119 protein-coding genes, 1 tRNA gene and 3 pseudogenes are annotated in these 111,609 nt (G+C 58.4%); 71 read left to right on the forward strand and 52 right to left on the reverse strand.

All coding sequences use genetic code 11. The annotated features are described in order from the left end of the window. Nucleotides 1-80 precede the first annotated feature (80 nt). The 3 genes from M0412_RS11320 to sppA all read right to left on the reverse strand — a co-directional run bounded on the left by M0412_RS11320 (nt 81) and on the right by sppA (nt 1,773). The gene (locus M0412_RS11320; RefSeq protein WP_142840913.1) at nt 81-422 is read right to left on the reverse strand and encodes a LapA family protein; all 342 of its coding nucleotides are present in this window, start codon (nt 420-422) and stop codon (nt 81-83) included. A gap of 65 nt (nt 423-487) precedes the next feature. Beyond that, nucleotides 488-817 (reverse strand): integration host factor subunit beta, encoded by a 330-nt coding sequence (locus M0412_RS11325; RefSeq protein ID WP_225245141.1) that lies wholly within the window; start codon nt 815-817, stop codon nt 488-490. 2 nt (nt 818-819) lie between these two features. Then, nucleotides 820-1,773 (reverse strand): signal peptide peptidase SppA, encoded by a 954-nt coding sequence (gene sppA, locus M0412_RS11330; RefSeq protein ID WP_269700168.1) that lies wholly within the window; start codon nt 1,771-1,773, stop codon nt 820-822. A 247-nt stretch (nt 1,774-2,020) separates the two neighbouring features. On the opposite strand from sppA, the gene lptC reads away from it, so the two are divergent. The 6 genes from lptC (at nt 2,021) to ptsN (ending at nt 7,137) form a co-directional block, all read left to right on the forward strand. Beyond that, a complete protein-coding gene (gene lptC / locus M0412_RS11335; RefSeq protein ID WP_046799323.1) occupies nt 2,021-2,686 on the forward strand; it encodes an LPS export ABC transporter periplasmic protein LptC in 666 nt (221 codons plus the stop codon). Between the two features lie 13 nt (nt 2,687-2,699). Then, nucleotides 2,700-3,263, forward strand: a complete 564-nt coding sequence (locus M0412_RS11340; protein WP_046799322.1) for an LptA/OstA family protein — start codon at nt 2,700-2,702, stop codon at nt 3,261-3,263. 33 nt (nt 3,264-3,296) lie between these two features. Then, the gene (gene lptB / locus M0412_RS11345) at nt 3,297-4,082 is read left to right on the forward strand and encodes an LPS export ABC transporter ATP-binding protein (RefSeq protein WP_161991301.1); all 786 of its coding nucleotides are present in this window, start codon (nt 3,297-3,299) and stop codon (nt 4,080-4,082) included. 153 nt (nt 4,083-4,235) lie between these two features. After that, entirely contained in the window at nt 4,236-5,786 is a 1,551-nt protein-coding gene (rpoN, locus tag M0412_RS11350) for an RNA polymerase factor sigma-54 (RefSeq protein ID WP_269700170.1), read from the forward strand. A 234-nt stretch (nt 5,787-6,020) separates the two neighbouring features. Beyond that, entirely contained in the window at nt 6,021-6,593 is a 573-nt protein-coding gene (gene hpf / locus M0412_RS11355) for a ribosome hibernation-promoting factor, HPF/YfiA family (protein ID WP_046799319.1), read from the forward strand. An 82-nt stretch (nt 6,594-6,675) separates the two neighbouring features. Further along, nucleotides 6,676-7,137 carry a PTS IIA-like nitrogen regulatory protein PtsN gene (gene ptsN, locus M0412_RS11360; protein WP_046799318.1) on the forward strand — a complete coding sequence of 154 codons (462 nt, stop codon included), beginning with the start codon at nt 6,676-6,678 and terminating at the stop codon, nt 7,135-7,137. 81 nt (nt 7,138-7,218) lie between these two features. Here ptsN and grpE read toward each other — a convergent pair whose 3' ends face one another. After that, entirely contained in the window at nt 7,219-7,854 is a 636-nt protein-coding gene (grpE, locus tag M0412_RS11365; RefSeq protein WP_046799317.1) for a nucleotide exchange factor GrpE, read from the reverse strand. 113 nt (nt 7,855-7,967) lie between these two features. After that, a complete protein-coding gene (gene hrcA / locus M0412_RS11370) occupies nt 7,968-9,059 on the reverse strand; it encodes a heat-inducible transcriptional repressor HrcA (protein ID WP_142840909.1) in 1,092 nt (363 codons plus the stop codon). Between the two features lie 136 nt (nt 9,060-9,195). Between hrcA and rph the strand changes: the two genes are divergently transcribed. Genes rph through hemW form a run of 3 tightly spaced genes read left to right on the forward strand, consistent with a single transcriptional unit; the run spans nt 9,196 to nt 11,779 of the window. Further along, nucleotides 9,196-9,912 (forward strand): ribonuclease PH, encoded by a 717-nt coding sequence (gene rph, locus M0412_RS11375; protein ID WP_142840908.1) that lies wholly within the window; start codon nt 9,196-9,198, stop codon nt 9,910-9,912. Between the two features lie 17 nt (nt 9,913-9,929). Further along, entirely contained in the window at nt 9,930-10,574 is a 645-nt protein-coding gene (gene rdgB, locus M0412_RS11380; protein WP_269700175.1) for an RdgB/HAM1 family non-canonical purine NTP pyrophosphatase, read from the forward strand. A 5-nt stretch (nt 10,575-10,579) separates the two neighbouring features. After that, nucleotides 10,580-11,779: a radical SAM family heme chaperone HemW gene (gene hemW / locus M0412_RS11385; protein ID WP_046799451.1), complete on the forward strand. Its 1,200-nt coding sequence runs from the start codon at nt 10,580-10,582 to the stop codon at nt 11,777-11,779. Nucleotides 11,780-11,853: 74 nt separating this feature from the next. Here the strand turns inward: hemW and dnaA are convergent, their stop codons facing one another. The 4 genes from dnaA to mutM all read right to left on the reverse strand — a co-directional run bounded on the left by dnaA (nt 11,854) and on the right by mutM (nt 16,366). Beyond that, nucleotides 11,854-13,317, reverse strand: coding sequence for a chromosomal replication initiator protein DnaA (gene dnaA, locus M0412_RS11390; protein ID WP_269700177.1), 1,464 nt, complete (start codon nt 13,315-13,317; stop codon nt 11,854-11,856). A gap of 870 nt (nt 13,318-14,187) precedes the next feature. After that, nucleotides 14,188-14,454, reverse strand: coding sequence for a 30S ribosomal protein S20 (rpsT, locus tag M0412_RS11395; protein ID WP_003493474.1), 267 nt, complete (start codon nt 14,452-14,454; stop codon nt 14,188-14,190). Between the two features lie 194 nt (nt 14,455-14,648). Continuing rightward, on the reverse strand, nt 14,649-15,422 hold the full coding sequence (locus M0412_RS11400; protein WP_161991300.1) for an enoyl-CoA hydratase: 774 nt from the start codon (nt 15,420-15,422) through the stop codon (nt 14,649-14,651). Nucleotides 15,423-15,469: 47 nt separating this feature from the next. Continuing rightward, nucleotides 15,470-16,366: a bifunctional DNA-formamidopyrimidine glycosylase/DNA-(apurinic or apyrimidinic site) lyase gene (mutM, locus tag M0412_RS11405; RefSeq protein ID WP_269700202.1), complete on the reverse strand. Its 897-nt coding sequence runs from the start codon at nt 16,364-16,366 to the stop codon at nt 15,470-15,472. Between the two features lie 142 nt (nt 16,367-16,508). Between mutM and ubiE the strand changes: the two genes are divergently transcribed. The 3 genes from ubiE to M0412_RS11420 all read left to right on the forward strand — a co-directional run bounded on the left by ubiE (nt 16,509) and on the right by M0412_RS11420 (nt 20,312). After that, nucleotides 16,509-17,285 (forward strand): bifunctional demethylmenaquinone methyltransferase/2-methoxy-6-polyprenyl-1,4-benzoquinol methylase UbiE, encoded by a 777-nt coding sequence (gene ubiE / locus M0412_RS11410; protein ID WP_142840903.1) that lies wholly within the window; start codon nt 16,509-16,511, stop codon nt 17,283-17,285. Nucleotides 17,286-17,321: 36 nt separating this feature from the next. Further along, nucleotides 17,322-18,896 carry a 2-polyprenylphenol 6-hydroxylase gene (gene ubiB, locus M0412_RS11415; protein ID WP_269700206.1) on the forward strand — a complete coding sequence of 525 codons (1,575 nt, stop codon included), beginning with the start codon at nt 17,322-17,324 and terminating at the stop codon, nt 18,894-18,896. 480 nt (nt 18,897-19,376) lie between these two features. Continuing rightward, nucleotides 19,377-20,312: a sterol desaturase family protein gene (locus M0412_RS11420; RefSeq protein ID WP_142840901.1), complete on the forward strand. Its 936-nt coding sequence runs from the start codon at nt 19,377-19,379 to the stop codon at nt 20,310-20,312. A 41-nt stretch (nt 20,313-20,353) separates the two neighbouring features. Here the strand turns inward: M0412_RS11420 and M0412_RS11425 are convergent, their stop codons facing one another. The 3 genes from M0412_RS11425 to M0412_RS11435 form a co-directional block, all read right to left on the reverse strand. After that, nucleotides 20,354-20,713 carry an MmcQ/YjbR family DNA-binding protein gene (locus M0412_RS11425; protein WP_142840900.1) on the reverse strand — a complete coding sequence of 120 codons (360 nt, stop codon included), beginning with the start codon at nt 20,711-20,713 and terminating at the stop codon, nt 20,354-20,356. Beyond that, nucleotides 20,710-21,915, reverse strand: a complete 1,206-nt coding sequence (gene coaBC, locus M0412_RS11430; RefSeq protein WP_269700209.1) for a bifunctional phosphopantothenoylcysteine decarboxylase/phosphopantothenate--cysteine ligase CoaBC — start codon at nt 21,913-21,915, stop codon at nt 20,710-20,712. The genes M0412_RS11425 and coaBC overlap by 4 nt, the downstream gene beginning before the upstream one ends. A gap of 70 nt (nt 21,916-21,985) precedes the next feature. Continuing rightward, the gene (locus M0412_RS11435; protein ID WP_052820301.1) at nt 21,986-23,569 is read right to left on the reverse strand and encodes a peptide chain release factor 3; all 1,584 of its coding nucleotides are present in this window, start codon (nt 23,567-23,569) and stop codon (nt 21,986-21,988) included. Between the two features lie 89 nt (nt 23,570-23,658). Here M0412_RS11435 and dut point away from each other — a divergent pair, with 89 nt between their 5' ends. The 3 genes from dut (at nt 23,659) to cysK (ending at nt 25,948) form a co-directional block, all read left to right on the forward strand. Then, nucleotides 23,659-24,129, forward strand: coding sequence for a dUTP diphosphatase (dut, locus tag M0412_RS11440; RefSeq protein WP_269700212.1), 471 nt, complete (start codon nt 23,659-23,661; stop codon nt 24,127-24,129). Between the two features lie 77 nt (nt 24,130-24,206). Then, complete coding sequence (locus M0412_RS11445; RefSeq protein WP_046799448.1) at nt 24,207-24,824, forward strand: LysE family translocator; 618 nt, start codon at nt 24,207-24,209, stop codon at nt 24,822-24,824. 155 nt (nt 24,825-24,979) lie between these two features. Then, nucleotides 24,980-25,948, forward strand: a complete 969-nt coding sequence (gene cysK / locus M0412_RS11450) for a cysteine synthase A (protein WP_142840897.1) — start codon at nt 24,980-24,982, stop codon at nt 25,946-25,948. 217 nt (nt 25,949-26,165) lie between these two features. On the opposite strand, the gene M0412_RS11455 is transcribed toward cysK, so the two are convergent. The 11 genes and pseudogenes from M0412_RS11455 to rsmI form a co-directional block, all read right to left on the reverse strand. Beyond that, the gene (locus M0412_RS11455; protein WP_142840896.1) at nt 26,166-27,698 is read right to left on the reverse strand and encodes a YifB family Mg chelatase-like AAA ATPase; all 1,533 of its coding nucleotides are present in this window, start codon (nt 27,696-27,698) and stop codon (nt 26,166-26,168) included. Between the two features lie 184 nt (nt 27,699-27,882). Next, nucleotides 27,883-28,842 carry a glutathione synthase gene (gene gshB / locus M0412_RS11460; protein WP_142840895.1) on the reverse strand — a complete coding sequence of 320 codons (960 nt, stop codon included), beginning with the start codon at nt 28,840-28,842 and terminating at the stop codon, nt 27,883-27,885. Nucleotides 28,843-29,083: 241 nt separating this feature from the next. Further along, nucleotides 29,084-29,596 carry a cupin domain-containing protein gene (locus M0412_RS11465; RefSeq protein ID WP_142840894.1) on the reverse strand — a complete coding sequence of 171 codons (513 nt, stop codon included), beginning with the start codon at nt 29,594-29,596 and terminating at the stop codon, nt 29,084-29,086. Nucleotides 29,597-29,706: 110 nt separating this feature from the next. Continuing rightward, nucleotides 29,707-30,807, reverse strand: coding sequence for a sn-glycerol-3-phosphate import ATP-binding protein UgpC (locus M0412_RS11470; RefSeq protein ID WP_142840893.1), 1,101 nt, complete (start codon nt 30,805-30,807; stop codon nt 29,707-29,709). 10 nt (nt 30,808-30,817) lie between these two features. Next, a complete protein-coding gene (ugpE, locus tag M0412_RS11475) occupies nt 30,818-31,660 on the reverse strand; it encodes a sn-glycerol-3-phosphate ABC transporter permease UgpE (protein ID WP_142840892.1) in 843 nt (280 codons plus the stop codon). An 11-nt stretch (nt 31,661-31,671) separates the two neighbouring features. Next, complete coding sequence (locus M0412_RS11480) at nt 31,672-32,640, reverse strand: ABC transporter permease subunit (RefSeq protein WP_269700220.1); 969 nt, start codon at nt 32,638-32,640, stop codon at nt 31,672-31,674. Nucleotides 32,641-32,723: 83 nt separating this feature from the next. Beyond that, complete coding sequence (locus M0412_RS11485) at nt 32,724-34,022, reverse strand: extracellular solute-binding protein (RefSeq protein WP_046799279.1); 1,299 nt, start codon at nt 34,020-34,022, stop codon at nt 32,724-32,726. 144 nt (nt 34,023-34,166) lie between these two features. Then, nucleotides 34,167-34,331 (reverse strand): annotated as a pseudogene (locus M0412_RS11490) (DapH/DapD/GlmU-related protein); the annotation flags it as partial. A 225-nt stretch (nt 34,332-34,556) separates the two neighbouring features. Continuing rightward, nucleotides 34,557-34,715 (reverse strand): annotated as a pseudogene (locus tag M0412_RS11495) (maltose acetyltransferase domain-containing protein); the annotation flags it as partial. Between the two features lie 14 nt (nt 34,716-34,729). Beyond that, nucleotides 34,730-35,098: a YraN family protein gene (locus M0412_RS11500; RefSeq protein ID WP_269700222.1), complete on the reverse strand. Its 369-nt coding sequence runs from the start codon at nt 35,096-35,098 to the stop codon at nt 34,730-34,732. Beyond that, nucleotides 35,088-36,029: a 16S rRNA (cytidine(1402)-2'-O)-methyltransferase gene (rsmI, locus tag M0412_RS11505; protein ID WP_137085833.1), complete on the reverse strand. Its 942-nt coding sequence runs from the start codon at nt 36,027-36,029 to the stop codon at nt 35,088-35,090. The genes M0412_RS11500 and rsmI overlap by 11 nt, the downstream gene beginning before the upstream one ends. Before the next feature lie 268 nt (nt 36,030-36,297). Between rsmI and dnaN the strand changes: the two genes are divergently transcribed. The 7 genes from dnaN (at nt 36,298) to M0412_RS11540 (ending at nt 41,519) form a co-directional block, all read left to right on the forward strand. Further along, nucleotides 36,298-37,416 (forward strand): DNA polymerase III subunit beta, encoded by a 1,119-nt coding sequence (dnaN, locus tag M0412_RS11510; protein ID WP_046799275.1) that lies wholly within the window; start codon nt 36,298-36,300, stop codon nt 37,414-37,416. 195 nt (nt 37,417-37,611) lie between these two features. Continuing rightward, nucleotides 37,612-38,205, forward strand: a complete 594-nt coding sequence (gene pmtA / locus M0412_RS11515; protein WP_137085831.1) for a phospholipid N-methyltransferase PmtA — start codon at nt 37,612-37,614, stop codon at nt 38,203-38,205. Between the two features lie 95 nt (nt 38,206-38,300). Further along, nucleotides 38,301-38,897: a histidine phosphatase family protein gene (locus M0412_RS11520; RefSeq protein ID WP_142840887.1), complete on the forward strand. Its 597-nt coding sequence runs from the start codon at nt 38,301-38,303 to the stop codon at nt 38,895-38,897. A 4-nt stretch (nt 38,898-38,901) separates the two neighbouring features. Then, entirely contained in the window at nt 38,902-39,609 is a 708-nt protein-coding gene (pyrF, locus tag M0412_RS11525; RefSeq protein ID WP_269700224.1) for an orotidine-5'-phosphate decarboxylase, read from the forward strand. Between the two features lie 17 nt (nt 39,610-39,626). Continuing rightward, nucleotides 39,627-39,914 (forward strand): DUF1330 domain-containing protein, encoded by a 288-nt coding sequence (locus M0412_RS11530; RefSeq protein ID WP_269700225.1) that lies wholly within the window; start codon nt 39,627-39,629, stop codon nt 39,912-39,914. A gap of 120 nt (nt 39,915-40,034) precedes the next feature. Then, a complete protein-coding gene (locus M0412_RS11535; RefSeq protein ID WP_269700226.1) occupies nt 40,035-41,015 on the forward strand; it encodes a complex I NDUFA9 subunit family protein in 981 nt (326 codons plus the stop codon). A 348-nt stretch (nt 41,016-41,363) separates the two neighbouring features. Beyond that, on the forward strand, nt 41,364-41,519 hold the full coding sequence (locus M0412_RS11540; protein ID WP_006310141.1) for a hypothetical protein: 156 nt from the start codon (nt 41,364-41,366) through the stop codon (nt 41,517-41,519). A gap of 98 nt (nt 41,520-41,617) precedes the next feature. On the opposite strand, the gene M0412_RS11545 is transcribed toward M0412_RS11540, so the two are convergent. Further along, nucleotides 41,618-42,424 carry an undecaprenyl-diphosphate phosphatase gene (locus M0412_RS11545; RefSeq protein ID WP_052820219.1) on the reverse strand — a complete coding sequence of 269 codons (807 nt, stop codon included), beginning with the start codon at nt 42,422-42,424 and terminating at the stop codon, nt 41,618-41,620. 158 nt (nt 42,425-42,582) lie between these two features. Between M0412_RS11545 and M0412_RS11550 the strand changes: the two genes are divergently transcribed. From M0412_RS11550 to guaA, 13 genes are all read left to right on the forward strand, one after another. Beyond that, nucleotides 42,583-43,275, forward strand: a complete 693-nt coding sequence (locus M0412_RS11550) for a glutathione S-transferase family protein (protein ID WP_142840881.1) — start codon at nt 42,583-42,585, stop codon at nt 43,273-43,275. A gap of 124 nt (nt 43,276-43,399) precedes the next feature. Further along, nucleotides 43,400-44,557 carry a tRNA epoxyqueuosine(34) reductase QueG gene (gene queG / locus M0412_RS11555; protein ID WP_269700235.1) on the forward strand — a complete coding sequence of 386 codons (1,158 nt, stop codon included), beginning with the start codon at nt 43,400-43,402 and terminating at the stop codon, nt 44,555-44,557. Nucleotides 44,558-44,560: 3 nt separating this feature from the next. Then, entirely contained in the window at nt 44,561-45,433 is an 873-nt protein-coding gene (locus M0412_RS11560) for an SDR family oxidoreductase (RefSeq protein ID WP_269700237.1), read from the forward strand. 427 nt (nt 45,434-45,860) lie between these two features. After that, entirely contained in the window at nt 45,861-46,229 is a 369-nt protein-coding gene (locus tag M0412_RS11565) for a septal ring lytic transglycosylase RlpA family protein (RefSeq protein ID WP_035219318.1), read from the forward strand. A 60-nt stretch (nt 46,230-46,289) separates the two neighbouring features. After that, on the forward strand, nt 46,290-47,579 hold the full coding sequence (locus tag M0412_RS11570; RefSeq protein WP_269700241.1) for an RsmB/NOP family class I SAM-dependent RNA methyltransferase: 1,290 nt from the start codon (nt 46,290-46,292) through the stop codon (nt 47,577-47,579). A gap of 155 nt (nt 47,580-47,734) precedes the next feature. Further along, nucleotides 47,735-49,012 (forward strand): imelysin family protein, encoded by a 1,278-nt coding sequence (locus M0412_RS11575; protein WP_269700243.1) that lies wholly within the window; start codon nt 47,735-47,737, stop codon nt 49,010-49,012. 58 nt (nt 49,013-49,070) lie between these two features. Then, nucleotides 49,071-50,594: a di-heme oxidoredictase family protein gene (locus M0412_RS11580; RefSeq protein ID WP_269700246.1), complete on the forward strand. Its 1,524-nt coding sequence runs from the start codon at nt 49,071-49,073 to the stop codon at nt 50,592-50,594. Further along, nucleotides 50,594-51,715 (forward strand): imelysin family protein, encoded by a 1,122-nt coding sequence (locus tag M0412_RS11585; protein WP_269700248.1) that lies wholly within the window; start codon nt 50,594-50,596, stop codon nt 51,713-51,715. Before M0412_RS11580 ends, M0412_RS11585 begins: the two co-directional genes overlap by 1 nt. Nucleotides 51,716-51,719: 4 nt before the next feature. Next, nucleotides 51,720-52,814 carry a DUF1513 domain-containing protein gene (locus M0412_RS11590; RefSeq protein WP_269700250.1) on the forward strand — a complete coding sequence of 365 codons (1,095 nt, stop codon included), beginning with the start codon at nt 51,720-51,722 and terminating at the stop codon, nt 52,812-52,814. Between the two features lie 51 nt (nt 52,815-52,865). Further along, nucleotides 52,866-53,318, forward strand: coding sequence for a TspO/MBR family protein (locus M0412_RS11595; protein WP_174028763.1), 453 nt, complete (start codon nt 52,866-52,868; stop codon nt 53,316-53,318). 82 nt (nt 53,319-53,400) lie between these two features. Next, nucleotides 53,401-53,850 carry a PaaI family thioesterase gene (locus tag M0412_RS11600; RefSeq protein ID WP_065114661.1) on the forward strand — a complete coding sequence of 150 codons (450 nt, stop codon included), beginning with the start codon at nt 53,401-53,403 and terminating at the stop codon, nt 53,848-53,850. Beyond that, nucleotides 53,847-54,485, forward strand: coding sequence for a 5'-methylthioadenosine/S-adenosylhomocysteine nucleosidase (locus tag M0412_RS11605; RefSeq protein WP_269700256.1), 639 nt, complete (start codon nt 53,847-53,849; stop codon nt 54,483-54,485). The genes M0412_RS11600 and M0412_RS11605 overlap by 4 nt, the downstream gene beginning before the upstream one ends. Nucleotides 54,486-54,568: 83 nt before the next feature. Then, entirely contained in the window at nt 54,569-56,146 is a 1,578-nt protein-coding gene (guaA, locus tag M0412_RS11610; protein WP_269700259.1) for a glutamine-hydrolyzing GMP synthase, read from the forward strand. Between the two features lie 38 nt (nt 56,147-56,184). On the opposite strand, the gene M0412_RS11615 is transcribed toward guaA, so the two are convergent. Both M0412_RS11615 and M0412_RS11620 read right to left on the reverse strand, forming a co-directional pair. Beyond that, nucleotides 56,185-56,673 carry a hypothetical protein gene (locus tag M0412_RS11615; protein ID WP_269700261.1) on the reverse strand — a complete coding sequence of 163 codons (489 nt, stop codon included), beginning with the start codon at nt 56,671-56,673 and terminating at the stop codon, nt 56,185-56,187. A gap of 146 nt (nt 56,674-56,819) precedes the next feature. Then, entirely contained in the window at nt 56,820-57,398 is a 579-nt protein-coding gene (locus tag M0412_RS11620; RefSeq protein WP_269700264.1) for a TetR/AcrR family transcriptional regulator, read from the reverse strand. Nucleotides 57,399-57,563: 165 nt separating this feature from the next. Between M0412_RS11620 and M0412_RS11625 the strand changes: the two are divergent. Next, nucleotides 57,564-58,257: pseudogene (locus M0412_RS11625) on the forward strand (2'-5' RNA ligase family protein). A 206-nt stretch (nt 58,258-58,463) separates the two neighbouring features. On the opposite strand, the gene M0412_RS11630 reads toward M0412_RS11625, so the two are convergent. Then, nucleotides 58,464-58,631: a hypothetical protein gene (locus M0412_RS11630; protein WP_003503889.1), complete on the reverse strand. Its 168-nt coding sequence runs from the start codon at nt 58,629-58,631 to the stop codon at nt 58,464-58,466. Between the two features lie 233 nt (nt 58,632-58,864). Here M0412_RS11630 and M0412_RS11635 point away from each other — a divergent pair, with 233 nt between their 5' ends. From M0412_RS11635 to M0412_RS11645, 3 genes are all read left to right on the forward strand, one after another. Next, nucleotides 58,865-59,212 carry an ArsC family reductase gene (locus M0412_RS11635; protein ID WP_269700283.1) on the forward strand — a complete coding sequence of 116 codons (348 nt, stop codon included), beginning with the start codon at nt 58,865-58,867 and terminating at the stop codon, nt 59,210-59,212. A gap of 11 nt (nt 59,213-59,223) precedes the next feature. Further along, nucleotides 59,224-59,700 (forward strand): Cys-tRNA(Pro) deacylase, encoded by a 477-nt coding sequence (gene ybaK, locus M0412_RS11640; RefSeq protein WP_142840867.1) that lies wholly within the window; start codon nt 59,224-59,226, stop codon nt 59,698-59,700. A gap of 89 nt (nt 59,701-59,789) precedes the next feature. Beyond that, nucleotides 59,790-61,028, forward strand: coding sequence for an aminopeptidase (locus M0412_RS11645; protein WP_142840866.1), 1,239 nt, complete (start codon nt 59,790-59,792; stop codon nt 61,026-61,028). A gap of 6 nt (nt 61,029-61,034) precedes the next feature. Here M0412_RS11645 and M0412_RS11650 read toward each other — a convergent pair whose 3' ends face one another. Further along, a complete protein-coding gene (locus M0412_RS11650; protein ID WP_142840865.1) occupies nt 61,035-61,898 on the reverse strand; it encodes an EamA family transporter in 864 nt (287 codons plus the stop codon). A gap of 81 nt (nt 61,899-61,979) precedes the next feature. Here M0412_RS11650 and M0412_RS11655 point away from each other — a divergent pair, with 81 nt between their 5' ends. The 3 genes from M0412_RS11655 to M0412_RS11665 all read left to right on the forward strand — a co-directional run bounded on the left by M0412_RS11655 (nt 61,980) and on the right by M0412_RS11665 (nt 64,554). Then, nucleotides 61,980-62,480, forward strand: coding sequence for a MarR family winged helix-turn-helix transcriptional regulator (locus M0412_RS11655; protein WP_161991298.1), 501 nt, complete (start codon nt 61,980-61,982; stop codon nt 62,478-62,480). 109 nt (nt 62,481-62,589) lie between these two features. Further along, nucleotides 62,590-63,297: a FadR/GntR family transcriptional regulator gene (locus tag M0412_RS11660; RefSeq protein WP_065114645.1), complete on the forward strand. Its 708-nt coding sequence runs from the start codon at nt 62,590-62,592 to the stop codon at nt 63,295-63,297. Between the two features lie 54 nt (nt 63,298-63,351). Next, nucleotides 63,352-64,554: a mandelate racemase/muconate lactonizing enzyme family protein gene (locus M0412_RS11665; protein ID WP_142840864.1), complete on the forward strand. Its 1,203-nt coding sequence runs from the start codon at nt 63,352-63,354 to the stop codon at nt 64,552-64,554. Here the strand turns inward: M0412_RS11665 and xseA are convergent, their stop codons facing one another. After that, entirely contained in the window at nt 64,555-66,153 is a 1,599-nt protein-coding gene (xseA, locus tag M0412_RS11670; RefSeq protein WP_269700288.1) for an exodeoxyribonuclease VII large subunit, read from the reverse strand. A 190-nt stretch (nt 66,154-66,343) separates the two neighbouring features. Between xseA and M0412_RS11675 the strand changes: the two genes are divergently transcribed. Both M0412_RS11675 and M0412_RS11680 read left to right on the forward strand, forming a co-directional pair. Further along, nucleotides 66,344-66,586, forward strand: coding sequence for a hypothetical protein (locus tag M0412_RS11675; protein WP_080818188.1), 243 nt, complete (start codon nt 66,344-66,346; stop codon nt 66,584-66,586). A gap of 12 nt (nt 66,587-66,598) precedes the next feature. After that, on the forward strand, nt 66,599-66,970 hold the full coding sequence (locus tag M0412_RS11680; RefSeq protein ID WP_269700291.1) for a hypothetical protein: 372 nt from the start codon (nt 66,599-66,601) through the stop codon (nt 66,968-66,970). Here M0412_RS11680 and M0412_RS11685 read toward each other — a convergent pair. Then, nucleotides 66,967-67,950: a Gfo/Idh/MocA family protein gene (locus M0412_RS11685; protein ID WP_269700293.1), complete on the reverse strand. Its 984-nt coding sequence runs from the start codon at nt 67,948-67,950 to the stop codon at nt 66,967-66,969. The two genes, M0412_RS11680 and M0412_RS11685, sit on opposite strands and share 4 nt — an antisense overlap. Nucleotides 67,951-68,133: 183 nt before the next feature. Here M0412_RS11685 and M0412_RS11690 point away from each other — a divergent pair, with 183 nt between their 5' ends. The 4 genes from M0412_RS11690 to M0412_RS11705 all read left to right on the forward strand — a co-directional run bounded on the left by M0412_RS11690 (nt 68,134) and on the right by M0412_RS11705 (nt 71,183). Then, entirely contained in the window at nt 68,134-68,694 is a 561-nt protein-coding gene (locus tag M0412_RS11690; protein WP_269700295.1) for an isochorismatase family protein, read from the forward strand. Next, nucleotides 68,694-69,677 carry a GlxA family transcriptional regulator gene (locus M0412_RS11695; RefSeq protein WP_269700297.1) on the forward strand — a complete coding sequence of 328 codons (984 nt, stop codon included), beginning with the start codon at nt 68,694-68,696 and terminating at the stop codon, nt 69,675-69,677. The genes M0412_RS11690 and M0412_RS11695 overlap by 1 nt, the downstream gene beginning before the upstream one ends. A 110-nt stretch (nt 69,678-69,787) precedes the next feature. Next, nucleotides 69,788-70,738 (forward strand): aldo/keto reductase, encoded by a 951-nt coding sequence (locus tag M0412_RS11700; protein WP_269700299.1) that lies wholly within the window; start codon nt 69,788-69,790, stop codon nt 70,736-70,738. Between the two features lies 1 nt (nt 70,739). Then, a complete protein-coding gene (locus M0412_RS11705) occupies nt 70,740-71,183 on the forward strand; it encodes a GNAT family N-acetyltransferase (protein WP_269700302.1) in 444 nt (147 codons plus the stop codon). Here the strand turns inward: M0412_RS11705 and M0412_RS11710 are convergent, their stop codons facing one another. Further along, nucleotides 71,184-72,074, reverse strand: coding sequence for a LysR family transcriptional regulator (locus tag M0412_RS11710; RefSeq protein WP_269700304.1), 891 nt, complete (start codon nt 72,072-72,074; stop codon nt 71,184-71,186). A gap of 116 nt (nt 72,075-72,190) precedes the next feature. On the opposite strand from M0412_RS11710, the gene M0412_RS11715 reads away from it, so the two are divergent. Then, nucleotides 72,191-73,192, forward strand: a complete 1,002-nt coding sequence (locus M0412_RS11715) for an aldo/keto reductase (RefSeq protein ID WP_269700306.1) — start codon at nt 72,191-72,193, stop codon at nt 73,190-73,192. Between the two features lie 54 nt (nt 73,193-73,246). Here M0412_RS11715 and pheT read toward each other — a convergent pair whose 3' ends face one another. The 6 genes from pheT to infC form a co-directional block, all read right to left on the reverse strand. Further along, nucleotides 73,247-75,670 carry a phenylalanine--tRNA ligase subunit beta gene (gene pheT / locus M0412_RS11720; RefSeq protein WP_269700308.1) on the reverse strand — a complete coding sequence of 808 codons (2,424 nt, stop codon included), beginning with the start codon at nt 75,668-75,670 and terminating at the stop codon, nt 73,247-73,249. Nucleotides 75,671-75,694: 24 nt separating this feature from the next. Beyond that, nucleotides 75,695-76,777, reverse strand: a complete 1,083-nt coding sequence (pheS, locus tag M0412_RS11725; RefSeq protein WP_110755727.1) for a phenylalanine--tRNA ligase subunit alpha — start codon at nt 76,775-76,777, stop codon at nt 75,695-75,697. After that, nucleotides 76,770-77,648, reverse strand: coding sequence for a phosphotransferase (locus tag M0412_RS11730; RefSeq protein ID WP_269700312.1), 879 nt, complete (start codon nt 77,646-77,648; stop codon nt 76,770-76,772). Before M0412_RS11730 ends, pheS begins: the two co-directional genes overlap by 8 nt. A 175-nt stretch (nt 77,649-77,823) precedes the next feature. Next, nucleotides 77,824-78,228 carry a 50S ribosomal protein L20 gene (rplT, locus tag M0412_RS11735; RefSeq protein ID WP_003507464.1) on the reverse strand — a complete coding sequence of 135 codons (405 nt, stop codon included), beginning with the start codon at nt 78,226-78,228 and terminating at the stop codon, nt 77,824-77,826. A 40-nt stretch (nt 78,229-78,268) separates the two neighbouring features. Next, nucleotides 78,269-78,472, reverse strand: coding sequence for a 50S ribosomal protein L35 (gene rpmI / locus M0412_RS11740; protein WP_003493355.1), 204 nt, complete (start codon nt 78,470-78,472; stop codon nt 78,269-78,271). 191 nt (nt 78,473-78,663) lie between these two features. Continuing rightward, nucleotides 78,664-79,200 (reverse strand): translation initiation factor IF-3, encoded by a 537-nt coding sequence (gene infC, locus M0412_RS11745; protein ID WP_077224822.1) that lies wholly within the window; start codon nt 79,198-79,200, stop codon nt 78,664-78,666. 187 nt (nt 79,201-79,387) lie between these two features. On the opposite strand from infC, the gene M0412_RS11750 reads away from it, so the two are divergent. Together M0412_RS11750 and M0412_RS11755 are read left to right on the forward strand one after the other, a co-directional pair. Then, nucleotides 79,388-80,176, forward strand: a complete 789-nt coding sequence (locus M0412_RS11750) for a carboxylesterase (RefSeq protein WP_269700338.1) — start codon at nt 79,388-79,390, stop codon at nt 80,174-80,176. 118 nt (nt 80,177-80,294) lie between these two features. After that, a complete protein-coding gene (locus M0412_RS11755; RefSeq protein ID WP_142840851.1) occupies nt 80,295-80,909 on the forward strand; it encodes a transglutaminase-like cysteine peptidase in 615 nt (204 codons plus the stop codon). 57 nt (nt 80,910-80,966) lie between these two features. On the opposite strand, the gene mbfA is transcribed toward M0412_RS11755, so the two are convergent. Next, complete coding sequence (gene mbfA, locus M0412_RS11760) at nt 80,967-81,950, reverse strand: iron exporter MbfA (RefSeq protein WP_269700340.1); 984 nt, start codon at nt 81,948-81,950, stop codon at nt 80,967-80,969. A gap of 138 nt (nt 81,951-82,088) precedes the next feature. Here mbfA and M0412_RS11765 point away from each other — a divergent pair, with 138 nt between their 5' ends. Beyond that, the gene (locus M0412_RS11765; RefSeq protein WP_269700342.1) at nt 82,089-82,562 is read left to right on the forward strand and encodes a group III truncated hemoglobin; all 474 of its coding nucleotides are present in this window, start codon (nt 82,089-82,091) and stop codon (nt 82,560-82,562) included. A gap of 188 nt (nt 82,563-82,750) precedes the next feature. Beyond that, nucleotides 82,751-83,854, forward strand: coding sequence for a TRAP transporter substrate-binding protein (locus tag M0412_RS11770; RefSeq protein ID WP_262516375.1), 1,104 nt, complete (start codon nt 82,751-82,753; stop codon nt 83,852-83,854). 6 nt (nt 83,855-83,860) lie between these two features. Here M0412_RS11770 and M0412_RS11775 read toward each other — a convergent pair whose 3' ends face one another. Beyond that, nucleotides 83,861-84,955 (reverse strand): AraC family transcriptional regulator, encoded by a 1,095-nt coding sequence (locus M0412_RS11775; RefSeq protein WP_269700635.1) that lies wholly within the window; start codon nt 84,953-84,955, stop codon nt 83,861-83,863. 143 nt (nt 84,956-85,098) lie between these two features. Here M0412_RS11775 and M0412_RS11780 point away from each other — a divergent pair, with 143 nt between their 5' ends. After that, the gene (locus M0412_RS11780; RefSeq protein ID WP_269700346.1) at nt 85,099-86,172 is read left to right on the forward strand and encodes an alpha/beta fold hydrolase; all 1,074 of its coding nucleotides are present in this window, start codon (nt 85,099-85,101) and stop codon (nt 86,170-86,172) included. 14 nt (nt 86,173-86,186) lie between these two features. Here the strand turns inward: M0412_RS11780 and M0412_RS11785 are convergent, their stop codons facing one another. The 3 genes from M0412_RS11785 to M0412_RS11795 all read right to left on the reverse strand — a co-directional run bounded on the left by M0412_RS11785 (nt 86,187) and on the right by M0412_RS11795 (nt 87,805). Next, entirely contained in the window at nt 86,187-86,705 is a 519-nt protein-coding gene (locus M0412_RS11785) for a GNAT family N-acetyltransferase (protein ID WP_065114625.1), read from the reverse strand. Nucleotides 86,706-86,726: 21 nt separating this feature from the next. Beyond that, the gene (locus M0412_RS11790) at nt 86,727-87,308 is read right to left on the reverse strand and encodes a helix-turn-helix domain-containing protein (protein ID WP_371338199.1); all 582 of its coding nucleotides are present in this window, start codon (nt 87,306-87,308) and stop codon (nt 86,727-86,729) included. 95 nt (nt 87,309-87,403) lie between these two features. Then, a complete protein-coding gene (locus M0412_RS11795) occupies nt 87,404-87,805 on the reverse strand; it encodes a ketosteroid isomerase-related protein (protein WP_142840843.1) in 402 nt (133 codons plus the stop codon). A 73-nt stretch (nt 87,806-87,878) separates the two neighbouring features. Between M0412_RS11795 and M0412_RS11800 the strand changes: the two genes are divergently transcribed. The 3 genes from M0412_RS11800 (at nt 87,879) to lepA (ending at nt 91,253) form a co-directional block, all read left to right on the forward strand. Further along, nucleotides 87,879-88,487: a GNAT family N-acetyltransferase gene (locus tag M0412_RS11800; protein WP_269700349.1), complete on the forward strand. Its 609-nt coding sequence runs from the start codon at nt 87,879-87,881 to the stop codon at nt 88,485-88,487. Then, nucleotides 88,484-89,353: a carbon-nitrogen hydrolase family protein gene (locus M0412_RS11805; RefSeq protein WP_269700351.1), complete on the forward strand. Its 870-nt coding sequence runs from the start codon at nt 88,484-88,486 to the stop codon at nt 89,351-89,353. The genes M0412_RS11800 and M0412_RS11805 overlap by 4 nt, the downstream gene beginning before the upstream one ends. Nucleotides 89,354-89,414: 61 nt before the next feature. Continuing rightward, nucleotides 89,415-91,253: a translation elongation factor 4 gene (lepA, locus tag M0412_RS11810; protein WP_161991328.1), complete on the forward strand. Its 1,839-nt coding sequence runs from the start codon at nt 89,415-89,417 to the stop codon at nt 91,251-91,253. 69 nt (nt 91,254-91,322) lie between these two features. Here lepA and M0412_RS11815 read toward each other — a convergent pair whose 3' ends face one another. Further along, nucleotides 91,323-91,730 carry a DUF2000 family protein gene (locus M0412_RS11815; protein WP_142840840.1) on the reverse strand — a complete coding sequence of 136 codons (408 nt, stop codon included), beginning with the start codon at nt 91,728-91,730 and terminating at the stop codon, nt 91,323-91,325. Nucleotides 91,731-91,824: 94 nt separating this feature from the next. On the opposite strand from M0412_RS11815, the gene M0412_RS11820 reads away from it, so the two are divergent. Further along, nucleotides 91,825-92,601, forward strand: coding sequence for an AraC family transcriptional regulator (locus M0412_RS11820; RefSeq protein ID WP_269700640.1), 777 nt, complete (start codon nt 91,825-91,827; stop codon nt 92,599-92,601). On the opposite strand, the gene M0412_RS11825 is transcribed toward M0412_RS11820, so the two are convergent. Continuing rightward, entirely contained in the window at nt 92,602-93,489 is an 888-nt protein-coding gene (locus M0412_RS11825; RefSeq protein ID WP_269700354.1) for an NAD(P)/FAD-dependent oxidoreductase, read from the reverse strand. Between the two features lie 154 nt (nt 93,490-93,643). On the opposite strand from M0412_RS11825, the gene M0412_RS11830 reads away from it, so the two are divergent. Further along, on the forward strand, nt 93,644-94,102 hold the full coding sequence (locus M0412_RS11830) for an Rrf2 family transcriptional regulator (RefSeq protein WP_142840838.1): 459 nt from the start codon (nt 93,644-93,646) through the stop codon (nt 94,100-94,102). Nucleotides 94,103-94,176: 74 nt separating this feature from the next. On the opposite strand, the gene M0412_RS11835 is transcribed toward M0412_RS11830, so the two are convergent. Beyond that, complete coding sequence (locus M0412_RS11835) at nt 94,177-94,494, reverse strand: hypothetical protein (protein WP_142840837.1); 318 nt, start codon at nt 94,492-94,494, stop codon at nt 94,177-94,179. A 71-nt stretch (nt 94,495-94,565) separates the two neighbouring features. Further along, nucleotides 94,566-95,966, reverse strand: coding sequence for a PLP-dependent aminotransferase family protein (locus M0412_RS11840; RefSeq protein ID WP_269700642.1), 1,401 nt, complete (start codon nt 95,964-95,966; stop codon nt 94,566-94,568). A 163-nt stretch (nt 95,967-96,129) separates the two neighbouring features. Here M0412_RS11840 and M0412_RS11845 point away from each other — a divergent pair, with 163 nt between their 5' ends. Continuing rightward, nucleotides 96,130-97,005 carry a DMT family transporter gene (locus M0412_RS11845; protein WP_269700357.1) on the forward strand — a complete coding sequence of 292 codons (876 nt, stop codon included), beginning with the start codon at nt 96,130-96,132 and terminating at the stop codon, nt 97,003-97,005. Between the two features lie 12 nt (nt 97,006-97,017). Here the strand turns inward: M0412_RS11845 and M0412_RS11850 are convergent, their stop codons facing one another. From M0412_RS11850 to M0412_RS11865, 4 genes are all read right to left on the reverse strand, one after another. Then, the gene (locus M0412_RS11850; RefSeq protein WP_269700359.1) at nt 97,018-98,124 is read right to left on the reverse strand and encodes a GH25 family lysozyme; all 1,107 of its coding nucleotides are present in this window, start codon (nt 98,122-98,124) and stop codon (nt 97,018-97,020) included. Nucleotides 98,125-98,302: 178 nt separating this feature from the next. Next, nucleotides 98,303-98,491, reverse strand: a complete 189-nt coding sequence (locus M0412_RS11855) for a YegP family protein (protein ID WP_046799222.1) — start codon at nt 98,489-98,491, stop codon at nt 98,303-98,305. 84 nt (nt 98,492-98,575) lie between these two features. After that, nucleotides 98,576-99,274 (reverse strand): type 1 glutamine amidotransferase, encoded by a 699-nt coding sequence (locus tag M0412_RS11860; RefSeq protein WP_269700363.1) that lies wholly within the window; start codon nt 99,272-99,274, stop codon nt 98,576-98,578. Nucleotides 99,275-99,407: 133 nt separating this feature from the next. Beyond that, on the reverse strand, nt 99,408-99,857 hold the full coding sequence (locus M0412_RS11865) for a DoxX family protein (protein WP_142840834.1): 450 nt from the start codon (nt 99,855-99,857) through the stop codon (nt 99,408-99,410). Nucleotides 99,858-99,990: 133 nt separating this feature from the next. On the opposite strand from M0412_RS11865, the gene M0412_RS11870 reads away from it, so the two are divergent. Next, nucleotides 99,991-100,296, forward strand: a complete 306-nt coding sequence (locus tag M0412_RS11870) for a SelT/SelW/SelH family protein (protein ID WP_142840833.1) — start codon at nt 99,991-99,993, stop codon at nt 100,294-100,296. A 120-nt stretch (nt 100,297-100,416) separates the two neighbouring features. Then, a tRNA-Leu gene (locus tag M0412_RS11875) sits at nt 100,417-100,503 on the forward strand. Nucleotides 100,504-100,742: 239 nt separating this feature from the next. Here the strand turns inward: M0412_RS11875 and M0412_RS11880 are convergent. After that, nucleotides 100,743-101,105, reverse strand: a complete 363-nt coding sequence (locus M0412_RS11880) for a pilus assembly protein N-terminal domain-containing protein (protein WP_153515366.1) — start codon at nt 101,103-101,105, stop codon at nt 100,743-100,745. Nucleotides 101,106-101,566: 461 nt separating this feature from the next. Here M0412_RS11880 and M0412_RS11885 point away from each other — a divergent pair, with 461 nt between their 5' ends. From M0412_RS11885 to M0412_RS11925, 9 genes are all read left to right on the forward strand, one after another. Continuing rightward, nucleotides 101,567-101,755, forward strand: coding sequence for a Flp family type IVb pilin (locus tag M0412_RS11885; RefSeq protein WP_142840832.1), 189 nt, complete (start codon nt 101,567-101,569; stop codon nt 101,753-101,755). Nucleotides 101,756-101,871: 116 nt separating this feature from the next. Beyond that, nucleotides 101,872-102,384 carry a prepilin peptidase gene (locus M0412_RS11890; RefSeq protein ID WP_142840831.1) on the forward strand — a complete coding sequence of 171 codons (513 nt, stop codon included), beginning with the start codon at nt 101,872-101,874 and terminating at the stop codon, nt 102,382-102,384. A gap of 125 nt (nt 102,385-102,509) precedes the next feature. Continuing rightward, entirely contained in the window at nt 102,510-103,316 is an 807-nt protein-coding gene (gene cpaB / locus M0412_RS11895; protein WP_052820178.1) for a Flp pilus assembly protein CpaB, read from the forward strand. Then, a complete protein-coding gene (locus M0412_RS11900) occupies nt 103,313-104,896 on the forward strand; it encodes a type II and III secretion system protein family protein (protein ID WP_269700368.1) in 1,584 nt (527 codons plus the stop codon). The genes cpaB and M0412_RS11900 overlap by 4 nt, the downstream gene beginning before the upstream one ends. Nucleotides 104,897-104,952: 56 nt before the next feature. Beyond that, nucleotides 104,953-105,633: a CpaD family pilus assembly protein gene (locus tag M0412_RS11905; RefSeq protein ID WP_269700370.1), complete on the forward strand. Its 681-nt coding sequence runs from the start codon at nt 104,953-104,955 to the stop codon at nt 105,631-105,633. Between the two features lie 34 nt (nt 105,634-105,667). Beyond that, complete coding sequence (locus M0412_RS11910; protein WP_269700372.1) at nt 105,668-106,951, forward strand: CpaE family protein; 1,284 nt, start codon at nt 105,668-105,670, stop codon at nt 106,949-106,951. A 33-nt stretch (nt 106,952-106,984) separates the two neighbouring features. Then, nucleotides 106,985-108,457, forward strand: a complete 1,473-nt coding sequence (locus M0412_RS11915) for a CpaF family protein (RefSeq protein WP_142840827.1) — start codon at nt 106,985-106,987, stop codon at nt 108,455-108,457. Nucleotides 108,458-108,472: 15 nt separating this feature from the next. Beyond that, nucleotides 108,473-109,477: a type II secretion system F family protein gene (locus tag M0412_RS11920; protein WP_142840826.1), complete on the forward strand. Its 1,005-nt coding sequence runs from the start codon at nt 108,473-108,475 to the stop codon at nt 109,475-109,477. A 10-nt stretch (nt 109,478-109,487) separates the two neighbouring features. Beyond that, a complete protein-coding gene (locus M0412_RS11925; protein ID WP_046799210.1) occupies nt 109,488-110,477 on the forward strand; it encodes a type II secretion system F family protein in 990 nt (329 codons plus the stop codon). Between the two features lie 92 nt (nt 110,478-110,569). Here M0412_RS11925 and M0412_RS11930 read toward each other — a convergent pair whose 3' ends face one another. Continuing rightward, nucleotides 110,570-111,280, reverse strand: coding sequence for a tetratricopeptide repeat protein (locus tag M0412_RS11930; protein WP_161991326.1), 711 nt, complete (start codon nt 111,278-111,280; stop codon nt 110,570-110,572). Nucleotides 111,281-111,609 lie beyond the last annotated feature (329 nt).

A 111,609-nucleotide genomic window follows, 5' to 3' on the forward strand; every position in this document is an offset into this window, starting at 1 on the left:
CGCTTCTGCCCGCGTCTTATGGCGCAGCAAATAGCATTCCGCACGCCGCTCGACTAGAGCCGGAACGACTGTCGGCTATATCACTTTGCCGGGAGTTGGCCCGCATTCGGAAGCTGAGCGGCCGAAGTCGCCTTCTGGCGGTTCGCCTCATCGTGCCAGCGAACCGCTTCCCTGGCTTCGATACGGGCGCGTTTTCGATGTTTGCCCTGCGCGAACCATGTGGCTGCCGATCCCAGCAACACGCCAAAAATGACGGCCAGAAAAAGGAACACGAAAAATGGCGCGGTGAAGGACAGAACGCCGTCATCGGGACGGAAGGGATTGAGTGCAAGCGTCACGGCCTGACGGTTGGCCACGCACAGGATGACGAGGATGATCGCCAGCGGAAGCAGGATGATGAGGTTGATGATTTTTTTCGACATCCGACATTACTCCATCGCTGCGGGGTTCCGCCGGCTCCGTTTCCGGCGTCCTGCGTCAGGGACGATCAATCGTCCTCTTCTTCGTCACCCATTCCAGGGTTCAGGCGCTCACGCAGCTCCTTGCCCGTCTTGAAGAAAGGCACCCATTTTTCCTCGACGAAAACCGATTCGCCCGTGCGCGGGTTCCGCCCCGAACGTGAAGGTCGGTTTTTCACCGAAAATGCGCCGAAACCACGAAGCTCGACACGATTTCCACCCGCCAGGGCATCGGTGATTTCATCCAGCACCGCATTGACGATGTTTTCCACGTCACGGTGATAAAGGTGCGGGTTACGCGCAGCAACGATCTGCACCAGTTCAGATTTGATCACGGTTGCCCCCTGAAAGAATTGGATTTTTAACGTGGCCCAACCTGCCAAACGGAAACAAGACCGTCAAGAAACAACTTGTCCGCACCGAGCTGGCCGGGTCCCGCAAAGGGAATTAAATCGTCATATCCCAGAAACTTCGCTATTTGCGCAACACTGAAAAACGAAAAAGGCGAACGAGACGACGGTGCGCGCCATTCGACGATCGGCAAATCCTTGGCGACGCCGTGCGTTTCGAGATAACCGCGGATTTCCTTTTCGCCACCGAGCGTATCGACCAGCTTGTTGGCGAGCGCCTGCCTGCCGGTGAAAATCGATCCATCCGCCAGTTTCAGCACATCCTCACGCGGCAGCTTGCGACGATCGGCCACAAGGTCAACGAACCAGCCATAGCTGTCCATCACCATGGCGCGGATCATCGTCTTTGCCTCTTCAGGGGCCTCGTGGAACGGCGAAGGCTCGGCCTTCAACGGGGAGGACTTGATTTCCTGCAGCGAGACGCCGAGCTTGTCCATCAGCTGGCCCACCTGCGGATATTGAAAGATGACGCCGATCGAACCGGTGATCGAGGTTTCCCCCGCGACGATGACGTCGCCGGCCGAAGCGATCATGTAACCGGCGGAGGCGGCCAGCGTTCGGACGTCGGAAACGACCGGCTTCTTGTCCGCAACGCCGCGAATGGCCTTGAAGATACGCTCACCGCCATAGGTGGTGCCGCCCGGCGAGGAGATCGACACGATCAGCCCTTTGACATTGTCGCTCTTGGCGATCTTGTCGAGCCGCTCCAGGAGTTCCGTATTGTCCTGGATCAGACCGGAAATCTCAACGCGGGCGATATGGGGCCTGGCACTTTGCTGCGGCTCGGTCCAGAAAAACCGGTAAAGGCCGAAAATACCGACGACAAACAGCAAAACAGCGGCAATCCGCCAGAAAGTCAGCTTGCGGCGCAATTGCCTGCGATCTGCTATCGCCATATTATCCATCGAGAACCTCTGCCATCCGGCCTTTGACGCCACGCGTGCTTCACGGCCATATGGTTCTTCTAGCGCGAAGCCGCAAGGAAACAATAAGGAAACCAGAATTACGATAAAATTCGCATTTCCCTTGCACCTTTCCAGACAAAAACCATATTGGCAGGACAAAGCACTCGTGCCAAACACATTAAGATAAACATACAAGCTTCAATTGTGCGCCAAAAATGGCACCCAGGAAGTTTCCGGACCCACTCTTATGCTTGAACGACTCCGCGAACCCGCGCCAGCATTTCCGCTGCCGAATGACCAGAACGGCGCTTACGAGCGCGCTCTGCGGCATTCCGCGCGCGTGAAGCGGTTGAAAATCATCCTGCCGCTCAGTGCCGCGGTGATTTCGCTTGCCTTCATCGCCGTTTCGCTCATCCGCACATGGGCTCCCGACGAAGTTTCGCTGGAAAGCGCAAGGATCGAAGACGGCAAGATCGTGATGGAAAAACCTGCCGTTGCCGGCCGCAACGAGAAGGGGATCGATTATTCCATGAACGCCGACCGTGCGTTGCAGGATATCGCCAATCCCAACCTGATGACGCTGGAAAAAGTTCTGGCCGCAGTGCCTGTCAATGACAGCGTCGCACAGGTGATCGCCAAGGAAGGCATTTTCGACCGGGCCACCAATACGCTGAAGATGACGGCACCTTTTGACATCAATCTCAGCAATGGCATACAAGCGAAGTTCCAGTCTGCGGATGTTGATTTGAAGGCCGGAAAAATGAGCAGCAAAGAGCCCGTTTCGATCAAAACAAACGACGGTGCCATTGTTGCGCAATCGATTGATATCGCCGATAATGGCAAGACAATTACATTTTCGGGGCAGGTACGGGCACGTATCGCTGCATCCAATATCAAAAATGAAGCCAAGTGAGAGCCCGGTCCAGATGATGCAAGTTTCCCGTCCCGTTTCCCTTGGCAGATCCGCAGGCGTTGCAGCCGCAGGTCTTGTTTTCTCCTGTCTCGCAACCGTGGCCTTCGCCCAGAGCACCACCAGCAACATGCAGGGTGTGAAGCTCTCCAGCGACCAGCCGATCGCGATTGAAAGCGACCAGCTCGAAATCCGGGATCAGGAGCGCAAGGCCTACTTCACCGGAAACGTGAAAGTTGTGCAGGGCACGACCACCCTTCAGGCCGGCAAGATGACAGTCAACTACAAGGGCGAGGGCTCCTCGCTCACCAGTGGTGACGCCAATATCGAAAAAATCTTCGTCGATAACAATGTCTATCTGACGTCCGAGACCCAGAAGGCCACGGCTGATCATGGCGAATTCGACATGGCGGCGCAGACCTTCATCCTGACGGGCAAGCAGGTCGTTCTGTCCGAGGGCACGAATGTCTTTACCGGCTGCAAGCTCACTGTCCTCATGAACTCGGGACAGGCGAAGCTCGAAAGCTGCGGCGGGCCCGTTCGGATCATGCTCGATCCGAAATCGCAGAAAAAACAGTAGTCTCACCTCGTGAAGATACCTTCGATCTCAAAAATGTTTGGCGGTGGGCGCAACCCATCCGTGGAAGCGACCTCACAGGCCGACAAAGCCCGTTATGAAGGCACGCTGATCGCGCATGGGCTGACGAAGACCTATAATACGCGGCGGGTGGTCAACGGCGTGTCGCTCGTCGTGCGCCGCGGTGAGGCCGTGGGGCTTTTAGGTCCGAACGGCGCCGGCAAGACGACCTGTTTTTACATGATCACCGGCCTCGTACCCGTCGATAGCGGCAAGATCGCCATCAACGGCAACGATGTGACCGGCATGCCGATGTACAGGCGTGCGCGCCTCGGCGTCGGGTATCTGCCGCAGGAAGCCTCGATTTTTCGCGGGCTGACGGTCGAGGAAAACATCCGCGCCGTGCTTGAAGTCCACGAACCGGACAGTGCCAAGCGAAGCCGCAAGCTGGACGAGCTGCTGGAAGAATTCCACATTGCCCAGCTGCGCAAGTCGCCGGCAGTCGCACTATCGGGCGGTGAACGCCGTCGCCTTGAGATCGCCCGCGCTCTGGCGACCGATCCGACTTTCATGCTGCTGGATGAGCCTTTTGCCGGTGTTGATCCGATTTCGGTCAGCGACATTCAGAATCTCGTCAGACACCTCACCGCACGCGGGATTGGTGTTCTCATCACCGACCACAATGTCCGCGAAACGCTCGGCCTCATCGACCGCGCCTATATCATCCATGCCGGCGAGGTTCTGACCCACGGCCGCGCGGACGATATCGTCAACAATCCGGACGTGCGCCGGCTCTATCTCGGCAATAATTTCAGCCTTTAAGCTTGCGGGCGCGAAAGATTCTTCATCGCGCCCCGCGCCGACGCTTGACCAAACAAGATAAAAAAGCAATTTTTGGGCCAAGTTTCTTTGCCTTCTCAAAATTTATGAAAACTGTGGCAATGGAGAAGCTGTAAGGGGAGTTTCGCGTCCGCCATGGCATTGTCTGCCAGCCTTTTGCTGCGTCAAAACCAGTCTCTCGTCATGACACCGCAGCTGATGCAGTCCATCCAGCTGCTTCAGATGACGCATTTCGAGCTGACGCAGTTTATCGCGCAGGAAGTGGAGCGTAATCCGCTGCTCGAAATTGCAGCAAACGACGGCGATTTGGGCGGCGACATACCTGATAATGCGGATAATTTCAGCGACACCGACGGCGAAGCCTCGGATAAAAACCCCACGGTAACAGCCGACAGCGACGACTGGTACGGCGACCGCGCCGCAAATCTCGGTGAACAGCTCGATACTAGTTTCGAAAATGTCTTCCCGGACGATGCCGAGCCCAGAAAGGCCGATGCGCCCGAACTGGCAAGCCAGTGGAAATCCATGCCCGGGCAGGAATCCGGCGAAAGCTATGATCTCGACGATTTCGTCGCCGCGAAACAAAGCCTTGCTGACCATCTCAATCAGCAAATGCCGCTGGCCATATCCTCCGCCGAGGATCGCATGATCGCCGATGCGCTGATCGGCCAGCTCGACGAAACCGGATATATCGCAGCGGATGCCGTCGATGATGTCGCTGAACGGCTGGGAACGGCGCCATCGGCGGTGGAGCATGTTTTAAAGACGCTTCAGGGTTTCGATCCTCCGGGCGTGTTTTCCCGTTCGTTGAGCGAATGTCTGGCAATCCAGCTCGCCCAGAGGGATCGGCTCGATCCGGCGATGCGGGCCCTGATCGATAATCTCGAGCTTTTGGCCAAACGCGACTTTGCTACCTTGAAAAAACTCTGCGGCGTCGATGAAGAGGACCTTCTCGACATGCTGGCGGAGATCCGGACGCTCAATCCGCGTCCCGGCGCGGGTTATGATTCGACCGTTTCGGAGACAATCGTTCCCGATATCATCGTTCGGCCCTCTTCATCCGGCGGCTGGCTTGTGGAGATAAATCCCGAAACCCTGCCGCGTGTGCTCATCAACCAGAGCTATTTCGCCGAGGTTTCGAAACATAAGGCGCGCGCAGGTGAGGACCAGGATTTCCTTTCCGAGTGCATGCAAACGGCTCACTGGCTGACCCGCAGCCTCGACCAGCGTGCCCGGACGATCATGAAGGTAGCGACCGAGATCGTGCGCCAGCAGGACGCCTTTCTCGTCAACGGCGTTGATCACCTGCGCCCGCTGAACCTCAAGACGGTGGCCGACGCCATCAAGATGCACGAATCCACCGTCAGCCGGGTGACATCGAAGAAATACATGCTGACGCCACGCGGGCTGTTCGAGCTCAAATATTTCTTCAGCGTCTCGATCAGCGCGGTTGAAGGCGGCGACAGCCATTCGGCGGAAGCGGTGCGTCATCGCATCAAGGCCATGATCGCCCAGGAGGCTGCCGAGGCGGTGCTTTCCGATGATGACATCGTCGACAATCTGAAAAAAAGCGGTGTTGATCTCGCCCGCCGCACTGTCGCCAAATATCGTGAGGCGATGAACATCCCCTCCTCCGTTCAGAGACGCCGCGAAAAGAAGGCGCTCGCGAAGTTTTCAGTCTTCTGAGCGGCGCGCCTGATCACGTTTGGAGCGCTTTTTTGCCGCACCATTGACTCTTATCACGCCAGGGGCTAGAAGCCCGCCGCACACGTAAGCAAGGTCATTTGTAACGGATTCATCTCCACCGTCCATGGGCGTAAAATTCGAATGGAGGCTTTTTAAGGTCTTCGAAACGCTTGGATGCGCGCTCGGCTTGACGTAAGCTGGTACTCGCAAATCACTACAAAAAGGAAAATTTCCATGAGTGTGCGTGTATCTGGTAAACATATGGAGATCGGCGAATCTTTCCGTCAGCGGATTGAGGACAATATAGGTCTGGCAGTTACCAAATACTTCGATGGGGGGTATTCAGGCCAGGTAACCGTGGAGAAGTCCGGATCGCGTTTTGCAGCCGACTGCAAGCTGCATCTCGATACGGGCGTTGTATTGCATGCGGCGGGTCAGGCAAATGATCCGCAGGCAAGTTTCGATGCCGCCGCAGAGCGGATCGAGAAGCGCCTGCGTCGCTACAAGCGCAAGCTGAAGGACCATCACAATGGTTCGAATGGCGTGTCGCAGGAAATCGCCTATACGGTGATGGATGCTGTTCCCGATGAGGACCATGAGGTTCCCGAGGACTACGCACCCACCATCGTCGCGGAGAGTTCGAAACAGATAAAGACAATGTCCGTTGCCAGCGCCGTGATGGCGCTCGACATGACGGACGAACCGGTTCTGCTGTTCCGCAGCCCGGGCAAGGAATATCTCAACATCGTCTACCGACGTCATGACGGCAATATTGGCTGGATCGACGCGGAAACGATCAAGAGCTGAACAGTCTGACAAGACGTGGGAGGCAGAACGTGAAAGCGTCTCTGCCTCCTGCATCGTCTCGATGGCATGAAGGAAAAAGAGAATGGCGTTGGCAGATTTGCTGCAACAAGATGCGATTATTCCCGCCCTCAAGGTGAATTCCAAAAAGCAATTGCTTCAGGAGCTGGCCGCAAAGGCAGCCAGAATTACCGGAGTCTCGGAACGGGAAGTTTTCGACGTCATCCTCCAGCGTGAAAAGCTCGGCTCCACCGGCGTCGGCCATGGCATCGCCATTCCGCACGGCAAGCTCGCCAGCATTCATCAGATCACGGGTGTCTTCGCACGCCTTGAAACGCCGGTCGATTTCGAAGCGCTGGACGACCAGCCGGTCGATCTGGTTTTCCTTTTGCTTGCGCCTGAAGGCGCTGGTGCGGATCACCTGAAGGCACTGTCTCGAATTGCGCGCGCCCTGCGCGACCCTGAACTGGTGGCCAAACTGCGTGCCACCGATTCCGACACGGCAATCTATGCTTTCCTCAATCAGGAACAGGCGACGGCGGCCTGATCCGTCGCCACTGATCTCAGGTTTTCATGACAATAAAAAACGCGCCTCAAGGGCGCGTTTTTTATTACGGGAAGGAATGCCTCAGGCATCCTTTTCATTGAGAGAGGCCGTGCCGGGCTCTGCCGATGCGGCGGTTTCCGCCTTCGGGCCACCCTTGGCAACACCCACCATGGCCGGGCGCAGGACGCGGTCGCCGATGGTGAAACCGGCCTGGATAACCTGGAGCACGGTGTTGTTCGGAACTGCCGGATTGGGAATTTCGAACATGGCCTGGTGGAAGTTCGGATCGAACTTCTGGCCCTCTGCATCAATCTTCTTGACCCCATGGCGCTCGAGCGTCGACAGCATCGAGCGTTCGGTCATCTCGACGCCTTCGATCAGGCCATTGAGACCGGCTTCGCCATTGGTCTTGAGCTCATCCGGGATAGCCTCGAGCGCGCGGCGAAGGTTGTCGGAAACGGCGAGCATGTCGCGTGCAAAACCGGCCAGCGAATAGGCCTTGGCGTCCTTGACGTCGCGCTCGGTGCGGCGACGAAGATTGTCCATTTCGGCGGCAAGACGCAGGAACTTGTCGCGCAGATCGGCATTCTCTGCCTTCAGCAGCTCGACCGGATCGGGTTCGGCAGCATCAGTCGGCTCTTCCCCGGCAAGTGCGGGATCGAGAAACTCTTCGGCGATGTCCGCGTCAGGTCCGGGCTTTTTCGTATCGTCGGTCATGACGTTCTCCAAATTTGAATATTGTTGGTTGCGCCCGATATCGAGCTTTGGCGGGCAAAAATCAAGGCTTGCGGCGAAAAGCTTGCCGCATTCTCTGGCCTTGCGGGCTTGCCCTATCTTTGCTTTCGGGAAAGGCGGGCCATGATCTGGGCGGTATAATCGACCATGGGAACGATACGGGCGTAATTCAGCCGCGTTGGCCCGATGACACCGACAGCACCCACGACCCGGTTGTCCTCATCGCGGTAGGGCGCAACAATGAGCGATGAACCGGACAGCGAAAAGAGCTTGTTTTCCGAGCCGATGAAAATCCTCACACCCGAGCCGCTTTCCGCAAGATTGAGGATCTCGATCAGATTTTCCTTGCGCTCCAGATCGTCGAACAGCAGGCGCACACGATCGATGTCTTCTTCGCCGGCCAGTCCTTCCAGCAGGTTGGAACGTCCGCGAACGATGAGGCGGCCGAGCTTGCCTTCCTCATTGTCACCCGCCCAGACGGCAAGGCCACGTTCAATGAGATCCTGCGCCAGCGTGCCGAGTTCCGATTGCAGCTCCGCCCGCTGCGTCTGGAACTGGCCGCGCAGTTCCTGCAGCGTCTGGCCGGAGAGATGGGCGTTGATGAAATTGGCCGCCTCGGTCAATTGCGACGAGGAAATGCCAGCCGGCAATTCGATGATGCGGTTCTCGACCTGATTATGGTCGCCCACCAGCACCGCAAGCGCCTTGGTGGGTTCCAGCCGAATGAATTCGACATGTTTGAGGATGACATCGTTCTTGGCCGTCAGAACGAGGCCGGCGCCGCGCGACATGCCCGACAGCATGCGGCTCGCTTCCGTCAGCAGCCCTTCCAGCGATTGTTCGTGGCCGGCGACCGGGCCAATCTGTCGGTCGATATTCGCCCGTTCGTCGGCAGGCAGATCGCCCACCTGCATGAAGGCGTCAACAAAGAAACGCAGCCCCGTCTGGGTGGGCAGGCGTCCGGCGCTGATATGTGGCGAATAGATGAGGCCAAGTTCTTCGAGATCGCTCATGACGTTGCGCACGGAGGCTGGCGAAAGCGACATTGGCAGCAGCCGCGACAGGCTGCGCGAGCCCAGGGGTTCACCAGTATCGAGATAGCCTTCGACGATGCGGCGGAAAATTTCCCGCGACCGTTCATCCAGCAGAGATGCCTGATCTTTTGAAAGCGGTGCTGAAAAACCCATCTCGTCCGTTCTTTGTCGCCCAAATCTACTCTGCGCCAATATAATGCGTCGCGCCGCTGCGGCAAAATGGAAATTGGCTTTGCAAAAGCCCGGAGCGCGCCTTAGAAGGCAGGAACCAACATGGAGAGTGGATCATATGCGGCCTTCAGGCAGAAAAACCGATCAGATGCGCAAGGTTTCCTTCGAGCGCAATTTCTCGAAACATGCCGAAGGCTCCTGTCTGGTCAAATTCGGCGACACGCATGTGCTCGTCACCGCTAGCCTTGAAGAAAAGACGCCGCCATGGCTGCGCAACAGCGGCAAGGGTTGGGTGACCGCCGAATACGGCATGCTGCCGCGCTCTACCAATGAGCGCATGAAGCGCGAAGCCGCCGCCGGCAAGCAGGGTGGGCGCACGCAGGAAATCCAGCGCCTCATCGGGCGCTCGCTGCGCGCTGTCGTTGATCTTCAGGCGCTCGGCGAACGCCAGATCAGCATCGACTGTGACGTCATCCAGGCGGATGGCGGCACACGCACCGCCTCCATCACCGGCGCATGGATTGCCCTGCATGATTGCCTGAAGTGGATGGAAACCCGCAACATGATCAAGGTCGAGAAGGTCCTGAAAGACCATATCGCCGCTATCTCCTGCGGCATCTTCGCCAAGCAGCCGGTGATCGATCTCGATTATCTGGAAGACTCGTCCGCCGAGACCGACGCGAATTTCGTCATCACCGGCTCCGGCGGCATCGTTGAAGTTCAGGGAACGGCGGAAGGCGCACCCTTCTCCGAAGAAGAATTCCTGACGCTGCTTGGCCTTGCCAAGGCAGGCTGCAGCGAACTGGTCGCCCTTCAGAAACAGGCGATTGCCTGAGCCGACAGGAAAGCATGATGCGCAAGCTCGATACCAGAACGATCGTCGTCGCCAGCCACAACAAGGGCAAGATCGCCGAAATCGCTGATCTGATCGGACCTTTCGGCTTCTCTGCCAAGTCGGCTGCCGAGCTGAATTTCGCAGAGCCGGATGAGACAGGTACCACCTTCGAGGAAAATGCCGCCATCAAGGCGCTTGCCTCCGCCAAGGCATCCGGCCTGCCAGCTTTGTCCGACGATTCCGGTCTGGTTATCGACGCGCTTGACGGTGCGCCGGGCGTTTATACCGCCAACTGGGCGGAGACGGCCGACGGCACACGCGATTTCGCCATGGCGATGCAAAAGGTTGAAGATGCGCTTGCGGAACGCGGCGCATCGAAGCCGGAAGATCGCAAGGGCCGCTTCGTCAGCGTGCTGTGCCTTGCCTGGCCGGACGGACATCTCGAATATTTCCGTGGCGAGGTGGAAGGCACCGTCGTCTGGCCGCCGCGCGGAACGAGCGGTTTCGGTTACGATCCGATCTTCAAACCCGAGGGTTACGACACCACATTTGGCGAGATGACGGCTGACGCGAAGCATGGCTGGAAACATGGTGACGCGTTTGCGCTGTCGCACCGCGCCCGCGCCTTTAAAAAATTCGTAGAAACCTGCCTGGAGGCATGAACCCGATGGTCGGGGAGCATCATTTTTCTGCCCCCGGCGCATCGCTTCTGCCGGATACGGGCGATCCCGGTTTCGGGATCTATCTGCATTGGCCCTTTTGTGCGGCCAAATGTCCCTATTGTGATTTCAATAGCCACGTCCGCCACCGGCCGGTGGATCAGGAGCGGTTTACCGCGGCCTTCCTGCGTGAAATGGAACATATGCGGGCACTCAGTGGCCCGCGGGTCGTTACCAGCATTTTCATGGGCGGCGGCACGCCATCGCTGATGGACCCGCAGACGGTTGCGGCCATTCTGGATGGCGTTGCACGGTTCTGGCATGTGCCCGATGGTATCGAGATCACCATGGAAGCCAACCCTTCCAGCGTTGAGGCGGAACGGTTTCGCGGTTATCGCGCAGCGGGCGTCAATCGCGTCTCGCTTGGCGTGCAGGCACTGAACGACCGGGACCTGAAGTTCCTTGGCCGTCTGCATGATGTCGCCGATGCCCTGAAAGCTATCCGGCTGGCGCGGGAAATCTTTCCGCGCATGTCCTTCGATCTGATCTATGCACGCCCGAAGCAGACGGTGGCCGAATGGGATGCCGAACTGAAGGAGGCGGTTTCCTATGCCGTCGACCATCTGTCGCTCTACCAGCTGACCATCGAAGAGGGCACGCCTTTTTACGGTCTGCACAAGGCCGGCAAACTCATCGTGCCGGATGGCGAGCATTCGGCTGTGCTTTATGAGGCGACGCAGGAAATCACCGAGCGCTACGGCATGCCGGCCTACGAGGTTTCCAATCACGCCCGCCCCGGCGCGGAAAGCCGCCATAACCTGACCTACTGGCGTTATGGCGATTATGCCGGTATCGGCCCCGGCGCGCATGGACGCCTGACGAGGGGCGCCTCCAAGCTCGCCACCGCCACCGAGCGACACCCGGAAACCTGGCTCGAGACCGTCGAGCGGGAAGGCCATGGCATGGTCGATCAGGAAATGCTGGGTGTCGACGAGCAGGCCGACGAATTGCTGCTGATGGGGCTTCGCCTGCGCGAAGGCATCGATCTGGCCCGCTGGAGCGATCTTTCCGGCCGCGATCTCGACCCGGAGAAGGAGGAATTCCTTCTGCAGCACGGTTTCGTGGAAAGGCTCGGCAATTCCCGCCTGCGCTGCACGCCTTCTGGCATGCTTATTCTGGATGCCGTGGTCGCCGATCTCGCCTGCTGACCGGCAGTACTGCCTGCCCTTAGCCAATCAAGAATTGAGAAGAAAATAAAAAAGCGGCCCGGAGGCCGCTTTTTTCATGCGTTGTTTTCGTTGATCAGGCGTTTCAGCAGCTCAACCTCATGGCCGAGCTTGGTGTCGCCGGAAATCAGTTCCTCGATCTTGCGCACCGCGTGAAGAACCGTGGTGTGGTCGCGACCGCCAAAACGACGACCGATCTCGGGGAAGGAGCGCGGCGTCAGCATCTTGGCCAGATACATGGCGATCTGGCGCGGCTTGACGATGACGCGGGTGCGGCGGTTGGACACCAGCTCCTGTCGCGACACATTATAGTGTCTGGCGACGATGCGCTGAATATCCTCGATGCGCACGCGCTTGGCCTCACCGCTTCCGACGAGGTGCGACAGCAGCTCATCGACACGGTCAACCGAGAGGTTCGGCTCAAAAGAGCGCCGGAACATCAGCTGGTTGAAGGCACCCTCAAGCTCGCGTCCGCTCGCCGTCACGCTTTTGGCCACGTGGGTCAGGATTTCGTCCGAAATCTCGAAAGACGGATCGTCCTGGCGTGCCGAACCCATACGACGGTTGAGCATTTCATACCGCATGTCGTAATCGGGACCTTCGATCTCGATCGCCATGCCGCCCTGAAGACGGGACCGCACACGCGGATCGAGCGATTCCAGCTCCCACGGTGCACGGTCAGCCGCCACCACGACCTGCTTGGCGCTGTCGAGCAGCATGTTCAGCAGGTGGCAGAATTCGTGCTGGATCATCTTGCCCTGCAGGAACTGCATGTCGTCGATGACGAGCAGGTCGATATTGCGCAACGTATCCTTCAGCGTCAGCGCATCATTGTCGCGGATCGCCGTTGCAAAACGCCACATGAAATATTCAGCCGTCAGATAGACCACGCGCGGATTGCGCGGGCTGTCGATGGCGGCATTGGCAATGGCCTGCAGAAGATGCGTCTTGCCGAGACCAACACCCGCATGGATGAACAGCGGGTTGAAGCGCACGGCGCCGGCACCGGCTTCGGCGATCGTCTTTGCCGCCGCAAGCGCGACACGGTTGGACGAGCCTTCGACAAACGTATTGAAGGTGAAGCGCGTATCAAGCGGCGAACCGAACAACGGCCCGGAGCCGCCCTGACGCAGGGTCGCCTGCGCTGCCGCAGGCTGTGCGGCGGGCGCCGTCGCGGGCTGCGACGGAATGAAGGACTTGTTGCGCGGAGCAGCACCGACCTCAGGTGCGGGCTGCACCCGTTCGTCAGCCTGCGCCGGGCGAACCGGACGGCTGGCCGAGCGAACAAGAATCTCCACCTTCAACACATCCGGATCCTCGCTCTGAACGAGGTTGGTGATCAGATCCATGTAACGGTTGTTGATCCACGACTTCAGAAAGGTCGTCGGAACGGTAAAGCGGACGACGCTTTTCGAAACGGTATGGAGTTTGAGCCGTGCAAACCAGCTTGCATAGACTTCCGGACCAACCTGTGCCTTGAGCCGCGCGCTAAAACGCTCAAACAGCGCATCGTGCTTCATTGCCGATTTGTCCCCTGCCGCATCAGAGCAAGCTGCATCACATGCCTTCGGTGCGCGGTCCCCATCAGCCACCGCACCCATCGCCAAATTCAATTGCATATTGCCGCCTTTCAAATTGCCAATCATAGCCTGACGATCAAAAATCGATCGCCAGAGATCCCCCTCGTATTATTCCGGCCTTCAGTGCTCCCCTCGAAAGAGCATCAAAGGCTACTACTTGTTTGCGAGCCGGTTATCCCATTTCCCTCCCCCTCATGGAGAGGCCTGCGACACGCTAAAGACGCTCCTTTCGCCACAACCCTAAGGCGTATGCTTGAGGACAAAAAACCCCTGCCCGTTCCGAGACCGAAACGGCGCAAAAAGCTCCATGACCTGAGAAAACGGGCCCCGAAAGACCCGCCAGCAAGAAGGTGAATATCGTCGATACGATCATCGAGATAATCTGTGGACTGAGATCCGCACCCCTTGTTGGAATGCATTTAGGCAGGATCGTGGGGAGAGATCAATGGCGTTTTTTCTGCAAAAACTCAGATCGGCCATTGACTCACAAAGGCCGTTTTGCATCACGGGCAAGGCCCGAAGCAGAATCGCTTATGAATCAATGAGATTCAATTTTGGCAATTTTAGAGAGCCTGTTTTGGCAAAAAAATAAAAATCTTCTTGACTCAAAACTCGTCACGACTTCCGTAGAGAAAGCTTCCCATTTTCCGAGAGACCTCCGGCAAGCCATTGTTTTTATTCAATATTTCCTGTCGTCCATCTGACACGCGTTTGTCACGTTACGGCAGGAATGATTAACAGGCAGTTAGAATCACAAAAAGCCCGGTCAAAAGACCAGGCTTTTTGAATAGTTATTTGTGATTAGCCGGATTAGGCCGAAAGAGCCTTAACGCGCTGTGCGAGACGCGACACCTTGCGGGATGCGGTGTTGCCATGCAGGACGCCGCGGGTAGCTGCGCGCTGGATCTCAGGCTGAGCAGCCTTCAGAGCTTCGGTGGCAACAGCCAGATCGCCGGAAGCGATTGCTTCCTCGACCTTGCGAATGAAGCCGCGAACGCGCGAACGGCGAGCCTTGTTGACTGCGGTACGGCGAGCGATCTTGCGGGTCGCCTTTTTCGCCGAAGTTGTATTGGCCATGTATGCCTCTCTTCGAATTCAAACCAAATTCCGCAACCAGAGGATCGGGTCGTTCGACGACCTCACTTAACCCAAGAATGCGGGAGTAATTTCGGACAAGCCGGATGGCTTTCCTTAACCGTGGGCGGGCATATACCGCTAAAGCGCACGCCCGTCAACGCGCAAATGGCGGAAAACGCCGATATTCCGACTCCTTAGCGATTCCGGAAAACGGGTTTGCGTTTTTCGATGAAGGCCGCCATGCCCTCCTTCTGGTCCGCCGTTGCAAAGAGCGACTGAAAGGACCGCCTTTCATATCGCAGGCCTTCCGCCAGCGACACCTCAAAGGAGCGATTGACGCTTTCCTTGGCCATAAGAACCGAGGCACGCGACAGCGAAGCGATGCGGGTAGCAGCCTCCACCGCCTCCTCCATCAGATTTGCGGATGGCACGATACGCGAGACGAGGCCTGAACGCTCGGCCTCCGCCGCATCCATCATGCGGCCGGTCAGAACCAGATCCATGGCCTTTGCCTTGCCCACCGCCCGTGTCAGCCGCTGTGAACCGCCCATGCCCGGAATGACGCCGAGGGTGATCTCCGGCTGGCCGAACTTCGCCGTTTCCGACGCGATGATGAAATCGCACATCATCGCGAGCTCGCAGCCGCCACCGAGCGCAAAACCCGAAACGGCGGCGATGACCGGCTTCCTCGTCGACGCAACCTCGTCCCAGCCGCCGAGAAAATCACCGACATAGGCGTCGACAAAATCCAGCCCCTGCATCTCCTTGATGTCGGCGCCTGCGGCAAATGCCTTTTCCGAGCCGGTGATGATGATTGCACCAATGGAATCATCGGTGGAGAATGAAGAGAGAATGTGCCGCAGCTCTTTCAGAAGCACCGAGTTGAGAGCGTTGAGCGCCTTGGGGCGGTTGAGCGTTATGACGCCCACCTCATCACGCTTTTCGACCAGTATCGTTTCATAGTCCACGGCAATCTCCCCTTTTCCGTTATTCCGGCCCATTACTCTTGGCTCAGTCACTTCTGGCAGGCGGCGCAATAAAAGGTCGAACGACCGGCCTGTACCACTCTCTCAACCGTACCCCCGCAGCCGGGTGTCCGGCAAGGCTGGCCTTCCTGATCGTAGACCGAAAAGGAATGCTGGAAATAACCGAGTGTCCCGTCTGTCTGTATATGGTCGCGGAGTGAGGAGCCGCCGGCGGCGATAGCGTCCGCGATCACGTCACGGATTTTTTCCGTCAGATCGGTGAGCTGCGCTTTGGGCTTGCCTGATGTCGTCACCAGCGTTCCCGCTGCCCGCAAGGGAGAAAGATGCGCGCGCCACAGCGCCTCGCAGACATAGATATTGCCAAGGCCGGCAATGACCTTCTGATCCAGCAGCGTGCCTTTCAAGGGCTGGCTCTTGCCCTCAAACCGGCTCGCCAGATAATCGGCGCTCAATGCATTGCCTGTTGGTTCCGGCCCAAGCTCGGCAAAAGCCGGATAGAGATCGAGCTTGTTGCGCTCCACCAGATGCATGAAGCCGAAGCGGCGCGGATCATTATAGATGACGCAGACGCGCTCTTCGCCCTTATCCAGATGAAAGACGACATGGTCGTGTTTGCCATCCTTTGAGCGGGCATAATGAAACGTGCCGGGCGTATTGCCGGCTTCATCCGCGTCCGCCTCGATACGAAACGAGCCGGACATGCCGAGATGGGCAATGATCGTCAGCCCATCCTCCAGTTCGATCAAAAGATATTTCGCCCGGCGTCCAAGCGATATGATCGTTTTGCCTTCGATCAGCGTCGCGAAATCCTCCGGGAACGGAAAACGCAGATCGGCGCGGCCAAGGTGGAGTTTGCGAACCCTTGCCCCTTCCATGGCGGGGGCAAGACCGCGTCTGACAGTTTCGACTTCTGGCAATTCTGGCATCTGGCTTATCCGGCAGTTTATCGTTAGGACCATGTGGTCTATACAATGCACGCGAAATGTCGCGCCCAGGCGATGCGGCAACAGATAGCGTCGCCATGGCGTTTCCGCTATGGTCCGCCACGCAATAAAATGGAGACAGACGATGACCGACGCCCGTACGACCGCAGAAGGCGGCATGGAAACGTCCTATGGCTTCCACAAGGTGGACGAAGGCAAAAAGCAGGGGCTGGTCAACGAGGTCTTCCACAAGGTGGCCAAGCGCTACGACATCATGAACGACGTGATGTCGGCGGGCCTGCACCGGCTGTGGAAGGACGCCATGGTCTCTTCGCTTTCGCCGCGCAAGGATGCTTCCTACAGGGTTCTGGACGTGGCGGGTGGCACCGGCGATATCGCGTTTCGCATCGTTGAGGCCTCCAACCGTCTGGCGCACGCCACCGTTCTCGACATCAATGGCTCGATGCTGGCGGTCGGCGAGGAACGTGCGGCAAAAAAGAAGCTTTCCGACAATCTGACCTTCGTTGAGGCCAATGCCGAAGAACTGCCCTTCGAGGCGAATTCATTCGACGCCTATACGGTCGCTTTCGGCATTCGCAACGTGCCGCGCATCGATGTCGCGCTGAAGGAGGCCCATCGCGTGCTGAAACGTGGCGGGCGGCTGCTGGTACTGGAATTTTCAGAGGTCGAAATGCCGCTGCTCGATCGCGTCTATGACGCCTGGTCGTTCAACGCCATTCCGCAATTTGGCAAGATGATCACCGGCGACGCCGAACCCTATCAATATCTGGTCGAGTCGATCCGCAAATTCCCCAATCAGGAGGATTTCGCGGCGATGATCCGCACCGCAGGCTTCTCCCGCGTGTCCTACACCAACTACACAGGCGGCATCGCCGCCCTGCATTCCGGCTGGAAGCTTTAAGAGCATGGCCAGCAGAAGCAGGAGACAGGCATAAGCATGAGCACTTTGGGCGCATATTTCCGCCTCGCAAGGGTTGGCTGGGTTCTCGTGCGCGAAGGCGTCGTGCTGGCCCTGCCCTCCGACGACCTTCCTGCTCCCGCGCAAATGCTGAAAGCGTTGCTGAAGCCCTTCGCCCGCAGCAAGGCCAAACGGGCGCAGCGTAGCGACCGGCTGGCAACGGCCGTCGAGCGGCTTGGACCGTCTTACGTGAAGATGGGCCAGTTTCTGGCCACCCGCCCGGACGTGGTGGGGGCCGATTTCGCCGACGATCTCGCAAGCCTTCAGGATCGCATGGCATTTTTCCCGGCTGCCGCGGCCAAGGCTAATATCGAAGGTTCGCTCGGACGCACGGTTTCCGACCTCTACAGGGAATTCGGTGACCCGATCGCGGCCGCCTCCATCGCCCAGGTTCATCCGGCAATGGTGGATACGCCGAAGGGACCACGCAAGGTGGCCGTCAAGGTCATTCGTCCCGGCGTGCGCCAGCGTTTCCAGAACGATCTGGAGGCGATGTATCTGATCGCCGACCTGCAGCAGCGCTTTGTCCGTTCAGCCCGCCGTCTGCGGCCGGTCGAGGTGACACGCACGCTGGAACAGACAACCAAGATCGAGATGGATCTGCGGCTCGAGGCCGCCGCCCTTTCCGAGCTTGCCGAAAACACAAAGGATGATCCCGGTTTCCGTGTTCCGGAAGTCGACTGGGAACGCACCGGCCGCGATGTCGTTACCATGGAGTGGATCGACGGCGTCAAGATGTCGGATATCGAGGGGCTGAAGGCCGCCGGTCACGACCTGAACCAACTGGCCGACACGCTGATCCAGTCTTTCCTGCGGCACACGCTGCGCGACGGCTTTTTCCATGCCGACATGCATCCCGGCAATCTCTTCGTCGATGACAAGGGCATGATCGTCGCCGTGGATATGGGCATTGCCGGCCGGCTCGGCAAAAAGGAACGCCGCTTCCTCGCCGAAATCCTCTATGGCTTTATCACGCGCGATTACATGCGGGTGGCAGAGGTGCATTTCGAGGCCGGTTATGTGCCGGGCCATCACGATAAAGCCAGCTTCGCACAGGCGATCCGCGCCATTGGCGAGCCGATCCACGGCCAGCCGGCCGAGACGATCTCCATGGGCAAGCTGTTGACCCTGCTGTTCGAAGTGACCGAGCTTTTCGACATGGAGACGCGGCCGGAACTGGTGATGCTGCAAAAGACCATGGTGGTTGTGGAAGGCGTATCACGCATGCTCAACCCGCGCTTCAACATGTGGAAGGCGGCCGATCCGGTCGTCGGCGGCTGGATCAGGGACAATCTCGGTCCCAAGCGCATCGTCACCGATCTGAAAGACGGCATGAAGGCCGCTCTAAAGCTTGCAGAAGCGGCACCCGAGATCGCCGCCAAGACGGAAAAGCTGCATTCCGAGCTAATGTATATGAGCGAGAATGGCCTGCGTTTTGATGCCCAGACAGCCGAAGCCATCGGCAAGGCGGAAGCGCGCCATACCAAATGGGGGCGGATTGCGCTCTGGGTGATTGCGCTGACGCTTCTCTATATTGCCATCCGAATCAGCTAAGACATATCTGAGCCTTGGAGGTGCGCGATGTCACGGTTGGGCACCTCAGTTACCAAAAACCACCTTTCAAACCGACGTGACGACCGCATGCCATGCTCATGCAATCTAACGAAGAATAGTGACCTGACCTTCTCAACGAAACAGGTGGCCTATGCGACTGTTAATCCTTCTGGTTGGTTCGCTATTCTTCAGTCTTCAACCGGTCGCAGTGCCGGAAGCAATGGCGCAACACAGGGTCTACGATCCCTGTACGGACGGCAGCATAAGCGATGGCAAGCCGCGCAGTTGCGACGAGCTGAAACGGGAATTGCGACGCAGTGACAGGTATGGTCGCAGGGAGTGGGATTATTATCGGCCGATGCGGCCCCTGCGCACCGATCCATGCAGGGACGGGCGCGTCAGCGACGGGCAACCGCGATCCTGCGGAGAGTTGCGTCGCTGGTTGAATGGTAGATGATTGCCGGACGGGAATTGAAATTCATGGCAAAAACTCAGGCAGTGAAACAGGCCCTTGTCTATTGTTCGTGGCCGATGGTGTTTTTCTTCGGCCTTGTCGGCTCCTATTTCGCCTTCAACAGCAGCCATCCCATCATGGCGTTTCTCTGCGTCTATGCGGGCGCGGTGTTGAGCCTGTTTCTCCTGGAACGTTATATCCCCTATGAGGTTCAGTGGCTTCAGGGCGATGGCGAAACCGCGACCAGCATTGGCCACACCCTGTTGACCAAGGGCCTTGTCCAGCTTGCCGCCGTTGCGGGAGCAATCTTTCCGATGCTGACCGCCAATGTGCTGCAGCCGCTTGCGGCGATGCGGTTCAATCTGTGGCCCTCCGACCTGCCGATGATCATTCAGGTCGCACTTGCGGTCACCATCGCTGAATTTGGCCTCTACTGGGCGCACCGTATCGCGCATGAGACCGTGTTCTTCTGGCGTTTCCATGCCCTGCACCACAGCGTTGTCCGGCTCTGGGTGGTCAATACCGGTCGCTTTCATGTGGCGGATTCGCTCTTCAAGATCGCGCTCAGTCAGCTTCCGCTCTATTTGATGGGCGCACCCTTGCACGTTTTCTGGTGGCTTGGCGCCGTTACCGCCTTCATCGGCATTCTGACCCATTGCAATGTCGATATGAAAACTGGCCCGCTGGACTATGTGTTCAGCACACCGCGGCTGCACCGCTGGCATCATTCCAAGGAGCTTCCCGAGGGAAACACCAATTACGGCGAGAATCTCGTCATATTCGACCAGCTGTTCGGCAGCTATTTCAATCCCGATCGCCCCTCCTCCACCAATATCGGTATCAAGGGGCAAATTGCGAAGGGCTTTCTGCCCCAGCTTTTTCAGCCCTTCACCAAGGAAGGCGTTCGCCAGATCATCGGTCGAAACACAAAAGACAATTCAGGCGAAACGCCCGGCATGTGAGGTTGGAGCATTCTTGTTTTTCTCCGAAACGCGAAAACGCTCTAGTCGAAGAATATGCCCAGCTCAGAGCGCAGTTTCTTCGTCAGGCCGGCCGCAACCAGTTCATAGGAGCGGCGCACATAATGCTCCAGCTCCTCTCGCTCGAGCGGTGAATGGTCACCGATCGATATCCATTTGCGTTTGGCAAAATAGGGCGCCTGACCGATGCCTTCCAGCGAGGTGAGGATTTCGAAACTTTCCTCCGAACATTTTACCACCAGACGCCAATCCACCCGCTCACCCAGCACGGCAAAGACCTTGTCGCCGACCTTCGCGACATGGGAATCCCATTGATCGACAAAGCGTACACCCGGCCATTCGCCCAGCACTCTGTCGAATGTCTTGCGATCGAACAGGCTCATGCGAGTTTCTCCGCAATAAGGGCTGCCAGACGTTTTGCGACGTCGGCCTTGTCGAGATCCGGCCAGGCCTCAATACCGTCCGCCGATATGATCTTCACGCTGTTGCGATCTCCGCCCATGATGCCGGTTTCAGCCGAGACATCATTGGCGACAATATAATCCGCGCCCTTGCGCTCCAGCTTGGCGCGGCCGTTCTTCTCAACATCCTGCGTTTCGGCGGCGAAACCCACCACCAGCTTCGGCCGCTTTTCGTGGTGGCCGACGGTTTTCAGGATATCGGGGTTTTCCGTCAATTGCAGCGCGGGCGGTGCATCGCCCGGCTGCTTCTTGATTTTCTGTTCCGATGAACCTGTCACCCGCCAGTCAGCGACGGCGGCGACCATGACCGCAATATCCACCGGGAGCTTTGAGATCACCGCATCACGCATCTCTTCGGCACGCTCGACATGGATCGTTGTGACTCCAGCCGGATCGGCGAGGTTGACCGGGCCTGAGACCAGCGTCACCTCCGCCCCCAGTTCCGCGAGAGCCGCCGCAATGGCGTGGCCCTGCTTGCCCGACGAGCGGTTGGCTATATAGCGTACCGGATCGATCGGCTCATGCGTGGGACCGGAAGTGACGATGGCCTTCCTGCCCTTGAGTGGTTGGGAACCATTGTCCAAAAGCGCCTCAACGGCCTCGACGATCTGCAACGGCTCCGCCATCCGGCCAAGACCCGCCTCGCCCCTCTCCGCCATCTCGCCTGCCATGGGGCCGATAAAAAACACGCCGTCTTTTTTAAGCACCTCGACATTGCGGGCCGTTGGCTTCGCCGTCCACATTTTCGGATTCATGGCGGGCGCGATCAGCACCCTGCGGTCAGTCGCGAGAAGGATGGTGGAAGCAAGATCGTCGGCCAGGCCATGCGCCATCTTGGCCATGAGATCGGCAGTGGCGGGCGCGACCAGCACGAGGTCGCAGTCGCGCGCCAGCCTGATATGGCCGACATCCTGCTCGTCCTGTCTGGAAAAAAGCTCGGTGAAAACGTGGGTGGCAGACAGCACGCCGACAGCCAGCGGGGTGACGAATTCCTGGGCGCCCTTCGTCATGACCGGCGTCACCTTCGCGCCGCGCTCTTTCAGGCGGCGGATGAGATCGAGGCTCTTATAGGCCGCGATGCCGCCGGAGATGATGAGGAGAATATGTTTGCCTGAAAGCGTCATGATGCCGGACCAGTTTCCCGTTTCACCGGAAAACTAAGCCCTTGGCATTCAAAGTGCAATCCGGCTGATATCACGCCGCCTTGGCGACGTGATATTCCTTGATCGCAACCATCTTGATCGCCGGAAAACGCTCGGACTCATAGCGCAACGAGAAGGCGTCCTGCGCCAGAAACACCGGATCGCCATCCAGATCGCGGGCGATATCACCGCGCTTGACGTTGAGGAACTTATCCATCTCCGCCGGCTGATCGGATGAAATCCAGCGGCAGACGGAAAAGCGCGACATTTCGAAGGAGACCGGCAGGCCGTATTCGCCCATCAGCCGTTCTTTCAATACGTCCAGCTGCAGCGCGCCGACGACGCCGACGATGGCTGGCGAGCCGTCTTCCGGCGAGAAGAGCTGCACGACGCCCTCTTCCGCCATCTGCTGCAGGGCTTCCTTCAGCTTCTTCGCCTTCATCGCATCTTCGAGCCGCACGCGGCGCAGGATTTCCGGCGAGAAGTTCGGAACGCCCTGGAAAACAAGGTTTTCACCCTCGGTCAGCGTATCACCGATGCGCAGCGTGCCGTGGTTGGGGATGCCGACCACATCACCCGCAAAGGCCGTATCGGCGAGCTGGCGCTGCGAGGCGAAGAAGAATTGCGGCGCGGTGAGCCCCATTTGCTTGCCGGTGCGCGACAAACGCGCCTTCATGCCGCGCTCCAGCTTGCCGGAGCAGATGCGGGCAAAGGCGATGCGGTCGCGGTGGTTGGGGTCCATATTCGCCTGAATCTTGAAGACGAAGGCCGTCATCCTGTCTTCGGCCGCATGCACGGTGCGGGTATCCGCCACCTGATCGCGCGGCGGCGGTGCGAAATCGCCGAGTGCATTGATGAGGTCGCGCACACCGAAATTGCGCAGCGCCGAACCGAAGAACACTGGCGTCATGTGGCCTTCAAGAAACGCCTGGCGATCGAAGGGACGGCAGGCTTCCAGCGCCAGTTCTGTTTCTTCGATAAAGACCTTGCGTTCATTTTCCGGCAGCCGATCGGCAACCGCCTGCGGGCCGTTGACCGAAAGGCCTTCCACCTGCGTATCATTGCCACGAAAGGTGTTTTCGGCGAGATTATAAGCGCCGCAGAAGCTTTTCGCCCGTCCCACCGGCCAGGTGATCGGCGCAGTATCAAGCGCCAGCTTTTCCTCGACCTCATCCAGAATCTCGAAGGGATCGCGGCTTTCGCGGTCCATCTTGTTGATGAAGGTGATGATCGGAATATCGCGCATGCGGCAGACTTCGAAGAGCTTCAGCGTGCGTGGCTCGATACCCTTGGCGGCGTCGATGACCATGATCGCCGCATCCACCGCCGTCAGCGTGCGGTAGGTATCATCGGCGAAGTCTTCGTGGCCGGGCGTATCGAGAATGTTGAAGACGCGGTCGTTATATTCGAAGGTCATGACCGAGGTGACGACCGAAATGCCGCGCTCGCGCTCGATCTTCATCCAGTCCGAACGGGTCTGGATGCGATCCTTCTTCGCCTTCACTTCACCGGCAAGCTGGATCGCTCCGCCGAACAGCAACAGCTTTTCGGTAAGCGTCGTCTTACCCGCGTCCGGGTGCGCGATAATAGCAAAGGTGCGGCGGCGGGAGACCGCCTCGGCAAGTGTTTCGGCCATCTGACAAATCCTGTGAATTGCGGGCTATCTAGCGTTTCAGGCCCGCATTTGCAATTGACCTTGCCGCGATCTGCGCAAACTAATGCCGCATGACCGTTCAAAATGACAATCGCCCCCCTCTTCGCCTCGTCCGCCTCGCCAATGGTGCAGGCCTCGAATTGCCGTCCTATGAAACCGGTGGTGCTGCCGGCATGGACCTGCGCGCCGCGGTGCCTGCAGATCAACCGCTAACGCTGAAACCCGGTGAACGGGCACTGGTGCCGACCGGCTTCATCTTCGAAATTCCCCAAGGTTACGAGGCGCAAATCCGCCCCCGCTCCGGCCTTGCCATCAAGAACGGCATCACCTGCCTCAATTCTCCCGGCACGGTGGACAGCGATTATCGCGGCGAAGTGAAGGTCATTCTCGCCAATCTGGGGCAGGATGATTTCACCATCGAGCGCGGCATGCGCATTGCGCAGATGGTAATTGCGCCGGTAACACAGGTCACCGTGAGCGAAGTGACGGAAACCTCCGAGACGGCGCGTGGCGCCGGTGGTTTTGGCTCGACCGGGGTCTGACCGGCAACCAGCATGATCGATTGTTTTTACCCGGCAATTTCGCTATTGATTTAGCGGATTTTCCGGGAAACATGATCATGACACTGACGACCCTTCTGGCCTATGCCACTGCCCTCTTCATCGCCGCCGCCATTCCCGGCCCCGGCATGACGGCAATCGTGGCGCGGGCGCTGGGTTCGGGCTTTCGGGAAACCTTCTTCATGGGCCTCGGGCTGGTGCTGGGCGACATGATCTACCTGACCGGCGTAATACTGGGGTTGGCCTTCGTGGCGCAGACATTTCAGGAAGCCTTCATGGTGCTGAAATTCGCCGGTGCGGCCTATCTCCTCTATATCGCCTGGAAGCTTTGGACCGCCGGCCTTTTGCCGCAGGACCTGAAGGCGAAAAAAAGCACCAGCATGCCGATGTCCTTCCTGTCCGGCCTGCTGATCACCCTTGGCAACCCGAAAACCATGCTGTTTTATGTGGCGCTGGTGCCGACGCTGATCGACATCCGCATGATCGGCCCGTCGGAATATGCGACACTCCTCGCCCTCACCTTCGTCGTGCTGATGGCCGTTCTGTTGCCCTACATCCTGCTTGCGGCCAAGGCACGCAACCTCCTGAAACGGCCGAGCGCGCTGACGATCCTCAACCGCACGGCGGCGGGCATTCTGGCCGGAACGGCGACCATGATCGCCATCCGCAGCACCTAAAATAATTTCGTGCATTTACCCAGTTTATCGTGAAATTTTTCCGGTAAACCGGCCATATAAGGATGAACGTTCGCTAGCCTGACAGGGCGATTGCTCCTATTCTGCCGCTCAAATCTTGCGGCCACTATTCTGTGGCCTTCATACAGGAGAGCATCATGCCCGAAGCCAGAAAGCCCGGACGCGGACGCGTCTATTCCTCGATTACGGAAACAATCGGCGATACGCCGATCGTGCGGCTGGACAAGCTGGCGAAAGAAAAGGGCGTGAAGGCCAACCTGCTTGCCAAGCTGGAGTTTTTCAACCCCATCGCCTCCGTGAAGGACCGCATCGGTGTTGCCATGATCGAAGCGCTGGAAGCGCAGGGCAAAATCACTCCCGGCAAAACGACACTGGTGGAGCCGACTTCGGGCAATACCGGCATCGCGCTTGCCTTTGCTGCCGCGGCCAAGGGCTACAAGCTGATCCTGACCATGCCGGAAACCATGTCGGTCGAGCGTCGGAAAATGCTGGCCCTGCTCGGTGCCGAACTGGTGCTGACCGAAGGTCCGAAGGGCATGAAGGGCGCAATCGCCAAGGCGCAGGAACTGGCCGAGACGCTTCCCGACGCCATCATACCGCAGCAATTCGAAAACCCCGCCAATCCGGATATTCACCGCAAGACGACGGCGGAGGAAATCTGGAACGACACCGACGGCACGGTCGACATTCTCGTTTCCGGCATCGGCACGGGTGGAACGATCACCGGCACGGGTCAGGTTCTGAAATCCCGCAAGCCGGAAGTGAAGGTCATTGCGGTGGAACCCGCCGACAGCCCGGTGCTCTCCGGTGGCAACCCCGGCCCTCACAAGATCCAGGGCATCGGCGCTGGTTTTGCACCCGCCATCCTCGATACCGGTATCTATGACGAGATCGTCACCGTCACCAATGACGAGGCTTTCGAAATCGCGCGTCTCGCGGCAAGGCTCGAAGGCGTGCCTGTCGGCATCTCCTCGGGTGCAGCATTGGCGGCGGCAATCAAGGTCGGCGCGCGCGAGGAAAATGCCGGCAAGAACATCGTCGTCATCGTTCCTTCCTTTGCGGAGCGTTACCTTTCGACGGCGCTGTTCGAAGGTCTTGGGCTCTAACGACCCCATCCGGTACGCGCGATCGCGGACCAAGGAATCGAGATTTATCATGCCGCCGGTACCGCTGGCGGCATAAGCCTTTCAGAACGCCCGCATTCGGCTGAATTCACGCGATGCGCTTCATATCGTGCTTTCGCATCGGCCTATCGAGAAGGGGCGGAGCTTTTTCAGAGGCTGCCTCCAAACTCTTCCAAAAAAGCGCGCAAACATCACGGCTCTAAGCCGCTGTCGGCAACCTCTCACCCGCGATACGATAGGACACGGCTTCCGCCACATGAATGCGGCCGACCGTTTGTTTGCCGTCCAGGTCGGCCAATGTTCGCGCGACCTTCAGAATACGGTGATAACCGCGTGCGGAAAACTTCAGCCGTTCTGCGGCATCGCGCAACAATTGCAGCCCGGACGCATCCGGCTCGGCATATTTTTCGATCAGGGTCGTCGTGCAGCGGGCATTGGTACGGATGGCAGGAAACCCCGCCGCCGCATAACGCTCCTGCTGGGCGAGGCGGGCATTGGCGACACGGGCGGCAACCACCGCGCTCGGCTCGGACGCGACGGGGCGGATGAGATCAGTGGCGGAAACGGCAGGAACATCAATACGGATATCGATACGGTCCATCAGCGGACCGGAAATGCGCCCCTGATAATCGGTCACGCAACGCGGACCTCTGGCGCAGGTGAAGCCCGGCTCTCCTGCCATGCCGCACCGACACGGGTTCATCGCTGCGACGAGCTGGATTTGCGCCGGATAGCTGACGCGGTGATTGGCCCGCGCGATGATACATTCACCCGTCTCCAGCGGCTGGCGCAAAGCATCCAGCACCTGCGGCGAAAATTCCGGGAATTCATCCAGAAAAAGAACGCCGTGATGGGCAAGTGAAGCCTCGCCCGGTCTGGCGCGCAACCCGCCACCAATCAAAGCCGCCATGGTGGCGGAATGATGCGGCGTGCGGAACGGCCTGCGGTCTGAAAGCTTGCCGCCCGACAATTGGCCGGCGATGGAATGAACCATGGACACTTCCAGCAGCTCTGCCGCCTCGAGCGGCGGCAGGATGGACGGCAGACGCGCGGCAAGCATGGATTTGCCGGAGCCGGGTGGACCGACCATCAGCAGATTATGGCCACCAGCCGCTGCCACTTCCAGCGCACGTCTGGCGCTTTCCTGTCCCTTGATATCCGCCAGATCGGGCAGATTGACCGGACTGGTCCGGATGGCGGGCACGGGGCGCGAAAGCAGCTGCGTGCCGCGAAAATGATTGGCAAGCGCTATGAGGCTGCGCGGGGCAAGGATATCGATGCCGGCACCGGCCCAGGCCGCTTCCGGACCGCTTTCAGCCGGGCAGATCAGGCCCTTGCCGAGAGCGTTGGCGCCGATGGCCGCCGGCAGCGCGCCAGAGACCATGCCGATGGTGCCATCGAGATTAAGTTCGCCGAGAACCACATATTGGCCGAGCGCCTCTGCCGGTATGGCGCCCAAAGCGGCCATGAGCCCCAGAGCAATTGGAAGATCGAAATGCGAGCCTTCCTTTGGCAGATCGGCAGGCGCGAGATTGACGGTCACCTTTTTTGCCGGAAGCGCCAGACCCGAAGCATGTAGTGCCGCCTGCACCCGCTCCCGGCTTTCGGCCACCGCCTTGTCCGGCAGGCCGACGATCTGGATGCCGACCTTTCCGGGTGCGACCATGACCTGCACCTCGACGGGCACACCCTCTATGCCCTGAAATGCAACCGTATTGACCTTCGCCACCATGGCCTGCCCCCGCAAACCGGCCACGACATCAGAGCTTCATGCCCTGTGGCGGCCACCCGCAAGCAACGTGCCATAAGGCAAAGAATAAAACAAGAACATCCGGTGAACAATTTCACGCGGGCGATGTATTTTAGTTGTATCTAGTTGCACCCACGGAACAAACGGAGTTCGATCGGAAATCGCCTCAGAAATCCTGAGCTTCGCGCTTTTTCTCGATGGCGTCCCACAACAGGCTTGCCACATCGGCACCGCCGAATTTCTGCACCTCACGAATGCCCGTCGGTGAGGTGACGTTGATCTCCGTGAGATAATCGCCGATCACATCGATACCAACAAAAAGGAAACCACGCTCGCGCAGGGCGGGACCAATGCGGCGGCAGATTTCCTTCTCGCGCGCCGTCAGTTCCGTCGGCTCTGGCCGGCCACCGGCATGCATGTTGGAGCGGGCATCGTTTTCCGCCGGCACGCGGTTGATTGCGCCCACCGGCTCGCCATCCACCAAAAGGATGCGCTTGTCGCCCTTACGGACGTCAGGCAGATATTCCTGGGCGATGTAAGGCTCACGGAACATCTGGCCGAACATTTCCAGCAGCGAGGAGAAATTGCGGTCGTCACGCGCCGAATGGAAGACACCCGCACCGCCATTGCCATAAAGCGGCTTGAGGATGATATCGCCCATTTCATTGCGGAACCGGGCGATCTCGGCCACGTCCTTGGTGATCAAGGTCTTCGGCATCAGATCAGCGAATTCAGTGACGAAAATCTTTTCCGGCGAGTTGCGCACCCAGGCGGGGTCATTGACAACAAGCGTCCTAGGATGAATACGCTCCAGCAGATGGGTGGAGGTGATATAGGCCATGTCGAATGGCGGATCCTGACGCAGATGGATGACATCCATGGTCGAAAGATCAACGCGCTCCGGTTCCGACAGCGAGAAATGGTCGCCCTTTATGTCGCGCAACTCCATCTGCTCGACGGTGGCGTAAATCTTGCCGTCACGCATGGAAAGACGGTCGGGCGTATAGTGGAACAGCCGGTATCCACGCGCCTGCGCCTCAAGGCTCATGGCGAAAGTGGAATCACCGGCAATGTTGATGCCGGAGACATGATCCATCTGGATCGCGACGTTCTTGATCTTCGCCATGCGCATGTTCCTCTTGCAGCATAGGGATGCCCTGCGGCCCACAATGCCCATTGTCCCGTCTTTTCAAGCTTCCCGGCAAGCCCGGGAGAGACCCGGAAATGCTTCAGAAAACCCTGAAGATGTAGGGCAGCGACCATTCAAACGCAACTGCTGCAAGCGGTGCTTTGTGTGAGTTTTATTGAACCTTCACAATTCCCCCGACGGAGCCGGAAGGCCCCGTCGTTTGAATTGTTTTACCGTTTCAGGCCGCCAGCTTGTAGGAACTGCCGGAAAACAGCTTGTTCTTGACGCGATAGGCCAGCGCCAGCGCCCGGGGGAATGGACGACGCATGAAGGCAACCTTGCGGACATAGTCATCCACCCGCCAGGTGGCCCATGTTCCCGCCCGGAAATAGGCGACGTCGCCAACCCGCAGGATGCTGACCGAACCGTCTTCGGCCGTCACATGCACCTCGCCTTCCAGAATATAGACGGTTTCATCCCAGCCGAAGAACCAGCGGAATTCACCGGCCGTGCAATCCCACATGGCGGTGCTGGAAGCGCGGTCACCGCTTCGGGAATGATCGGCCGCGCGCGCCTGGGGATCGCCGGAGATGATCCAGTCAGGATTGATGGGGGCTGGCTGAAGTCGCAGATCGGTGCAGGATGCGCTGACAACGGCCTCGTCTTTTACTCCGCGCAGATAGGCCGGCAATATTGGCATCGTGCGGATCGCCATGGTTGCAGCCGCCGCGAACATCATTTTGAACGACATATGAGAAAACCCCCGTGAAATATTGGAGGTCTTCTATCATCGGGATCGTAACAAAGCGGTTTTGACAATCGGCGCAATTTTAGTCATCGCGCCGATTTCTTCCGACGTGATCAGGCCGTTGCCAGCTGAGCGGACTGTACCTGGACCTGCTCCGCCTTACCGGCGATGCGCTTGCCGGTTTCGTTGGAGAAGAAGTGCAGTTTTTCCGGCGCTATCGTTACCGACAATGCAGCCGGAACCTCGACATCCGGCGGGAAAGCCACTGTCAGGTTCTGATCGCCGATCATGCCATGCACGAGGCGCTGCGAACCCAGCTCCTCGATATAATCGACGCGCAGCGCAAGGCCCTGCTCGCCCGCCGCGGCAATGCGGAAATCCTCCGCCCGCATGCCCACCGTCACCGACCCCGAAGCGGGGGCAAAACCGTTCAGTGCAAACAGTGACGGACCGATGGCGAGGCTATCGCCATGCAGTTCGGCATTCAGCAGGTTCATGGCGGGAGAGCCGATGAAGCTGGCGACGAAGGTGGATGCGGGGGTGTGATAGACATCAAGCGGCGCGCCGATCTGTTCGATGCGGCCGCCATTCAGCACTACCAGACGATCAGCCAGCGTCATGGCCTCTAGCTGATCATGGGTGACATAGATGGAGGTGGTGCCGAGGCGTTTTTGCAGGCGCTTGATTTCACCGCGCATCGAGACGCGCAGCTTGGCATCGAGGTTAGACAGAGGCTCATCGAACAGGAAGGCAGCCGGTTTGCGAACGATGGCACGGCCCATGGCGACACGCTGCCGCTGGCCGCCGGAAAGGGCGCGCGGTTTGCGATCCAGATAGGGTTCGAGCTGCAGCATACGGGCGGCTTCGGCCACACGTTCATCGATCTCCGTCTTCGGCGTCTTGCGGTTCTTAAGCCCATATTCCAGGTTCTGACGCACCGACATATGCGGATAAAGCGCGTAATTCTGGAACACCATGGCAATATCGCGGTCGGCGGGATCAGCCTGGTTGACCACCCGGTCGCCGATCTTCACCGTGCCTTCGGAGATGTCCTCGAGCCCGGCAACCATGCGCAGGAGCGTTGACTTGCCGCAGCCGGAGGGGCCGACGAGAACGATGAACTCACCATCCCTGATGTCGATATCGACGTGATGCACGGCGCGCACGCCGCCATGATAATCCTTGCAGACCTGACTGATTTCTATAGCGGCCATTTCGGTCTCCTTATTTATCGCTCTCGGTGAGGCCCTTGATGAACCAGCGCTGGAATACGATGACGATCAGCACCGGCGGCAGCATGGCCAGAACGGCGAGCGCGAAAGCTTCGTTGTAATCGGGAATTTGCGAACCAACCCAGACCTGCAGGATCGACTTGATGCCGCGCATCAGGGTGAAGAAACTCTCATCCGTCGTCATCAGCATCGGCCAGAGATACTGGTTCCAGCCATAAACGAACATGATGATGAAGATCGCCGCCATCATGGTGCGCGAAAGGGGGATGATGACATCGATGAAGAATTTGAACGGCCCTGCCCCGTCGATACGGGCGGCCTCCAGCAATTCTTCCGGAATGGATTTGAAGAACTGCCGAAAATAGAAGGTGCCAGTTGCAGACGCCAGAAGCGGCACGATCAAGCCGGTATAGGAGTTCAACAGGCCAAGTTTGCTCATCACCTCGTAGGACGGCATGATGCGCACCTCAAGCGGCAGGAGCAGCGTCGTAAAAATGATCCAGAAGGCGAGTGTGGCAAAGCGGAAGCGGAAATAGACGATCGCATAGGCCGCCGTCATCGACAGCACGATCTTGCCAACGGCAAAACCAATGCCGAGGATCAGCGAATTGAGCACCATGTTGAGGCCGGTAATCTGCCCGGTGAAGCCGCCCTTCTGGGTCAGGACCTTTTCATAGGTTTCGACGAAATTGTCGCCCGGAATGATCGCCAGGCCGCTGCGATGGATTTCCGCCGCCGTATGCGTGGATGTCATGAAAGCCACGACAACAGGCAATATCAGGAACAGCGCGCCTGCTATCAGCACCAGATGGTCGAGGGGTTTTGTCTTGTACATCGTCTTTTCCCTCAATTGTAATGGATGCGCTTCTCGATGAAGCGGAACTGGATGATGGTGAGGACGAAGACGACCAGCATCAGAATGACGGACTGGGCAGAAGAACCGCCGATGTCATTGCCGCGGAAACCGTCGAGAAACACCTTGTAGACCAGCGTGATCGGGTTATTGGCCGCCTTGTCCTTCACCATTACGTCGATGACGCCGAACGTATCGAACAGGGAATAGGTGATGTTGATGATCAGCAGGAAGAAGGCGGTGGGCGCCAGAAGCGGCATGATGACCGTCCAGAACCGGCGAAAGCCAGAGCGGCAATCAATGGCGGCGGCCTCACGTACAGCGACGGACACGCCTTGCAGGCCAGACAGGAAGAAGATGAAATTATAGGGGATCTGCTTCCACACGGCGACGACGACCATGGCAAAGGCCGTGTCGAAGTAATTGAGGCCAACCTTCATGTCCCAGCCGAAAAACGCCGCCATCTTGACGAAGGGGCCGATATGCTGGTCGAAAAACATCATGCCGATGAGGCCCGCGACTGGCGGCGCGATGGCATAAACGGAGATCAGCAATGTCTTGTAGGTCGAACTGCCGCGAATGACCGCATCCGCCTTGACGGCCAGTAAAAGGCCGAGCGCCAGTGAAAAGAAGGTCACCAGAACAGTGAAAACGACCGTGAACTTGGCAATGTTGAGATATTCCGGATTGAATATCGCGTCCGAATAATTGGCGAAGCCCACGAATGAAGCCCCGAACCCGAAAGGGTCTTCGAGATAAAACGAGGACTGAATGGCCTGAGCGGACGGCCAGTAGAAAAAGATGAAAATCACCGCGAGCTGCGGCGCCAGAAACAGATAGGGTACGAAGGACGAGGAGAACTGTACGCGCTTCATGCCGGCTTCAGCGGGCTTGGCGGGTTTTCCAGCCTTTGCGGACCAGCCGGATAAAAACCGGCGCGGTTGAGACGATGTATAGGCCACGCTTGCGCCTCCTTATCCAGAAGCGAGCCTCCCTTCCGTCGGAAAGGAGGCTCGACAACGATCATTGGTTTCGAAAAGATCGATCAGCCGGCCGTCTTGGCGAAACGGGCCAGAAGGTCGTTGCCTTCCTTCTCGATGATGTCGAAGGCGTCCTTCGGCGTGACTTCGCCGGAGAAGATGCGGTTATATTCGCGTTCCATGACGGCGCGGATCTGCGGGTAGAAGCCGAGGCGATAACCCTTGGACCATTCGCCGCCCGGCAGCGACAGCTGCTGGATGCCGACTTCGGCGACCGGCTTTTCCTTGTAGAAGCCTTCAGCCTTGGCCTTCTCGTAAGCCGCCTTGGTGATGGCGACGTAACCGGTTGCCTTGTGGTAGAAGACCTGGATTTCCGGCGAGGTCAGGAACTGGAAGAAGTCAGCCACGCACTTGTTTTCGGCTTCGGACTTGCCGGACATTGCGAAGAGGGCAGCGCCGCCGATGAAGGAGTTGGTGCCAGCGCCCTTGATGGAGCCCCAGTAGGGGAGGAAGGTTGCCGAGAACGGCATGGTTGCCGTCTTCTGCAGGCCACCGAACGAACCGGAAGAACCGATCCAGAAAGCAACCTTGCCTTCTTCAAACGGCTTCTGGTTGTCGTTCCAGCCGGCGCCGTAATAGGCGAACAGGCCCTTGTCCTTCCAGTCCTTCAGCTTGTCGAACATCATGACGAGGTTCGGGTCGGTAAGCTTCAGCTTGGTGTCGGTGACGCTGTCGTAGCCGTTATTGTTGGTGGCGAACTGGATGTTGTTGCGGGAGAAGAAGTTCTCCGTGAACTGCCAGGTCAGCTGCGACTGGACGAGCGGGATGTAACCGGCTTCTTTCAGCTTCGGCGCAACCTGCTCGAACTCTTCCCAGGTCTTCGGTGCTTCGACGCCGGCCTTTTTCAGGGCTTCGTCGTTGACATACATGATCGGAGCGGAGGAGTTGAACGGCATGCCGACGAACTTGCCGTCAGCTGCAGCGTAGAAATAACGCACGCCGTTGATAAAGGCTTCGCGGTCGAACTTGTAACCGGCCTTGTTGATGAGGTCTTCCGCAGGAATGACCGCGCCCTTGGCGTTGATGATGGTGGCAGCGCCGGCATCGAAAACCTGGAGGATGTTCGGCTGTTCGCCGGAACGGAAGGCAGCGATGCCGCTGGCCAGGGCTTCTTCGTAAGAACCCTTGGAAACCGGCGTCAGAGCGCATTCCTTCTGGGCTTCGTTGAACTTCTGGGAAACTTCGTTGATGACTTCGCCGTTACGGCCGCCCATACCGTGCCACCAGGTGATGTTGGTCGCAGCCATGGAAGACGTTGCCGAAATGCTGACCGCCACTGCGGCCATGGAAATCTTCTTCAACATTACTAAATCCTCTCCACCATTTATTGGGATGAGGATGCGAATAGAGGGGTTCCATGACGCCTCTTTAACAGTTTCATGTCAGATTTGTTACGGCGCCTGTTAATGAACTCCGTTCTTTCAAAAATGGATGTCTCAGGCGTCCTTGCGCTTTATCGGACGGGCCGGATTTCCCACCACCGTCGCGCCTGGCGGCACATCCCGCGTCACCACCGAACCAGCACCGACAATCGCCCCATCACCAATGGTTACGCCGGCCAACAGGATTGCGCCGCCGCCGATCCAGACATCACGGCCGATTGTCACCGGCTTTGCGATTTCAACGCCTTGCGCGCGCGGAACCGGGTCCAGATGGTGTTCAGCACAATAGATCTGCACGGCGGGGCCGAGCATTGCCCCATCGCCGATCACCACCCTGGCGGAATCGAGAATGACGCAGCTGGTGTTAAGATAGACATTCCTGCCCAGCGTGATGTTGAAGCCATAAGCGCAATGAAACGGGGCTTCGATAAATGCGCCTTCCGCGACAGAGGCGAAGAGGGCGTGCAGCAGAGGCGCCATGGCTCCCCGCTCATCCGGCAGCACGGTGTTGTGCTGGTGAACGGCCCGGCGGGCGCGCCAGCGCAGCCCATCCAGCTCGGCATCCATGCAGCTGTACCATTCGCCCGCGGCCATTTTTTCCCGCTCGGTGGACATTGCCTTCCCTCCCCTCAGAACGCGTCGATGAAATGCTGCGGCAGGCGTCGCGGCAGGATGGCGACGATATCGAAGCGCAGCGAAAACCGCCCAGCATCCCCGCGACGGGAGAGCCAGAGATCGGCGGCGGCCCGGATGCGCTGCTGCGAATTGAAGCCGACCGCATCGACAGCCCCCAGCCCGGAAGATCGCGCCTTGACCTCGATGATGGCAACGACATCCCGCTTGCGGGCGATGAGGTCGATTTCCCCCAGCCGGGTACGATAACGAATGGCGAGGATGCGATATCCCTTCACCAGCAGATAGAGTGCGGCCCAATATTCCGCCGTGTGGCCGCGCCGCTCGGCCTTGCGTCTTCTGTTCCTTTGCGCGTCAGCCGCCATCCCTGTCCTTCATATCCAGCAGCCGTTGATAAAGCTCCTTGCGTGGCAGGCCGGTCAGTTTCGATGCCTCGCCCGCGGCCTTGGCGGCAGGCATGGTCGCGACCAGATCCTTAAGGAGCTTTTCGACATCCTCGATATCGGGAATTTCGTCATAGGAGGGCGGCTCGATCAGAAGTACGATCTCGCCCTTCACCACACGATCCTCGTCATAATAATCGGCAAGCTCACTCAGCGTGCCGCGCCGGAATTCCTCGAAAGTCTTGGTCAGTTCGCGACACACCACGGCGCGCCGGTCGCGGCCAAGCACTTCCGACGCCACCTTGACGGTGGTGCCGATGCGGCGCGGCGATTCAAAAAAGATCAAGGTAGCGGGGATTTTCGCAAGTTCGGCAAACCGATCGCGCTTGCCGCGATCCTTCACCGGCAGGAAACCCGCAAACAGAAAGGCATCGCTCGGCATGCCCGATCCGACAAGGGCGGCGAGCGGCGCAGATGCGCCCGGCACCGGCACGACGCGATGGCCCGCTTCCAGTGCCAGCTGACCAAGACGATAACCGGGATCGGAAACGAGCGGCGTTCCGGCATCCGATACCAGTGCCACGGATTTTCCGGCTTCCAGGGCGGCGATGAGCTTCGGCCCCGCTTCGTTCGCATTGTGCTCGTGGTAGGCGAGCGGACGTGTGCGAATGCCGTAGCGTTCAAGCAGGATACGGGTGACGCGGGTATCCTCGCAGGCGAGAACATCGGCAGAGGCCAGCGTCTCCAGCGCGCGGATGGTAATATCGCCGAGATTGCCGATGGGGGTGGCCACGAGATAAAGCGCCGGCTCCAGCGGTCGTGCCGGAATGGTGGCCGTCCCGATCCTGAATTCCCTTGTTGCCTGTCTGGCATCGCTGTTCGATAGTTCTTCCGTCACACGGCTTCCAATCATTCTGGCCGATTATTGCCGGCCGGTCGCTCCGGTTTTCCCTCCTTTATGGGCAATAGAAAACCGGCGAACAAGGTCCATGGACGGCTCCATCCTGTGGATCATGCTGTATAGCAGCAAAATGAGCCGAGGCAGACGCACTCGGCTCTTGCATTTTCTGCAATAACTCTGCCATTTTGCCCGTCCACATTATCCGGCTTTTTTGCCGGTCAAGACTCTTCTTGCCGATCCGGCGGTGGCCGGTTCGCAACGGTTGAAAGCGGTAGCGTCCATGCGTATTACTCTTGAGCGGTCGAACCTTCTTAAATCGCTGAACCATGTGCACAGGGTTGTCGAGCGTCGTAACACGATCCCGATCCTGTCCAACGTCCTGCTTCGCGCATCCGGCGCCAATCTGGACATGAAGGCGACCGACCTCGACCTCGAAATCACCGAAGCAACACCGGCCATGGTGGAACAGGCGGGCGCCACCACCGTGCCGGCGCACCTGCTTTATGAAATCGTGCGCAAGCTGCCTGACGGTTCCGAGGTGCTTCTGGCCACCAACCCTGATGGCTCCACCATGACGGTTGCCTCCGGCCGTTCGAAATTTTCGCTGCAATGCCTGCCGGAAACCGATTTCCCTGACCTGACAGCCGGTACCTTCAGCCACACTTTCAAGCTCAAGGCGACCGATCTGAAGATGCTGATCGACCGCACGCAATTTGCGATTTCGACCGAAGAGACGCGTTATTACCTGAACGGCATCTTCTTCCACACCATCGAAAGCGGCGGCGACCTGAAGCTGCGCGCTGTCGCGACGGACGGTCACCGTCTGGCGCGCGCCGATGTGGATGCTCCTTCCGGTTCCGAAGGCATGCCGGGCATCATCATTCCGCGCAAGACCGTCGGCGAGTTGCAGAAGCTGATGGACAATCCGGAACTGGAAGTCACCGCCGAAGTCTCGGACGCCAAAATCCGCCTGACCATCGGCTCGGTGGTTTTGACCTCGAAGCTTATCGACGGCACCTTCCCGGATTATCAGCGCGTCATCCCGACCGGCAACGACAAGGAAATGCGCGTCGATTGCCAGACCTTCGCGCGGGCTGTGGACCGTGTCTCGACGATTTCGTCCGAGCGCGGCCGCGCCGTGAAGCTGGCGCTAACTGACGGCCAGTTGACGCTGACCGTCAACAATCCCGACTCGGGAAGTGCTACCGAAGAAGTAGCCGTTGGTTACGACAATGATTCGATGGAAATCGGCTTCAATGCCAAATATCTCCTCGACATCACGTCGCAGCTTTCGGGCGAGGATGCGATTTTTCTGCTGGCAGATGCCGGATCACCGACGCTCGTTCGCGACACCGCCGGCGATGATGCACTCTATGTTCTGATGCCGATGCGCGTTTAAACGGCTGTTTTTTTGCCAATTCAATCAAAAACGCCGGTGGATCGCTTCACCGGCGTTTTTGATTGGCTGCTGCTCGTTTCAAGCGATAAGCGAATTTTTCCAGTTACGACATTTTGCCTTGTTTTTGCGCCAAATGAGATCAACAGTGCGTAACCGTTTTTTTGACAATGACCAAAAATGTATCCGAGGGGAATTATGGCACTTAACCTGAAGCAACGCCTTGAGCAGAAATTTGAGGAAGAAATCCGCTTTTTCAAGGGCATGGTCAGCCAGCCGAAAAAAGTCGGCGCCATTGTCCCGACATCGTCGATCACGGCGAAAAAAATGGCGAGTGTCATCAATCCCCATTCCGGCCTGCCGGTTCTCGAACTCGGCCCGGGCACGGGTGTCATCACCAAGGCCATTCTGGCGCGCGGCATCAAGCCGGAAAGCCTGACGGCCATCGAATATTCGACCGATTTCTACAATCAGCTGCTCCGGAGCTACCCCGGCGTCAATTTCGTCAATGGCGATGCTTTCGATCTCGATGCGACGCTCGGTGAACACAAGGACCAGATGTTCGACAGCGTCATTTCTGCCGTGCCGATGCTGAATTTCCCAATGGCCGCCCGTATCAAGCTTCTTGACGAATTGCTGAAGCGCGTGCCGCATGGCCGCCCCGTGGTGCAGATATCCTACGGTCCGATTTCCCCGATCGTCGCGCAGCCGCATCTTTACCACATCCGCCATTTCGATTTCATCGTGCGCAATATTCCGCCGGCACAATTGTGGACCTATACGCGGGCCTGACCATTCGGCAGAATGGCTAAGACCGTCATTTCCCGGTCGTGACGGATGGTTAGGGTGTTGGTTTGCCCCTTCCATTGCCTTTGAGGATCGGTTTCATGCACGCGCTTTACATCACCCATCCCCAGGTCAAGATCGACCCGATGGTTCCCGTTCCCGATTGGGGGCTTTCGGACAGGGGTGCCGAGCGGGCGCGGGAGGCAAGCCACCTCCCCTGGGCACGGTCATTGCGTCGCATCGTTTCCAGCGCCGAAACCAAGGCGATCGAAACCGCCCGTATCCTCGCCGAAACCTCCGGTGCGACGATAGAGATTATCGAAGCAATGCATGAAAACGACCGGTCCGCCACCGGCTTCCTGCCGCCGCCGGAATTCGAAAAGGCGGCGGACTGGTTCTTCGCCCATCCTGACGAGAGCTTTCACGGTTGGGAAAGGGCGATCGACGCGCAGGCACGGATCGTCAGCGCCGTCAAAGCTGTTCTCGACAGGCACGAACCACAGCAGCCCATCGCCTTTGTCGGCCATGGCGGCGTGGGCACGCTGTTAAAATGCCATATTGAAGGCCGCGGCATCAGCCGCGCTAAGGACCAGCCACCGGGCGGCGGCAATCTTTTCCGCTTTTCCATCGCCGAGTTTTCACTTGCAGCCGCGTCCCCCACATGCGACTGGACGGCAATGGAAACATGGCAGGGATAAGACAATGACCGCGCGCGAAAAACTCATCGTCGGGCTGGATGTTCCGACTGTGCAGCAGGCCGAAGACATCGTGTCGAAGATCGGCGACGAGGTTCTGTTCTACAAAATCGGTTATCAGCTGATATTCGCAGGCGGTCTCGAATTTGCGCGTGACCTTGTTCAGAGCGGCAAGAAGGTCTTTCTCGACATGAAGCTGCTCGATATCGACAATACCGTTGCCTCCGGTGTCGAAAACATCGCCCGCATGGGCATGTCGATGCTGACCCTGCACGCCTATCCGAAAGCCATGCGCGCCGCGGTCAAGGCGGCCGAAGGCTCTGGCCTCTGCCTGCTCGGCGTCACCGTGCTGACCTCGATGGACGACAGCGATCTGGCGGAAGCCGGTTACGCCTCGGATGCCCGTTCGCTGGTGCTGCGCCGGGCGCAACAGGCACGCGAGGCTGGTATGGGCGGCATCGTCTGTTCGGCCGAGGAATCGACCGCAGTGCGCGAAATTCTCGGCCCTGATCTTGCCGTCGTCACCCCCGGCATTCGCCCGGCCGGTGCGGATCTCGGCGATCAGAAGCGGGTGATGACGCCTTACGACGCCATCAAGGCCGGCTCCAGCCATCTGGTCGTCGCCCGTCCAATCGTCAGGGCGGAAGACCCGAAGGCGGCAGCCCGCGCCATTCTTGATGACATGCTGCGCGCCAGCTTTCCGGCCAATCAGTAACGACAGGAGGAGATGAAATGGCAAAGGGATATTGGATCGCCCGCGTCGATGTGCGCGACAATCAGCGTTACAAGGACTATGTCACGACAGCGAAGCCCGCCTTCGAGCGGTTCGGCGCCAATTTTCTGGCCCGTGGCGGCGCATTGACCGAACTGGAAGGCAAAGCACGCGGACGTAACGTCGTCATCGAGTTCCCCTCCGTACAACATGCCATCGACTGTTATAATTCGCCGGAATATCAGGCCGCGGCCAAAATCCGTCAGGAAGTCGCTGATGCGGAGATGCTGATCGTCGAAGGAATTTGACGCTCGTCAACCGCATTTCCAAAGCCTGCCCCTGCTGCGTGATAACATCTCTTCACCTACGCGCGGCTTTGGGCTAAGAGACTGAAAAACGCTTTATCGACAGCTTCTGAGGAGCCTCCCATGACCTTGGCCAACCTTCCACCCCTCGTCACCGTTTTCGGCGGTTCGGGTTTTGTCGGGCGGCATGTCGTGAGAATGCTCGCCCGGCGCGGTTATCGCATCCGCGTTGCCGTGCGTCGCCCGGATCTTGCCGGTTTCCTGCAGCCGCTCGGCAATGTCGGCCAGATCTCCTTTGCCCAGGCAAACCTGCGTTATCGCGACTCCATCATCAAAGCCGTCGAAGATGCAGACCATGTGGTCAACTGCGTCGGCATCCTGACCGAAAGCGGCCGCAACACCTTTGACGCCGTGCAGGAATTCGGCGCCAAAGCGATTGCCGAAGCCGCCCGCGACGCCGGCGCGACGCTGACGCATATCTCCGCCATCGGAGCGGAAGCAAATTCGCAGACCGGCTATGGCCGCACCAAGGGCCGCGCCGAAGCCGCCATTCATTCCGTTCTGCCCGGCGCGGTGATCCTGCGTCCGTCGATCATTTTCGGACCGGAAGACGATTTCTTCAACAAATTCGCCAAGATGGCCCGCAGCATGCCTTTCCTGCCGCTGATCGGCGGTGGAAAAACCAAATTCCAGCCTGTTTATGTCGAGGATGTCGCCGAAGCCGTCGCCCGCAGCGTCGATGGCAAGCTGAAGCCCGGCGCAATCTATGAACTCGGCGGTCAGGACGTGATGACGTTCCGCGACTGTCTTGAGGCAGTTCTTGCAGCAACTTATCGTCAGCGTCCTTTCATCAATCTGCCTTTTGGCGTCGCCTCGATGATCGGCAAGATCGCTTCACTGGTCCCGCTCATCACGCCGCCGTTGACCGCCGATCAGGTGACCATGCTGAAAAAGGACAATGTCGTTTCCAGCGAGGCGGAAAAGAACGGTCTGACACTGGAAGGCATCGGCATCAATCCCGTTCGTGTCGCTTCGGTTCTGCCCTCCTACATGGTGCAGTACCGCACACATGGTCAGTTCTCCAACGCCGGAAAAGCCGCCTGAAACACACTTCAGGCATCGCCATTCTGAACGGAAGCGGGAGCCATTCCCGCTTTTTGTTTTTGCGCGATTGAATTGCAACCAAACCGCTACTGGCGCATTTCTCCCTCAACTGAAGGGGAGGTGCAACATCAACAGGGACGGCGTTGCAAAGCCGGGTAAAAGTTAACGGCCGTCTGGCCGCGACACGTAAGCGTGGCACAAGCGCAACTGTGGAAAAGACTTCGCATTAACCCGGTATTCAGCAAGCTCCTTTATTGATATTGGCCACATTCCAAACATATCCCGGACCCTCAATTCACACACGGCGGCATGATCCGCACGAACGAACGTCTGAAAGGCAATCATAAAATGGGCAGATCTATCGCACTCTTTTTTGCGTGTGCGGCTTTGGTGGTTCTGGCGGGTTCTTTCATGGCGCCGGGAACGGTTGCGGCGGGCAAGAGCGGTTGCGCTCCCGCTTACGGCGTCGATCCCTGCGCGACGGCTTCGATCAGCGCCAACTGATCAGCCTGTAAAAAGCTTCAAAGAAAGAGCGCCTCCGGTTTTCCGGGGCGCTTTTTCGTTTTCAGGCCGGCCATTCAAGACGGCCGGCATTCACTGGCTTAACCAAAAACCAGAAGTGCGATCAGCCCCAGCGAACCGATGACGATGCGCCACCAGGCGAAAGGCGCAAAACCACGCCGCGAGACGAAGTCCAGCAGCGAGCGCACGACAAACAGGCCGGAAACGAACGCCGCGATGAAACCCACGGCAATCAGCGCGCCGTCATCAAAGCTCAGCGCATCGCGGTTCTTGTAGAGATCGAGGGTGAAAGCGCCGAGCATGGTCGGCATCGCCAGGAAGAACGAAAATTCGGCGGCAGAGCGCTTGTCCGTACCCATCAGCAGCGAGCCGACAATGGTAGCACCCGAGCGCGAGGTGCCGGGGATCATCGCAAGGCACTGGAACAGGCCGATCTTGAAGGCGAGCGACGGCGGATAATCCATGATGTCGGTATATTTCGGTTTTAACGGCATGCGGTCGACGGCAAGCAATATGACGCCGCCGATAATAAGGACGACACAAATCAGCATCGGTGTTTCGAACAGCACCGTCTTGATGAAGTCATGCGCCAGCGCACCGATCACCGCCGCCGGCAGGAAGGCAAGCGCGACGGCCAGCACGAAGCGGCGCGCCTTGGCGCTGGTCGGCAAAGCGAGTGCGATCGACACAAGTTTTTGAAAATAAACAAGAAGGATAGCGAGAATAGCGCCGAGCTGGATAAGGACGGCAAAGGTGTTGCCGGGTGATTTGAAGCCGAGGAAATGCCCGGCCAGCAGCACATGCGCCGTTGAGGAAACGGGAATAAACTCCGTCAGACCCTCGATAATGCCCAGCAGAAGCGCGCTGATGATCGATTGGTCACCCATGAGGTATCCTTTTTTTCAGGGGAAAGCGGCAATGGAAAGCAATTGCGTTAAACTTGTTTTAAAGTAGCCAAGCTCTTATAGCGTCTTGATGAAGCGAAACTGAAAAAGTTTTCCGGCAAATGCCGATCATGACAACCAATCGTAAAAATTGAGTACCGATGCCAACTCTCTATCATTCTCCGATGTCGACCGCATCCCGGTTCGTTCGTCTGATCCTCGCAGAATACGGGTTCCAGACCGATCTCGTGGAAGAGCAGCCGTGGGAAAGACGACGGGAGTTTCTGGCGCTCAATCCGGCCGGCACCCTGCCGGTCTATCTGGATGATAATATGCGCTCGCTAAGCGGGCCTTATGTGCTTGCCGAGTTTCTTGACGAAACGCATGGGGTTTTGAAGCGCGACAGGCGACTTCTGGCAGAAGACCCGTTTCAGCGGGCGGAAATCCGCCGCCTGACCGAGTGGTTTCTGCAGAAGATGGAAAATGACGTAACCCGGCCGCTGGTGCGGGAGCGGGTTTATAAATTGCAGATGACAACCGCGCAGGGTGGCGGGCCGCCGGATTCCAAGCTGTTGCGCACTGCCCGCAACAATATCCGCCAGCACATCAAATATCTGGAGTGGCTGGCCGGTTCGCGCACATGGCTTGCCGGCGACCGGTTGAGCTATGCAGACCTTGCCGCCGCAGCCGGTGTTTCGGTGCTGGACTATCTTGGTGAAATCAACTGGCTCGAGGCGCCGATTGCCAAGGAATGGTATCAGCGGCTGAAATCAAGGCCTTCCTTCCGACCGTTTCTGAGCGAACGCATTCCGCGCCTTGCGCCCTCCTCCCACTACGCCGATCTGGATTTCTAAAGTACGGTCTTCTGGTTATTTGCTGCGGCATGCGGCTGTATTTAAAGCATGTCATTGTCCCGAAACCGCTGCACACTTTCGGGCGACTTGCACTATATATGCCGCAGAATAACCCTCGGGAGACATGGCCATCGACGTCGCCAGCGACAAAAAGCAGATACGTGCCCGAAAGCTGACGGATTTCGTTCGTCAGGAAGCGCTTTCGCTCGGCTTTGATCTGTGTCGCATTACCGCACCGGACAGCATTCCGCTGGCACCGGAACGGCTGAGGCTGTTTCTCGACAAGGGTTACCACGGCACCATGGCGTGGATGGAGGAAACGGAGGCTCGCCGGGCTCAACCGAAAACGCTGTGGGGCGACGTGCGCTCCATCGTCATGTTCGGCCTCAATTATGGCCCGGAGGAAGACCCGCGCGGTATTCTTTCCAAACCGGACAAGGCAGCCATTTCGGTCTATGCGCGCAATCGCGATTATCACGACATTATCAAGGGGCGGTTGAAAGAGATTGCCACCCGCTTTGCCGCACGTGCAGGCGAGGACGTGAAGGTCTTTGTCGATACCGCGCCGGTCATGGAAAAGCCGCTTGCCGCCGCCGCCGGGCTTGGCTGGCAGGGCAAACACACCAATCTGGTCAGCCGCACCCACGGTTCCTGGCTGTTTCTCGGCAGCATGTTCACCACCGCCGAGCTCTGTCTTGATGAGGCGGAGAAGGACCATTGCGGTTCCTGCCGCGCCTGTCTCGATGCCTGTCCGACGGCCGCTTTTCCGGCCCCCTATCAGCTCGATGCACGCCGCTGCATCTCCTATCTCACCATTGAACACAAGGGGCCGATCCCGCACGAATTCCGGCCGTTGATTGGCAACCGCATCTATGGCTGCGACGATTGCCTTGCCGCCTGTCCGTGGAACAAGTTTGCGGCGAGCGCCTCCGAGATGAAATTGCAGGCGCGCGAGGATCTGAAGGAACCGTCCATTTCTTTCCTGCTGACGCTCGACGATGCCGCCTTCCGCAGCTTTTTCAGCGGCTCTCCGGTCAAACGCATCGGCCGCAACCGGTTTATCCGCAACGTGCTGATCGCAGCAGGAAACTCCGCCGACCGGCAATTCGTGGAACGATGCAAGGCACTTGCCGAAAGCGACCCCTCGCCGGAGGTGCGCGGTATGGCCGCATGGGCTTTGTCGCAGCTTATGGACAGGGAAGAATTCCGTACATACTCTGCCAGCCGCGCCCCGGAGACTGATCCGGAGGCGGAAATGGAATGGCAATTGGCAGAGGCGTGACGCATGCATGTGATGATTTTCGGCGCGGGATATTCGGGAAAAACCATCGCAAACGCGCTGAAATCCGCGGTTGGTACTATTTCCGGTACGACGCGCAGTGAGAATAAGTTCCCGAACCTCGAAGCCGCAGGCATGACACCGTTCCTTTTTGACGGTGTTCGTTTCAATGACGATCTCATCGCGGCGATGGGCAATATCACACATCTCGTCCAGTCCATCGCGCCCGGCGGGCAAGGCGATCCGCTACTGGGGTTGCTGGGCAGCGATCTGAAACGGTTCCTGCCGAAGCTGGAGTGGGTGGCTTATCTTTCCACCGTCGGCGTTTATGGCGATCATGATGGCGCCTGGGTGGATGAGGAAAGCCCCTGCCGCCCGGTTTCCGCCCGTTCTGTGGAGCGCGTCGCCGCGGAAGCAGCCTGGACGGCAGCTGCCGAAAAAGCAAATGTGCCGCTTGTCACCCTTCGTCTGTCCGGAATTTATGGCCCCGGACGCAATGCCTTCATGAATTTCGAAAAGGGAACGGCGCGAAGGCTGGTCAAGAAAGATCAGGTGTTCAATCGCATCCGGGTCGAGGATATCGGTGCGGCACTTGCCTTTCTGGCGAGCAGGAACGAGCGCGGTATCTTCAATGTCACCGATGACGATCCCTGCCCGCCGCAGGATGTCGTGAGCTTCGCCGCGACGTTGATGGGGGTGGAGCCGCCGCCCGAACAGGCGTTTGAAACCGCCGATCTGACCCCTATGGCGCGCTCGTTCTACGGCGAGAACAAGCGTGTTTCCAACGCCAAAATACGCAGCCTCGGCTTTAATTTCGACTTTCCGGAGTACAAGATCTCGCTGACGCAGTTGTGGGAAAATGGTCTCTGGCGAGGCTGAAGACGAGGCCGTTAAAAGCGATGAAAAATCCTTCCAAACCCACTTTTGAGGATGGTTTTCGTCGCATTTTGGTCAATTAGGACTTTATTAACCAAACAAAATTCACTAAAATCATAGCAATTAGAAAAATATTTCACTCACATTTCGTGAAGTGGATTCACGAAGCCGTGACTTGCAACAGCATTTCGATTGCGCATTGATTCTGCGTTATTTTTTCCATTTTTATATCCGTCTATCACACGGACACCTTTCCGGCTAACGATCACGAATGTTACAGACTGTAACACTTCGTGATTTGAGCTTAGCTTTTTTTCGCCATTTTTCCCTCGCCCTACAATCTCGCATCAAAAGGCGTTCAGGCCAGTTCATGGTCGTTTAGCAAGGGCACAATCAATCGGCGCGGGGCCGATTTTCAGGGAAGCACAGTTTGTTGAATATCCGTCGTATAACTTTCACCGCTGCAACTATAGCCGCCTGTTCCATCATCGCGCCTCTTCAGGCGAATGCGGCAAATGGTTGTGGAGGCGCATCGTGGTATGCGTTGACCTCCAAGACTGCTTCGGGTGAGCGTATGAACGCCGCCAACCTGACCGCCGCTCACCGCTCGCTGCGGTTTGGCACCAAGGTCAAGGTTACCAACGCGCGCAACGGCAAAGCCGTGGTGGTGCGCATCAATGACCGCGGTCCGTTCATCAAGGGTCGCGTTCTCGATCTTTCCAAGGCTGCCGCCAAAAACATCGGCATGATCAGTTCCGGCACTGCCAAGGTCTGCTACGAGATCGTCAAGGCCGATTGAGCCTTGCCCTCGCCGCCATTCGCGTCTACCAACCGGGCTTATCAGCAAAAGAGGTAGACAATGCGTTTGGGCGGGCGTTTGGCCGGAGCAATCGAAGTATTGGCGGATATTGAAGGGCGCAAACGTCCTGTCGCCGATGCATTGAAGGACTGGGGGCTTGCCCATCGTTTTGCAGGCTCCGGCGACCGGGCCGCGATCGGCAACATCGTCTATGACGCGTTGCGCATGAAACGGTCGCACGCCTGGCTGATGGATGATGACAGCGCCGCCTCGCTTGGCTATGCCGTGCTGCTGCGCCAATGGGGCAAAAGCTTCTCGGAACTGGCGGCGGAATTCGATGGCGACAAGTTCGCCCCCGCCGCACCAGACGAACAAAGGCAGCAGGCCTTTCTCTCCCGCTCTCTCGGTGACGCGCCGACCCATATTCAGGGCGATGTTCCCGAATGGGTGCAATCTTCCTTCGAAACGGCATTTGGCGAAAGCTGGCTCACTGAAGCGCAGGCGCTGAATGAGCGGCCGACCCTTGACCTGCGCGCCAACACGCTGAAGGCAACCCGCGAAAAAGTTTTGAAGGCACTTGAGGAAAGCGGCGCGGAAGCCACGCGTATCGCCCGTCAGGGTGTTCGCATCCCTGCCGGTGAAGGCCCCTCCCGTCTGCCGAATGTGACCGCCGAACTCTCCTTTCAGAAGGGCTGGTTCGAGGTGCAGGACGAAGGCTCACAAATCGTTGCCGATCTCGCCGGCGCGCATGAGGGCGAACAAATCCTCGATTATTGCGCCGGTGGCGGCGGCAAGACGCTCGCCATGGCCGCCAGCATGAACAACAAAGGCCAGGTTCACGCCTTCGATGCCGACCGCAAGCGGCTTGCGCCGATCATCGAGCGGCTGAAGCGGGCCGGCACCCGCAACGTGCAGGTCCATGATCGTACCGCCGGGCTTGTGCCCTTCCAGGGAAAATTCGATCGCGTTCTGGTGGATGCGCCCTGCACCGGCACCGGCACATGGCGCCGCCGTCCCGACACCAAATGGCGGCTGACGGCACGCAATCTGGAAGAACGCGTGCAGCAGCAGGGTGAAGCGCTGTCGCAGGCCAAGGGTTTTGTGCGCCCGGGTGGCGAGTTGCTTTATGTCACCTGCTCCGTTCTGCCTGAAGAAAACGAACAGCAGGTCCGGCGTTTCTGCGAGGAAAATCCCGAATTTGTCATCGGTTCTGCTCTGGAGCGCTGGCAGACGACTTTCGGTGCAAATGCGAACAAACCGCATTCCTCCGACGGAAAGACAGTGACGTTGACGCCTGCAACCACAGATACGGACGGTTTCTTCTTCTGCTTGATGAAACGCAAAGCATAAAAGCCGATTTGCACGCGCTGATTTTACTTGGGAAATGCCACGCGATCTTGTTTTAAAGCATTCTAAACTAGAATGTTTGACACAAGTTTGTGATTGGGTCAGAACTCGCTGGCCGCAGCGTGAAGTCTTTTCACGCCTGCCCAAGGAGAGGGATCATGATCCGCAAAACCATTCTCAGCGCCTCTTTCGCGCTTCTTGCCGCATCGGCGGCTTTCACCGCGCTTCCTGCACAGGCCGCCACTGACGCGGCTGCCGTCGTCAAGCACTACGCCGATGTCGCGCATGCGAAATACGAGGATTCGCTGACCACGGCGAAGGCGCTGGACAAGGCGATCGATGCGTTGATTGCAACGCCGAGCGAAGAGACGCTGAAGGCCGCCCGCGAAGCCTGGATCAAGGCGCATGTTCCCTACCAGCAGTCGGAAGTCTACCGTTTCGGCAACCCGATCGTTGACGATTGGGAAGGCAAGGTGAATGCCTGGCCGCTGGATGAAGGCCTGATCGATTATGTTGACGGTTCCTACGGCACGGAAAGCGACGAGAACGAACTTTACGTCGCCAACCTCATCGCCAATCCGAAGATCAAGATCAGTGGTGAAGAGGTCGATGCCTCCAAGATCACCCCTGAACTGATCGAGAGCCTGCACGAGGCGGGTGATGTCGAAGCCAATGTGACCACCGGTTACCACGCCATCGAATTCCTGCTCTGGGGCCAGGATCTGAACGGCACCGGACCGGGCGCGGGCAACCGTCCCTATACCGACTACGACAAGGCAAAATGCACCAACGGCAATTGCGACCGTCGCGCCGATTACCTGAAATCCGCCTCCACCCTGCTGATCAAGGATCTCCAGGAGATGGTGGACACCTGGGCGCCGGAAGGCGAAGCCACGAAGACGGTGGAAGCCGATCCGAAAGCCGGCCTCACCGCCATTCTCACCGGCATGGGTTCGCTTTCTTATGGCGAGCTGGCCGGCGAGCGCATGAAACTCGGCCTTCTGCTGCATGATCCGGAAGAGGAGCATGATTGCTTCTCCGACAACACCTATAATTCGCATCTGAACGACGCCATCGGCATCGCTTCGGCCTATACCGGTGAATATACCCGCGTGGACGGCACGAAGATGACCGGCGCCTCGCTGGCGGAACTGGTCGGTGCCAAGGACAAGGCGCTGAACGACGAAATGACGGCGAAGCTGAACAAGACGCTCGACGCCATGCATGCGATGGAAAAGCGCGCCCAGACCGTTGAAGCCTATGACCAGATGATCGGCGAAGGCAACAAGGAAGGCAATGCCGTGGTTCAGGCGGCCATCGACGGTCTCATCGACCAGACGAAGACCGTTGAACGCGTCATCGCCGCACTCGATCTCGGCAAGATCGATCTCGAGGGCTCTGACAGCCTCGATAACCCGAACGCCGTCTTCAAATAAGCGGCAAGACGGGCCGCAATGCACTGCGGCCCGTTTCTCCCATGCGCTCCTGATTTCCATGGAATTGTCACTGCTGCCGATCCGCAAGCCGTTTTTCTTCGCCGGGGCAGCCTGTCTTCTGGCATCGGCAACGCTTGCCGCGCCGTTGCGTGATGATCTGACGGAGAAAGACCGCAGCCGTGTTGAGGCCGTGACCGCGCCGACGACGGATTTTACGAAACCGGAGCCCTTCGAGGCCATGTCCGGTGGCGCGACAACCAGCGCCAACAAACCCGACAGCGGCGCATTTTCGCATCCTTCCGCCACCATGCCCTTCGAGCGGAAGCAGGATTTCAAGCTCGGCAATGCGCTGTTCCAGAAGCTCTGGGTCTCCTCTCCCTCCTCCACCCAGGCATCGGACGGGCTGGGGCCGCTTTATAATGCCCGATCCTGCCAGACCTGCCATGTGAAGGACGGCAGGGGCCGCCCACCTCTCGCCGGGGAAGACGCCGTATCGCTGTTTCTGCGGCTGGCGCGACCGGCCCGAAACGAAGCGGAACGGGCCGCGATTGCGCGCCACGAGGTGCTGAGTTTTCCCGACGAGACCTATGGTCACCAGCTTCAAAACCTCGCCATTCCCGGCCTTGCCGCCGAGGGCAGGCCGGTCATCAACTACATTGAAACGCCGGTTCGGCTTGCGGATGGCGAAATGGTGATGCTGCGCAAGCCCACCTATGCCGTAGCGGACCTCAACTACGGCCCGCTCGGCACCGACACGACACTTTCGGCGCGTATCGCCATGCCCACACTCGGGCTTGGCCTGATCGAGGCGATCAGCGAGGCCGATATTCTGGCCAAAGCCGACCCTGATGACAAAAATGGCGATGGTATTGCCGGGCGCCCGGCATGGGTCAGGGATCATCGCACCGGCAAAGTGAAACTCGGACGGTTCGGCTGGAAAGCCCAGAATGCAAGCGTGCGCGATCAGAGCGCCAGCGCCTTCTCCCAAGATATCGGCATCTCCACACCAGATGCGCCGAACGCCTATGGCGATTGCACCGATGCCCAGAAGGACTGTCTGGCCATGCCGACCGGCGTGCAGCCGCGGCTGGGGCCGGTGGAAGCTCCTGACCCTGTTCTCGATCTCGTGACCTTCTACACCGAAAACCTCGCCGTGCCGCAGCGGCGCAATGCCGGTGACCCGACCGTTCTGCAGGGCAAGCAGCTGTTTTACACCTCCGGCTGCACGGCCTGCCACACGCCGAAATTCGTGACCCGCCGCGATGCCAGCGACCCGATGCATTCTTTCCAGTTGATCTGGCCCTATTCGGATTTCCTCTTGCATGACATGGGAGAGGAGCTTGCCGATGGCCAGCAGGTGGGTGAGGCGAATGGGCGGCAGTGGCGCACCCAGCCGCTCTGGGGCATCGGCCTGACGCAGAGCATCAATGGCAACGGTTTTTACCTGCATGACGGGCGCGCGCGCAGCCTGACGGAAGCGATATTGTGGCACGGTGGTGAAGGGCAAAAAGCGCGCGATGCCTTTGCCGTCTTGCAAAAATCCGACCGGCAGGCTTTGCTGGCTTTTCTGGAGTCCCTTTGATGAAAAATGCCATGCGAAAAATATCCGGCCTTGTTTCCGTGCTGCTGCTTTTGACCAATCAACCGGTGATGGCACAGGATGTGGAACTGATGCCGCCGCCGCCGCTCGACCCCGCACAGGTGCGCAGCGTTATGGAAAAGGCGGTAAACGGCTTCATTCGCCCCGGCTACGATCACTTCCGGCAATCCGCAGACAGGCTGGAAGGCAGCATGAAGGCCTTCTGCGCCGCGCCCTCCAAGACAACGGATGAGGCGGCCAAAGCAGCCTTTGCCGATACCGTGGCGAACTGGTCGACCATCGAGATCGTGCGGGTCGGTCCTGTCATCGAGCAGAACCGTTTCGAAAGGGTGCTTTATTACCCCGACAAAAAGGGCCTCGGACTGAAACAGGTGCAGCGTTACCTCTCCGAAAAGGATGAAAGCGTCACCAGCGCCGAGGGCCTGAAGGGCAAGAGCGTCGCGGCACAGGGGCTTGGCGCGCTGGAATTCGTGCTTTACGGCACTGGCGCGGAAGAACTGCTCGACAAAAAGGGCGATTTCCGCTGCCGCTTCGGCGCAGCCATCGCCGGCAATATCGCCAATGTGGCGGCCGAGCTTTCCGACAGCTGGAACGCCCCTGACGGCGCGCAGAAAAACTGGACCAAGCCGGGGCCGGACAATCCCGTCTTTCGAGACGAGCGCGAGGCCCTGGTTGCCCTGCTCGGCATTCTCGTGCATGGCTCAGAGGCGATCCGCGACCAACGGATCGAAACCTTCTACAAGGGGCCGGACAAGGCGCGTTTTCCCCGCACCGCCATTTACTGGCGCTCCGGCCTGACGTGGAAAAGCATTTCGGCAAACATCAAGGCCGTTCAGACCCTGCTGCACACCGCCGATATGGTCGAACTCGTGCCACCCGACCAGCGCTCCATCGTCAATTCCATCGACTTCATCGCCAAATCGATGATCCGCATTTCCGGAACGATCGATACGAATGTCGAAAAGGCACTGGACAAGGATGATCAGCGCGCCAAGGTGGATTATCTGCTCCTCAACGGCAAAGACCTGATCTATCGCCTCAATGACCAATATGGCGGCGCCATCGGCCTCAGCTCCGGCTTTTCCTTCGCCGACGGGGACTGAACCGATGATATCAGGCGCCAAGCGGATGCTGATAGATCGGCGCAGCTTCATCAAAGCGGCGGGTATTCCCTTCCTTGCTGCGTTGGCTCCCCGTTCACTTCATGCGCTGGAACGGGCAGACGCGGTCTTTGCCTCCGCCTTCCGCGCCCGTGACGGCTCCTACGGCATTGCGACGGTGAGCGAACGCGGCGAGATCATCGACCGCGTTGCGCTTCCCGCCCGCGCCCATGGAATGGCGACGAGCCACGCGACCGGCATGACGGTGGCCTTTGCGCGCCGACCCGGCACCTTCTTCATGGCTTTCGATCCCGCGCGGCACCGCGAGCCGATCGTGATGCACACGCCGGAGAACCGCCATTTTTATGGCCACGGGCAATTTTCACCCGACGGGGCGATCTGCTATGCCAGCGAAAACGACTTTGACGGCAATCGCGGTGTTATCGGATTGTACGACGCCAAAAACGGATTTACCCGCATCGGTGAATATGACGCGCATGGCGTCGGTACGCATGACATGACGGTGAGCGATGACGGGCGGCTGATCGTGATCGCCAATGGCGGCATCGAAACCCATCCGGATTTCGGCCGCACCAAACTCAATATCGACAGCATGCAGCCGTCTCTCGTGCTTCTGGACGCCGCAACCGGGCAGTTGATCCAGAAACATACGATGCCGGACCGGCTGCGGCAGCTTTCCACCCGCCATGTCGATCTTGGCGATGACGGCCGCATCTGGTTCGCCTGCCAATATGAGGGGCCGCGCAACGATCTGCCGCCGCTGGTCGGCCATTTTGCCAGGGGCGAGGACTTGGCCTTCGTCGATCTGCCGGAGGAAACGACGGTGCGCCTTGCCAATTATGTTGGAGCCATCGCCGTCAATCGGCGCGAGGGACTGGTGGGCCTGACCTCGCCCAATGGCAATGCCGCCGTGACACTGGATACGAAAACCGGGCGGGTGGTTTCAGAGGTAAGCGTGCGCGAAGCAGCAGGCGTTGCCCCCGCCGCCAAGGGCATTGCGGTTTCTTCCTATGACGGATTTTTCGAAGCGCTGCGCAGCGACGTGGCATGGGACCAGCATATCGTGCGTATCTCCAGCTAAAATACTGAAAAGGCACGGGAACAAAAGCCCGGCAGGCGCATTTGATGCGTCATGAAAAACCTGACCGTGTATATTGTTTTTGTGGTTGTCGTTGTTGCCATCGGGGCTCTGATCGGCGTGAACAATGTGCCGGGTGAATGGTATCAGTCGCTGCAGAAACCATTCTTCAATCCGCCCAACTGGATCTTCGGCCCGGTCTGGACCACGCTTTACGTGCTGATCGGTATCGCCGGTGCACGCACATGGATCAGGAAGCGGATGGGAACGCGCATGCGCCTCTGGTTCACCCAGATGGTGCTGAATTTCCTGTGGTCGCCGATCTTTTTCGGCATGCAAAGTCCGGCGGGCGCCCTGATCATCATCATTCCGATGCTGGTGTGCATTTTGGCGTTCATAGCCCTTACCTATCGCCGTGACCGCATATCCATGTGGCTTTTCGTGCCCTATGCGTTGTGGGTTGCCTTTGCCACAGTGCTGAATGCGAGTATCGGCATCCTGAACTAATTTCTCCCTGCCCGGCCCTTGCCTTGCCTGCCGCCACGCGCCATGTCAGTTTGCGATGGGACTTAAAGCAGGCAGGTAGGCCATGGAGATCACGGATCCCGGCGATTTTCGTCAGCGGATAGAAAGAAGCTTTGCGCGACAGGGCGTGGTGCAGGCAATCGATGCTGAGATCAGCCGTATCGAACACCGGCTGGTGGAAATCGAACTACCCTTCCATGAAAAGCTGACGCAGCAGCATGGCATATTGCATGCCGGCGTCATCGCCGCCGGTCTGGATACGGCCTGCACCTATGCCGCCTATACGATCATCGAACCGGAAGCTTCGCTTTTGACCATCGAGTTCAAGGTCAACCTCATGTCGCCGGGCCGCGGTGAGCGGTTCCTGTTTCGCGGCGAGATCATCAAGCCCGGCAACAACCTGATCGTTGCCGATGGCCGGGCTTATGCCCTTGCCGACGGTCCCGCGAAGCTGATCGCCTCCATGACTGGCACGATGATGGTGGTGAAGGGACGCGAGGATATTACCGGATGAGCTACCGGCTTTTGCATGTCGCGGATAAATCCGTTCTTTTCGTCATGGCGGCCTCGGCCGAATATGGTCCTCATCTGCAGGCAAGAATTTCTCCCCTCATGACCGGCGTCGGCCCGGTCGAGGCGGCGATTTCGGTGACGGCGGTTCTTGCCGGTCTCGATGCGGCGGATCATCTGCCTGATCTCGTCGTTTCACTCGGCTCAGCCGGCTCGCGGACGCTGGAACAGACCGGCATCTATCAGGCGATTTCGGTGTCCTATCGCGACATGGACGCCTCGCCCTTCGGTTTTGAAAAGGGACGCACGCCGTTTCTAGACCTGCCGGCCGAGGTGGCGCTCCCCTTCCGCATACCCGATATTGCCGAGGCGCGGCTTTCCACCGGCGGCAACGTGGTTTCCGGCGCTGCCTATGGCGCGATCGATGCCGATATGGTGGAAATGGAGACCTTTGCCGTTTTGAGGGCCTGCCAGCGTTTCGGTGTGCCGCTCATCAGCCTGCGCGGTATTTCAGATGGCAAGGCGGATGTGAACCACGTGGACGACTGGACGGAGTATCTGCATATCATCGACGAAAAGCTGGCAGATGCCATCCACCGGCTTTGCCGCGCCATTGAGGAGGGCGTGATCGCCCTTTGAAACCTTGCGATTTTCGCAAATTTCCGCTGGTTGATGCCCGCTTGCGGGTTGCCTAAAGCCGCCATTTTCTTTAAAGGCTCGCCATGACCCAGATAGCCCATCCCGACAGCATTCTCATCATCGATTTCGGCAGCCAGGTGACGCAGCTCATTGCGCGCCGCATCCGCGAAGCCGGGGTCTATTGCGAAATCCATCCGTTCCAGAATGCCGCAGAGGCGTTTGAGAAGCTGCAGCCCAAGGGCGTGATCTTCTCCGGCGGCCCCGCATCCGTGACAACGGAAGGCAGCCCGCGCGCGCCGCAGGCGGTGTTCGACAGCAAGGTTCCGATCCTCGGCATCTGCTACGGCCAGCAGACGCTCTGCACGCAGCTCGGCGGTTTGGTCGAGGGCGGCCATGCGGCGGAATTCGGCCGCGCCGATATCGACATCAAGAAGGCAAGCCCGCTGTTCGACGGCTTCTGGGAACAGGGCAAGAGCTATCCGGTCTGGATGAGCCATGGCGACCGCGTGACGAAGCTGCCGGAAGGTTTCGAGGTCATCGCGACCTCGGAGAACGCACCTTTCGCCATCGCAGCCGACGAGGCGCGCCACTATTACACCACCATGTTCCACCCGGAAGTGGTGCACACGCCTGACGGCGGCAAGCTGCTGTCCAACTTCGTGCACAAGATCGTTGGCTTGAAATCCGACTGGACGATGGCGGCTTATCGCGCCGAGATGATCCGCAAGATCCGCGATCAGGTCGGCACCGGCCGCGTGCTCTGCGCACTCTCCGGCGGCGTCGATTCCTCGGTTGCGGCCATCCTCATCCATGAAGCGATCGGCGACCAGCTGACCTGCGTCTACGTCGACCATGGCCTGATGCGGCTTGGCGAAAGCGAGCAGGTCGTCGGCATGTTCCGCGACCATTACAATATTCCGCTTGTTCATGTTGACGCAGCCGATCTGTTCCTCGGCGAACTCTCGGGCGTTTCCGATCCGGAAGCAAAGCGCAAGACCATCGGTCGTCTGTTCATCGAAGTCTTCGAGGCCGAAGCGGCCAAGATCGCCGCCGATGGCAAAGGCGCACCGAAGTTCCTGGCGCAGGGCACGCTTTATCCTGACGTCATCGAAAGTGTTTCCTTCTCCGGCGGCCCGTCCGTCACCATCAAGAGCCACCACAATGTCGGCGGCCTTCCCGAGCGCATGAACATGCAGCTCGTTGAGCCGCTGCGTGAGCTTTTCAAGGATGAGGTCCGCGCGCTTGGCCGTGAACTCGGCCTGCCGGAAAGCTTCATCGGCCGCCATCCCTTCCCCGGCCCGGGTTTGGCGATCCGCTGCCCCGGCGCGATCACCCGCGAGAAGCTCGATATTCTGCGCAAGGCGGATGCGATCTATCTCGACGAAATCCGCAAGGCCGGTCTCTATGACACCATCTGGCAGGCCTTTGCCGTGCTGCTGCCGGTGCAGACCGTCGGCGTCATGGGCGACTACCGCACCTATGACTTCGTCTGCGCGCTGCGCGCCGTGACCTCGGTGGATGGCATGACGGCGGATTTCTATCCCTACGACATGAATTTCCTCGGCCGCGCGGCAACCCGCATCATCAACGAAGTGCGCGGCATCAACCGTGTTGTCTACGACGTGACGAGCAAGCCGCCCGGCACGATCGAGTGGGAATAACAACTACAATAGGCATAGCTTCGACGATGACGCCGCGACTAGCTCGCGGCGTTTCTGTTTTGTCTTGCGAGGTAGATGATCTGGGCGGTCAGGCCAACCACGAGGATCGCCAGCAACCCGCCCTGAACGCCGAGAAGCAGCGGCGATTTCAAATCGGTAACAAAGGGATGACCATCCGGAACACGGCGCAGGGTCTCGGTCGCCGTCGGTACCATCAGGAGAAATGCGCTCACACTCAGACAGATGGTTTCTATATATCTGGCGATGCGCGTTGAGCCGAGTATGCGCTCAATTCCGTAACCTGCGAGCAGGAACAGGATGGTCAGCGCGCCAATGGCGTAGCTGACCGGCTGATGCGCCACGAGGAACGCCGTCACTGCGCCAATCAGCATGGACACAAAATAGATGGCGCCCGGCCCGGATCGGGGAACGATCCGACCGTGACGGGCAAACATGTAAATGGCCACGGGAATGGCGGGCAGGCTGCCGAGTGTGTGGACCCAGCCAAGCGGAGAAATTCCGAACATGAGAGATTGCCTTTCTCTTCCACAGGGGCGATGGCGGCCGGGGGAAGCAGACTGTTGAAGACTGATCTGGAAGCGTAATGCTGTCTATTTACCGGGTCGGGATGTCGCTCAGGTCATGCATTCACCTCCCTCGCGACGTTTCATTTTCAAGCGGTGATGCGCTCCAGCATGGGGCGGGTTATCGCGCCAAAGGCTGCGGCATCACCGTGGGCGCGGGCCGAGAGCATCGCGCCATGCACGGTGGCCATGAACATTTCGGCATTGGTGCGCGCTGTTCCTGTCAGCACAAGGCGCCCTTGGGTAGCCCCGCGCTCCAGCACGGCGGTGAGCCAGTCCGAGAGGCTTTGAAAATGCGCACGCACCTCAAGAACCACAGATTCGGGAAGGACCGGTATTTCAGTGGCAAGCAGGGCGCAGATGCAGAAGGGATGGGTCGCATCAGCGATACAGCCTTCCCAATAGCCGATATAGGCGCGAAGCTGTTCGAGCGGGTCGGAGATGTTTCGCTCCAGCTCGGCGAGCCCGGCTGCAGCTTCCTGCCTGTACTGCTCGACCAGTTTGCGGACCAGGTCTGACTTGCTCGGGAAATGGTGGTGAATGCTGGCATTGCGAATGCCGACCACGCTGGAAATATCGGCGTAGCTGAAACTGTTGTAGCCGCCGCTTACAATCAGAGTACGCGCGCAACGAAGAATTTCATCGGCCTTGGTTTGTGGGTTTTTCATATTCATTACCTACCAACTAGTAGGTAGATTGTCAACTCAATGCACCATGTGGTTATTTCTGAAGTTCCCCTGCCTGTCGGGAATGCAATTGTTCTCTTTTTGTTCTTTTAATTTCTTCCGGCAATGATAATATCGCGGCCTTGGCAAAAGCCGTGGAGCATCGTCATGGGTTTCGAGTTGGCGGATAAGGGAGGTGTAAGGCAGCTTTTCTTTGAAGGGCTGGAGCCGCCAAAAATACAGCGCTTTAATCCGCGATTTCGCAGCAAGCTTCTCTTATTGTTGAAGCCGCCGGCAGCCGTGGCCGATAGAATCTTTGCCAATGCTTCACAATATGCGGAAGGACGGACAAGGCGTGCAGCCTATCCGGCAGAGCTTCTGCATATCACGCTGCTCTGTATCGGATGTTTCGAGACTGTGCCTCACGGGCTGATAAACAGGCTGAAGGCGGCGCTGGGGGAAATCAATGCGCGGCCCGTTCCTATCACTTTCGAAGAAACGTCGCTTTTTGGTAATCGCAATAGTCTGGTGCTGCGAAGCAGCCGCGACATGCCGGAAATCAAGGCTCTCGTGAAGATATTGCAACGCGCCCTTTGGCGGGCAAATCTTCCCTTTGTTACGGCATCATCTTTTACGCCTCATCTCACCATGATCTATGCCCGCCGGTAAACCCTATAGCTGGCTGGCGGGCAATTTCGAACTTGTCTTCAGCCATAATGGCGAAACAAGGCACGAGCCGCTTGCACGCTTTGCGCTTTCAGCGAAGGCGGATCGTTATGAGCGGCCTGAGAGCCAGTTATATTTATCGGAAAAAGTGATCGGTCCGTCGAAGCGGCCAAAACAGAGTGCAGCATCTCGATGACGTGCACTCAAAGCGGCGCAATAATCCCGCGCTGACAATTTATCCCGCACCTGTCCTTCGAGGACTATGCGGGAACCTTCCAGTGTGAATACGGAACGCTTCTTGAGCCATCCGCGACGCATCCACCTCGCCCGTCGAAAACCGGCATGGATTTCGACCCCGAGCGCAAGCGAGGCGGTGCCGCCTCGCTACAAATAATAGCCAGCTTAGAGCTGTACCTTGTCGAAAGCCTTACCGTCGATGCCGAGGGCTTCGAGATCGGCACGGGCGGGCTTGCGATGTGCGCGAACAGCGGCCGAAACCGAGAGCGCTGCACCGAGAACGGCGAAAGTTTCACCGAAGAAGTTACGCGATGTCTTTGCAACCTGACGCATTTTTCTCTCCATCTTTGATGCCCAGATAATGGGTATTTTCGGCCTCTTCTACAACTCATGATGTAGCAGGGAAGCCATGCAGCTTTGCTCGCGCTCGTTTGGATATCAGCCATGGCGATTTCGCATGGCTCAGACGTCACACCCCGACAGGCCTGCAAGGAACCTCGGACAATGGGTTGAATAAGCCGGATATTTTGTTATGCCGGAAAGCTGAATACAAAGAGGCTGGCAGCATGACGATCACCATTTTCGGCATCAAGAACTGCGACACGATGAAGAAGGCCAGAAGCTGGCTGGAAACCAACGGCATCGACTATTCTTTTCATGACTACAAGGCGGCCGGCATCGACCGCGCCCATCTGGAGACATGGTGCGATGCCGCGGGCTGGGAAACCGTTATGAACCGCGCCGGCACGACCTTCAAAAAGCTGGATGATGGCCAAAAGGCCGATCTTAGCCGCGAGAAGGCCATCGGCTTGATGCTGGAGCAACCCTCCATGATCAAGCGTCCGGTACTCGAGGCCAAGGGCAAGATAACCGTCGGTTTTAAACCGGAAACCTACCAGACGCTTTTTGCCTGAGCGCAGCCGCCATGTCCAAAACGACCCGCGCCACCCAGATGCTGACCAAGGCTGGTATTACCTTCACCACCGTCACCTATGATTACGACCCGAATGCCGACCGCATCGGCCTGCAGGCGGCCGAGGCGATTGGGGAACCGCCGCATCTGGTGTTGAAGACACTGATGGCGGAACTGGATGGCAAACCGGTCTGCGTCGTTGTCCCCTCCGACCGTGAGGTGAGCATGAAGAAGCTTGCCGCCGCCTTCGGAGGCAAATCCGCCAGCATGATGAAGCCTGCCGATGCGGAGCGGGCCACCGGTTACCATGTTGGCGGCATCAGTCCTTTCGGTCAGAAGAAACAGGTGCCAACGGCCATTGAGGCTGATGCCATGGCGCATGCGCATGTTTACATGAATGGCGGGCAAAGAGGGTTACAGGTGAGACTTTCGCCCCGCGATGCGCAGGTAGCGTTGAAGGCCATCATCGCTCCGCTGGTGGCGGACTGACGCTTTTCCCACCGCTTTTGAAAGCATTTGGCTTTCGAAAGGAATGGGCTATGGTCGGCACCTCCGATTGAAATATACGAAGGCAGATCATGACCGTTTCTCCCATCGATCCCGTCAAACTCGAAAAACTGGCCGAAGTCGCCGTAAAAGTCGGCCTGCAATTGCAGAAGGATCAGGATCTGGTGATCACTGCGCCCCTGGCGGCACTGCCGCTGGTGCGGCTCTTGACCAAACACGCCTATCTGGCCGGCAGCGGGCTGGTCACCACCTTCTATTCCGATGAAGAAACCACGCTATCACGCTACTGCCACGCCAGTGACACGAATTTCGACCGGGCTTCCGACTGGCTCTACGAAGGCATGGCGAAGGCCTATGCCAACGGCGCGGCGCGGTTGGCGATTGCCGGCGATAACCCCATGTTGCTGGCAGAGCAGGACCCGGCCAAGGTGGCGCGGGCCAACAAGGCCAATTCCACCGCCTACAAGCCGGCGCTGGAGAAGATTTCCAATTTCGACATCAACTGGAACATCATTTCTTATCCGAACCCCTCCTGGGCTAAGCAGGTCTTCCCCGGGGTCTCCGAGGACGAAGCTGTTCGCAAGCTCGCGGACGCCATCTTCGCCGCCTCGCGGGTGGACCTGGCCGACCCTGTGGCGGCCTGGGCAGAGCATAACGCCAATCTCGCCAAGCGCTCGGCATGGCTGAATGGCGAGCGCTTCTCATCGCTGCACTTCACCGGCCCCGGCACGGATGTAAGGATCGGGCTGGCAGACGGCCATGAATGGCATGGCGGCGCTTCCACCGCCAAGAACGGCGTAACCTGCAACCCGAATATTCCGACCGAAGAAGTATTCACCACGCCGCATGCGCTGCGCGTGGATGGTTACGTTTCCAGCACCAAGCCCCTTTCGCATCAGGGAACGCTGATCGATGATATCCGGGTGAAATTCGAGGGTGGCCGCATCGTCGAAGCCAAGGCTTCGAAGGGCGAAGCGGTGCTGAACAAGGTGCTCGACACCGATGAGGGCGCTCGACGTCTCGGCGAAGTGGCGCTGGTGCCGCATTCCTCGCCGATCTCGGCAAGCGGTATCCTGTTCTACAATACGTTGTTTGACGAAAACGCCTCGTGCCACATCGCGCTTGGCCAATGCTATTCGAAGTGCTTTGTCGACGGTGCTTCGCTGTCGCAGGATCAGATCAAGGCGCAGGGCGGCAATTCCAGTTTGATCCATATCGACTGGATGATCGGCTCCGACAAGGTGGATATTGATGGCGTGAAGCCGGATGGCTCCACGGTTCCGGTGATGCGCAAGGGCGAATGGGCCTGAGGACACTTACCTCGGTAACTGGCTGCGCTGACTGAGCCAGATGCTGAAAAGCACCGCAACAAACCCGGCGATCTGCGCTGGCGTGAGGCTTTGGCCGAGCGCCAGCCAGCCTAGAAGAGTTGCAACGACAGGGCTTAGAAAACCGAGCGATGCCGCAGCCGAGGGCTCTATGCGGGCAAGCCCGCGAAACCACAGAAGATAGGTCAGCGCCGCACCGATGAGGCCGAGATATGCCATGCCGAGGATATTGGCGACGGTTGGTGTTGGCAGGGCCGGTTCCAGAACAAAGGCAACCGGCAGGAGCAGAATGCCGCCCGCGGTCAATTGCCAGGCGGTGAAGGTGAGATTGGAGACCGGCGGTCGCCATTTGCGCGTCAGCACCGTTCCGAAAGCCATGGAGACGGCACCGGCAAGGCCTGCGGCAACACCGATACCATCCAGCGCCGCTCCGGGCGTCAGCACCAGAAGTGCGACGCCCGCAATGCCCAGCAGACCGGCGGCGATGGCAAGCGGCCTGACGGGCGCGGCCAGAAACAGCCGGGACAGGCCAATGACGATGAGGGGTTGCACCGCACCCACCGTGGCCGCCACACCACCCGGCAGCCGATAAGCCGAGACGAAAAGCATCGCCCAGAAGAACGAAAAATTCAGCGCGCCAAGAATGAAACTGCGCGGCCACCAGATGCCTTGCGGCAGCTCCCGGACGAGCAACAGCAGCAGGATGCCCGCCGGCAAAGCACGCAACATGGCGACATGCAGAGGGTAGCCCTGCGGCAAAAATTCCGTGGTGACGAAATAGGTGGTTCCCCAGATGGCAGGGGCAAGCGCGGTCAACAGCACATCGGCGGCGTAGGTCGGATTTTTCTTCATTTCAAGAATCTCTATATCAAGATAAATCCACTTTAGTCGATTTTATCTTGACGTCAAGATATCAATTGTTATGCCTTGGTGATGAGCAAAGAACCGCTGGACCACGTCGATCATATTCTGGCGCAATGGCGCAAGGAGCGGCCGGATCTCGATGTCGGCCCCATGGGCCTGCTTGGGCGCCTGCACCGGCTCAGTACACATCTTGGCCGCGAGGTTGAGGCGGTACTGCTGAAACACGGGCTCTCCTCCTCCGCTTTCGATGTGCTGGCGACATTGCGACGGGCCGGTCCGCCCTATCGCCTCTCCCCCGGCGATCTGTTGGCCATGACCATGGTGAGTTCCGGCACCATGACCAACCGGATCGACCAGCTGGAAAAGGCCGGGCTGGTGGAGCGCATTCACAACCCGCAGGACCGGCGCAGCGTATTGATATCGCTGACGGAGCGTGGACTTGCGATTGTCGAGGATGCCGTCGGCGCGCATGTCGAAAACCAGCATCGTCTGGTTGCTCATCTCAGCGAAGAGGAGCGTGCGGCGCTGAACGAGTTGCTGAAGCGCTTTTTGCAGGGTTTCGAGCAGTAGATTCAAGGATCAGACAAACATCCAATCAAACCAGCGATCGGCGCTTGTTTTGGCGAAAAAAGTCCTGTAAGCAATTCTCCATAAACCTGTACTACAGGTTGGAGGAAAAATGTATAACGCCATTTCCCATGAAACCGGTCTCGTCAGCAGCACGATCGGCGCGATCACGCGCCATATCCGCGAAAACGAGCTTGCCCCCGGGGCAAAGCTGCCAAGCGAGCTTTCGCTTTCCCAGCAACTCGGCGTTTCTCGCACCGTCGTTCGCGAAGCTTTCCGGTCTCTGTCAGCCATGCGGCTGATCGATGTCAGCGCCGGTAAACGCGCCACCGTGGCGACGCTCGATCATGGTGCGATGTCGCTGATGTTCGAGCATGGCATTCACACCGAGCAGATCAACATCCAGCAGATTTACGACGTGCGCCGCACCATCGAAGTCAGAACCGTGACGCTGGCGGCGCTGAGGCGCACGGATGCGGAAGCGCTCACCATTCTCAACCATGCCAACGATATGGAACGGGACTTCGGCGACAATGACAAAGTCATGGAGCACGATCTCGCTTTCCATCTCGCCATTGCCAAATCGTCGAAGAACCCGGTTTTCGAACTCATCCTTGGCGCTTTTCAAAATGTGACACGCCAGACATGGCCGATCGGCTGGAAAAGCCGCACATCCGACGCGCAGCGCCACACCACGGTCTCGCTTCACATTGAGATCGGACAGGCCATTGCCGCAGGCGATCCACAAATGGCGTCAACGCTGATGGCGCGGCATTTCGATGAAAGCGTGCACGCGCTTCTCGCTGCAGGTATCGCCTGATTTTTCAACACAGTCCCAGATGGCAAACTGCCTTCCTCTGGAGGAGAGAGACTCATGAAAATTACGAAAATCGAGACCGTCCGCGTGGCGGAACGGGCAAACCTGCTCTGGGTTCTGGTCCACACGGATGAGGGCATTACCGGGCTCGGCGAAACCTTCTTCGGCGCCGAGACGGTGGAAACCTACGTGCACGAATATATCGCCCCGCGCGTGATCGGTCGCGATCCGCTGCAGATCGATCTTCTAGCTCAGGATCTTGTCGGTTATCTCGGCTTCCGCTCATCCGGTGCGGAAGTGCGGGGCAATTCCGCCTTCGATATCGCGCTATGGGATATTTTCGGCAAGGCCACCAACCAGCCCATCGCCCAGCTTCTCGGCGGTTTTAGCCGCAAGGAAATCCGGACCTACAATACCTGCGCAGGTACGGAATATATCAAGAAGGCGACCGGCCAGCAGACGGCGAATTACGGCATGGCCGACGGCAGGGATTATGACGATCTGAACGGCTTCCTGCACCGGGCGGACGAGCTTGCCCATTCGCTGCTGGAAGACGGCATTACGGCCATGAAGATCTGGCCTTTCGATGCGGCAGCGGAAAAGACGCGCGGGCAATATATCTCGATGCCGGACCTGAAAAGCGCGCTCGAGCCGTTTGAAAAAATCCGCAAGGCGGTGGGCGACAAGATGGATATCATGGTGGAGTTCCACTCCATGTGGCAGCTTCTACCTGCCATGCAGATCGCCAAGGCGCTTACCCCCTATCAGACCTTCTGGCACGAAGACCCGATCAAGATGGACAGCCTTTCCAGCCTGACGCGGTATGCCGCCGTGTCGCCCGCGCCGATTTCCGCATCGGAAACGCTGGGTTCCCGCTGGGCTTTCCGCGATCTCTTGGAAACCGGTGCTGCCGGCGTGGTGATGCTTGACATCAGCTGGTGCGGCGGGCTTTCGGAAGCACGCAAGATCGCCTCCATGGCGGAAGCCTGGCATCTGCCGGTCGCGCCGCATGATTGCACCGGGCCGGTGGTGCTTTGCGCCTCCACGCATCTGTCGCTCAATGCGCCGAACGCGCTGGTGCAGGAAAGCGTGCGCGCCTTCTACAAGACCTGGTATCGCGATCTCGTGACCGCTTTACCCGAAGTGAAAAACGGCATGATCACCGTGCCGCCGGGTGCCGGCCTTGGCATGGAGTTGCATCCGGATATCGAAAAGACCTTCACCGTCAGCCGCCGTTTTTCGGATGCGGCGTCGATCTGATCAAAACAGACTACCTTGATTGCCAGGGTCTGAAGAAGCCGGTTTCGCCGGCTTCTTTTTTTGTGCGGCGGCGGCATCCGGGGACGGCGTTCCCTCTCCCGTTGTGATGGCGGAGACGCGACCGTCGGCAAATTCCATAGACACGACAGCGCCGGAGGCAATGGCCGCGGCACGGGTCAGCGGCCGGTTCTCTTCATCACGGATCACGGCATAACCGCGGTTCAGCACGTTCTTATAAGAGAGCGATTGCAGGATGCGATTGTGGGCGGCAAGACCCGAGCGGTTCTGCGCCATGCGATGCAGGACGGCGGTATCGGCCCGGCGCGCGGCGGTGACGACGCGTTCCTTCTGCCGCTCCAGCTGGCCAAGCAGGCGGGCTGGTAGCGAACGCAGCGCGGAATCGAAGGCATCGACGCGGCCTTTGCCCTGCAAGAGCCGGCGTTCCACCAGGGTCTCGGCCCGGTGCATACGCTCGGTGATCCTCTGCCTGTGGTGTTTGAGACCGTTCAGAAGAGTTTCCGGCCGAAGCCCCGAAGCGGAGCGCTCAAAGGCGCGGCGCTTGTTCAGCGTGGTCATTTCAAGCCCACGACCGAGACCGCTTGCGGCCTCGTCAAAACGGCGGCGCGGCAGGGCCAGAAGCTGGTCGAGCGACGGCAGCGCCCGCACCAGCGCCCGCAAACCCTGGCGGCGATTGTCCATCTGCCGCGACACCGAGCCGGAAAGGCGGGCAGCAATGCCGGAAAGCTGCGCTTCCAGTTCCGCGCGCACCGGCACGGCCATCTCCGCCGCTCCCGTGGGCGTCGGTGCGCGCACATCGGCGGCATAATCGATCAATGTTGTATCCGTCTCGTGTCCGACGGCGGAAATCAGCGGAATTTCACTTTCAGCCGCAGCGCGCACGACGATTTCGTCGTTGAAGCTCCAGAGGTCCTCCAGACTGCCGCCACCACGGGCAACAATCAGCACATCCGGGCGGGCGATCTCACCACCAGGCCGAAGCGCGTTGAAACCGCGAATGGCGTTCGCCACTTCCTCGCCCGAGCCTTCGCCCTGCACCTTGACCGGCCAGACGACGACATGGACGGGAAAACGATCCGAAATGCGGTGAAGAATATCGCGAATGACAGCGCCGGTGGGTGAAGTAACGACGCCGATGACATGCGGCATGAACGGCAGGCGGCGCTTTCCGGCCGCATCGAACAGCCCTTCCGCCGCCAGACGCCGGCGGCGGTCTTCCAAAAGCGCCATCAGTGCGCCGGCACCGGCCGGCTCGAGGCTTTCAATGACGATCTGGTATTTCGAGGAGCCGGGAAAGGTGGTGACCTTGCCCGTCGCGATGACTTCCATGCCCTCTTCCGGGCGGAACTTCAGCCGTGAAAACGTGCCCTTCCAGATCACCGCATCGATGCGGGCGCGATCATCCTTCAGCGAGAAATAAGCGTGACCGGAAGAATGCGGGCCGCGATAGCCGGAAATCTCGCCGCGCACCCGCACCTGCTCGAAAGCCGTCTCCACCGTGCGCTTGATGGAACCCGACAGTTCGGACACCGAGAACTCGGCGAGATTGCTCAATGCGGCGTGGGAGAAGATATCGCTCATGACCGTTTGTAACCAAAACCCGTCGATTCGGAAATGCCGGTGCTCGCCAGCCCGATTTTAACGGCGATGAAACCATATCCTCAACTAACGAGTTAGGAAAACAGGGAACGGAGGAGAAAACAAGGGTTCGTTAGGGAAGAAGACGCTAGGTCTTGTCCTAGGCCCGGCAACCAAAGAGGAGGCGGCATCCATGATTTTTCTTACCGCCACAGTGCTTGGCGTAACCGCAGTTGCGTTGCGTTCTGTCTTCAGCATCATTTTCATCTGCATGATGATTATCGGCGCTTATGGTGTAGCAATGGCGCTTTCTTCCACGGCCGTGCCGTTGATGTCGCTGCTTTTGGCGCTAGCCGGTTATAATTTTGGCGTCGTCGGTGTCGTCATCGGCCTTCTCGTGCTGCAACGCCCGCGCTCCACGCAACCGACACTTTAAAAGCTCACGGCCTTGAGACTTCCGCACTTCGCGTTGACCGAGATTTGCGGATTGGCCGCTGACCTTACAGTCACCTGCCTGCTCATTTTCTATCTCGGTGTCGATCCGCTGGCCGCCCGATTGCCCGGTGCGGCGGCAGGCGTTGCGACGAGCTGGCGGCTGAACCGCTCCAACAGCCGTGCACCCGCCACATTGAGCGTTTTTCTCGTGAATGCCGTGACGCTCACCTCCCGCATCGTCGGTGTCGGGCTGTTTGTGTTGCTGCAGTGGCGCAACCCGCTGGTCCAGCCGCTTATCCCGCTCGCCTTTTCAGCATTCGCGGCATTGCTGCTGGCGCTTTACGGCTACCGACGGCTGCAAAAACGACAATTGGACCGGGATTAAACCGTTTCCCAACCGTCCTTTTCAGCTGCCCGATAGATGGCGTCGATAAAAAGCTGGTTCTTCCGCGAGCTTTCCAGCGTGACGACTTCGCCCTCGCCCTTTGCCGCCCGGGCAAAAGCCTCCGCCTCCAGCTTGTATTGACGGCTATCCTGAAACCGGAAGATTTGCGACTGGCTATGGGCCTGATTGGTCAGCTCGATCTCTTCCGCACCCCAGCGATTGGCGTTGAAAGGGGATTTGACCTCGATGTAACCATCCGTGCCGTGGAAGACCATGAGCTGACGGGCCGCAAGCTGGGTCGACAGATAAAAGCTCAGTTCGAAATCGCCGAAATCAGCCCTGACGCTGGAATAGATATCTGTACCGAATTCCCTGTCGCGCTCAACTGTGGCCTGCACCCGCTTCGGCTCCGCGCCGGTGGCAAAACGGGTCACGATGGTCGGGTAGACGCCGATATCCGGCAGGGCGCCGCCGCCCAGTTCGGGAATATTGCGCATGTTGCCGGGATCGCGATTGAAATAGCTGAAAGCGCCCTGCACATGTTTCAGCGTGCCGATGGCGCCCGATGCCAGCAACTCCTTCACCTTGGCCCAGACCGGCGCATAGGTGACCATGAAGGCCTCGGACACAATAACGCCGTTGCGGTCGCGTGCGGCGATAAGCGTATCGATCTCTTCCGCTTTCAGCGCAATCGGCTTTTCGCACAGAACATGCTTGCCGGCATCGGCCGCCTTGATGGTCCATTCCACATGCTGGGAGGTGGGAAGCGGGATATAGACCGCATCGATCACATCCGATGCCAGCATCTCCTCATAAGAACCGAAGGCGTTGGGCACGGAAAAACGCTCGGCCACTGCACGCGCTTTGGCGTGATCGCGGCTGGCGATGGCGCTGACCACACAGTTTTGCGCATCCTGTATTGCCGGAATGACGTGATCCTGAGCGATCTTCGCCGTTGAGATTATTCCGAAGCGCAGCATTCCCGTTCTCCCACTCTGCCATTTCTTCGGAAACTTACCATCCCGGCACCGTGTGGCAAGCCGGCAAAATCCGGTCAGTATAAAGTATGGCTGGATATGTCCTGCCTTTGTCGGCCTGGTTGCTTTTATCGATACTTATAAAGGTGAATTATGCTATCAGTACCCCCAATGGAGAAACATAAAATGTCCTCTTCTCACACCGCACTGCTCGTCATCGACGTTCAGGAATCGTTTCGGCACACCCCTTATTTCGAGGAAAGCGGGCTCACCGCCTATCTGGAGAAACAGCAGGCATTGATCGACGGCGCCAAGGCCGCGGGAATTCCCGTTGTTCAAATCTTCCATGTCGATGGCGACAAGGCCTTCTCGAAAGACAGCGGCTATGTCCGCGCGCTGGAGGGTGTAAGGATCGTCCCGGACGTGACCTTCCACAAGAACCGTCATTCGGCTTTTGCCGGCACCGGCCTTGAAATCTGGCTGACGCAGAAAGGTATCAACCGGCTGATCGTCTCAGGCATCCGCACCGAACAATGCTGCGAAACGACCACCCGGCACGCTTCCGATCTCGGCTACAGCGTCGATTACGTCACCGAGGCGACGCTGACCTTTCCGATGACACATGCCTCCGGCACGGTGTTCAGCGCCGACGATATCCGCAAACGGACCGAACTGGTGCTGGCGGGGCGCTTCGCGCGCATCGCCACTGTGAACGACGCGCTTGCAACCTTGAAAGAAGCAGCTTGATGGATAAAGGCGGCACACGCATCATTCCGTTTTATACGCTTGTGCCGCCGCACGCGCTGTTGCTCGATATTGCCGGCCCCCTGCAGGTCATCCGTTATGCCAATGACGAGCAAAGCGACATTTTTTTCGACTGCCGCTACATTGCGTCAAGGGACAGGCAACAATCCTCGATCGGCCTTGACCTTTGCGGGCTGGCGGCCCTGCCCGCGGCGCTTCCGGAAAATGCGTTTCTCTTGATCTCCGGCAGCACTTCACGTTCCGAGTGCGAGCCGGAAACGCGGCGGGAGCGTCAGGCATTGACGGCATGGCTGGGCCGCGTCGCACGTATCGACACCACCGTCATTTCCATCTGCTCCGGCGCATTGCTGGCGGGAGAGGCCGGACTTTTCGATGGACGAAGCTGCACCACCCATGCCGATTGCATCGAGGCGCTGCGACGCATCGCGCCATTGTCCCAGGTGGCCGAAAACCGACTGTTCGTCGAGGACGGAAACCGCTTTTCAAGCGCGGGCATCTCCACCGGCATCGATCTCATGCTGCATGTGGTTTCCCGGCTGACATCCCCGGCCGTTGCGGCGCGTATTGCAAAAACCATGGTTGTCTATCTGAGGCGCAACGGCAGCGATCCGCAAATTTCGCCCTGGCTGACAGGCCGTAACCACATGCACCCCGCCATTCACCGCGTGCAGGACCGGGTGATGGCAGAGCCAGCGCAGGACTGGTCACTGGAAAGCCTGGCCGATATTGCAGCCCTCAGCGAAAGGCATCTGTCACGCCTGTTTCGCGAACATACCGGCATCAGCGTCATCGATTATGTCAATCTGATGCGGGTCAATTTGGCCCGTGACATTCTCGCCAATAGCCGCCTCGATATGGAGTCCATTGCCGAACGGGCGGGGTTTGCCTCTGCCCGGCATTTGCGGCGCGTGTGGCAACAGCACAATCACCTTCCTCCCAGCCACTATCGCCGCTATCGGAGCTGATCTCGCCGGCTTCCGTCCATTGCCTGATGAGTGCCATCAAAGGAATTGAATGGTTATGCGGATGAGCAGTTGCTAACCTTGCCACAAAGTCAGCAACAGGAGAATTCCCCGTGGAAAAACGAAACCTCGGCCGCACCGGCCTCTCCATCGCCCCGATCGTCTTTGGCGGCAACGTGTTCGGCTGGACAGCGGATGAGAAGACTTCCTTTGCCCTGCTCGACGCTTTTTTTGACGCCGGGTTCAACGCCATCGACACGGCGGATGTCTATTCCGCCTGGGTAGACGGGCATGAGGGCGGCGAATCCGAAGTCATCATCGGCAAATGGCTGAAGCAATCGAGCATCAAGCGCGAGGATGCGGTGATCGTCACCAAGGTCGGTTTTGACAATCGCGGCCAGAAGACCGGCCTCAGCGCCAAGTGGATCGCAGAGGCTGTCGAAGCCTCGCTGAAGCGGCTGCAGACCGACTATATCGACCTCTACCTCGCCCACAAGCCGGATGCCGAGGTGCCGCTGGAAGAGACGCTTGCCGCCTTTGCAAAGCTGAAGGAACAGGGAAAAATCCGCGCCATTGGCTGCTCCAACTATTCCGCCAGCCAGCTTCAGGAGGCGCTGGATACGGCTGCGAAAAACAGTCTTCCGCGTTACGACGTGCTGCAGCCGGAATATAATCTCTACAACCGTGCGGATTTCGAAGGTCCGCTTGCTGATCTCTGTGTGAAGGAAGAGATTGGCGTCATCAACTACTACAGCCTCGCCGCCGGTTTCCTGACCGGGAAATACCGTGCCAAGGCCGATACGGAAGGCGTTGCCCGCAGCTATCGCGTCGGCGAATATGTCAACACGCGTGGCCTTGCCGTTCTAGGCGCGATGGATGCGGTGGCGGTACAGACCGGGGCCAAGCTCGCCGATATCGCGCTGGCGTGGCTGTTGCGGAAAAAGGCGATAACCGCGCCGATTGCCAGTGCCACCAGCCTGTCGCAGCTTGAAAGCTTCAAACGCGCCATCGAGTTGAAACTGACCGATGAAATGATGACCCTTCTCGACAAGGCAGGCGCATAAGATGGAACTTGCAATTCGTAACGCTGAGCCGGCTGACCGGGCGGAATGGCTGCGCCTCTGGAACGATTACCTTGCCTTTTATGAGGTCGAGCTTGCCGATGACGTCACCGACCATACCTGGGCGCGCATCCTTGATCCCACATCCCGTGTTTCGATGCGTGTGGCCGTGCTGGGTGACGGGATGGCGGGTTTCGCCATCCACCACTTCCATGATTCCACCTGGGTGAAGACGCCGGATTGCTATCTGGAGGATTTATTTGTCGATGGGGAAATCCGTGGCAAGGGAACGGGCCGGGCGCTGATGGACGATCTTATCACCATCTGCAAGGAAAAGGGCTGGTCACGGCTATACTGGCACACGGGCGAGGACAACCACCGCGCCCAGAAACTTTACGACAGCTACGTGAAAAGCGACGGCCATATTCGCTATCGCATCAAGTTCTGATCAGCCCCGGAAGCGGAAAAAATCCACAAAAGCCCTCAGCGCCGGACGCATCTGCCGGCGGGAGGGATAATAGGTATAAAAGCCGTCAAAGGGTGCGCACCAGTCCTCCAGCACGCGGATGAGCCTGCCCTCCCTGATATCGTCCTCGACGCGCTGCTCGAAAACGAAGGCGAGCCCTGCCCCGTCGATCGCTGCCCGGCGAATGAGGCTCTGGTCCGACAGGATCAAAGGTCCCTGCACATCGACCACCAGCGGCTTGCCGTTCTTCTCCAGTTCCCAGCGATAGATAAGACCACTGGCGAAACGGCGGCGAATACAGCGATGGCGGATGAGATCCCTGGGATCGCGTGGTGGTGGATTTTCTGCAAAATAGGACGGAGAACCAACAATTGCGCCGCGCCATGCGCCGCTGGCTTTCACCGCAATCATATCCGCGTCGAGGTGCTCCCCGAGCCGTAGCCCGGCATCGAAACCCTTCGCGACAATATCTTCAAAACGGTCATCGGTTGAGATTTCGAGTGAAATATCGGGATAGAGCCGCAGGAACTCACCCAGTCGCGGCACGATGAGATCCTCGGCGGCCAGCCTCGGCAGGGTGATGCGCAGGGGGCCGGCCGGTCTCCCGCCATGCTCGGCAAGCGTCTCGATGACCGCATCGATATCTGCAAGCGCCGGACCCAGTGTTTCGAGAAGCCGCCTTCCCTCCTCTGTCGGCGAAACGCTGCGGGTGGTACGATGAAGCAGACGCAGGCCAAGGCTTGCCTCCAGTGACGAGACGGCATGGCTGACGGCGGAGGGCGCAATGGCGAGTTCAGCCGCAGCCTTGCGGAAGCTGCGGCCTTCGGCAACGGCAGCGAGAACGGCCAGCTGGGAGAGTTGCACACGGTTCATTGTTCTAAATGATAGAACAACCCAAGTAGATTTGCAGCGATTATTTTTATCGCCATGAGACACTATTTTCTGATCACGCCCTGATGACGGGCGGTTCCTTATGGAAGGACGAACAGATGAAACAAAGAACCCTTGGAAACAACCTATCCGTTTCGGCGCTTGGCCTCGGCTGCATGGGAATGACCCATGCCTATAGCCCGACCGGCGATGAAAGCAGCGCAATAGCGACGCTGCACCGCGCCGTCGAACTCGGCGTCACCTTTTTCGATACGGCAGAGGTTTATGGGCCTTACAATAACGAGATTCTCGTCGGCAAGGGTTTGAAGCCCTATCGCGACAAGGTGGTCATCGCCACCAAGTTCGGTTTCAGGATCGACCCCAGCAAACCCGCAGGCCAGATGATGGTGGGCACCGACAGCCGGCCGGAAAATGTGCGCGCCGTCGCCGAAGCCTCGCTCAAACGTCTTGGCGTCGATGCCATCGACTTGTTTTACCAGCATCGCGTCGATCCCGATGTGCCGATCGAAGAGACGGTCGGGGCCATGGCGGAGTTGGTGAAGCAAGGCAAGGTGAAACATCTCGGCCTTTCCGAAGCCAGTGCCGAAACGCTTCGCAAAGCGCACGCCACCCATCCGATTGCCGCCATTCAGAGCGAATATTCGCTGTGGACCCGCGATGTGGAGGAAAATGGCGTGCTGGAAACCTGCCGTGAACTCGGCATTGGTTTTGTCCCCTTCAGCCCGCTCGGGCGCGGGGCTCTGACGGGCGCGCTGAAGTCACTCGACGGCCTCGCCGCCGATGATTTCCGTCGCGGCCTGCCGCGCTTCCAAAGCGAAAACTTCGACGCCAATCTGGCGCTCATCCAGCTTCTGGAAGACATGGCGACTGAAAAGGGCGTTACCGCCGGGCAACTGGCGCTCGCCTGGGTGCTGGCACAGGGCGACTTCATCGCTCCTATCCCCGGCACCACAAAAATCGCCAATCTGGAGAAAAACGTCGCTGCAGCGGATGTTTCGCTGACGGCGGAAGAAGTTGCGAGCCTCGGCGCCCTCCTCTCGCCGGCAAAGGTTGCGGGGGAACGCTATCCCGCGCGCATGTCCCAGATGGCCAACCGCTAAAAACAAAAAAAGCCGCGGCAACCGCCGCGGCTTTTTTCATTCAGCCATCGGCTTTCAAGCACGCAGAACGCCACCTGTCGACTTCTCGACATTGCCAACGATCTTGGCCGTCAGCGCCTCGAAATCCTCATCCGTCAGCGTCTTGTCGACCGGCTGGATCTGGACTTCGATGGCCACCGACTTGCGGTTTTCGCCGAGCGACGCCCCCTCGAAGATATCGAAGACATTGACGCCGGTGATCAGCTTACGGTCGGCGCTCGTCGCGGCCTTGATGATGGCACCCGCCTCGACCGACTTGTCCACCACGAAGGCGAAGTCGCGCTTGACGGCCTGGAAGGGCGAAAGCTCAAGTGCGGGCTTGGTACGGGTCGCCTTCTTCTTCGGCTCCTGCATGGCATCGAGATAAATCTCGAAACCGCAATAGGCACCGGAAACATCCAGTTCGGACAGGGTCTTCGGATGGAATTCACCGAAATAACCGAGCACGACCTTCGGGCCCATCTTGATGGTGCCGGAACGGCCGGGGTGATACCAGGAAGGCGCACCGGCTTCGATCTGCACATTGGCCATGGGCAGGCCGCAGGCTTCCAGCACCGAGAGCGCATCAGCCTTGGCGTCATAGACATCCACCGGCTTGCCGCCGCCCTTGGCAGCATTGGACCACATGCGGCCGCTGCCTGCGAGCGAGGCCGTGCCACGGCGGACACCGCCGGCAACACGGCGCTGCTTCTCAGGCGTATCGCCCTCATAGGTGCCGGAAACCTCGAAGATCGCGACGTCACTATGCCCCTTGTCGGCATTACGCTGGGCGGCGGTCAACAGGCCAGGCAGCAACGAGGGCCGCATGTCCGACATATCGGCCGCAATCGGGTTGGCGAGCTTCAGGGCCGGCGAACCGCCACCGAAGAGCTTCGCCTGCGCTTCCGGAATGAAGGACCACGTGACGGCTTCCAGCATGCCACGGCTTGCCAGGGCACGGCGCGCAGTACGCGTGCGAATCTGCAGCGTGGTCAGGATACGACCATTGACGGCACCGAAGTTTTCCAGCGGTTCCGGCTTGATATTGTCGACGCCGTGGATGCGCATGACTTCTTCCACCAGATCAGCCTTGCCGTCGACATCAGGACGCCAGGACGGGACGGTGACGGAAACGCGCTCGCCCGTTCCCTCGACACCGAAACCGAGGCCTTTGAGAATGGTGAGGCTCTCTTCTGCCGAGACTTCCAGACCCGTCAGGCGTTTCACTTCCGCGAGCGGGAAATCCACGACCTTGGGCTGATGGCCCTTATAACCCACGACCCGGGCTTCGCCAGCGACGCCGCCACAGAGTTCCAGAACCAGTTCGGTGGTGCGCTCCAGACCTGGAACCATGTATTCCGGATCAACGCCGCGCTCGAAACGATAACGCGCATCGGTGATGATGCCGAGCGAACGGCCGGTCTTGGCGATGTTGATCGGATCCCAGAGTGCGGACTCGATCAGCACGTCGACAGTGTTTTCGTCGCAGCCGGAATGTTCGCCGCCCATCACGCCGCCGATGGACTCTAGGCCCTTTTCGTCGGCGATGACGACATTGTTCGGGCCGAGCTTATATTCCCGCTGGTCGAGTGCGAGGATCGTCTCACCCTCTTTCGCACGACGAACCGTCAGATCGCCCTTGACCTTGGCAGCGTCGAAGACGTGCATCGGCCGACCCTGATCGAAGGTCATGTAGTTGGTGATGTCGACAAGAGCGTTGATGGGGCGCAGGCCGATTGCCATCAGGCGCTGCTGCATCCATTTCGGGCTCGGGCCGTTCTTCACGCCACGCACGATGCGCAGCGAAAAGCCGGGGCAGAGCGCCGCATCGTCCAGTTCCAGCTTCACATCGACGGGCGTTGCGCCTTCCACCTTGAAGGACGGCGCAGGCCTTGTCTTCAGCTTGCCGAGACCGGAAGCCGCAAGATCACGGGCAATGCCGTAGATCGACGTGCAATCCGGACGGTTCGGCGTCAGGTTGATTTCGATCATCGGATCGTCGAGGCCGGCATAGGTGGCGAAGGACGTGCCGACAGGGGCATCCTGCGGCAGATCGATGATGCCGTCATGATCGTCAGAAATGTTGAGCTCCTTTTCGGAGCACATCATGCCGTGGCTTTCGACGCCGCGAATTTTGCCGACAGCAAGGGTGACATCGATACCCGGGACATACACGCCCGGACGCGCCAGCGCACCGACAAGGCCGGCGCGTGCATTGGGCGCACCGCAGACGATCTGCACCGGCTTGCCATCACCGGCATCGACCATCAGCACCTTGAGGCGGTCGGCCTCAGGATGTTTTTCAGCGGAAACCACCTTGGCAATGACGAAAGGCTTATAAGCCGCCTTGTCGTCAACTTCTTCGACCTCGAGGCCGATTGCCGTCAGCCGCTCGCAAATCTTGTTCAGCGTCGCATCGGTATCCAGATGCTCTTTCAGCCAGGAAAGAGTGAATTTCATGTCTTTGCTCCTTGGCTAACCGGATTAAACGCTCAAACCGCCGAACAGCGTCGGCATGTCGAGCGGGCGGAAGCCGTAATGGTTCATCCAGCGGACATCGGCGTTGAAGAAATCGCGCAGATCAGGCATGCCGTATTTCAGCATGGCGATGCGGTCGAGGCCCATGCCCCAGGCAAAGCCCTGATATTCGTCCGGGTCCAGCCCACCAGCACGCAGCACGTTCGGGTGCACCATGCCGCAGCCGAGAATTTCCATCCAGTCGTTACCTTCGCCGAACTTGACGATCGGGCCGGAACGGTCGCACTGAATATCCACCTCGAAGCTCGGCTCCGTGAAGGGGAAGAAGGACGGGCGGAAACGCATGACAACGCTGTCGACCTCGAAGAAGGTCTTGCAGAACTCTTCCAGCACCCAGCGCAGATTGCCGACATGCGCTTTCTTGTCGATGACAAGGCCTTCGACCTGATGGAACATCGGCGAATGGGTGGCGTCGGAATCCTGACGGTAGGTCTTGCCGGGAATGACGATGCGGATCGGCGGCTTCTGGCTTTCCATGGTGCGGATCTGCACCGGCGAGGTGTGCGTGCGCAGCACCTTACGCTCACCGTTTTCATCCGGCTGGAAGAAGAAGGTGTCGTGCATTTCGCGGGCCGGGTGGCCTTCGGGGAAATTCAGCGCCGTGAAGTTGTAATAATCGGTCTCGATATCGGGACCTTCGGCGATCGAGAAACCCATATCCGCGAAGATGGCGGTGATTTCATCGACGATCTGGCTGATGGGATGAATGCGGCCACGCTCGGCCGGGGACTGGCGAACCGGCAAGCTGACATCCACCGTTTCCGCCTTCAACCGGGCGGCAATGGCAGCATCCTTCAGCGCATTCTTGCGTTCGCCGATAAGATCGGTGATCTCAGTCTTGAGCTGGTTGATGGCAGCACCGCGGGTCTGGCGCTCTTCCGGCGTCATGCTGCCCAGCGTCTTCAGAAGCTCCGAAACCGAGCCCTTCTTGCCCAGCGCGGAAACGCGCACGGCTTCGATGGCCGGTTCATCGGCAGCAGCGGCGATCTCCGACATCAATTGCGATTTCAAGGTATCAAGTTCAGTCATCTTTTCCTGCCTTGCCGGTCTTTTTGACAGCGGCTTCGGGGTTCACAGCATTCATCAGATAGTCGGTCGCCATGATAAAGCGTCGCAGATCACTACCCATCCGCACGCGCCCGATCAACCGGGCAAGCGGTAAAAATCGCCCGAGAATGCCGGTCAGGCGGCACAATTCTTCCAGCGCCCGGGGCGGGGCGTTTTCGCGCCAGCGGGCGAAGGCCGCATCGCAGGTCCCCGGCGCATCGCAGGCGCGGGTGGCAACCTGTAAAAACAGCAGCCATATATCGCGGGCCTGCGCCGTTTCCAGCGGCATGACCTCCTGAGGACGCTCCTCGAAATCCATGAAACCGACACGGCCGTCCTGGAGAAAGAAGTCACGCACATGCGGACGACCATGGCAGAGACCCGCCGCATGCAACTCGCCAAGCGCCTCTGCGGATTTTACAAGCAGCGTATCGTGCTCCACCGGTGTCGTGGCCTTTATCGCATCCATGCGCTCCATGATGGTGGGGCCGACATCGCCAAGCACAACGGCCGTCAGCGAGGAATAGATGACGGGGGGCACGGGGAAACCACGGGCCTTGAAGGCCTCCAGCGTTTCGAGTTCGCGGCGCATGAGACCGGCGCCATCAAGCGGCGGCGAAGGACGCATAAAGGTATAGGGAAGCAGCTTTGCAAGAAAAGTCTGCAGCTTTATCCACCAGGACGGCGTTTCCGTGCCCTGGCGTTTTATCCAGACGGTCGTTGTGGAAAGCTCGAGTTTCTGCACGCGGCGCTCGCTTTTAAGCAGAACCCGCATCAAGGCTGCGATATCGCCATCTTCGAGATGGACGTGGAAACCCTTCGCCTTTTCCGCCTCACTTGCGGCAACCAGCATTCTTGCCCCCCAATGGAACATGCCAACCGAAAGCTGGATGCCCCACCCTTCTGGCAACCCCGGTGCAAAACGCTCTACGCCTTTGCCGGAACTGCCGTGAATTCCAAAAAATCGAAAACCCGCGCCGGAGGACCGGCGCGGGTTTCAAATGAACAACAGATTGTCCGCGCCGTAATTACTTTACAGCGGTTTCAAACTCGTTGGTCGTACCAGCATCCTTGAGGTACTCAAGAGCCTTCTTCGCTGCTTCAACGAGCGCGCCGAATGCTGCCGGCTCATGGATAGCCATGTCGGACAGAACCTTGCGGTCGACTTCGATGCCAGCCTTGTTCAGGCCGTCGATGAAGCGGCCGTAGGTCAGGCCGAATTCGCGAACAGCAGCGTTGATACGCTGGATCCACAGAGCGCGGAAGTTGCGCTTGTTGACCTTGCGGTCGCGGTAAGCGTACTGCTTGGAACGATCCACAGCAGCCTTTGCTGCGCGGATGGTGTTCTTGCGGCGGCCGTAGAAGCCCTTGGCTGCCTTGAGTGTCTTGGTGTGCTTGGCGCGGGAAGTTACGCCACGTTTTACGCGTGCCATGTCATGATCTCCTTAAAGTGTCCAAAAGTGCGGAAAAGTCTCAGAGACCGTTCGGCAGGTAGTTCTTGACGACTTTCTTGCCGTCAGCTTCGGCGAGAACCATGGTTCCACGCGCGTCGCGAATGAACTTGTTGGTACGCTTGATCATGCCGTGGCGCTTACCGGCGGCGGCTGCAACAACCTTACCGGTAGCGGTGATCTTGAACCGCTTTTTTGCAGCGGACTTCGTCTTCATCTTGGGCATTTTGCTACTCCGTGTTTTTGTATCGAAACAGGCAGACGAGGCCTATTTCAAGCTATTCAGGAACGGCCTCGGCATGCCCTGCCGGACCGTTCGGACGCGCGCTTATAACCGCAGTCGGCTAAAAGCGCAACGGGGAATGAAAATTTCCCCTTGCGGCGGTTATTTACGCAGCTTTCAGGACTGGCGCAAAATTATTTCGGGGCGAGAACCATCATCATCTGACGGCCTTCCAGCTTCGGCTCGGCTTCCACCTTGGCAATCGCCTGGGTATCTTCCTTCACCTGGAGGAGAAGTTTCATGCCAAGTTCCTGGTGGGCCATTTCACGGCCACGGAACTTCAGCGTCACCTTCACCTTGTCACCCTCGTCAAAGAAGCGGTTCATCGCCTTCATCTTCACGTCATAGTCATGCGTGTCGATGTTGGGGCGCATCTTGATTTCTTTGACCTCGACGATCTTCTGTTTCTTGCGCGCCTCAGCGGCTTTCTTTTGGGTCGAGTATTTAAGCTTGCCGAGATCGAGGATCTTGCATACCGGCGGCTCTGCGTTCGGCGAAATCTCGACGAGATCGAGACCGGCCTCTTCCGCCATTTTCAAAGCCTGATCCGTCGGCATGCTACCGAGGTTCTGGCCCTCTTCATCAATAAGCTGAACTCTGGGAACCCGAATTTCCCGGTTGGAGCGCGGGCCCTCCTTGACGGGGGCATCGGCTTTGAAAGGTCTGCGAATGGTCGTATTCTCCTGATCTGTTTCTGGATCACGTCAGCAAAAAACAGCTTGTTTGGTACAAGCGGCGGAAATGTCGTTATTGCCGTGGCGAAGTCAATAGCATATCTGCCCGAAAAGATCACCTCTTGCCACGGTTTTTGCAAATACGCCGCCGATATTGCACGAAAATCAGGAGAATTGCATATACATGACCGAACAAGCCGCTGAATTCCTGCATATGGGAGCGGGTGACGACGCCCGCAACATCGCTTTTCTCCATCGCCGCGCAGCATCACAGCCGGACGCACCCCTGCTCGTCTGGCTCGGTGGCTATCGTTCCGACATGAGGGGAACCAAGGCTGTGGAGCTCGATCGCTTCGCAGCGGAAAATGGCCTCGCCTGCCTGCGGCTCGATTATTCCGGCCACGGAGCTTCCGGTGGCGATTTCAAAAGAGGCACGATTTCGCGGTGGCTGGAAGAAGCACTCGCCGTGCTACGCGCCAAGGCACCGGCGCGTGTCATCCTCGTTGGCTCGTCCATGGGTGGGTGGATTGCGTTGCGCATGGTCGAGGAGCTGCGCAAGGCAGGCGGTGCGCCCTCCGTCGCCGGTCTGGTTCTTATTGCCCCGGCTCCCGATTTCACTGCGGAGTTGATAGAGCCCAGCCTGACGGAAGCGGAAAAGACGTCGCTGGTGGAAAGAGGCTATTTCGAGGAACATTCGGAATATAGCCCTGAACCCAACATCTTTACCCGGGCGCTGATGGAGGACGGCAGGCAGAACCGCGTGCTTACGGGCATCATCACCACCGGCTGCCCCGTTCACATCCTGCAGGGCATGCGTGATCCCGACGTTCCCTATCAGCACGCACTCAAGCTCGTTGAACATCTTCCCGCCGACGATGTGGTGCTGACGCTGATCCGCGACGGCGACCACCGGCTTTCCCGGCCGCAGGATATCGACAGGATGCTCGCAGCCGTCAAAGCCCTTGCAATATAGGCATTTGCGCAACGCTCTTAACCATATTCAACGAGTCTTGCGAGCCACCGATTGCTAATGATTGACTCCTACCCCCCATCCCTCTTAACTTTTCATTAAGAATTAAGGGACGGGTTTCATGATGAACGCACCGCTGGCGCGTGCGCTGCTGTTTGCAGTTGCCGCCGGGCTAATGACTGCTGCTTCCGCCATGGCGGAAATCAAGGGAAGCCCTTCCATGGTGACGGGCGGGATTACCTCCCAGCCGATCGGCCATTACGAGTTCTGTCAGAAATATGCGGATGAATGCAACATTCGCAACAAGATGACGCCGCCGCCGCGCGTTACCGAATATGGCTGGGGCGTCATTCGTGAGATCAACACCTCCGTCAACACCACAATCGTGGCGATGACCGATCAGGAAATCTACGGCAAGGACGAAGTCTGGGAATATCCGACGACGGCCGGCGACTGCGAAGATTTTGTGCTGCTGAAGCGCAAGAAGCTGATCGAGCGCGGTTTTTCCGTGGCCGACCTGCTGATCACCGTCGTGCGCAAACCGGATGGTGAAGGCCATGCCGTGCTGACGCTTCGTACCACCGATGGCGATTATATTCTCGACAACCTCACCGACGACGTGAAGCTCTGGACCGACACGAATTACACCTATCTGAAACGGCAGGCGTCCTTCAATACCGGCCGCTGGGTCTCCATCGAAGATGGTCGTGACGTCCTGGTTGGCGCGTTGCGCTGACACTCAAACTACCATTCTGGACAGACGAGAGCCCGCAGCCGCGGGCTCTTTCTTTTTTCAGCCATTGCCGATGATAATGCCGGCTGCCAGCACCAGCGAACCGCCAAGCACAACCTGAAACACCGCCCGCAGGAACGGCGTTTCCATGAAGCGGTTCTGAATGAAGGCGATGGCCCAGAGTTCCACGAAAACGACGATGGCGGCGATCGCCGTGGCCGTCCAGAAATGCGGAATGAGATAAGGCAGCGCGTGGCCGAGGCCACCGACGGCCGTCATGATGCCAGAGGCGAAGCCCCGTTTTACCGGCGAGCCACGGCCCGAAAGCTTGCCATCATCATGGGCGGCCTCGGTAAAGCCCATCGAAATGCCCGCGCCCACGGAGGCTGAAAGGCCGATCAAGAAGGTCTGCCAGGTATCCTGCGTGGCGAAAGCTGCGGCGAAGATCGGCGCAAGCGTCGAGACGGAACCGTCCATCAACCCCGCAAGGCCCGGCTGCACATAGGTCAGAAGAAACTGCCGCTTGGCCGTTTCCGCCTCTTCGGACTTGCCGTCCTCATCGAGATGTTTTTCTTCCAGCCGTTGGGCAATCTCTTCGTGCCCCCTCTCCGCCTCGGCCAGGTCACCCAGCAGCTTGCGTGTCGAGGCATCGGTGGTTCGCTTGAGCGCTTCATCGTAAAAGCGGATCGCCTGCGCTTCCATCAATTCCGCCTGGGCGCGAATTTTTTCCAGCGACAGGTTCTTCACCAGCCAGTCCGGCGTGCGTTCGTAAAATCCGCGCACATGTTCGCGGCGGATCAGCGGGATGGTTTCTCCGAAACGGCGGCGATGCATGTCGATCAGCACATTTCGATGCCGCTGCTCGACCTCCGCCATGTCATCGAAAACCTTTGCGGATTGCGGATATTGCCCGCGCAGATGATCGGCGTAGGAGCGGTAAATACGGGAATCATCCTCTTCCGACGAGATGGCGAGCGCCAGGATTTCCTGCTCGCCGAGCGAGGAGAAGGGGCGTTTGGACAGGGAAAAAAGACTGCGGAACATGGCGGAAACCTTTTTAGAATAATTCTAAATACAGCGGCAGACCGTCGCAATCAAGCTTTTTAGAATGATTCTAATATGTCAAAGCGTCGCATTGCGGCGGACCACCAGAGGGCGTAAATTTATGGAAAAGGAAGCACGATGCAGGATTCAATCACGGCAAAGGCCGCCCATAACGCCGACATCCAGCACAAGGCGGAAAGAGCCATGGCTGAGATCGGCGTCGATGCCGGTTTCATCGATCTGCTTGTCGAGACATTTTATGGCCGCGTTCTAAAACATCCGACGCTCGGGCCGGTTTTCGATGCTCGGCTTTCCGGGCGCTGGCCGGAACACATGGACAAGATGAAACAGTTCTGGTCGGCAATCGCCTTCAAGAATGGCGGTTACGGTGGCAAGCCGGTACAGGCGCATCTGGGCGTGAGTGGAATGACGGCCGAACTTTTCCCGCAATGGCTCACGCTGTTTTCGGCAACGCTCGATGACATCGCGCCGAGCAGGCAGGCCCATGACTGGTTCATGGAAACGGCGGAACGCATCGCCAGAAGCCTGACACTTTCGCTGTTTTATAATCCTGCAATGGACGATCCGGCATTAAAACGCACGCAACCCTGACCACGGCAGGGCAGGAGCCACAAGAAGAACGCGATCACGTGCCAAAACAGCAATCGACAGGATTGCAGAAGAGCGCACAAGTTTGGAACATTCCCTCTTGATGGCTGCAAGGATAAATGTTTAGTAGCCTTTGGGAGGCGTACCGTGCGGTTCGCCTGTAATATGCAGACGTATCAGGGCTTATCGACATGGATCGCAGATCATTTATCCGAAAGGCGGGCGCTCTTGGCGCCGGTGTTACCGCAACCGCGCTGGCCGCTCCGGCCATTGCGCAGGAAAACCCCAAAATCACCTGGCGCATGACGTCGTCCTTCACCAAGGGCCTCGACATTCTTTTCGGTGCTGGCCAGATGGTCGCCGATCACGTCAAGGAAGCTTCCGGCGGCAACTTCGTCATCCAGCATTTCGCCGGCGGCGAAATCGTGCCGGCGCTGCAGGCGGCCGATGCGGTGACGGCCGGAACCGTCGAAATGGCGCATACCTGCGCCTATTATTACGTCGGCAAGGACCCGACCTTCGCGCTTGGAACCTCGGTTCCCTTCGGCCTCAACGCGCGCCAGACGAATGCCTGGTTCAACCAGGCCGGCGGCAATGAACTGCTCAACGAGTTCCTTGCCCAGCACAATATCTACTCGATCCTGCTCGGCAACACAGGCGCCCAGATGGGCGGCTGGTTCCGCAAGGAAATCAACACCATCGACGACCTGAAGGGCCTGAAGATGCGCATTGCCGGCCTCACCGGCCAGGTGATGCAGAAGGTTGGCGTTACCCCGCAGCAGATCGCCGGCGGCGATGTCTATGCCGCGCTGGAAAAGGGCACGATCGACGCGACCGAATTTGTCGGCCCCTATGACGACCAGAAGCTCGGCTTCTACAAGGTCGCAAAATACTATTACTATCCGGCATGGTGGGAAGGCGGCCCGGCCGTGCATGCCTTCGTGAACCTGCAGAAGTTCAACGAACTGCCGGAAAACTACAAGCGCATCCTGAAAGACGCCTGCGCCGCCGGCAGCGCCAGCATGCTGGAGCGCTACGACGCGCGCAACCCGAAGGCCCTGAAGGAACTGGTGGCGCAGGGCGCCATCCTGCGGCCGTTCAGCCAGGAAATCCTTGATGTCTGCCACAAGGCGGCGCAGGACACCTATGCGGAGATTTCGGCCAAGAACGAAAGCTTCAAGAAGATCTACGAGAGCCAGCAGGCCTTCAAGAAGGATGCCTATCTCTGGGCGCAGATCGCCGAATATACCTATGACACCTACATGATGATCCAGCAGCGCAACGGCACGCTCTGATCCTCCTCATTTCCCGACCATCTTCAGACGGTCATCCGGCATCTGCCGGGTGGCCGTTTTGTTTGGCGAGACCAGCTTCCACACCTGCCGTTCACGCCAGTCGACCGGGCTCATGCCGGTGACGCGGCGAAACTCCCGGTTGAAGTTGGACTTCGTCTGGAAACCCGAGGAGAACATGATCGCGGTTACCGATTGCTCCGTCTCCTCCAGCAGCCGGCAGGCTTCGCGGATACGGAGCTGGTTGACGTATTGCGAGACATTGATGCCGAGGGAACGATTGATCGCACCGGATATTAACCGGCTGGGCAGGCCGAGGCGTCTGGCCAGCCGGGTCAGGTTGAGGTTCTCGTCGCGGTAAAGCGCCTGTGTTGTCATCAGCTGGTCGAGGCTAGCGACTATGTCGCGGTCCTGTTCCGATGGTTCTGAGGGAGGCGGCAATTCCTCGGCCGGCTCTGCAGCCGTTTGCGGCGCTTTGCTTTTTCCAGCCAGGGCGGCCATCAGACCGATCAGCAACAGCCCGAAAAGATTGGCATTGCTGACAAGCGCGGCGACATTTTCCCCATGCGCCCACTCAAAATCGAGGAACACGAGAAGATCGAACAGCGCCGAAACACAAAGCGCCATGGCGGCGATAATCAATGCCCTGTGCGCAGAAGTGACGCTGGCGAATTGCGCCTCGTCCAGCCCATCCGGCCCTTTTCCTCCCAGAAGAAGCAGTGCGGCGGCATGGCCGACGAAGATGAGGATCAAGGCAAGGTCGATCACTACCGGCAAGGCGAATTCCAGAACGACGACCAACAAAGGCGAGAACACAAGACTTGCCAGCATCGCTCTCCTGCTGTCTGCCCCGACCCTCATCAAGCCGCGAAAGGCGATATAGACTAGCGGCGGCAGGCAGGCGGCAAGGACCGGCAGGACATAACGTACGGCATTGACGCCATACCCCCAGCGCAGGCCGACAAGAACCGATTGCACGGCGCAAAGCGCGATCAGGGCCAGAAAGGCGCGGTTCGTCCGCACATCGTCTCCGCTTCGGAAAAAGACGATGAACATGACGACCAGCAGAAGCGCCACGACGAATGGCAGGGGAATGAAAAGCACGAATAAATATCCCGGATCGACGACCTGTTGTCTTTTCATGGACCAGATCGCGTTTCGGTACGACCTCAAACACGATCAAGGACGCGAAAAACAGGTGACGGTGCAGATTGGGTCTCGTTCTTTCCGACCGCAAGAGGTTTTTCATGCGTCCCATCGTCACCATCACCACCATGCTGTTTTCCACTCTCATTACCCAGCCGGCTTTTGCAAATGAAGCCGTTGGCGTCAGCGAAATCGCCATCCACTCTCCCGAACGTGGCGAGGACCTTGCCGTCACCGTCTGGTATCCTTCGGAGGGCAACGGCACGCAGACGCATTCTGGCGAGGACCGGATTTTTCAAGGCACGGCCGTCTTCAAGGACAGCACAGTGCAGCCGGGTCGCCTGCCGCTGGTGCTTCTGTCACACGGTTCGGGCTCGAGAGTGAGCGGCATGGCCTGGATCGCGGCAAAGCTTGCGAGCGAAGGTTTCATCGTCGCCGGCCCCAACCATCCCGGCACCACCAGCGGCGATTCAACACCTGCCGATACGCCGAAAATCTGGGAGCGGACGGGTGATCTTTCCACGATCCTCACCGCGTTGACGACGCAGGGAAAATGGTCGGGCGCGATCGATGCGCAGAGGATCGGCGTCCTCGGCTTTTCGCTCGGTGGCAGCGCGGCAATGGAGATTTCGGGCGCACGCGCCGATCTCAATGCGTATAAGCGCTATTGCGAAGACCATGCTGCAATGATGGATTGCCAATGGTTTGCCGGCGGCCGGGGTTATCTCAACAACGAGCCGGTCAGTGTACCGAAGCTCGACCTCGGAACCCTCGACAAGGCCCGTTTCGAGCAGCAGAACCGCGATCCACGCATTCGTTCCGCCGTGCTGGTCGATCCTGGCCTCGCACTCGCCTTCCAGCCGGATAGCCTGAAAACAATCGATATTCCGCTGGCCTTCATCAATCTCGGCAGCAAGGGGAAAATTCCACCGGCCGTGCTGGCGGACAAACTGGCAGCCGAGGTGCCCGGCGCAACCTATCAGCAGGTCGACGAGGCCAATCACTTCAGCTTCCTGCCGCTCTGCAAACCGGATGCCGATGCGTTTCTCAAATCCGTTGGCGAGCGTGATCCGATCTGCGAACCAGCCGGGCCGCGCGACCGTGCGGATATTCATGCCGAACTGGAAAAGATAATTGTTGACGCCTTCAACCGCACGCTGAAGCCGGGACAATAAGCGGCGGAAATGTGCTAGCCGATCCGCTTGTAAAACAGCGTCGTGCCGCAATAACGCCCATCGGGAAACAGGGCGTAATCGGGAATGACCCCGACCCGTTCCCAGCCAAGGCGGGGATAGATAGCCTCTGCATCACTGCCCGTGGCCGTATCCAGCACCAAAAGGGTACGGCCACGGGCTGCCGTTTCTTCTTCAACCTTCTGCATGAGCTTGCGGGCAAGCCCGAGACCCCGCGCCGAGGGATGCACGAGAAGCTTCATCAGATCACCGCGATGTGGCTGGTTGGGTTTGGAAGCGAGGCCCACCTGCACGGTTCCCACCACCTTGCCATCCACTTCCGCCACGACATGGATCGTGCCGCCCTCATCCGCCGCTTCCGCCACGGCTCGCCAGAAGGGCTCTGCGTCCTGCGGGGAAAAGGGCAACATGAAACCAACGGATGCGCCGCCATTGACGCAGGCGGAAAGGACTTCGCAGAGTTCCGGCAGGACGTCGAGCGTCTCTTGCCCGTTCAGCACGCGGATGGTGGCCATGAAAACTCCTGTCAGGAAAAATCAGCGCTGTCTTTGGTCCAGCACGACGGCGTAACGGGCGGGTTTTTCGGAAGGATTGTGAAAGACATGTCCTTCACCGACCGGCATGAAAAGACAGTCTCCGGGCTCCATCAGATGCACCGTACCGCCGCTCGTCATCTCCAGAACGCCTTCGAAAAGCCAGACATATTGCGTCATGCCCCGGCTTGCCGCATGCGGCGGAAAGCCGACACAAGCACCGGCCGGAAACTCGACCTCGACAATATCGACATCGGAACCGACGCGAGGCGGGGAGATGGCGCGGCGGACATAACCGGTCTCCGGATCTTTCCAGAGTTGCTGGTCGCGTTTTCTCACCAGTGGGGAAACAGCCTCTTCGTTTTCGGCGAAGAAGCCGGAGAGCGACAGGCCTAATGCTGCGCAGATACGGGCGAGCAGCGACGCCGTCGGGCTCGCCTCACCCCGTTCGATGCGCGAAATCATGGCGCGGCTGACACCGGATTCAGAGGCAAGCCGATCCAGTGTCAGGCCGTTTTCGGCCCGCAACGACCTGATCCGCTCACCAATTGAACGTTCGAGAATATGATCTTCGTTTTCCATCATATGAGATTAGAATTCCCATATGATGGAGTCAATATCCATGATAGTGGAAACCCGATTACCGTCGGATGGCCATTATCGCGGGAACAATGAAGGCTTCAGGCACCGACCTGGGCAATCCAGTCGTTCAGATTATAGTAGTTTGTTACTCGACTAACTTTTCCATCCTTCAGGTCGAAGAAGGCACCGGCGGGCAGGACGTATTTCTGGCCATCGGCTTCCGGCAATCCCTCATCAGTCTTGAGATATTCGCCATTGACGGTGAATTCCGCCGAGGCACGTTTACCGTCTGCGCTCGCCATGATCACCATGTCGGTGAGGTTTTCCTTATAGCAGCGGTTCATGTGGTCCATGAAGGAGGCAAAAGCCGCCTTGCCGGCCTGGCGCTCGCCCTGATTGATGTCATGCACCACCTCGTCATGAAGAAGCGCCAGAAAGGCATCCATGTCCTGTCGGTTGAAGGCATCGTAATAGGCGCGGATGGTCTCGGCAGCGGTCATCGTCTTCTCCGTTCAATGCTTGCGCGGGTTTTCCATGACGGTATAACCAGCGGAACCGAAAGTGAAAATGCCCATGACCGTCGAAATCAAGTCTCTTTCCGGCATTGATGCCGCACCCTATTTCGATGATCTCGCACGGCTGCGGATCACGGTGTTCCGCGCCTTCCCCTATCTCTATGATGGTTCGGTGGAATATGAGCGCAAATATCTGGCCACCTATGCCGATACGAAGGGCGCTGTTTTCGTGCTGGCGCTCGACGGCGGGCAGGTTGTCGGCATGTCCACGGGCATGCCCATGGCGGCGGAAACCGACGAGGTGAAATCGCCTTTCCTGGCGGCCGGTTACGACCCGTCGCAGCTGTTTTATTTCGGCGAAAGCGTGCTGTTGCCGGATTATCGTGGTCACGGCATCGGCGTGCGGTTTTTCGAGGAACGGGAGGCCCATGCCAGACGTCTCGACTTCGACTGGTGCACCTTCTGCGCTGTCGAACGGCCCGCCAATCACCCGCGCCGCCCGGCAGATTACGTGCCGCTAAATGCCTTCTGGGAAAAGCGCGGCTACCGCCACCACCCCGAGCTGCGCACCAGCTTTACCTGGCAGGATATCGATGAGAGCGTCGAGAGCCCGAAACCGCTGTCCTTCTGGATGAAGAACATCGCCGCAGGAGATAGAAACCGATGACCCGCCTCGCCGCCAGCCAATATGCCATCGAACTGATCGAGACATGGGAAGCCTATGCGGCGCATCTTGCCGCCATCGTGCGCGAGGCGAAAGAAACGGGTGCGGAACTGCTGCTTCTGCCGGAATATTCTGCCATGGCGCTGACCGGGCAATTACCGCCCGAGGCACGGTCGGATCTGCATCGTTCCATCGAAGAGATACAGCCGCTTATTCCTTCCTGGGTGGAACTTTGCGAGGAGCTGGCACGACAACATCAAATCCTCTTCCAACCGGGCAGCGCGCCGGTGAAGGACCCGGACGGCAAGTTCCGCAACCGGGCATGGCTGTTTGGACCGGACGGGTTGATCGGTTATCAGGACAAGCAGATCATGACCCGTTTCGAGCGGGAGCAATGGAACATCCATGCCGGTGCAGAGGGTCTGAAAGCCTTCGACACGCCAGTCGGCAAGCTCGGCATCCTCATCTGTTACGATAATGAGTTTCCCATGCTCGGCCGCAGGCTGGCGGAACTCGGCGTGGAACTCGTTCTCGCGCCAAGCTGCACCGACACGCTGGCAGGCGCTTACCGGGTGCGCATCGGCGCGCAGGCGCGGGCGCTGGAAAACCAATATGCCGTGCTCTCCTCTCCCACCGCAGGCGAGGCCCCATGGTCGCCTGCGGTTGATGAAAATCGCGGCCGTGCGGCGCTTTACGTGCCGTCCGACTATGGCATGCCGGCATCCGGCATCCTTGCGGAAAGCGACAGCGATGCGGTGACGCAGAGCACGCTATTGATTGCCGATATCGATCTTGCCGCTGTCGCAAGACTCAGAACCGAGGGACAGGTGGCCACCCGTCGCGACTGGCCGGAGCAATTTGCGATCTAAAAAGCCCATTTTAAAGGGCTTTTAACCAAATTCCCGCTTTGCGGCATGAGAAGCCCCTGCTATAGCGCGGAGCATGAGCACAAATTCGACCCGCACGCCCCTGGACCATATCCGCAACTTCTCGATCGTTGCCCACATCGATCATGGCAAATCGACGCTGGCCGACCGGTTGATCCAGTCGACGGGCGGCCTTGCCGAACGCGACATGTCGGAACAGGTTCTCGATTCGATGGATATCGAGCGCGAGCGCGGTATCACCATCAAGGCCCAGACCGTGCGCCTGCACTACAAGGCGAATAACGGCGAAACCTATGTGCTGAACCTCATCGACACCCCCGGCCACGTCGACTTCGCCTACGAAGTGTCCCGCTCGCTTTCGGCCTGCGAGGGTTCGTTGCTGGTGGTGGACGCATCGCAGGGTGTGGAAGCCCAGACGCTTGCCAACGTCTATCAGGCGATCGACAACGATCACGAACTGGTGACGGTGCTCAACAAGATCGATCTGCCGGCGGCCGAACCCGACCGCATCAAGGAGCAGATCGAGGAAGTGATCGGCATCGACGCTTCCGACGCCGTGATGATTTCGGCCAAGACCGGCCTTGGCATTCCCGATGTTCTGGAAGCCATCGTCAATCGCCTGCCGCCGCCGACGAGCGAAGTTGGCGAAAACGGACCGCTGAAGGCACTGCTGGTCGACAGCTGGTACGACACCTATCTCGGCGTCATGGTTCTGGTACGCGTCATCGACGGCGTGCTGAGCAAGGGCCAGCAGATTCGCATGATGGGTTCAGGCGCGAAATACGGCATCGAGCGCGTTGGTGTGCTGACCCCGAAGATGGTCAATGTCGACAGCCTCGGCCCCGGCGAGATCGGCTTCATCACCGCCTCGATCAAGGAAGTTGCCGATACCCGCGTCGGCGATACGATCACCGACGACAAGCGCCCGACGGCGCAGGCCCTGCCCGGCTTCAAGCCGGCACAGCCCGTTGTATTCTGCGGCCTCTTCCCCGTCGACGCCGCCGACTTCGAAGACCTGCGTGCAGCTGTCGGCAAGCTTCGCCTCAACGACGCCTCCTTCTCTTTCGAAATGGAATCGTCCGCTGCTCTCGGCTTCGGTTTCCGCTGCGGCTTCCTTGGCCTGCTGCATCTTGAAATCATTCAGGAACGCCTTGAGCGCGAGTTCAATCTCGATCTCGTCGCCACCGCACCTTCGGTTGTCTATGAAATGACGCTGACTGACGGTACCGAGAAAGAACTTCACAATCCGGCCGATATGCCGGATGTGGTGAAGATCAAGGAAATCCGCGAACCGTGGATCAAGGCGACGATCCTGACGCCGGACGAATATCTCGGCGGCATCCTGAAGCTGTGTCAGGACCGGCGCGGCCTGCAGACGGAGCTGACCTATGTCGGCAACCGCGCGATGATCACCTATGAACTGCCGCTCAACGAAGTGGTATTCGATTTCTACGACCGGCTGAAATCCATCTCCAAGGGTTACGCCTCGTTCGATTACAACATCATCGATTATCGCGAAGGCGATCTCGTCAAGATGTCGATCCTCGTCAATGGCGACCCGGTGGATGCGCTTTCCATGCTGGTGCACCGCTCGGCGGCCGACCGACGCGGGCGCGGCATGTGCGAGAAACTCAAGGAACTCATTCCGCCGCACATGTTCCAGATCCCGATCCAGGCGGCCATCGGCGGCAAGGTCATCGCCCGCGAAACCGTGCGCGCGCTGCGCAAGGACGTGACGGCGAAGTGTTATGGCGGCGACGCGACGCGTAAGCGCAAACTTCTGGACAAACAGAAGGAAGGCAAAAAGCGCATGCGCCAGTTCGGCAAGGTGGAAATTCCGCAGGAAGCATTCATCGCCGCTCTAAAGATGAACGACGAATAAGCAGCACTGATACTGCATCGCTATTGGAGGGAGGCTTACAGCCTCCCTTTTGCGTTTGAAGCAACATGGTTAGGTATGCAGCTTTGCGCCCTTGGTGATTTTGTCGACGATCTTCTTGTCCGCCCGCAGCGCCATGCCGACCACCCTGGCATTCTCAGGAGAAAACTCCGAAAATACCTGACGGTTGGCGACATCGTGCCCGGTCGCGAACATTTCCTCAATGTAGAGCGATGTCGTGACATCACGCTCGAGGGATCGTTGATGGATCTTTCGGAGCGCTTCCTGATCGGTGGCCATGACAACGATCGGCTGGATGGACAGGGGATTGTAGACGTTGCCGGCACCATCGCGGTATGGTTCCCCGATGATCTCTCCGGTCTGGGCGACAATCCCGGACATGAGAAATGCAGTAACGTTCAGTTTTTGCCACACGGCAAGGTCATCACGAAGGATGACGGCGATCTTGGTATCAAACATGCGAACTCAATCTGGCTGTGGTTACGAAAGAGAAGCAACCCTAGACCCTTCGCGCACCATCGATCTTGAACGTTCGTGCAAATTCGAGGGGATCGTGCAGGCGCCCGCAAGCGAGGGCATAGAACGCATCGAAGCACGCTTTCATGGCAACGCTTATGCGCCGCATCGCCATGACACCTACGCGCTCGGCGTCACACTTTCCGGCGTCCAGACTTTTTCCTATCGCGGCACCTCGCATTTCAGCATGCCGGGAAATGTCATCGTGCTGCATCCCGACGAAGTGCACGATGGCGGCGCAGGCACGGATGAAGGCCTGCGCTACCGTATGCTCTATCTCCCGCCTGAAAAAATCGCGCAGGCGGGATATCAGGCGCTGCCCTTTGCAAAAAATCCCGTTATCGAGGACGCCGCGTTCCGGCAATGTCTGATCGAGGCGCTCGGCAATCTCGAGAGCGAGCCGGACAATCTGCTCCTGACCGACTGGCAATCAAGACTGGCGGATCTGCTTTCCAAACATTCAAATGGCCGCGCTACAACCATCAAACGGATTGACCACGCCGCCGTTTTGCGGTGTCGGGACTATCTGCTGGAGAACAGTGCCGACACTGTCGGTGCAGAGGAGTTGGAGCGAATAAGCGGGCTCGACCGCTTTACGCTCTTCCGGCATTTCCGTGGCCTGCTGGGAACCAGCCCGCATCGTTATCTCATCATGCGGCGACTACAAAAATGCAAGGAGATGATGCGGGCCGGCGCCAGCCTTGCTGAAACGGCATTTGCCTGCGGGTTTGCCGATCAGGCGCATTTCACCCGGCATTTCAAGAACGCCTTCGGCATGCCGCCCGGACGCTGGCTTAGCCTCACCTCCAGCTGATCATTCCGGAAACAGGATCGACCGGTGCGCCGCAGCACCTGCCATGGCACCATCGCCCACCGCAAGGGCGACCGAGCCTGCCGGCCTTGCGACATCACCGCAGGCAAAGACGCCGCGGACCGTGGTCTGTTTCATGGCATCAGTCACGATGCTCGATCCCATAGGCCCCTCCTCCACGGAGCAACCGAGTTTCCCGATCCATTCCGAGGTGATCTGCAATTTCGGCTGAGTGAAAAGACCGGCCAGCGCAATGCTGCGGCCGTCGGCCAGAACGACATCCGCATGTCCGGCAATTTCCGCGATAGGGTCTTTTTCCACCCGGACACCACGGGCAGACAGAAGTGCGGCCTGATCCTCATCCGGCACGAACATGCCATTGGTAAAGAAAGTCGTCTCACCCCAGTCCGGCAGCATCAGGGCGTGATGAATAGCCATGGGTGAAGCGGCAATGACGCCGATTTTTCCCTGATCGAGTTCGTAGCCATGGCAATAAGGGCAATGAAAGACCGAAGAGCCCCAGCGCTCTTTCAGCCCGGCTATGTCAGGCAGCTGATCGGTAACGCCCATGGCAAGTATCAGCCGGGCCGCATTTTCGCGGCGATGACCGTCAATCTCAATGGCGAAATCGCCAAAAGACCCCTCGGCGCCGGTCACGCTACCCTCTGCCCACGCTATCGTCTGGTAACGCTCGATCTGACGTCGCGCTTCGGCGACGATCTCGCCCGGTGCCTTGCCATCCTGTCCAAGAAACCCATGGGAATGGCTGGCAAAACGGTTCCTTCTTTTACCCGCATCCACAACAAGAACGTTCTTTCTGGCGCGGCCCAGCTGCAGGGCGGCGGATAGACCGGCATAGCTGCCGCCGATGACGATGACGTCGAATTTCATGATGCACCTATCGTTCAAGACCGGGCAGGAAGCGCCCGCTTATTTTCACGATACTTATATTGTTACGTGATTTTTCGAGTCAAGGGTCACGCAACTTATATTGTTACGTCACTTCGGAACTGATAGCGTGGCGAAAAACAAATGGGCTTACGCAATGAGACACGACACGCGCCTTTCAAGGGTGCTGCATATTCTGATCCATATGGAAAAACACGAGAGAGCGGCGACCTCTGAAAGCATCGCGGCCATGCTGCAGACCAATCCTGTGGTGGTGCGCAGAACCATGGCGGGCCTGCGGGAGCATGGTTATGTCTCATCGGAAAAAGGCCATGGCGGCGGCTGGGTCCTGGCGCGACCGCTCAGCGAGATCACCCTGCTGGATATTTACCGGGCGCTCGGCGCACCGGAGCTGTTTTCCATCGGTCTGGCGGGCGACAATCCGAACTGCGTTATAGAACAGGCGGTCAATGAGGCCCTTTTTGACGCGATGAAAGAGGCGGAAACCATCCTCCTGTCCCGCTTTGGGAGCATAACGCTTGCAGCGCTGGCGAAAGAATCGATCGCCCGCTGGTCCAAGGTGTCCAATAGCCCATCGGCGATGGAGCAGCTCTAAACGCGAAAGCTGATTGCACCCACGAAAAAACCGCCTGCCCGAAGGCAGACGGTCTTATCATGTCAGTCAGCCCATTACGGCTGGGTCTGAGTGCCACCCGTATTCGGGCTTGCCGGGGCCGTGTTATTTGCCGGCGGCGTTGCCGGGGCAGTCGGCGCCATGGGTGCCGGTGCCTGATCCGTGGCCGCAGGCGGCGTGGTGGACGATGTCGTGGCCGGATCGGTGGTCGGGCCGCTCATCTGCGACCAGGCAAAAACGCCCACCAGTACAACGACGATGATCGCCAGCCACGGTACCCAGGACGACGAGGTCCGGGCAGTCGGCTCATTGCTGATATTCAGTTCCGGACGAAGATCGCGGTCCGGGCGCGGGTTGTTGGGATCGAATGTCATGGTATTTCTCCTCTTCACTCTGCGGAGAAAACGGTGTTCACGCGATTTTGTTCCGATTCATCCCCATGCCTTCAGGGCAGGCGGTGATCGGCCGCCTCCCGGAGCGCATCCTCCAGCACCGTCATGGTCTGCGGACTGCCCATTTGCGATACATTGAAACGCATGAAACTGGATGCATTCTGCGAGGAACTGAAGACGTTGCCGGGTGCCAGAACCACCTGCTGCGCAAGCGCGCGGCGCGCCACATCGCCCGCATCCACTCCGTCCGGCAGACGGCACCATAAAAACATGCCCGCCTGCGGCTCGATCCAGGGCACACATCCAATCGACTTCAGACGTGCCGCCGCCTGCGGCATCACGGCCGCAAGGCGCAGTCGAAGCGCCTCGACATGCTTGCGGTAACTGCCATCCGTCAAAAGCGACAGTACCAGCGCCGCAGAAAAATGCGCTCCACCGAAAGCGGTGGCGATCTTGAGATCGGTCAGCGCTTCCACCCATGCCAGAGGTGCCGCGATGAAACCGCACCGCACGGAAGCCGACAGGGTTTTTGAAAAGCTGCCGATCTGGACAACACGGTTAAGACCATCAAAAGCAGCCAGCCGCGGTGCCGCCTGTGTTTCGAAATCGGCAAAAATATCATCCTCGATGATGGTCAGCCCCGCCTGTTCGGCGAGCATCAACAGCCGATGGGCGGTAACGGCGGAAAGTCTGGCGCTGGTCGGATTATGGATCGCGGAATTGGTAATATAAAGACGTGGCTGGTGTTCTTTCGACGCCTGCTCGAACAACGGCAGGTCCGGCCCGGTTGGCGTGTAGGGCACGCCGATGACCCTGACGCGGTGCGCGCGCAGCAGCGCATGGAAATTGAAATAACAGGGATCGTCGACAATCACCGCATCCCCCGGCTGCAGCAGGAAACGGCAGAGAAGATCGATCGCCTGCGTACCGGAGTCGGTGAGCATGATCTGGCCGGCGCCCGCCTGTACGCCGTGTTCGGCAAGCCTGCGCGACAGAAGCTGGCGAAGTTGCAGCAGCCCCATTGGGCTCGCATAATCCGTCAGCAGGGCAGTATCCGCACGAGCAAGCCCCCGCATCGCCCGCCGCAGCGCCTCCTCCGGCATCCATGACGCGGGAAGCCAGCCGCAGCCGGGCTTGGCAAGGACGGAGGCCTCATCCAGCGCCTGCCGCGACACCCACAGGGGATCCACCGCCCTATCCAGCCGCGGCTCGATATCGGCCAGAGATAACGGCGCAAGCGGACCCGCCACAAAAAACCCGGAGCCGGGACGCGAACCTATCGTGCCATCAGCCACCAGGCGGTCATAGGCTTCGACGACGGTGGAGGTGGAAACCTGCATCGCCTTTGCCAGCGCCCGCACCGAAGGCAAACGTGCGCCCGGCACCAGGTTGCGCGCGGCGATGCGCTGGCGGATGCTCGCCATTACTTTTTCTATGCGTGTTCCGGGCTGCATGCCTGTTCCGGGCTCAATGCGCGTGACGGGAACAACCTGCTCGTTCAAACCGCTCTCCATCCGTACTGGGGCATCAACCATAACAGTTTCTTGAAATTGTACACGACTGTTGCTGTTCCTGCCAGCCGTTCCGGATCAAGAAAGCTAAATGCAGGAGATGACAATGGACAAGACGACAAGCGGCTGGCTGAACGGCCTTATCGGCGTGGTGATATTCAGCGGTTCACTGCCGGCCACACGTATTGCGGTGACCGATTTCGATCCGGTGTTCCTGACTGTTGCCCGCGCCAGCATTGCCGGCATTCTGGCACTCGCCCTGCTGTTGCTGTTCCAGCAAAAACGCCCGGCGCGGAACGATATGACATCGCTTTTCATCGTCTCGTTCGGTGTGGTGGTGGGTTTTCCGCTTTTGACGGCGCTGGCGCTGCGTCACGTGACATCAGCGCATTCCATCGTCTTCGTCGGGCTATTGCCGCTCGCAACTGCCGTCTTCGCGGTGTTGCGCGGTGGTGAACGTCCCCGTCCGGCCTTCTGGCTGTTTTCCTGTCTGGGCAGTGCTCTCGTGGCAGGTTTTTCACTGTCGAACTCGCTTTCAGCAGGAGTTGGGGCTTCGCTTGCCGGCGATCTCCTGATGCTGGGCGCGATCATCGTCTGCGGGTTGGGTTACGCCGAGGGCGCGGCGCTGTCGCGGAAGCTGGGCGGCTGGCAGGTCATCTCCTGGGCACTCGTTCTCTCGCTGCCGGTGATGCTGCCGCTTGCCTTTTTCACAGGACCGGAAACACTTGCCGGCATCGATCCGCAGGCTTGGGGCGGCCTTGCCTATGTGTCGCTGTTCAGCATGTTGATCGGCTTCATCTTCTGGTATCGCGGACTGGCGCTCGGCGGTATTGCCGCTGTGGGCCAGCTGCAATTGCTGCAGCCGTTCTTCGGGCTGGTGCTTTCAGCAACGCTGCTGCATGAAGAGGTGAGCCCTGCCATGATGGGGGTTACGCTTGTCGTAGTGCTTTGCGTTGCGGGTGCCAGAAAATTCGCGCGCTGACACCCGCCCGGATCAGCTTGAACGGCGGTCGATCCAGCGATGCCATGCGTCTTCGCTGCCGTTGAAGACATTGAGATCGATTCGGCCATCGACACCGTGCGACAGGCCAGAGCCGGAATATTGCCAGAACAGCCACTTACGTCCGGGATAGACCACGGACGGATGCTGGGCGACGGCGCGCAGCCAGAAGGGATAGTCCTGGAATTCGCCGGTGAGATTGTCTTTATAGAAATCAGGTGCCGTATAAATGATCGGCCGCTGTCCGTAATGGCGCTCAAGCTTGGTCATGAAGACGCGCATCTTTTCCAGCACGCGCTCACGGGAATGGCGCATCTTGCAGCTCGACTCGCCGTTATATTCCACGTCAATGACAGGCGGCAGCGCATCGGGATCGCGCGGCACGTTGCGAATGAACCAGTCCGCCTGCTCGCTGGCCGAGCGGCACCAATAAAAGAAGTGATAGGCGCCGCGGCGGATGCCTGCCTCCTTCGCGCGCTGCCAGTTGGTGCGGAACATCGGGTCAAGATGATCACCACCATCCGTCGCCTTGATGAAAGCGAAATTGGCGCCACGTGTGCGCAGCTGCGGCCAGTTTATATTTGCCTGCCAGCGGGAGACATCCACACCGTGGACCTGAAAATGGCGCGGCTGAACGCGGCCGAAATTGATTGGCTTGGCATCGCTGAAACTGGAGCGGAAAATACGCGAGCGGATTTGTGCGCCGGCACCCGCTGCCGGGGCGGCGGCCATGGCCAATTGCACCGGGCGCTCCATTTCGCGAACCATCGGGCGTTCCGTCGGCCGCACCATTCCCGCCTGCGATGGCGTTGGCAAGCCGATTTCAGGCGCATTCTGAAGCAGGGAGGCTTTTGGAGTGACGGCGGAAAAGGCCTTGGGCTCTTCAGGCACCGGCCCGCCCCATGCCAGCACTTCCTGCCGTGGCTGGGCGGTGATGGCCTGCGTGCCAACACTTGCCTGCGGCACGGGTGCCGAAGGCGTGACCGAACTCGTCGTCTCCTTCGAAGGCAGGCCAGCCACCAGGCTTTCCGGCCCGGAACTGGTGCAGCCACCTAACAAAAGGCAACCGAAGAAAAGTGCTGGCACAGCCGATGATCGCATGAGAACCCGTACGCAAAACAAATCGGGGGCACTCAAACGCCGCCCGGAGACCTCGAAATACAATTGCTAACGGAAGATTATCAAAAAAGACTGAATCTTATCTTTACGCCGGCACCTGCCAATGCGCCTGTCATTTCTGGCAGGCAACATGCTTCGAGTTCTCACAGGGCGGCAAGGATCAGGCCGTCATGGTGGTCAGATCGACGGTATCGGCACCGGGAGAATTTTTCTTGATCGACTCGATCGCATGGACGGCCGAGGCCTTGGCCTTGTACCCTTCCGAAGAAAACATCGTTTCGCCGTTGGATGCCTTGAAGCGAAAACGATATTCGCCAGCCTTGTCCTGATAAATCTCAAATTTATACATGCTCTTCACACCTCCTTGCTGATGATGGTGAAACGACCACGACCCTGATCGCTCCTGGTCACGTTAACAACGAAAATAATCCGCTTAAATGAGCCGCACCCAGGCACGCGCAATTTCCAGACCTGCTGCATCGGCCATATCTGCGCGCCTGCCGCGATGGTCGCTGTATTTTTCCAGCCAGCCGGGCGCCATTTTTTCGACCGATGCCGGGAAGGCCTCACACCATCTGTCCACCACAGCGGTGGATGCTTCGAAATGGAACTGGGTGCCATAAACCGCCCGGCCTAGACGGAAGGCCTGATTTCGCGTCGCTTCATTGGTTGCCAGCCGTATTGCGCCCGGCGGAAGCGTGAACGTATCGCGGTGCCACTGAAAGATGGGGAATATTTCATCCAGCCCCGCCAATAGCGGATCGGATACACCGTCTTCCGTCAGCGATACATCTTCCCAACCGAATTCAGGCGGGCCGGAGAGAATATTTTCTCCCCCATAAGCGCGCGCCAGCAACTGGCTGCCAAGGCACACACCCATCACGGCCTTATCGGCATCGCCAAAGGCTTTCATCAAAAGCGCAAGGTCTGGAAGGTAGGGATAAAGCGCGTCATCGAGGGCGTTCTGCTCACCGCCGAGAACGATGAGCGCATCATGTTCACCGGCACCCGTGGGAAGAGGCTCGCCCGCATAGGCGCGGATGACACGCAAGTCCGAACCCGCCTCTTCCAACGCAACCCCGAGCTGTCCGTGCGGCGTGCCCGCCATGTTTTCGATGATTGCAACGCGCATACGGCCTCTCGATGGTGCTGAAAATTCAAACGACGCATTCGCCTGTCAAATTCAAGCTTCACCATGAGAAAAACGGATTTTCAAGAGGCATGAAGGGTGGCGGGGCAATATTGAAAACCCCGCCGACGGAACCTTAGAATTCCCGGGACATTTTTGCGTCGACGGAATGCCGGTTACCACCACGAACGGCGAAGAACAGGAAGATAGCCGCCCATAGGATCGACTTTTCTGCACCAGCCAGACCTTCCGCCTTTACGATGCCGTGAAAATAGACCGTTACCAACAGGACGATCATGGCCGCAAAAGAGGCAGGCCGCGTGAAGAGGCCGATCGCCACCAGAATGCCGCCGAAAAACTCTGTGGCAGCAAGAAGCGGCGACCAGAACACGCCGGGATAAAAGCCAAGGCTTTCCACCATGCCGACCGCACCGAAAGGGTTGGCGATCTTGCCGAAACCATGGGTGACGAGAAGAACACCCGCCGCAACGCGCAGAATGGTCTCCACCAGATCATGCGTCGAGTTGTAAAGCGGTGCGACAGCGGGAACGAAAAGACGCTGACGGTTATTGTCGAACTGGGCCATAGGATCTCCACGTTTCAGCCTTCGATGGCTTATCTGTTCGCAAAGCTCCGTGATAAGAACAAGAACGCGCCGGGTAAAAACATGAGTGTTATAGTTGACATTATCGTGACCGGACTTTGAAGGAGACGTGACCATGACCGACACCAAGCCGCGCATAACCATCCGCTATTGCACGCAGTGCAACTGGTTGCTGCGCGCAGGCTGGATGGCGCAGGAGATCTTGCAAACCTTCGCTTCTGATATCGGCGAAGTCAGCCTCATCCCCTCGACCGGCGGTCTGTTCGAGATCACCGTGGACGACGCCACCATATGGGAACGCAAACGCGATGGCGGTTTTCCCGGCCCAAAAGAGCTCAAGCAGAGAATCCGCGATATCATTGATCCGGACCGCGACCTCGGCCATGTGGACAGAACGAAGCATGACGGGCTCGACACCTGACCCGGCGACATGTTTCAACAGCCACCAACCAAGTTTTTTCCCTTTAAAATCAATGATCGTCATAAAAGTTCAAAAAGTCTGTTGACACCGGGCGGCTGCCCTCGTACATCGCTCTCCGTCGCCCAGATGGCGGAATTGGTAGACGCGCCAGCTTCAGGTGCTGGTACTCGAAAGGGTGTGGAGGTTCGAGTCCTCTTCTGGGCACCATTCCTTTTTTGATCTTAGCCAGATCAATGACTTAGACGAAAAAACAGCAACATGTAGGCCTCCCGCGAAACGCAGGGGCGCATGTTGTGTTTTTTCGATCTGATCAAACTCCTGGTCCCGTTTCCCCCAAAAAACGATTGCCACCTGCGCGAACGCAACATTTGTCACGCCGACAAAATGCCCGCCGCTTCTTCATGCGAAATCATTATATGTGAAAGCCTCGTCTGGCCTCGCCGAGCTTACGGCTGAGAGTCTTTGTCGCCACTGTTTTGCGAATGTTGTTCGCAATTCGGCGTGCAGGATAGCACGGTTCGTTCCGTCTGGCGGAAAACGCGAACTGTATTGCCTTCATCGATGGAGACGAGAATGCGCTCATCGACGATCGGATTGCCATCGGCATCAAGAAGCACGAGATTTGTCGTACCGAAGCTGCGGCCGGTCAGCACAATGGTCGTGGCATCGGCGACCGTGGCATCGGCAACTTTCGAATTACCAACAATAACCTTGCTGACAGGACGATCGAGACGGAGAACACGGGCGTGGTTCATCGAAACGCGCAATATGTCTTCTTGGGCGAAAACAGATTGCGACGAGCCTCCCATAATGACGGACAAGCCGACCACAATTTTCGCCAGTTTTCCGGATGACACGCGTTTGGCCCTTGTTCATTACCCGCACTTTACTGCGTCGCAGAATGCGCGGTTTTAGTGAATGAAGCGTTAAATGGCGAAAATGCACGATGCAGGCAGTAACCATGCGCAGCTGAAGTCTTTTTCCGCCTCCACCGGCTCGCATCAAAATTGAACATATATGTCCCATCGAGGGAGTCGCTTTCCAAAAATGGGAAATCCCTTGCGCCGGAATATATTTGTTTATCAGCAAATATAAAAATACGCGCAATACTTTTTATCTTTGTTTACCAAGAGAAACTCATCATGCCATTTACTTTGGATTAAGGATTTTTTTTAAGTGGTTGGAAATCGCTCGGCTGTAGTTTGAACGCAACCGAACAACGGAAAACAGTTGTCGGCGTGCTGAACCAAACAAGAGTTAGGAGATACTCATGACCAAGATTTTCGCTCGTTTCCTCAAGGACGAATCCGGCGCCACGGCAATTGAATACGGCCTGATCGCCGCGCTTATTTCTGTTGCAATCGTTGGCGGTGCCACGACTGTCGGCAGCAAGATCGGTACGCTGTTCACAAACATTGGCACGAAGATGACGGCGGCTTCCACTGCATCTGGAAAATAATTTCCGCATCATTTCATGGATGGTCGCCCCTAAAAAGGGCGGCCATCTCGCTATTTTTAGGCAACCTCCATGCGTTGTTGTCACTCGTTTGCCAAATCCTCTGTAGGATTGATCCAATGGTCGTAGCAGCAATTTTTCTGACTTTGCCTTTGTGCCTTGCTTTCGCTGCGCTGAACGATCTATTCAGCATGACCATACCCAACAGAATACCGCTTATCTTGCTAGTTTGCTTTTTTGTCGTTGCACCGTTTACCGGCATGGAATGGCAGACTTTCGCGATGAGCATTGCCGCAGCGGCCGCCGTTTTTTTCGCCTGTTTTGCGCTCTTTGCCGCAAATGTGATGGGTGGTGGGGACGCCAAGCTGTTGACCGCGGCTACGGTCTGGTATGGATTCAATTCTTCGCTCATAGAATTCTTGCTTGGAGTCACTTTCATTGGTGGCGTATTAACGCTTGGCATCCTGCTTTTGCGGTCACGATCGCAAGAAATCATGGCAATCGGCATTCCCATCCCGGATTCCCTGATGGTGGCGAAAAAAATCCCCTATGGCATCGGCATCGCCATTGCCGGCCTTTTGACTTACGGTGACGCGCCGCTTGTAAAAGCCGCCATCGCCAGTCTTTCCTGAACAAGTTACAGCGCTGGCGGATTAAAGTCCCGTTAACCACAAATCCAAGCATAATATTAACCATAATTATACCAATCACGCGCCATCCTGAGGGGAGAACAACCTGATTCCCTCAAGGATCGAGCATGAAACCGTCGCGTATCGTTATTCTATCCGTTGCCCTGGTCGCCGCCGGTCTTGCCGGTCTCGTCGCCATGCAGATTTCCGGCGCAAAGCAGGTCATCGAAAAAGCGGAAACGATCATCCAGAAGGAACCGACGGTCAATGTTCTCGTTTCCTCAGTCAACTTGCCTGTCGGTAGCCGCCTGAACGATAGTTCGATGCGCTGGACACCCTGGCCGCAGGGCAATGTCGTCGATAACTTCATAACCGAAACAAAAAATCCGAACGCGATCACCGAACTCACCGGTGCCGTCGTGCGGTTGCCCCTGTTTGAGGGCGAACCGGTGCGGCCGGAAAAGGTCGTCGATTCCAGCACCCGCATCATGTCTTCACTTCTGCCGGCGGGCAAACGCGCCGTGGCTACGGAAATTTCCGTCTCAACCGGTGCTGGCGGTTTCGTACTGCCGAATGACCGCGTCGATGTCATCATGGTTCGCAAGGGCGATAACGGCAACTTCCTGACCGAGAACGTTTTGAACAATGTCCGGGTTCTGGCAATCGACCAGCAGATCAAGGAAGGCGAAGACGGCATCTCCGCCGTCGTCGGTGCAACTGCAACTCTGGAGCTGACCCCAGAACAGGCAAAAATCATAACGGTGGCGCAGCAGATGGCGGATCGCCTTACTCTCGCGTTGCGCTCAATCGCCGACGCGCAGGAAAACGATACGCTTTCAGCGGGCTATCTTCTCAACGGCGGCTCCGGCCAGCCGGAAATTCAGGTGATCAAGTCCGGGTCGATCGTCAAGGGCAGTCAAGGAGCATCACAATGACCGGGGAGTTCATAGCAAAGCGTGTTAAAAGACACCTGCGTTCATCGATGCTGGGCGGACTTGCTTTCTGCGTGGCTTTTTCAGGCATTCCAGGCCCGCATTCGCCTGAATTTCTGCGCCTTGGCGAAGCCGCGGCACAAAGCGCAAGTATCGTTCGGATTACCGAGAGCGGATCCGGCATCCGCAAACGTCTTAAGCTCGGCCTCAACAAGGCATTGGTGATTGATCTGCCTGAGGATGCGCACGACATTCTCGTTGCGGATCCAAGCCTTGCCGATGCCGTAACACGCACTTCTCGCCGTATTTATCTCTTCGGAAAAACGGTGGGACAGACAAATATCTTCATTTTCGGCGAGGGCGGTCGCGAAATCGTCAGCCTCGATCTCGAAGTAGAGCGCGACATCTCCGGCCTCGAGGCCAATATCCGCCGCTTTATTCCCGAGTCGGATATCAAGGTGGAAATCGTTTCGGACAACATCGTTCTCACCGGCTCTGTGCGCACACCGCAGGATTCTGCGCGTGCCGTGCAGCTCGCCGACGCGTTTCTAAAGGGCGGGGAAGCCACCACGCGCAATATATCACTCACCGGCGGTGACAATGGCGGCGATGCAGCGATTTTTGCGGAAAGACGCCAAGTATCGCAAATCGTCAACATGTTGACGATCGAGGGCGAGGATCAGGTAACACTGAAGGTGACTGTCGCCGAAGTCAGCCGGCAGGTGCTGAAACAGCTCGGCTTCAACGGCTCCATTGGCAGCTCCACAAGCAATAACGGCTTTTCGTTCTCAAATCCGTCCAATCTTGGAAATGCAATCAGCACTGCCTCGCGAATAGCCAGTGGCTCGATCGGTTCCGGCTCGATGAACTTTGCCAGCTACCTCAATGCCATGGAGCAGGCTGGCGTCGTGCGCACTCTGGCCGAACCTAGCCTCACCGCCATCTCAGGTGAACAGGCCAAGTTCTATGTGGGTGGAGATTTCCGTCTGGCCGCAGAGCAAGAAGTATCCGTTGACAAGGAAACCGGCCAGCAGACCATAACACGTACAACAGATACGGTTGACTACGGCATCACGTTGAACTTCAAGCCCGTTGTACTTTCGCCAGGGCGTATCAGCCTTAAGATCGAGACCAATGTTTCCGAGCCGACATATGAAGGCAACGTGGTGACGGGAAATTCGGGCGGCAACATTCCCGGCTCGACCTATATGTCAGTCCGCAAGCGCGAAACCTCCACAACCGTCGAGCTTCCGTCCGGCGGATCGATCGTGATCGCAGGGCTTGTTCAGGACAATGTCCGTCAGGCCATGTCCGGACTTCCGGGCATGTCGAAAATCCCGATTTTCGGCACGCTTTTCCGCAGCAAGGACTTTATCCGCAACGAGACGGAGCTGGTCATCATCGCCACGCCCTATCTGGTGCGGCCCGTTGCGCGCAACCAGATCGCCCGCCCGGATGACAACTTCAACCCGGAAAACGATGCCGCCATGTATTTCATGAACCGCGTCAACAAGGTCTATGGCCGGAAAGACCAGGTTCAGGCAGCGCCCTATCAGGGATCAGTGGGGTTCATCTACAAATGACGACACGCGCACGAAATCTCCTCTTCAGAGCAAGCCCGATAAGGGCAGGGAACGTCATGCCGGAAATAACCTCTTCTTCTTCCCTCAGACGGGCCGGTCTCGTCTCCATGGTTGCGCTCGTCGCTGGCCTGCTGCAAGGCTGCGCACGCGATCCGCTAACAACCAATGCCATTCCCGATGATTATCGCACACGTCATCCGATCACCCTTTCGGAAGCGGAGCACTCGCTGGATATTCCGGTTTCAGCGGGCGACAGCCGCTTGACCACCGCAGTGGCGGATAACGTTCGTGGTTTCGCCCAGAATTACGCATCCATGTCGACCGGCATCATCAATATTCAGACGCCGTCGGGATCAGCCAATTCGGCAGCGGCCTCCAGAATGGCAAAGCAGATCCGTTCAACGCTTTCCGGCGCTGGCGTCCCTTCGGGCAAAATCATGGAAACACGTTATGCGGCATCCCCCAACGGCGATGCCGCCCCCATCCGCCTGAGTTATGTCGCTGTTACCGCCATGACCGGGCAATGCGGCCAGTGGCCCGAAGACCTTTCGGACAACACCTTCGCCAACAAGAACTGGTACAATTTCGGATGCGCTTCGCAGAGCAATCTCGCCGCGCAGGTTGCCAATCCAATGGATCTGGTCGGCCCGCGGGGCATGAGTCCGATCGATGCCGAGCGTCGCGCCGTGGTCATTGACTCCTATCGCGGCAAGAGCACGACGGCTGCGACGGACTGATGCGGTTCCACCATTTGTTACGGCAGGATAGACGATGAGCGCTGTAGAATACGATATCAAATCAAGCGGTGGCACAGACGCCGAAGCGCCCGTTCGCGCCGGGGATATGGATCGCCTGCGGCCCCTGCCCCGCATTTCCGTCCATGCCTTCTGTGTCAGCGACAATATGCAGGGCGTCATGGACGCATTGTCCGGCGACAGACGCATGAGCAAGGTGACCCTTCGGGTGACCAAGGGCGACATCAACGCGGCAGCCACGATGTTCTCCGCTTCGCCCACGCCCAATCTCATCATTCTGGAGACGGCAAGCGCACCCGCTTCCCTGCTGGATGATCTCGCTCCGCTGGCGGAGGTTTGCGACCCCACCACCCGTGTCATCATCATCGGCCGACACAATGACATAACGCTTTATCGCGATCTCATCCGTAACGGCATTTCCGAATATCTTGTCGCCCCGGTCAGCATGGCCGATCTGCTAGCCTCGATCGCGACGATCTTCGTCGATCCGGAGGCGGAACCGCTCGGCCGCAACATTGCCTTCATCGGCGCCAAAGGCGGAGTGGGCTCCTCGACGATCGCGCATAATTGCGCCTTCGGCATATCCACGCTGTTTTCCACCGAAACCATCCTGGCCGACATGGACCTTGCCTATGGCACGGCCAATATCGATTTTGATCAGGACCCTGCCCAAGGCATGGCGGAAGCCGTGTTTTCACCGGAACGGCTGGACGAGGTGTTTCTCGACCGTCTTTTGACGAAATGCTCCGACCATCTGTCGCTCCTGGCGGCGCCGTCGCTTCTCGACAGAACATATGATCTCGATCGTCAGGCTTTTCTCCCAATTCTCGAGGTTCTGCAGCGTAGCGCCCCTGTTGCGGTCCTCGATCTTCCCCACCAATGGTGCGACTGGACGCGGGCAGTCCTTGCGGAAGCCGATGAGGTGGTGATTACGGCGGTTCCCGATCTCGCAAATCTGCGTAATACGAAGAACCTGTTCGATGCGCTGATAAAACTGCGACCGAACGACAAGTTACCGCACCTCATTCTTAATCAGGTGGGCATGCCGAAACGTCCGGAAATCGCGCCGGCGGACTTCCTCGAGCCATTGGAAATCGAGCCGATTGCGATCATTCCGTTCGATACCCTGCTGTTTGGAAATGCCGCCAACAGTGGTCGCATGATCAGCGAGATGGATGAAAAATCCCAGATCGCGGAAACTTTCTCACAGATCGCCCATACGATTACCGGCCGTACCGTGCTGCGCAAAAGCAAACGCGGCGGCCTGGACAAACTCAAGAATATTCTCAAGCGCAAATAGGCTTCGCCTGTGCGTCCTTAGACGGAAACGCCGATGTTCGGAAAACGCGGGTCTGACGGCCCATCCAGAAACACAAAGCCGGATTTGGCCGCAGCTGTCCCCATGCAGGCGGCGGTGGCAGCCGAGCCTCGGCCTCTTACGATCGACACGCTTGAACCCGGCCAGTCGCCCGCGACGCGCCAGGCGCAGGCAACATCGCAGTCGCCGCAGAAAAAACGCGCGCGCACGGAAGATTATTACAACACCAAGAGCCAGGTTTTCTCTGCGCTCATCGATACGATCGACCTTTCGCAGCTTGCCAAGCTCGACGCGGAGAGCGCGCGCGAGGAAATTCGCGATATCGTCAACGATATCATCACGATCAAGAACTTCGCCATGTCGATTGCCGAGCAGGAAGAACTGCTCGAAGACATCTGCAATGACGTTCTCGGTTACGGCCCGCTGGAGCCGCTTCTCGCCCGCGACGATATTGCCGATATCATGGTCAACGGATCCGGCCAGACCTTCATCGAAGTTGGCGGCAAGACCATTGAATCCGACATCCGCTTTCGTGACAACGGCCAGTTGCTGTCCATCTGCCAGCGTATCGTCAGCCAGGTCGGCCGGCGTGTGGATGAATCGAGCCCGATATGCGACGCCCGCCTGCCGGACGGATCACGCGTCAACGTCATCGCGCCGCCGCTTGCCATTGACGGACCGGCGCTGACGATCCGAAAATTCAAGAAGGACAAGCTGACACTCGATCAGCTGGTACGTTTCGGCGCAATCACGCCCGAAGGCGCGACCTTGCTCAAGATCATCGGGCGCGTACGCTGCAATATTGTCATTTCGGGCGGTACTGGCTCCGGCAAGACCACGCTGCTCAACTGCCTGACCAGTTTCATTGACAGGGACGAACGTGTCATCACCTGTGAGGACACGGCCGAACTGCAACTGCAGCAGCCGCATGTGGTGAGGCTGGAAACACGCCCGCCAAACATCGAAGGTGAAGGCGAGATCACCATGCGCGATCTGGTCAAGAACTGCCTTCGTATGCGTCCAGAACGTATCATCGTCGGCGAAGTGCGTGGACCGGAAGTTTTCGACCTGCTTCAGGCCATGAACACCGGTCACGACGGCTCGATGGGGACGCTGCACGCCAACACGCCGCGTGAATGCCTTAGCCGTATCGAATCCATGATTGCCATGGGTGGCTTTACCCTGCCGGCCAAGACCGTGCGCGAAATTATCTCCGGATCAATCGATATCGTCGTTCAGGCGGCGCGCCTGCGCGACGGCTCCCGCCGGATAACGCAGGTTACCGAAGTCATCGGCATGGAAGGCGACGTCATCGTTACCCAGGATTTGATGCGGTACGAGATTGAAGGCGAAGATGCGAATGGCAAGCTGATCGGCAGACATGTGTCGACCGGCATCAGCAAACCGCATTTCTGGGATCGCGCACGTTATTATGGCGAAGAGAAACGTCTGGCGGCCGCGCTCGACGAAATGGAAAAGACATCCTAAGGGAAGGCGACTGCCATGGACCCGACAATCCTGTTACTGGCCGTACTTGTCGCCATTTCGGCAGGAGCGCTGGCTTACGCCTTCCTTTTTCAGCAGATAGAGGTCGAAAAAAAGACCACCAGCCGTTTCAAGCGGGTGAAGGCTGCGGAAACGGACCACGCCAATATCAAAGCTGCGCGCGACCGGGTCCAGGAGCTCGGCAAACGCCGCAAATCCATGCAGGACAGCCTGCGGGAAATGGAAAAGAAACAAAATGAAAAGGCAAAAAGGACAAAGAATGTCAGTTTGCGCGACAAACTGGTTCAGGCTGGCCTGCGACTTTCGATCCGGCAGTTCCACCTGCTGAGCGCAGGCGGGGCTGTTGCCGCCGGTATCATAGCAATTCTTTATGGCCTGTCGCCGCTCATCGCTCTGCTTATAGGAGTGGTCGTTGGGTTGGGACTGCCACGGTGGGTATTGGCCTTTCTTCTCAAGCGGCGGCAGAAAAAATTCCTGGAGGAGTTTCCCAATTCGCTGGACGTCATGTGCCGGTCGATCAAGTCCGGGTTGCCGCTGAACGACGCCGTGCGATTGATCGCATCCGATGGCCAGGAGCCGGTGAAAACGGAATTTCAGCGGGTTGTCGATGCACAACAGGTCGGGATCAGCATTCCGCAGGCAATCGAGCGTATGATGCTGACCATGCCCCTGTTCGAGGTCAGTTTCTTCGGCACCGTCATTACCATTCAGGCGCAGGCGGGCGGCAATCTTTCAGAAGCGCTGTCCAATCTTTCAAAAGTTCTGCGTGACCGCAAGAAGATGCGCGCCAAGGTGAATGCCCTCTCAATGGAGGCGAAAGCCTCGGCGGTCATCATTGGGGCACTGCCTTTCATCGTCATGACGCTGGTGCACTTCACGTCGCCCGATTACCTGTCTGTGCTTTTCACCGATTTGCGCGGGCACATCATTCTCGGAGCATCCGGCATCTGGATGCTGATTGGCATTTTCATCATGCGCCAAATGATCAATTTCGATATCTGAGGGCGGGGCCATGACAGGAAATCTCGTTTCCCGCCTGACGGATCCGCAGACGATCATTGCCATTCTGGTCACGCTTGCGGTTTTTGCCACCCTTTACACCCTCATCATGCCGTTCTTCGAGCGCAAGGACTTCGCCAAGCGCATGAAAGCGGTGTCGACGGAACGCGATGTTATCCGCAGCCGCGAACGCGAGCGGCTCGCAACGACCTCCAGAGACGGAAAGACCTCGTTGCGCGGCAGCAACAACAAGTCCGCGCGCCGCATCGTCGAAAGGTTCAATCTTCAGGAAGCACTTGCCGACGCGAATACGATGAACAAGCTGCGTGCAGCGGGTTTTCGTTCACAGAATGCGCTCAACACATTTCTCGCCGCGCGATTCGTCCTGCCATTCGCCTTTCTTGCCATCGCTTTTACCTGGGTTTTCGTCCTGGGAAACCTCGCTGACAAGGCCTTTGTCGTCAGGCTGATGGCTGTCCTGCTTTTCGGCTATATCGGTTTTTACGCGCCGAATATCTACGTTTCCAACGCCATGACAAAGCGACAGGGGTCGATCAAGCGTGCGTGGCCGGATGCGCTGGATCTGATGCTGATCTGCATAGAATCCGGTGTCTCGATGGAAGCCGCGATGCGCCGTGTGGCGGAAGAAATGGGCGAGCAGTCACCCGAACTGGCGGAAGAAATGATGCTGACGACAGCCGAGCTCTCCTTCCTTCAGGACAGGCGCATTGCCCTGGAGAACTTCGGTATGCGAACACAGCTGGATGGGGTCAAAAGCGTGGTGCAGGCGCTTATCCAGGCGGAGCGCTATGGCACGCCGCTGGCTCAGGCGCTACGCGTTCTTGCGCAGGAAGGCCGTGACGAGCGCATGAACGAGGCCGAAAAGAAAGCCGCGGCGCTGCCACCGAAACTGACCGTGCCAATGATCATATTCTTCCTACCGGTGCTCATCGCCGTCATCCTCGGGCCGGCCATCATCCGGGTTATGGACACGTTCAAATAAAAAACCGCCGGCATTTTGCGCGGCGGTATATTCCGATCCCGGCTGGCAAGATCGCCGGCCACTTATGCCGGCGGCTGCACCTAAAAGCCTTATCAGCCTGCAGGCTTTGCGTCTTTTTTCGCCAGCTGCTGCCAGGAATTCTGCTGTGAGAGCATCGCGCGCAGATAGGTGAGATTTGCCTGCGCCTGCTGCGCCGAAAGCTCCTGAACCGCGATGCGCTCGGCTTCGGCGAAACGTCCCTGAAGACCCACAACAAGCGCAAGGTTCTGGCGAACGCGGCTATCCGCGCCGGGCTGCGAAATGGCGGATTGCAAATATGTTTCGGCGGTGCGCGGATCGCTCGACAGGACATAGGACATGCCAAGGTTCGAAAGCACGCTTGGATCGTTCGGCTTGAGATCGAGCGCCTGCCGGTACCGCGAGCGCGCCTCGTTCGAGCGGCCCAGCTGGTCGAGCACCGCACCTTCGGCGGAATAAAGCCGCCAGTCGGGACGGTCGGGGGTCTGCGCCCGCTGTATGGTCGAAAGCGCCTGCTCCAGCTGGCCGGCCGCCGCCTGCGCCTTGCCATAGGCCGCAAGCACATCGCGATCCGCCGGATTGGCGATGGCAATCTGCTGCATGACGGCGAGCGCCTGGGTATTCTTGCCCGTCATCATCAGCACGCTGGCATAGTTCATGCCCACCGACTTGTCCTTGGGACTGCGCTCATAGGCCTTGCCGGCGGTCGCTTCCGCCTGCCGCAGCTGATCCATGTTCATCGTATCATAGGAACGCGTGGCGGCGGGAATGGAACCGGTGGACATGCGATCCGGCTTGTTGGTGCTCGCGCATCCGGAAACGGCTAGAACCAGCGCTAACAGGCACGTTCCGCGCAGCAATCCGGTCCGGCCTGTTTTGGCCAAAGAAAAAGCAGTCATGGCAGCGCCCCCGCCCAAAAATGATCGATCTTGCGCCCGACATACGACAGACTCACATGACGCAACTTTCACTAAAGCAATAATCTGTTAACCCTAACAGAGCGTTAATCGCACCGATTCACGACACTGGAGCGCCGCGTCCGAGAGGATGCAAAAGGCCGCTCCGGCACTTTGAAACTACGCATCGTTCCTATCGAAAATCATTCCGATTTTCG

Source organism: Agrobacterium sp. O3.4 (assembly GCF_041414895.1).
In the GTDB taxonomy this organism is placed as follows: domain Bacteria; phylum Pseudomonadota; class Alphaproteobacteria; order Rhizobiales; family Rhizobiaceae; genus Agrobacterium; species Agrobacterium cucumeris.

Bases quoted from the DNA above. Each gene is read 5' to 3' on its own strand.
- rpmI (WP_003493355.1), bottom strand. From the start codon at position 78,472: ATGCCCAAGATGAAGACGAAGTCCGCTGCAAAAAAGCGGTTCAAGATC.
- M0412_RS11425 (WP_142840900.1), bottom strand. From the start codon at position 20,713: ATGAGCCTGTTCGATCGCAAGACATTCGACAGAGTGCTGGGCGAATGG.
- lptB (WP_161991301.1), top strand. From the start codon at position 3,297: ATGTTTGGCGGTGGGCGCAACCCATCCGTGGAAGCGACCTCACAGGCC.
- M0412_RS11765 (WP_269700342.1), top strand. From the start codon at position 82,089: ATGCAGGATTCAATCACGGCAAAGGCCGCCCATAACGCCGACATCCAG.
- M0412_RS11915 (WP_142840827.1), top strand. From the start codon at position 106,985: ATGTTCGGAAAACGCGGGTCTGACGGCCCATCCAGAAACACAAAGCCG.
- M0412_RS11435 (WP_052820301.1), bottom strand. From the start codon at position 23,569: ATGGCCGAAACACTTGCCGAGGCGGTCTCCCGCCGCCGCACCTTTGCT.
- rph (WP_142840908.1), top strand. From the start codon at position 9,196: ATGCGGCCTTCAGGCAGAAAAACCGATCAGATGCGCAAGGTTTCCTTC.
- M0412_RS11535 (WP_269700226.1), top strand. From the start codon at position 40,035: ATGACCTTGGCCAACCTTCCACCCCTCGTCACCGTTTTCGGCGGTTCG.
- M0412_RS11340 (WP_046799322.1), top strand. From the start codon at position 2,700: ATGATGCAAGTTTCCCGTCCCGTTTCCCTTGGCAGATCCGCAGGCGTT.
- M0412_RS11830 (WP_142840838.1), top strand. From the start codon at position 93,644: ATGAGACACGACACGCGCCTTTCAAGGGTGCTGCATATTCTGATCCAT.
- mutM (WP_269700202.1), bottom strand. From the start codon at position 16,366: ATGCCAGAATTGCCAGAAGTCGAAACTGTCAGACGCGGTCTTGCCCCC.
- M0412_RS11845 (WP_269700357.1), top strand. From the start codon at position 96,130: ATGGACAAGACGACAAGCGGCTGGCTGAACGGCCTTATCGGCGTGGTG.
- M0412_RS11660 (WP_065114645.1), top strand. From the start codon at position 62,590: ATGTATAACGCCATTTCCCATGAAACCGGTCTCGTCAGCAGCACGATC.
- M0412_RS11665 (WP_142840864.1), top strand. From the start codon at position 63,352: ATGAAAATTACGAAAATCGAGACCGTCCGCGTGGCGGAACGGGCAAAC.
- pheS (WP_110755727.1), bottom strand. From the start codon at position 76,777: ATGACTGAACTTGATACCTTGAAATCGCAATTGATGTCGGAGATCGCC.
- xseA (WP_269700288.1), bottom strand. From the start codon at position 66,153: ATGAGCGATATCTTCTCCCACGCCGCATTGAGCAATCTCGCCGAGTTC.
- M0412_RS11750 (WP_269700338.1), top strand. From the start codon at position 79,388: ATGACCGAACAAGCCGCTGAATTCCTGCATATGGGAGCGGGTGACGAC.
- rpoN (WP_269700170.1), top strand. From the start codon at position 4,236: ATGGCATTGTCTGCCAGCCTTTTGCTGCGTCAAAACCAGTCTCTCGTC.
- M0412_RS11675 (WP_080818188.1), top strand. From the start codon at position 66,344: ATGATTTTTCTTACCGCCACAGTGCTTGGCGTAACCGCAGTTGCGTTG.
- M0412_RS11420 (WP_142840901.1), top strand. From the start codon at position 19,377: ATGGCAAAAACTCAGGCAGTGAAACAGGCCCTTGTCTATTGTTCGTGG.
- coaBC (WP_269700209.1), bottom strand. From the start codon at position 21,915: ATGACGCTTTCAGGCAAACATATTCTCCTCATCATCTCCGGCGGCATC.
- rdgB (WP_269700175.1), top strand. From the start codon at position 9,930: ATGCGCAAGCTCGATACCAGAACGATCGTCGTCGCCAGCCACAACAAG.
- M0412_RS11780 (WP_269700346.1), top strand. From the start codon at position 85,099: ATGCGTCCCATCGTCACCATCACCACCATGCTGTTTTCCACTCTCATT.
- M0412_RS11320 (WP_142840913.1), bottom strand. From the start codon at position 422: ATGTCGAAAAAAATCATCAACCTCATCATCCTGCTTCCGCTGGCGATC.
- M0412_RS11865 (WP_142840834.1), bottom strand. From the start codon at position 99,857: ATGGCCCAGTTCGACAATAACCGTCAGCGTCTTTTCGTTCCCGCTGTC.
- ptsN (WP_046799318.1), top strand. From the start codon at position 6,676: ATGGCGTTGGCAGATTTGCTGCAACAAGATGCGATTATTCCCGCCCTC.
- M0412_RS11925 (WP_046799210.1), top strand. From the start codon at position 109,488: ATGACAGGAAATCTCGTTTCCCGCCTGACGGATCCGCAGACGATCATT.
- M0412_RS11690 (WP_269700295.1), top strand. From the start codon at position 68,134: ATGTCCTCTTCTCACACCGCACTGCTCGTCATCGACGTTCAGGAATCG.
- M0412_RS11905 (WP_269700370.1), top strand. From the start codon at position 104,953: ATGCCGGAAATAACCTCTTCTTCTTCCCTCAGACGGGCCGGTCTCGTC.
- M0412_RS11685 (WP_269700293.1), bottom strand. From the start codon at position 67,950: ATGCTGCGCTTCGGAATAATCTCAACGGCGAAGATCGCTCAGGATCAC.
- M0412_RS11705 (WP_269700302.1), top strand. From the start codon at position 70,740: ATGGAACTTGCAATTCGTAACGCTGAGCCGGCTGACCGGGCGGAATGG.
- M0412_RS11815 (WP_142840840.1), bottom strand. From the start codon at position 91,730: ATGTTTGATACCAAGATCGCCGTCATCCTTCGTGATGACCTTGCCGTG.
- M0412_RS11445 (WP_046799448.1), top strand. From the start codon at position 24,207: ATGACACTGACGACCCTTCTGGCCTATGCCACTGCCCTCTTCATCGCC.
- M0412_RS11520 (WP_142840887.1), top strand. From the start codon at position 38,301: ATGCACGCGCTTTACATCACCCATCCCCAGGTCAAGATCGACCCGATG.
- M0412_RS11540 (WP_006310141.1), top strand. From the start codon at position 41,364: ATGGGCAGATCTATCGCACTCTTTTTTGCGTGTGCGGCTTTGGTGGTT.
- M0412_RS11860 (WP_269700363.1), bottom strand. From the start codon at position 99,274: ATGCGCGTTGCAATCATCGAAAACATGGCGGGCACGCCGCACGGACAG.
- pheT (WP_269700308.1), bottom strand. From the start codon at position 75,670: ATGAAATTCACTCTTTCCTGGCTGAAAGAGCATCTGGATACCGATGCG.
- lptC (WP_046799323.1), top strand. From the start codon at position 2,021: ATGCTTGAACGACTCCGCGAACCCGCGCCAGCATTTCCGCTGCCGAAT.
- rplT (WP_003507464.1), bottom strand. From the start codon at position 78,228: ATGGCACGCGTAAAACGTGGCGTAACTTCCCGCGCCAAGCACACCAAG.
- M0412_RS11715 (WP_269700306.1), top strand. From the start codon at position 72,191: ATGAAACAAAGAACCCTTGGAAACAACCTATCCGTTTCGGCGCTTGGC.
- queG (WP_269700235.1), top strand. From the start codon at position 43,400: ATGGCCATCGACGTCGCCAGCGACAAAAAGCAGATACGTGCCCGAAAG.
- cysK (WP_142840897.1), top strand. From the start codon at position 24,980: ATGCCCGAAGCCAGAAAGCCCGGACGCGGACGCGTCTATTCCTCGATT.
- M0412_RS11805 (WP_269700351.1), top strand. From the start codon at position 88,484: ATGACCCGCCTCGCCGCCAGCCAATATGCCATCGAACTGATCGAGACA.
- M0412_RS11790 (WP_371338199.1), bottom strand. From the start codon at position 87,308: ATGATGGAAAACGAAGATCATATTCTCGAACGTTCAATTGGTGAGCGG.
- hrcA (WP_142840909.1), bottom strand. From the start codon at position 9,059: ATGGGTTTTTCAGCACCGCTTTCAAAAGATCAGGCATCTCTGCTGGAT.
- M0412_RS11695 (WP_269700297.1), top strand. From the start codon at position 68,694: ATGGATAAAGGCGGCACACGCATCATTCCGTTTTATACGCTTGTGCCG.
- M0412_RS11600 (WP_065114661.1), top strand. From the start codon at position 53,401: ATGGAGATCACGGATCCCGGCGATTTTCGTCAGCGGATAGAAAGAAGC.
- pmtA (WP_137085831.1), top strand. From the start codon at position 37,612: ATGGCACTTAACCTGAAGCAACGCCTTGAGCAGAAATTTGAGGAAGAA.
- dut (WP_269700212.1), top strand. From the start codon at position 23,659: ATGACCGTTCAAAATGACAATCGCCCCCCTCTTCGCCTCGTCCGCCTC.
- dnaA (WP_269700177.1), bottom strand. From the start codon at position 13,317: ATGAAGCACGATGCGCTGTTTGAGCGTTTTAGCGCGCGGCTCAAGGCA.
- M0412_RS11795 (WP_142840843.1), bottom strand. From the start codon at position 87,805: ATGACCGCTGCCGAGACCATCCGCGCCTATTACGATGCCTTCAACCGA.
- M0412_RS11605 (WP_269700256.1), top strand. From the start codon at position 53,847: ATGAGCTACCGGCTTTTGCATGTCGCGGATAAATCCGTTCTTTTCGTC.
- M0412_RS11645 (WP_142840866.1), top strand. From the start codon at position 59,790: ATGACCGTTTCTCCCATCGATCCCGTCAAACTCGAAAAACTGGCCGAA.
- M0412_RS11770 (WP_262516375.1), top strand. From the start codon at position 82,751: ATGGATCGCAGATCATTTATCCGAAAGGCGGGCGCTCTTGGCGCCGGT.
- M0412_RS11620 (WP_269700264.1), bottom strand. From the start codon at position 57,398: ATGAAAAACCCACAAACCAAGGCCGATGAAATTCTTCGTTGCGCGCGT.
- M0412_RS11570 (WP_269700241.1), top strand. From the start codon at position 46,290: ATGCGTTTGGGCGGGCGTTTGGCCGGAGCAATCGAAGTATTGGCGGAT.
- M0412_RS11885 (WP_142840832.1), top strand. From the start codon at position 101,567: ATGACCAAGATTTTCGCTCGTTTCCTCAAGGACGAATCCGGCGCCACG.
- M0412_RS11870 (WP_142840833.1), top strand. From the start codon at position 99,991: ATGACCGACACCAAGCCGCGCATAACCATCCGCTATTGCACGCAGTGC.
- cpaB (WP_052820178.1), top strand. From the start codon at position 102,510: ATGAAACCGTCGCGTATCGTTATTCTATCCGTTGCCCTGGTCGCCGCC.
- M0412_RS11855 (WP_046799222.1), bottom strand. From the start codon at position 98,491: ATGTATAAATTTGAGATTTATCAGGACAAGGCTGGCGAATATCGTTTT.
- ugpE (WP_142840892.1), bottom strand. From the start codon at position 31,660: ATGTACAAGACAAAACCCCTCGACCATCTGGTGCTGATAGCAGGCGCG.
- M0412_RS11900 (WP_269700368.1), top strand. From the start codon at position 103,313: ATGACCGGGGAGTTCATAGCAAAGCGTGTTAAAAGACACCTGCGTTCA.
- M0412_RS11635 (WP_269700283.1), top strand. From the start codon at position 58,865: ATGACGATCACCATTTTCGGCATCAAGAACTGCGACACGATGAAGAAG.
- M0412_RS11465 (WP_142840894.1), bottom strand. From the start codon at position 29,596: ATGTCGTTCAAAATGATGTTCGCGGCGGCTGCAACCATGGCGATCCGC.
- M0412_RS11630 (WP_003503889.1), bottom strand. From the start codon at position 58,631: ATGCGTCAGGTTGCAAAGACATCGCGTAACTTCTTCGGTGAAACTTTC.
- ubiB (WP_269700206.1), top strand. From the start codon at position 17,322: ATGAGCACTTTGGGCGCATATTTCCGCCTCGCAAGGGTTGGCTGGGTT.
- M0412_RS11800 (WP_269700349.1), top strand. From the start codon at position 87,879: ATGACCGTCGAAATCAAGTCTCTTTCCGGCATTGATGCCGCACCCTAT.
- dnaN (WP_046799275.1), top strand. From the start codon at position 36,298: ATGCGTATTACTCTTGAGCGGTCGAACCTTCTTAAATCGCTGAACCAT.
- M0412_RS11890 (WP_142840831.1), top strand. From the start codon at position 101,872: ATGGTCGTAGCAGCAATTTTTCTGACTTTGCCTTTGTGCCTTGCTTTC.
- M0412_RS11785 (WP_065114625.1), bottom strand. From the start codon at position 86,705: ATGGCCACCATCCGCGTGCTGAACGGGCAAGAGACGCTCGACGTCCTG.
- M0412_RS11835 (WP_142840837.1), bottom strand. From the start codon at position 94,494: ATGACATTCGATCCCAACAACCCGCGCCCGGACCGCGATCTTCGTCCG.
- M0412_RS11825 (WP_269700354.1), bottom strand. From the start codon at position 93,489: ATGAAATTCGACGTCATCGTCATCGGCGGCAGCTATGCCGGTCTATCC.
- M0412_RS11530 (WP_269700225.1), top strand. From the start codon at position 39,627: ATGGCAAAGGGATATTGGATCGCCCGCGTCGATGTGCGCGACAATCAG.
- M0412_RS11500 (WP_269700222.1), bottom strand. From the start codon at position 35,098: ATGGCGGCTGACGCGCAAAGGAACAGAAGACGCAAGGCCGAGCGGCGC.
- hpf (WP_046799319.1), top strand. From the start codon at position 6,021: ATGAGTGTGCGTGTATCTGGTAAACATATGGAGATCGGCGAATCTTTC.
- rsmI (WP_137085833.1), bottom strand. From the start codon at position 36,029: ATGATTGGAAGCCGTGTGACGGAAGAACTATCGAACAGCGATGCCAGA.
- ubiE (WP_142840903.1), top strand. From the start codon at position 16,509: ATGACCGACGCCCGTACGACCGCAGAAGGCGGCATGGAAACGTCCTAT.
- M0412_RS11930 (WP_161991326.1), bottom strand. From the start codon at position 111,280: ATGTCCACCGGTTCCATTCCCGCCGCCACGCGTTCCTATGATACGATG.
- M0412_RS11590 (WP_269700250.1), top strand. From the start codon at position 51,720: ATGATATCAGGCGCCAAGCGGATGCTGATAGATCGGCGCAGCTTCATC.
- M0412_RS11455 (WP_142840896.1), bottom strand. From the start codon at position 27,698: ATGGTGGCGAAGGTCAATACGGTTGCATTTCAGGGCATAGAGGGTGTG.
- gshB (WP_142840895.1), bottom strand. From the start codon at position 28,842: ATGGCGAAGATCAAGAACGTCGCGATCCAGATGGATCATGTCTCCGGC.
- hemW (WP_046799451.1), top strand. From the start codon at position 10,580: ATGGTCGGGGAGCATCATTTTTCTGCCCCCGGCGCATCGCTTCTGCCG.
- M0412_RS11730 (WP_269700312.1), bottom strand. From the start codon at position 77,648: ATGCTGGTTGCCGCAAGTGAGGCGGAAAAGGCGAAGGGTTTCCACGTC.
- mbfA (WP_269700340.1), bottom strand. From the start codon at position 81,950: ATGTTCCGCAGTCTTTTTTCCCTGTCCAAACGCCCCTTCTCCTCGCTC.
- M0412_RS11840 (WP_269700642.1), bottom strand. From the start codon at position 95,966: ATGCAGCCCGGAACACGCATAGAAAAAGTAATGGCGAGCATCCGCCAG.
- M0412_RS11485 (WP_046799279.1), bottom strand. From the start codon at position 34,022: ATGTTGAAGAAGATTTCCATGGCCGCAGTGGCGGTCAGCATTTCGGCA.
- M0412_RS11880 (WP_153515366.1), bottom strand. From the start codon at position 101,105: ATGGGAGGCTCGTCGCAATCTGTTTTCGCCCAAGAAGACATATTGCGC.
- M0412_RS11655 (WP_161991298.1), top strand. From the start codon at position 61,980: ATGAGCAAAGAACCGCTGGACCACGTCGATCATATTCTGGCGCAATGG.
- ybaK (WP_142840867.1), top strand. From the start codon at position 59,224: ATGTCCAAAACGACCCGCGCCACCCAGATGCTGACCAAGGCTGGTATT.
- M0412_RS11585 (WP_269700248.1), top strand. From the start codon at position 50,594: ATGAAAAATGCCATGCGAAAAATATCCGGCCTTGTTTCCGTGCTGCTG.
- M0412_RS11850 (WP_269700359.1), bottom strand. From the start codon at position 98,124: ATGCGATCATCGGCTGTGCCAGCACTTTTCTTCGGTTGCCTTTTGTTA.
- M0412_RS11595 (WP_174028763.1), top strand. From the start codon at position 52,866: ATGAAAAACCTGACCGTGTATATTGTTTTTGTGGTTGTCGTTGTTGCC.
- M0412_RS11580 (WP_269700246.1), top strand. From the start codon at position 49,071: ATGGAATTGTCACTGCTGCCGATCCGCAAGCCGTTTTTCTTCGCCGGG.
- M0412_RS11550 (WP_142840881.1), top strand. From the start codon at position 42,583: ATGCCAACTCTCTATCATTCTCCGATGTCGACCGCATCCCGGTTCGTT.
- M0412_RS11470 (WP_142840893.1), bottom strand. From the start codon at position 30,807: ATGGCCGCTATAGAAATCAGTCAGGTCTGCAAGGATTATCATGGCGGC.
- M0412_RS11575 (WP_269700243.1), top strand. From the start codon at position 47,735: ATGATCCGCAAAACCATTCTCAGCGCCTCTTTCGCGCTTCTTGCCGCA.
- M0412_RS11615 (WP_269700261.1), bottom strand. From the start codon at position 56,673: ATGTTCGGAATTTCTCCGCTTGGCTGGGTCCACACACTCGGCAGCCTG.
- guaA (WP_269700259.1), top strand. From the start codon at position 54,569: ATGACCCAGATAGCCCATCCCGACAGCATTCTCATCATCGATTTCGGC.
- grpE (WP_046799317.1), bottom strand. From the start codon at position 7,854: ATGACCGACGATACGAAAAAGCCCGGACCTGACGCGGACATCGCCGAA.
- M0412_RS11910 (WP_269700372.1), top strand. From the start codon at position 105,668: ATGAGCGCTGTAGAATACGATATCAAATCAAGCGGTGGCACAGACGCC.
- sppA (WP_269700168.1), bottom strand. From the start codon at position 1,773: ATGGATAATATGGCGATAGCAGATCGCAGGCAATTGCGCCGCAAGCTG.
- M0412_RS11755 (WP_142840851.1), top strand. From the start codon at position 80,295: ATGATGAACGCACCGCTGGCGCGTGCGCTGCTGTTTGCAGTTGCCGCC.
- pyrF (WP_269700224.1), top strand. From the start codon at position 38,902: ATGACCGCGCGCGAAAAACTCATCGTCGGGCTGGATGTTCCGACTGTG.
- M0412_RS11920 (WP_142840826.1), top strand. From the start codon at position 108,473: ATGGACCCGACAATCCTGTTACTGGCCGTACTTGTCGCCATTTCGGCA.
- M0412_RS11560 (WP_269700237.1), top strand. From the start codon at position 44,561: ATGCATGTGATGATTTTCGGCGCGGGATATTCGGGAAAAACCATCGCA.
- M0412_RS11545 (WP_052820219.1), bottom strand. From the start codon at position 42,424: ATGGGTGACCAATCGATCATCAGCGCGCTTCTGCTGGGCATTATCGAG.
- M0412_RS11650 (WP_142840865.1), bottom strand. From the start codon at position 61,898: ATGAAGAAAAATCCGACCTACGCCGCCGATGTGCTGTTGACCGCGCTT.
- M0412_RS11710 (WP_269700304.1), bottom strand. From the start codon at position 72,074: ATGAACCGTGTGCAACTCTCCCAGCTGGCCGTTCTCGCTGCCGTTGCC.
- rpsT (WP_003493474.1), bottom strand. From the start codon at position 14,454: ATGGCCAATACAACTTCGGCGAAAAAGGCGACCCGCAAGATCGCTCGC.